Below are 113,672 nucleotides of genomic sequence, written 5' to 3'. Positions count from 1 at the left end.
ATCCCGCCCAGCATGCCCTTCATCATCTTCGGCGTGACCACCAACACCTCGATCAGCGCGCTGTTCATGGCCGGCATCGTGCCCGGCCTGCTGATGGGCATCGGTCTGGTCTGCGCCTGGATGTTCGTCGTCCGCGACATGACGGTGAAGCTGCAGCCGAAGGCGAGCGGACGGGAGCGGCTGAAGGCGCTGGGCGACGGCATCTGGGCGCTGGCCCTGCCGGTCATCATCATCGGCGGCCTGCGCGGCGGCATCTTCACGCCGACCGAGGCCGCGGTGGTCGCCGCCGTCTATTCGCTGTTCGTCGCGATGTTCGTCTACCGTCAGGTGACGCTGGCGCAGCTGGTCCCGCTGCTGGTCCAGGCGGCGCGCACCACCAGCACCGTGATGTTCCTGTGCGCCGCGGCGCTGGTGTCGTCCTACATGGTGACGCTGGCCGACCTGCCGCAGCAGATGACGGAGCTTCTGGCCCCGCTGATGGACAATCCGAAGCTGCTGATGCTGGCCATCGCCTGCCTGCTGCTGGCCGTCGGCACGGTGATGGACCTGACGCCGACCATCCTGGTGCTGGGCCCGGTGCTGACGCCTCTGGCGATCAAGGCCGGCATCGACCCCGCCTATTTCGGCGTGATGTTCGTCCTGGTCGGCACGCTGGGCCTGATCCATCCGCCGGTCTGCACGGTGCTGAACGTGGTGTGCGGCGTCGCCCGCATCTCGCTGGAAAGCGCCACCAAGGGCATCTGGCCCTTCCTGCTGACCTACCTCGTGCTGCTCGGGCTGCTGATCGCCGTGCCGGAGATCGTCACCGCGCCGCTGCATTTCTTCCGCTGACGCCTTCAAGACCAACCACAACGAAACGCCCAAAGGAAGGGAGACCGCCACCATGTTCCGCAAACTGCTTCTCGCCACCGGCATCGCCGCCGCCCTGCTGGCGCCCGTCGCCGCCGCCACCAGCGCTTCGGCCCAGGAGGTGAAGACCCGTATCATCCGCTTCGGCTACGGCCTGTCGGAAAGCAGCAACCAGGGCCGCGCGGTGAAGTATTTCGCCGAGGAACTGTCCAAGCGCAGCGGCGGCAAGTTCAAGATGAAGGGCTTCGGCGACGCCAGCCTGGGCAACGACATCCAGATGCAGAACGCCCTGATCGGCGGCGCGCAGGAGATGATGGTGGGCTCCACCGCCACGCTCGTCGGCATCGTCAAGGATTTCGGCGTCTACGACCTGCCCTTCCTGTTCAACAACGAGAAGGAAGCCGATGCCGTCCTGGACGGCCCGTTCGGCGAGAAGCTGCTGAAGTCGCTGAACCACAAGGGGCTGGTCGGGCTGGTCTATTGGGAGAACGGCTTCCGCAACCTGACCAACAGCAAGCGGCCGATCACCAAGCTGGAGGACATGGGCGGCATCAAGCTGCGCGTGATGCAGAACCCGGTCTACATCGACATGTTCAACCGCTTCGGCGCCAACGCGGTGCCGCTGGCCTTCTCCGAGCTGTTCACCGCGCTGGAGACCGGCACGGTCGACGGCCAGGAGAACCCGGTCACGACCATCCAGTCGTCCAAGTTCTACGAGGTGCAGAAGTACCTGACCATTTCCCGCCACGTCTACAGCCCGTGGATCGTGCTGGCCAGCAAGCGCTGGTATGACGGCCTGTCGGCCGACGAGAAGAAGATCCTGCATGAGGCCGCCATCGCCTCGCGCGAGTTCGAGCGCAAGGACAGCCGCGAGGCCTCGGCCCAGAGCGTGGCGTACCTGACGGAAAAGGGCATGCAGATCAACGAGCTGAGCCCGGCCGAGCTGGACCGCATGCGCGAGATGGTCAAGCCCGCCTTCGACAAGTACGCCTCCGACGGCGGTGCGGAGGTCCTGAAGGAGATCCAGGCCGCCATCGACGCCGTCCGGAAGTAACCGCGGCGACGCAGGTCGGATCAGGGCAGGGGGCGGATCGGGATGACCGGTCCGCCCCTTCGTCTGTCCGGGCGGGGATAAGTCAAGGGTTGGCCGTGGTGATTTCTATGTACGCGAAAGACTGCTGCTTCGATCGGGAATTATGATGCGGGGACTCGGCGTCCGATTTCTTCGCGTCATATTGGGAAAGGGCCGTGGAAACTTTATTTCCACCTCTGATTTGTAAAATAATTTACGCGAACTTAACGGAACTGCGGGACAGTCGGACGGTGTGTCGTACCGTCATTCGGATGTGCCGCGGGGAATGTCGATGTTCAAGAAGTTGCCTTTGGTGACCAAGCTGGTGCTGGCGATCGGACTGGCCCTGGTGATCGGGCTGGGTGCCGGGTCGGTCGTGATTACCGTCAAGAGCGGAGCGGACACCGACGAGTTGTCCTTCCAGGTCGGGGAGGAGTTGGGCAAGTACCATGCGGCGACCGTCGAGCGCCGGCTGAACGACGCCATGGACCTCAGCCGCCTGATGGGGACCACCCTGCTCAGCCTGAAGCGGAGCGGCGTCGTCGAGCGCAACGCGCTGAACGACTGGCTGAAAAGCCTGCTTGAGGCCAACGCCGGCCTGATCGGCGTCTGGGTGGGCATGGAGCCCAACGCGCTGGACGGCAAGGATTCCGCCTTCGCCAACACCCCCGGCAGCGACACCAGCGGCCGCTTCATCTCCTATTGGAACCGCGGCGGCGGCAAGGTCCAGCTCGAAGCGCTGGCAGGCTATGACGATCCCGGCCCGGCGGGCGCCTTCTACCAGCAGCCCAAGCGCACCGGCAGGGAGGTGATGGTCGAGCCCTACAGCTACACGGTCGCCGGCAAGAGCGTGCTGATGGTGTCGCTGGCGGTGCCGATCATGGACAACGGCAAGTTCATCGGCGTCGCCGGCGTGGACATCGCCACCGACGACATCTGGAACGAGCTGAAGACGGCCAAGCCGTTCGAGACGGGATCGGTCTTCCTGATCTCCAATGGCGGGGCCTGGGCGGCCTACAGCAACCCCGACCATCTGGGCAAGCCGATCCTGCAGACCAACGAGCGCCTGAAGGACGCCATGCCGGCCATCCGCGAAGGCAGGCCCTTCGCCCATATGTCGGTTTCGGCCAGCCTGAAGACGGAGGTGAAGCAGCTGTTCCGGCCGGTCGTGGTCGGGAACACCGGCACGCCCTGGGCGATCCTGGTCAACCTGCCGATCAACAAGATCGAGGTGCCGAAGCAGGAGTTGCGGACCTTCATCGCCGTCGGCGCGGTGCTGCTGACCGCCGGGCTCCTGCTGGCGCTGTGGCTGACCAGCCGCGTGGTGATCGGCCAGCCGCTGCGCCGGATCATCGCCACCATCCAGGCGCTGACCGCCGGCCGACGCGACGTGGAGGTCGCCGACCGCGACCGCGCCGACGAGATCGGCGCCATCAACCAGGCGCTCCAGCTGTTCAAGGAGAATGCCGGCCGCGTCGCCGAGATGGAGGAGCAGCGCCGCCTGGACGAGCAGCGCGCCGCCGAACAGCGCAAGCAGGAACTGGCCCGGCTGGCCGAGCGGTTCGAGGGCACGGTCGGCGACGTGGTCGCCAACGTCTCCCAGCAGGCGGAACTGCTCCGCACCGACGCCGAAGGGCTGTCGGCCATCGCCGAGCAGACCAACGCCCAGGCCGCCGCCGTCGCCAGCGCCGCCGACGTCGCCAGCGGCAACGTGCAGACGGTGGCCGCCGCCGCGGAGGAGCTGGCCCACTCCATCGAGGAGATCAACCAGCGCATCGCCGCCTCGTCCCGCATGGCGAACGATGCGGTGGGGGAGGTCGAGAAGACCAACGGCACCGTCGCCGGTCTGGCCGAAGCGGCGCAGAAGATCGGCGACGTGGTGAACCTGATCAGCTCCATCGCCGGGCAGACCAACCTGCTGGCGCTGAACGCCACCATCGAGGCGGCGCGGGCGGGCGAGGCCGGCAAGGGCTTCGCCGTCGTGGCGCAGGAGGTGAAGAACCTCGCCAGCCAGACCGCCAAGGCGACGGACGAGATCGCCGCCCAGATCGCCGAGATCCAGGCGGTCAGCGGCAGCGCCGTCGGCGCCATCCAGGCCATCGGCCACACCATCCTCGGCATCAGCGAGACGGTCACCGCCGTCGCCGCGGCGGCGGAGGAGCAGGGGGCGGCAACCCGCGAGATCAGCCGCAACGTCCAGCAGGCCGCCGCCGGCACCCGCGAGGTGTCGACCAACATCGACGGCGTAACCCGCGCCGCCAGCGAGACCGGCAGCATGGCCGCCCAGGCCCGCACGGCGGCCGACACGCTGTCGCACCAGTCGGCGCAGCTGCGCGGCGAGGTGCAGCGCTTCGTGGCGACGATCCGCGAGGGGTGAGGGGAGGGTTGGGTGGGGGCATCGCCAGCCGGCGGCACCCGCCCTCAACAATCGAAGAACACCGTCTCCCCCTCGCCCTGCAGGCGGATGTCGAAGCGGTAGACCACGCCGCCCGGCACCTCGGCGCGGCGGGCGATCAGGGTGTCGCGGCGGTCGGCGGGGACGCTCGCCAGGACCGGATCCCGTGCGTTCGCCTCGGCTTCGTCGGAGAAGTGCAGGCGGGTGAAGGCGTGGCTCAGCATGCCGCGCGCGAACACCGTCACCGCGATGTGCGGGGCGTGGTCCGGGTCGCAGACGCCCGGCTTCACCGTGTCGAAGAAGTAATAGCCGCCGTCGTCGGTGCCGCAGCGGCCGAAGCCGGCCGCACCGGGAGCATGGCGGCCGTCGGCGCCGGCCTGCCAGATCTCCACCACGCAATCGCGGATCGGCGCGCCTTCGCCGTCATAGACCGCGCCCTCGATGCGGATGTGCTCGCCGGCCATGTCGCGGGTCGCCAGCCGGTTGGTCGCCAGCGGGCGGCGGCCGTAGGGTTCCGGCGTCCAGGCATAGGCGAAATAGGGGCCGACGGTCTGCGACGGCGTCTGTTTCAGCGTCCGGCTCATGGCGGTCAGCCCTCCATCGGCGTGGCCTGGCGTCCGCGAAGGACGATGTCGAACTCATAGCCGAGCGCCCACACCGGCTCGGTCACCTCGATGGAAAAGCGGGAAACCAGAAGCTCGCGCGCCCCCTCCGGCACCCCGTTGTAGATGGGGTCGAGCGGCAGCAGCGGATCGCCCGGAAAATACATCTGGGTGACAAGCCGGGTCAGGAAGGACGGCCCGAACAGTGAGAAATGGATGTGGGCCGGGCGCCAGGCATTGTGGTGGTTGCCCCAGGGATAGGCGCCGGGCTTGATCGTGGTGAAGCGATAGCGGCCTTCCCGGTCGGTGATGCAGCGGCCGGCCCCGAAGAAGTTGGGATCCAGCGGCGCGTCGTGCCGGTCCCAGCGGTGGATGTAGCGGCCACAGGAATTGGCCTGCCAGATCTCCAGCAGCGTGTTCGGCACCGGCCGGCCGCTCTCGTCCAGCACGCGGCCGGTGACGATGATGCGCTCGCCGATCGGCTCGCCGTTGACGCGGCCGTTCTTCGTCAGGTCGTTGTCGAGCGGATCGACGCTGTCATGGCCGAAGACCGGGCCGCTGCGGACCGACAGGCACTGCTTCATCGGGATCAGCGGCTTGGACGGCGAGCGCAGCAGCGTCGATTTGTAGAGCGGCGACAGGTAGGGCGGATGCTGCGCCCAGTCGCGCGGGGAAAAATCGCCCTCGGTCTCCTGAACGGCTGTGTCCATCTCGGTGGTCCCTCCTTGGGAGCGGTCAGCTTTGCCGACCTTTTGCTTGCCTATGGGTATCCAGCACGCGGTCGATGAAATGGGATGCGGCGCCGGTGTAGCGCAGCGGGTCGAACAGGCGGTCGAGGCCGCCGATGCCGAGCGCCTCGACCACGCCGGCATCCTCGGCCAGGACGTCGCGCAGGGGGCGGCCGGTGGAGGATGCGAGGCGGCTGGCCTCCGCCACGCGGGAATGGGCGGCCATGCGGCCCATGCGGTCGCCCAGCGCCATGGTGACCGCCTCCGCCAGGATCAGGCCGCGGGTCAGGTCCAGATTGGCGCGCATGCGCTCCGCATCCACGGTCAGGCCGGCGATGGTGTCACGGGCATGGCGGGCGGCGCCGGCGACGAGGCGGCAGAGGTCGGGCAGGGCCTGCCACTCGGCATGCCAGCCGCCGAGGCCGCGTTCATGCTCCTGCACCTGGGCCGCCAGCAGCCCGCCGACCAGGGCGGGAGCGCGGATGGCGGTGGAGAGCAGCACGGCGCAGGACACCGGGTTGCGCTTGTGCGGCATGGTGGAGGAGCCGCCGCGGCCGGGGATGCTCGGTTCGAACGCCTCGGCGACCTCCATCTGCATCATCAGCGAGATGTCGCGGCCGAGCGTGCCGAGGGTGCCGGCGAGGATGCCGAGGGCGGAGGCGGGTTCGGCGATGCGGTCGCGGGCGGCATGCCAGGGCAGGGCGGGGAGGGGGAGGTCGAGTTCGCGGGCCAGAGCCTCCGCCACCGCCGGGCCGGCGTCGCCCAGGGCTGCCAGCGTGCCGGCGGCACCGCCGAACTGCAGGGCGAGGCCGCCACGGGCGGCGGCGATGCGCCGGCGGTCGCGGCCCAGCGCGTCGAGCCAGCCGGCGGCCTTCAGCCCGAAGCTGGTCGGCAGGGCGTGCTGCAGCCAGGTGCGGGCGACCATCGGCGTTGCCCGGTGCCGCTCGGCGAGATCGGCGAGGCCGTCGGCCAGCGCCGCCAGATCGGCGTCGAGCCCGTCGAGAAAGCGGCGCAGCTGCAGCATCAGGCCGCTGTCCATCGCGTCCTGGCTGGTGGCGCCCCAATGGACGTAGCGGGACGCCTCCTCGTCCGTAGCCTTCACGGCGCGGGTCAGATGCCCGACCATCGGGATGGCGGTGTTGCCGGCCAGCGCCGCCTCCGCCCCCAACGCGTCGAGGTCGTAGAGATCGGCCTTGCAGGCCGCTTCGATGGCCGGCACGGCGTGGGCCGGGATCACGCCCACCGCCGCCTCCGCCCGCGCCAGCGCCGCCTCGAACTCCAGCATGCCCTGCAGCCTTGCCGTGGGCGAGAAGGCGTCGGCCGCCGCATCCGTGGTGAAGAGCGGGTCGAGCAGCGGGTCGGCATGGCCGGCCGGGGGGCGGATGCCGGTCATGCCGCTCACCCCTTCCTTTCAGCCTCTCGGGCGTCCTCTTCGTCCATCTCCGCGTACACGGCGCGGGCCAGGGCGATGGCGTGGTTTCCGGCGGGGACGCCGGCATAGACGGCGGCCTGCATCAGGATCTCCTTCACCTCGTCGCGGGTCACGCCGGTGTTGCGGGTGGCGCGGATGTGCAGCTTCAGCTCGCCGTCCTTGCCCAGCGCCGCCAGCATGCCGATGGTCAGCATGCTGCGCGTCCGGATGTCCAGCCCCGGCCGGGTCCAGATCTGGCCCCAGGCGGTCTTGGTGATGAACTCCTGGAAATCGGCGTCGAAGTCGGTGGCGCGCTCCAGCGAGCGGTCGACATGGGCGTCGCCGAGGACGGAGCGGCGCACCGCCATGCCGCGGTCGTAGAGAACCCTGTCCTTCATGTCGGGGCCGTCCATCACAGAGTCCTCAGGAAGCCGTCGATCAGGGCGGCCAGTTCCGCCGGTTTCTCGACGCCGGGGATGTGGGCGGCGCCGGGCAGCAGCTCGAACCGCGCGCCGGGGATGCCGGCGGCCAGATCGCGGGCGGCATCGGGCGGGGTGGCGACGTCATGCTCGCCGCAGATCACCAGGGTGGGCGCGGCGATGGCCGCGTTGGCGGCGTGCAGGTCGGCGTCGCGGATCGCCATGGCGCAGCCGACATAGCCGTCCTCCGTGGTGCGGGCGACCATGGCGGTGTAGCCGCGGATCTGGTCGGGGCGGCCGTCGCGGAAGGCTTGGGTGAACCAGCGGGCCATCACCCCGTCGGAAATCGCCGTCATGCCGCGGGCGCGGATGGCGGCGATGCGGTCGGTCCAGACCGACGGCGGGCCGATGACGGCGGCGGTGTCGCACAGGATCAGGCCATGGATGCGGCCGGGAGCCTTGACGGCGAGGCGCTGGGCCATCATGCCGCCGATCGACAGGCCGCAGACATGGGCGCGCTGGATGCCGAGCGCGTCGAGCAGGCCGGCGGCATCGTCGGCCAGCAGGTCCATGCTGTAGCCGGCATCGTCGCTGACCGGCGTCACCTCGGTCAGGCCATGGCCGCGCATGTCGTAGCGCAGGATGCGGTAGCGCTGCGACAGGTGCGGCACCACGGCGTCCCAGATGTGGAAGCTGGTGCCGATGGAGTTGGCGAACAGCAGCACCGGCGCGTCGTCCGGGCCGGTCAGGTCGTAGTGCTGGGTGATGCCGGCGGCTTCGATGAAGGGCATGGGGTCTTCCGTCGACGGTTCTGGAACGGCTGGTTGCTCTTGCCCCTTCCCCGACTTTGGTGCGGGAGGGCGCTTGGAACCTGAGGCTACACCCGCTCGATCATCGCCGCGATGCCCTGGCCGACGCCTCGCGCGGGGACGTGATCTTGGCCATATGACCTCTCGATCGTGCGAAGACCGCCCGTATATTCGCCTTTACGCACAGATTGAGCGTTGGGTGTTTCGGCTGTCAAGGTCGAACATAGGAGTATTCGTGCGGTAAGCGCCCCAATCGCACCGCAGCATGAGGCAAGCATAGTAAATTAGTTAGAGAGGCTTCGCTTTTCCGTTACTAAACAATTATTTATTATTGACTTGAGTCTTGGGCGATGATCGCACTTCATATCATATATCGCACTTGACGGTTCGGCTGCCCCTCAGTACGCTGAACGGAACAGTCAACGATCGGGGCCGCGAATTCGGGCTCCGGCATATGGTCACATGTGGGAGGGACGATGACGAGGACTCTGCGCAACGCGCTGCTGGGTGCGGCGTTCGGTCTGGCGCTGACGGCCGGTTCGGCCGGGGCCGCCACCATCAAGGTCGGTGTCGTCGCGCCGTTCTCCGGGCCCTACGGCGTGGTCGGCAAGACCTTCCGCGAAGCGATCGAGATCTATCAGGCCGAACATGGCAAGACCATCGGCAACGACACGGTGGAGTTCATCTACAAGGATCTCGACCAGGCCAACCCGGCGCAGTCCAAGGCGCTGTCGCAGGAACTGATCGTCAAGGAGAAGGTGTCCTTCCTCGCCGGCTATTTCTTCACGCCCGACGCGCTGGCCGTCGCCCCGCTGATCGACGAGGCGAACATCCCCTGCGTGATCTTCAACGCCGCGACATCCGCCATCACGGAAAAGTCGCCGCGCTATGTCCGCACCTCCTTCACCCTGTGGCAGAACACGGTGCCGCTGGCCGAATACATGGCCAAGCAGGGAATCAGGAAGGCGGTGTCGGCGGTCAGCGACTACGGCCCCGGCATCGACGGCGAAACCGCCTTCAAGACCACCTTCGAGAAGCATGGCGGCACGGTGGTGGACACCATCCGCATGCCGATGAAGTCCACGGACTTCGCCCCCTTCATGCAGCGCATCAAGGATTCGGGCGCCGAGGCGGTTTACGCCTTCCTGCCCGCCGGCCCGCCGACGCTCGCCTTCGCCAAGGCCTTCAACGACACCGGGCTGAAGGCGGCCGGCATCAAGTTCTTCGGTCCGGGCGACCTGACCCAGGAGCCGGACCTGCCGGCGCTGGGCGACGCGGCGCTGGGCATCACCACCTTCTTCAACTACAGCCGCGCCCATGACTCGGCGAAGAACAAGGCCTTCCTCGCCAAGCACCAGGAGATGTTCGGGTCGACCGACACCGTCACCTTCAGCTCGGTCGGCGCCTATGACGGCGTGCATGTCATTTATCAGATGATCAGGAACGGCGGCGGCAAGATCGACGGCGCCAAGGCGGTGGACTCGGTGAAGGGCATGAGCTGGGAAAGCCCGCGCGGCCCGCTGACCATCGACCCCGACAGCCGCCACGTCACCCAGACGATCTATCTGCGCACCGTCGAGAAGGTCGACGGCAAATTGGAGAACGTCGAGAAGGAGGCGTTCCCGAACCAGCCGGACTATGGGTACAAGTTGGGGAAATGAGGGGGCGGGTATCCCTCTCCCACTTTGGGAGAAGGGGCCCGCGAAGCGGGAAGGGTGAGGGGGGAGGCAAGATTAAAGCGCCTGATTCCTGGATTGCTCCTCACCCTCCCCATGGCTTCGCCATGGGCCCCCTCCCTCTGCCGGGGCGGGCGAGGGCAGGTGGAGAGACATGATGGAAACCATGTTCGGGATCGCCGTCGACGGGGTCGCCTACGGCATGATCCTCTTCATCATCTCCGTCGGCCTGTCGGTGACGCTGGGGCTGATGCGGGTGGTCAATCTGGCGCATGGCGCCTTCGCCATGGTCGGCGGCTATGTCGCGTCCTATGCGGCGCAGACCGCCGGGCTGCCCTATGGGGTGGCGCTGGTGGTGGCGGTGGCGCTGACGGTGCTGGCGGCGCTGCCGCTGGAACGGCTGCTGTACCGCCGCATCTACGGCTCGGCGAACGAGCTGGCGCAGGTGCTGCTGACCATCGGCCTGACCTTCGTCATCGTCGCCGGCATCAACTATCTGTTCGGCCCGACGCTGAAGCGCATCCCGCTGCCGGAACTGCTGACCGGCACGGTGGAGCTGGGGCCGAAGGCGATCCCGACCCACCGCGCCTTCGTGATCGGCGCCGGGGCGGCGACCCTGCTGGGGCTGTGGTGGCTGCTGGAACGCACCGATTTCGGCATCCGGCTGCGCGCGGCGGTGGATGATCCGGCGATGGCGGCGGCGCTGGGCATCCGGACCGAGCGGCTCTATCTGGCGACCTTCGCGCTCGGCACCGGGCTGGCGGCGCTGGGCGGCGTTCTGGGGGCGGAGCTGCTGCCGCTGGAGCCCTATTACGCCATCCGCTACATCGTGCTGTTCCTGGCGGTGGTGGCGGTCGGCGGCGCGGGCAGCATCTTCGGCTCGGCCGCGGCGGCGCTGGCGCTGGGAATCGTCGACACCGCCGGCAAATACCTGATCCCGAATTTCGGCGAGTTCTTCTTCTACGCCGCCCTGATCCTGATCCTGTTCCGCTGGCCCCACGGCTTCTTCAAAGGGAGGGCGGCATGACGAGCGTCGCCGAGCGGGACGGCAAGGGCGGCGCCATGACCGGACATCCCCCGCTTGCCGCCCGCCGCGAGCTGGACTGGATCGGCATCCCGCTGATCGCGGCGGCGGGGCTGGCCGCCTACTGGCTGCTGCCGGACGATCTGGCGCTGCTGACCCGCATCGCCGCCTCGGCCCTGTTCGTGCTGTCGCTCGACCTCGTGCTCGGCTATGGCGGGATCGCCACGCTGGGACAGGCGGCGATGTTCGGCACCGGCGCCTATGCCGCCGGCATCGTCGCGGTCAACTGGAACAACGACCCCTTCGCGATGCTGGCGGTCGGCGGGCTGGCCGGCGGTCTGCTCGCGCTGGTCACCGGCGCGCTGATCCTGCATGCCCGCGGCCTGACCCTGCTGATGCTGACCATCGCGGTCGGGCAGATCGTGCAGGAGGTCGCCAACAAGGCACGTGACTGGACCGGCGGCAGCGACGGCCTGTCGGGCATCGATCCGGCGCCGGTGCTGGGGATGTTCCGCTTCGACATGTTCGGCCACACCTCCTACCTGTTCGCGCTGGCGGTTCTGGTGGTCGGGCTGGTGGTGGCGCGGCGGATCGTGCGCTCGCCCTTCGGGCTGGCCTGCCGCGGGGTTAAAGAGGATCCCCTGCGGATCTCCGCCATCGGCGGCTCGCCCAAGGCCTATCTGGTGGTGCTCTATGCTGTGGCCGGCGTGTTCGCCGGGGTGGCCGGCGCCCTGACCGCGGTGACCAGCGGCATCGTCGGGCTGGACAGCACCGGCTTTTCCTGGTCGGCGGAGGCGCTGGTCATGCTGGTGCTGGGCGGCACCGGGCGGCTCTATGGCGCGGTGATCGGCACGGCCGCCTTCATGGGCGTCCACCACGTCCTGGCCGCCAACGATCCCTATCACTGGATGGCCTTCATCGGCCTGTTCCTGATCGGCATCGTCCTGTTCCTGCCGGGCGGCATCGTGTCGGGGGTGGAGCGGCTGGGCAGGCTGCGGCGCGGAAAGGAGGGCGGGGCATGACGGCGCTGCTGGAGGTCGAGGGGCTATCCAAGAATTTCGGCGGCCTCCAGGTGGCGTCCGACCTTTCCATGACGCTGAAGGCGGGCGACCGCTGCGCCCTGATCGGGCCGAACGGGGCGGGGAAGACCACCTTCGTCAACCTCGTCACCGGGGTGATCCCGCCCAGCGCCGGCACCATCCGGCTGGACGGCCGCGACGTGACCCGGCTGCCGGCGGCGGAGCGGGTGCGGCTGGGGCTGATCCGCAGCTTCCAGGTGGCGCGGCTGTTCAAGTCGATGACGGTGCGCGAGCATCTTGAACTGGCGGTCCTGCAGCGCGACCGCCGCACCTTCCGCCTGTTCGCCACTGTCGCCAGGACAGCCGGTCTGGCCGATGAGGTGGCGGAGCTGCTGGGCAGCATGGGGCTGACCCCCGTGGCGCACACGGCGGTCGGCTCGCTCGCCTACGGGCAGCAGCGGCTGCTGGAGATCGCGCTGGCGCTGGCCATGAAGCCGAAGGTGCTGATCCTGGACGAACCGGCGGCCGGCGTGCCCCATTCCGAAAGCCAGCGCATCCTCGACGCCATCGACCGGCTGCCCGAGGATCTGGCGGTGCTGATGATCGAGCACGATATGGACCTCGTCTTCCGTTTCGCCAGAACCATCGTCGTGCTGGCGCAGGGGCGGCTGCTGTGCAGCGGCACCGCCAAGGAGATCGCCGCCGACCCGCGCGTGCGCGAGGTCTATCTGGGGAGCCGGACCAATGCCCACTGATCCCGGCGGCAAGAGTCCCGGCAGCCTGGAAGTCGCGGATCTGCGCGCCGGCTACGGCAAGACGCTGATCCTCGACGGCATCTCCTTCAGCGTGCCGGCGGGCGGGCGGCTGGCCCTGCTGGGCCGCAACGGGGTGGGCAAGACGACGACGCTGGCGACGCTGGTCGGCCAGACCACCCGCCATGGCGGCGGCATCCGGCTGGACGGCGTGGAGCTCGGCGGGATGAGCAGCTCGGCGCGGGCGGCGGCGGGGCTGGGCTATGTCCCGCAGACGCGCGACATCTTCAAGTCGCTGACGGTGGAGGAGAACCTCGTCACCGGGCTGAAGGGCCGGCCGCGCTGCGCATTGGAGGAGGCCTACACGCTGTTCCCGCGGCTGGGCGAGCGGCGGCGCAACGGCGGCGGCGACCTGTCGGGCGGCGAGCAGCAGATGCTGTCGGTCGCCCGCGCCCTGCTGGGCAAGCCGACGGTGCTGCTGCTCGACGAACCGCTGGAGGGGCTGGCCCCGGTCATCTGCGACACGCTGATGGCGGCGCTGTCCGGTCTCGACATGACCGTCGTGCTGGTGGAGCAGCAGGTCGACCGCGCGCTGGAGTTCGCCGACCGCGTGGTCTTCCTCGACCGCGGCCGGGTGGTGCATGCCGGACCGGCCGCGCAGGCGAGGACCGACACGGCGCTGCTGGAACGGCATCTGGGCGTGGTGCTGGCGGCGTAGTGACATACCCTCTCCCGCCTCGGGAGAGGGATAATACCGCCGAGCGGAAGTCCTGACTTATGCTCGGCGGTAAGGGCCGCGACTGCCGCCCCGCCCACCGTCTGAGGGCGAGCGTGAAGTCTGACGGGTCAGACCTTACGCTCGATGATATATTTCACCTGAACGGCGGCGAATAGAGCAGGCCGCCCTGGGTCCAGGGCTTGTTCTGCCCGCGGTCCATGCCGTAGGGGACGCCGAGGTTGCGGTCGAAGATCTCGCCGTAGTTCCCGACCTGCGCCAGCACCTGCAGGGCCCAGTCGTCGGGCAGGCCCAGCGTGCGGGCGGCGGTGCCGGTCCGGCCCAGCATGCGGTGCAGTTCGGGATCGTCGGGGATGCGGCCGGCCTGCACGTCGGCGGAGGTGAGGCCCTTGGCGTCGGCCAGCACGATGGCGTGGAGGACCCAGCGGGCGATGTCGTACCAGTTGCGGTCGCCCCGCGCGACGTAGGGGGTCAGCGGCTCGCGCGAGATCACGTCCGGATAAACGTGGATGGCCATCCCCGCCTTGCGGTAGCCGGCCAGCGAGGTGACCAGAACCGTGCGGTCGGTGGTCAGCAGGTCGCATTCATGGGCGAGGAAGGCCTGCAGCGCCTCGTCCAGCGTCTGGAAGGTGCGGATCGACCAGGGCAGGTCGGATTTGCGGATATGGTCTTCCAGATTGCGGAGGGTGGTGGTCGCGGTCTTGACGCAGACCGTGCGCGGCCCCAGCCGGTCGAGCGGCGGCGCGGTGCCGTCGCCGTGGATGGCGAAGCCCTGGCCGTCATGCAGCAAAGGCATCAGGAACTCGATGTCGTGCGACAGCTCGCGGCTGAAGGTCCAGGTCGTGGTGGTCAGCGCGATGTCGACGTCATGCTTCTCCACCGCCTGGAATTCCTGGGGCTTTTCCGGCAGGCGGACGACGCGGATCGCCTGGGCGTTGCCCAGCGTCGCCGCGGCGAAGACGCGGCAGACATCGACCAGGAAGCCGTCCAGATGCCCCTGCGGGTCGGAGAAGGAAATCCCGCTGACCCCGCTGCGCAGCCCGCAGATCAGGAAGCCGCGGCCCTGTATGCGCTCCAGCGTTTCGCCGCCGCCGGCAAGGGCCTGTGCCGGCGGCAGCACCGCAACCAATGCCAGCAGCATCCCGGCAGCGAAACGCCGGAAAGTCCCGACCAGCCCCATCGCGCAATCCATCTCCCGATAACCGTACCGGCGGCGCCGCCCGATCGCGCCGCCTCCCGCGCCGGGCGGACTATGCAGCGACTCGGGCTTCCTCCGCCAGCGTGACGTTGAAATGGGCCGGTTGCCTGGGGAAAGGCATGAAAGTGGGGCCACGGGATCCATGCGAATTTTTCGCATGTCCCGTGGCCCAGGCTACCGAGCGGGTGGCCGCCGCGAGACTGTCGCGACGGGGGAGTTGCTCGGGGTAAGGGGATGCAGGGGGTGGATTCGGTGGTGAACGGGGAGTGCGCGGTTCTTGAGGATCCTCGCCGCGCGACCCCCTCACCCTCTCCCCGGGGGGGAGAGGGGATCATCCTGCGTGACGTCGCCGGCGAACAGGTAGCCGGTGCCGTGGACGGTCACGATCAGCCGGGGGTCGGCGGGGTCGGCTTCGATCAGGCGGCGCAGGCGGCGGACCAGGCTGTCTATGGTGCGGTCGGTCGCGTCGGTCTTCCGCCGGGTCGTCGCCGTCAGCAGATAGTCGCGGTTCATCACCCGGCCGGGGTTGCAGACGAAGGTCGACAGCAGCTCGAACTCCGCCCCGGTCAACCGGACCGGCTGGCCCAGCGGATCGGTCAGGCGCATGCGGTCCAGCCACAGGGTCCAGCCGGCGAAGCGGCGCTGGCGGTCGTCGCGCTGGTCGCCCGGCGCCTTCAGACGGCGCAGCAGGTTCCGCACCCGCGCCAGGATCTCGCGCGGCTCGAAGGGCTTCGCGATGTAGTCGTCGGCCCCCATCTCCAGCCCGATGATGCGGTCCAGCTTCTCCGCCCGGCTGCTGACCAGGATGATGCCGATCTCCGACACCGCGCGAAGCTCGCGGGTCAGGGTCAGCCCGTCCTGGCGCGGCAGCCGGATGTCGAGCAGGACGACATCCACCTCGCTGGCCGCCAGCAGGTCCTTCAGCTCTTCCGCGCTCCGGGCCAGCAGGACGTCGAAGCCTTCGTCCGTCAGGTAGGACTTCAGCGTCTCGCGCGTCACCGCGTCGTCGTCGGTGATGGCAATGGTCGCCGGCATGGCCCTCTCGTCCGCTTGCCCGAGCCCCTAATCGCCTCAATGTTCCAGGATCTGGCCCAGGAACTGGCGGGTGCGCTCGCTTTTCGGGTTCCCGAAGAATTCGGCCGGCGACCCGCTCTCGATGATCGAGCCTTCGGCCATGAAGACAATAGAGTCGGCGACCTGCCGGGCGAAGCCCATTTCGTGGGTGACGCAAACCATGGTCATGCCCTCGCCCGCCAGCTCGGTCATCACGTCCAGCACCTCCTTGACCATTTCGGGGTCGAGGGCGGAGGTCGGCTCGTCGAACAGCATGATCTCCGGGCGCATGCACAGGGCGCGGGCGATGGCGACTCGCTGCTGCTGGCCGCCGGACAGCTGGCCGGGGAACTTGTGCGCCTGATCGGGGATGCGCACCCGATTCAGGTACATCATGGCGATCTCCTCGATCTCGGATTTCGCCATGCCGCGGACCCAGATGGGGGCCAGCGTCAGGTTCTGCAGGACGGTCAGGTGCGGGAACAGGTTGAAGTTCTGGAACACCATGCCGACCTTGCGGCGGATCTTCTCCACCGCCTTCACGTCGTCGGTCAGCTCGATGCCGTCGACGATGATGTGGCCGGTCTGATGCGCCTCCAGCCGGTTGATGCAGCGGATCATCGTCGACTTGCCCGACCCCGAGGGGCCGCAGACGACGACCTTCTCACCCTTGCCGATGCTGAGGCTGACGTCGCGCAGGGCATGGTAGCTGTTGTACCACTTGCCGACCTTGCGGAGTTCGATGATGGCGTTCTCGGTCATGACGTGTCTCCAGAAGGCCGGTCAGCGGCGGGTGTAGCGGTTGGCCATGCGCTCCAGCCACTGGCTGTAGCGGGACATGCTGAAGCAGAAGAGCCAGAAGATCATGCCGGCGAAGACGTAGACCTCGGCGAAGTAGGGGCGCCATTCGGGGTCGGTCGTCGCCACGGTGGCGGCGGTCAGCAGGTCGTACAGGCCGACGATGGTGACCAGCGAGGTGTCCTTGAAGCAGCTGATGAACTGGTTGACGATCGGCGGGATGACGATGCGCAGGGCCTGCGGCAGCACGATCAGCCGGGTCTTCTGCCAGTAGGACAGGCCGAGCGCGTCGGCGGCCTCGTACTGGCCCTTGGGGATCGCCTGCAGGCCGCCGCGCACGGCTTCCGCCAGATAGGCCGCGGTGAACAGGGTCAGGCCGGCCAGGGCGCGCAGCAGCTTGTCCACCGTCACGCCTTCCGGCAGGAACAGCGGGAACATGACCGACGCCATGAACAGCACGCTGACCAGCGGCACGCCGCGCATCAGCTCGATGAAGCCGATGCAGAAGGTGCGGATGGCCGGCAGCGACGACTGGCGGCCGAGAGCCAGCAGGATCGACAGCGGGAAGGCCAGGGCGATGGCGAAGATCGACAGCATCAGCGTGATCGGCAGCCCGCCCCAGCGGTCGTTGGCGACATAGGTCAGGCCGAGGACGCCGCCCCACATCAGCACGCCCATGGCGACCAGCACCAGCGCCCAGGCGAGGGCCAGCCAGGGCCGCCAGAAGGCGCGCACGCCGCTGACGCCCAGCATCGCCACGAACAGGCCGCAGGCCAGGAAGGGGCGCCACTGCTCCTCGTAGGGGTAGGTGCCGAAGAAGATCAGCCGGTGCTTGACCGCGATGATCGACCAGCAGGCGCCCGCCGCCTCGCGGCAGGCCTCGGACGATCCGCTCCACACCGCGTTCAGCAGCAGCCAGTTCACCATCGGCGGCACGGTGAACCACAGGATGGCGAGGCAGAGGACGGTCAGGCCGGTGTTCAGCGGCGTGTTGAACAGGTTGGCCTTGGCCCAGTTGACCGGCGCCCAGCCCAGCGGCTTCAGCGCGGTGGCGCCGTTGGGCTGCGGCGGGACGGAAGCCTGCGACGGCTCCTCCTCATAGGAGGCTGCCCAGTCGGTGGTGTTGGTCGGGACTTGCTTGCTCATCGCGTCACCAGGGCCACTCGGCGGTTGTACCAGTTCATGAAGCCGGCGATGCACAGGCTGATGACGAGATAGACCGCCATCATCATCGCCACCGCCTCCACCACCTGGCCGGTCTGGTTGGCCGAGGTGTTGGTGACGCTGACCAGATCGGGATAGCCGATGACGACGGCCAGCGAGCTGTTCTTGGTCAGGTTCAGGTATTGGCTGGTCAGCGGCGGCACGATCACCCGCAACGCCTGCGGCAGGATGACGAGGCGCAGGATCTGCACCGGCGACAGGCCCAGCGCCAGCCCGGCCTCGGTCTGGCCATGCGGCACGGCGAGGATGCCGGAGCGCACGATCTCGGCGATGAAGCCGGCGGTGTAGACCGACAGGCCGATCAGCAGCGCGGTGAATTCAGGGGTGATCGACCCGCCGCCCTCGAAGTTGAAGCCGGTCAGCGCCGGAACGTCGAAGGCCAGCGGCGCGCCGGTGGCGGCGAAGACCGCGACCGGCGGCAGCACCACCGCGGCGATGGCCGCCGGCAGGGTGGGGAAGGGCTTGCCGGTCGCCTCGCGGTGGCGGCGGCCGTAGCGGACGACGGCGACCGCGGCGGCGATGCCGGCCAGCAGCGCCAGGAAGGCCCAGCCATGGCCGGGATGCTCGACCAGCACCGGGAACTTCATGCCGCGGTTGCTGAGGAAGACGTTGGGAACCACCTCCAGCGCCTGGCGCGGGCCCGGCAGCCGGTTCATGATGGTGTACCAGACCACCAGCTGCAGCAGCAGCGGCACGTTGCGCACCGTCTCGACGAAGATGGCGGCGAAGCGGCCGACCATCCAGTTCGACGACAGCCGCGCCACGCCGACGGCGACGCCGAGAACGGTGGCCAGAACCACGGCGGCGGCCGACACCGACAGCGTGTTCAGCAGGCCGACGACCAGCGCCCGCAGATAGGTGTCGGACGCGGCGTAGCTCATCAGGCTCTCGCCGATCTCGAATCCGGCCTCTCGACCGAGGAAGTCGAAGCCGGTGGCGACGCCGCGGTTGGCGAGGTTGGTCAGGGTGTTCGAGACGAGATACCCGGCGACGGCGAGGGCGCCGGCCAGGAAGAGTCCCTGGTACAGCCACCCCCGCACGCGCGCGGAGTTCAGCGCCTGGATCAGGTTGGACATGGTGATGCTCCGTGCGGGGAGTGTAAGGCGAGGCAACATTGCGGGCGTCCCCTCCCCGGCCTTCCACCACCTGCGGTGGGAGAGGGGCGGGGAGAGGGCATCCGCAGCAGGCGCCTTACTTCATCGGCGGGGCGTACATCATGCCGCCGTCGGTATAGAGGGCGTTCTGGCCGCGCGGCATCTTCAGCTTGGAGCCGGCGCCGACGTTGCGCTCGAAGCTCTGGCCGTAGTTGCCGACCTGCTTGATGATGTTGAACGCCCAGCTCTCCTCGACGCCCAGGGCCTTGCCGTTGCCGGCGGTGACGCCCAGCAGGCGCTTCACGTCCGGATCGGGGGAGGTCATGGCCTCGTCGATGTTCTCCGACGTGATGCCCTTCTCCTCGGCCTGGACCATGGCGTAGAAGGCCCAGGTCACCAGGTTCGCCCATTCCTCGTCGCCCTGGCGGATGGCCGGGGACAGCGGCTCCTTGGAGATCAGCTCCGGCAGGATGACGTAGTCGGCGGGGTTCGGCGTCTCGGCGGCGCGGATGGCGGCCAGCTGCGAGGCGTCGGAGGTCAGGGCGTCGCAACGGCCGCTGAAGAAGGCCTTGTGCAGCTCCTCGTTCTTCTCGATGACGACCGGCTTGAAGGTCATCTTGTTGGCGCGGAAGAAGTCGGCGACGTTCTGCTCGGTCGTGGTGCCGGGCAGGACGCAGATGGTGGCGCCGTTCAGCTGCTTGGCGCTGTTCAGGCCCAGCTTGGCCGACACCATGAAGCCCTGGCCGTCATAGTAGTTGGTCGGCGCGAAGTTCAGGCCGTTGGCGGTGTCGCGGGTCAGGGTGCGGGTGGTGTTGCGGGCGAGGATGTCGATCTCGCCGGACTGCAGGGCCGGCAGGCGCTGCTGCGCCGACAGCGGGGTGTACTTCACCTTTTCGGCATCGCCGAACATGGCGGCGGCGACGGCGCGGCAGACGTCGACGTCCAGGCCCGACCACTTGCCCTTGTCGTCCGGCGACGAGAAGCCGTAGAGGCCCAGATTGACGCCGCACTGGACGTAGCCCTTCTGCTTCACGCCGTCGAAGGTGGCGCCGGCCTGGGCGGTGCCGGACAGGGCGAGAGCGGAGACGGACAGGGTGGCCGCGATGGCGAGCGCGCTCAGACGGGTCTTCACGGGGCGTGGCTCCTTCAGCCTTGTTCATTCGAGGGGCGCCGGGGCAGGGCATCTCCCCGGCCTCCGCGCATGCCTGACAATCGCTTGGCGGATTGAACAAAGTGCCCCGCGCCTTTGAACGGATGTGGCGGAGATGTGAACAGCTTTGGACAGGCCGCCCTTCCGCGGCGAAGCCGGCGGGCGGGGCTCGCCCGGTATTGAACGCCGGGCCTTTCAGGAATTTCATGCGTTGTCGGCAGACTGATCCTGCAAGCGCCGGATGCCGGTGATATGTTGGCGTTTGGAAATACGGGAACGGGATGCCGATTGTGGTGGTTCGGACGGTCTGGCAGCGGGTGGCGCGCTTTTCGCTGCTGCGGAGCGGTTCAGGATTGCGCTATGGCGTGGGACTGCTGACCTTCGTCGCCGCCCTGCTGCTGCGCTGGGCCGTCGATGACGTCCTTCCGTCCGGCTTCCCCTATCTCACCTTCTTTCCCGCGGTGATCCTGACCACCTTCGTCGTCGGCCTGGGTCCGGGGGTGGTGACGGCGGTGCTCTCTGGGCTGGCCGCCTGGTACTTCTTCATTCCCCCTTACGGAACGCTCCCGGTGAACCCGTCCAGCGGGGTGGCGCTGGCCTTCTATGCGGTGATCGTCGCGGTGGACATCGCGCTGATCCACGGCATGCAGGTCACGCTGGCGCGGCTGCGCGAGGAACGCCGCCGCACCGCCTCGCTGCTGGCGGCGCAGACCACCATGTTCCACGAACTGCAGCACCGCGTCGCCAACAACATGCAGTTCGTCTCATCGCTTCTCGACCTGCAGAGACGGTCGGTCGGCCGGTCGCCCGAAGGGGCGATGGCGGCGCTGGAGGAGGCGGGGCGCCGGCTGGGCACCATGGCGCGGGTACACCGCCGCCTGCACGATCCCCAGTCCGGCGACGATTTCGGACGCCACATCGAAGGGCTGTGCCAGGACATGCTGCAGGCGACCGGCACCCTCGACGTCACCTGCCGCGTTTCGGTCGGGACGGCGCCGCAGTCGCCCGAACGGCTGCTGGCCCTGGCCCTGCTGATCGTGGAGGCCCTGACCAACGCGCTGAAGCACGCCTTCGTCGGCCGCGACGGCGGTGTCGTCACCATCGAGCTGGATGCCGTGCCGGACCACCCCGGCCAGTTGCACCTGCGGGTGATCGACGACGGTGTCGGCCTGCCGGAGGGGGTCGACGTCCTGCGCCTGCCGAGCCTGGGCTGGAAGATCATCCAGAGCCTGGCCGCCCAGCTGTCCGGCCAGTTGAGCTATGGCCCCGCCGACGGCGCCGGCACGCGGATCGACCTGCGCTTTCCCGCCTGAGCCGCTTTCCCGCCTGAGCCAATGCTTGTCCCGATCTCCATTGCGGCTTTTCCGTCGCCTCGGGAAGAACTATCTGTGATCCTGCCGGTTGCCGTGGGGGGCGGCCGGCGACAGCTTGCCGGTGACAGGTGTTGGTGACAGGGGGGAGGAGAGCTTATGGCGACGCTGAAGGAATTCGAGGACGCGCTGAAGGCGGCGGGCAACACGGCGGCGCTGGAGATCCTGGAATCCCTGAGGGCGCGCGACCGCAGCCAGCGCACCATCCGCCCGGCGCGGCGCCTGACCGGACGCAAGATGACGCCGGAACTGGCCGCCGAGATCCTGCATCTGCACGAGACCACCAACATGACCCAGCAGGAGATCGCCTTCCAGCTGGGCGTGAACCAGGGCCGGGTGAACGAGGTCATCAAGCGCCGCAAATGGCTGACCGAGGATCCCGCGGCGCCGGAAGCCCAGGCGCGCGACCAGGGCAAGCAGCGCGCCAAGGAAGGCGTCGGCGTCGCGCCGCGCCGTCCGTCCAGGAAGAAGGCCGCGAAACCGGCGGCGGAGGCCGCGCCCGAGGTTCCGCCGGAGGCCGCGCCCGAGCTTGCCCCCGAACTTGCCCCTGCTCTGGCGCCGGAGGCTGCGGAGCCGGTGGAACCGATGGTCGAGCGGGCGGCGGAGCCAGTGGCGGAGACTGCCGCCGCGCCGGAACCCGCTCCGCCGCAGGAGGCGCCGAAGCCCGCCGCCGAGCCGCCCATGCCGATGGCCGCACCGGAATTGCCGGTGGAGCAGCCCGCCAAGGCCGAGGGCAAGCCGAAACGGAAGTCCGGCGCGCGCAAGCAGGGCAAGGCCGCCGAGGCGCCGGCGCAGCTTCTGTTCAAGGATCTGCTGTAAGCCCCAACACCCTCTCCCCGGACGGGAGAGGGAGCTTCTCCCCCGAGCCATGCCCGCCGCTCATCTCGCATCTGCGAAATTGGCGGCCTGCGGCGGATTGCCTCAGCATGGCCGGGGCAAATATCCTGACCTTGTCCCGGTCGCTTCCCGTCCCCTGACCGCCGGGTTCCGAAAATTCCATCTTCAAGCGGCGACAGCGGAGAAACGACCATGGCTTCTGCCGGTCATCACGGCGGCATGCGTGCCGAGTCACAGGCGGCCCCGGCCCATCCCGGGCTGGTGCTTCTGGCGCTCGCCATGGGCGGATTCGCCATCGGAACGACCGAATTCGCGACCATGAGCCTGCTGCCCTATTTCGCCCGCGGCCTCGGCATCGACGAGCCGACCGCCGGTCACGTCATCAGCGTCTATGCGCTGGGCGTGGTGGTGGGCGCGCCGGTGATCGCGGTGCTGGCGGCGCGGCTGTCGCGGCGGACCCTGCTGATCGGGCTGATGGCGGTCTTCGCCGCCGCCAATGTGGCCAGCGCCTTTTCGCCCTCCTACGGCTGGATGCTGGTCTTCCGCTTCCTGAGCGGCCTGCCGCACGGCGCCTATTTCGGCGTGGCCGCCCTGGTCGCGGCGTCGCTGGTGCCGCCGCAGCGCCGGGCGCAGGCGGTGTCGCGGACCATGCTGGGGCTGACGGTGGCGACCATCGTCGGCGTGCCGATGGCGAACTGGATCGGGCAGGCGCTGGGCTGGCGCTGGGGCTTCGGCGTCGTCGGGCTGCTGGCCCTGCTGACCGTGCTCCTTGTCTGGATCTTCGCCCCCAACGACCGCCCGCACCCGGACGCCAGCCCGCTGCGCGAACTGGGCGCGCTGAAGCGGCGGCAGGTCTGGCTGACTCTGGGCATCGGCGCCATCGGTTTCGGCGGCATGTTCGCCGTCTACACCTATGTCGCCTCGACCCTGATGGAGGTGACGCAGGTCTCGCCGTCGGCGGTGCCGGTGGTGCTGGCGGTGTTCGGCGCCGGCATGACCGTCGGCACGCTGGTCAGCGCCTGGGCCGCCGACCGCGCCCTGATGCCGACCGTCGCCTTCATCCTGCTGTGGAGCGCCGGCTCGCTGGCGCTCTTTCCCTTCGCCGCCGGCAATGTCTGGCTGGTGTCGGTCGTGGTGTTCATGATCGGCTGCGGCGGCGGGCTCGGCACCCCGCTGCAGGCGCGGCTGATGGATGTGGCGGAGGACGCGCAGACGCTGGCCGCGGCGCTGAACCACAGCGCCTTCAACGCCGCCAACGCGCTCGGCCCCTGGCTGGGCGGCATGGCGATCGCCGCCGGCTTGGGCTGGACCTCCACCGGCTGGGTCGGCGCGGCGCTGGCGCTGGGCGGTCTGGCCGTGTGGGCGGTGGCGATGCTGGACGACCGCATCACCAGCCGCGCCGCCGGGCGTGCCGCCGATGCCCGGCTGGCCGAGGCCTGCGCGGGCGACTGAGCCTTCAGCGTCCCGACACGTCCCAGGCGATCCGGGCGGGATGTTCGCCGAGGTCGAGGGAGCCGATGACGATCTCCCCCCGGCCGGACAGCGGCACCACGTCGCCCAGCGTCAGCAGCCGCTGTTCGCCGTTCTGCCGCACCAGACGGGTGCCGTTGCGGCTGAGATCCTCCAGCGTGAAGGCGCCGTCGCGCAGCCGCACCACCGCATGGCGGCGCGAGGCGGAGGCATGGTCCAGCACGATGCCGCATTCGGCGGCGCGGCCGATCACGATGTCGCCGCCGGCATCGGGCAGGGCGACCGTCCGCCCCTGGAAGCTCAGCGTCAGGCGCGGCGCGTGCGGCGCATGGACATCGACCGTCACCTCCGGTATCGGAGATGCGATGCGCGATCCGGCCGGGATGCCGCTGCCGGTGATCGATATCCGCTGCCCGTCGGGGATGGAGGCGATCTTGGCGATCAGTCCGTCGGCCAGCCCCCGCGGGATGCCGGCGGCACGCAGGCGGCGGCCCAGCCCCTCGCGCACCTCCTGGAGCGAGGCGCCGGGGGCGGCCAGTTCGGCGGCCGATTTCACCCGGTTGAACTCGTCGGCGACATGCTGGATGACGGTGCTGATCTTGCCGTGGCCATAGGCGCTGGTGCCGAGGTCCAGCAGGTAGCCCAGCCGCCCGGCCGCGGTGTCGAAGCGCCCGGCCAGCCGCATCATCGTTTCCTCGAAGGGCAGGTCGCTGCCGCCGGCCGCCCATACGGTCTTGCCGCGGCGGGTCAGCGATTCCGCCATGGCCGGACCGCCCATGAAGCCGTCGAAGGCGATCATCCCGTCGACGATGGCGCCGAAGGCGCGGGCGTCGCTGGCCGGCCCGGTGCGGGTCAGCGGCGTCAGCCCGTCCAGCCCGCCGCGGATGCGGTTGAGCAGAGCCTCCCGCGTCCGGGGAAAGGCGCCTCCGCTCGCGCCCATTTCGGGCGAGTCGGATCCCAGAACATCGGACAGGGCCAGAAGCGGTTCGGTGTGGGGCAGACGGTCGTCCAGGTCGCCGCGCAGGGCGGCCAGCAGCGCCAGGATGGCGGAACCCAGATCGGGCGCATAGCCGATCAGCGCGCGGATCGGCTCCCGCCCGTCGACGATCTCCGCCGAGAATTCGTCCACCAGCCTGGCGTTCTCCGCGTCGCCTTCCCGGTGCAGGCGCAGCACGGCGGCCAGCTTGGCTCCCCATTCGCGGTGGGGCTCCAGCAGCGTGCCGAAGGCGTGGGTGACGATGCGGTCGCGCTCCTCCGCCGGGCGGTCGAGGGCGGCCTGCAGCAGCCCCGATATCCCGCCGCGCATCAGCGCCTGATCGAAGGGCGCCAGCGTGTCGGACGCCTGGGCGAGTTCCTTCAGCCCGGCGAACAGGCGGGTGATCTGGTCGTAGCGCTCATGCGGCTTCAGCCCCAGCATCGGCGCCTGGATGGCGGCGAGCCGGCTGAGCGCCGGATTGAACAGCAGGGCCTCCCGTTCGAAGTAGCGCAACGGATAGTAGCGGTGAAGCTGCTCCGACGGAATGACGCTCTGGTCGTCCCAATAACCGCGCAGCAGCCGCAGCAGGGTCATCCGGCTGTCGAAGGAAAAGACCTGCAGCACGCCGGTGCAGAGGTTGGCCTCTTCGATCGGGGAGATGGTGGTCAGCTTGGCGCCGCCGGAGGAGGATTTCTGGAATATCGTCTCTTCCCGGCCTGTGCCGGTGACCTTCACCACCCGCACCACCGGGAACTTGGCAAGGCGCAGCAGAAAGTTCGCGCGTTCGGTCGCCGACTTCTCGTCATCGAAGATGCCGTCGATGTTGGGTTTGCCGCCCTGTTCGACCACCACCTCGAAGCGCGCCTCGCGCCGCTTGGACATCGCCATACCGTCCCCCTTCGGCCAGCCCCTGTCGGAACGCTGACCGGCTATGTCCCTATTCGCGATTTCCAGCGATTTTTGCCCAAAATACTTTATGAAATCCTGCATCAGAAGCGGAAAGGCCCGATCCTTGACCGTCGTTCCCGATTTCGACCCCGCCGATTCGAAGCGCAGCCTGCCGGCGATGCCGCTGGGCCGCCGTCCGTTCCTCGGCCTGCTCGGCTGCCTCGCCCTGCCGGCGGTGGCGCGGGATTCCAGTGCCGCAACCAGTGATTTCGAGGTGCGGGGCCCCCAAGGCACCGCGGTCGGCTATGTCCTGTTCGATCCCGACAGCGGCCGGGTGGTGGAGGCGCGGTCGGCCGACAGCCCCTTCGTCCCGGCCTCGGTGGCGAAGCTGCCGACCGCCTCGGCGGCGCTGGCCCTGCTGGGACCGGACCACCGCTTCACCACCCGGTTGCTCGGCAGCACGGTTTCCGGCGGCACTGTTTCCGGTGGCCTGTCCGCCGACGGGGTGCTGCGCGGCGACCTGATCCTGCAGGGCGGCGGCGACCCGGCGCTGGCGACGGAGGGCCTGCTGCAACTGCTCGACCAGGCGCGTGCCGCCGGGCTTCGCCGGGTGGAGGGGCGCTTCCTCTACGACACCACGCTGCTGCCCGAACTGGCGGAGATCGATTCCGGCCAGCCCTGGGCCGCTCCCTACAACACGGGGGCCGGGGCGCTGTCGCTGAACTACAACCGCGTCCTGCTGAACTGGGGGCGCGGCGGGCGGGGCGGACCGGAGGCGCTGAGCGTCGCCGATGCCGGACGGCAGCCGCTGGACAGCGTCACCGTCCTGCCGATGGCGGCGGGCGGCCCCTTTCCGCTGCTGCCGGATGGGGTCGACCGCTGGCGCATGGCTCCGCCGACGAGGGGCGATGCCTGGGGGGCCTGGGTGCCGGTGGCCCGGCCGGGACTGGCCGCCGCCACGCTGTTCCGCCGGCTGGCGGCGGATGCCGGCATCGCCCTGCCGCCGCCGCAGCCGGGACTGGCCCCGGCCGGTGCGGTTCCGATCGCGGCCCTGGACAGCCTGCCGCTGGCGGAGCTGGTCCGCGGGTTATTGCGCCATTCCAACAACCTGTCGGCGGAGGTGATCGGGCTGGCCACGGCGCGCCGGCTGGATCCGGAGGTCGCGACGCTCGGGCGTTCCGCGGCGCTGCTGCAGGATCTGCTGGCGCGGCAGCCGCTGGACGGGGCCGGGTGGGGCGGGTTGCGGCTGGCCAACCATTCGGGGCTGGGCACCGGGTCGCGCGCCACGCCACGGCAGATGGCGGCGCTGCTGCGGGCCGGCGGGCCGGGGCTGTGGGATTTGCTGCCGGGGGAGGAGGACGGCAAGGCGCTGCCGGGCGGCGTCCGGGCCAAATCCGGAACCCTGGCCTATGTCAATGGGCTGGCCGGGCTGCTGACGGCGGCGAGCGGCCAGCGGCTGGGCTTCGTCCTGTTCATCGCCGATGCCCGGCGCCGGGCGGCGATGGATGCGGCGCTGGACCGCCGGGTGACCGCCATCCCGTCCGACGCGCGCGTCTGGGCCGCGGACGCCCGTGCGCTGCGGGGCGGGCTGTTGGAACGGTGGGTTTTAACTTATTGACTGACCTAGGTCATACGTCGAAGTATGGGTGTCAGTTAAAATGCAAGGCAAAGTCGATCTGATACAACCCGGTCCGCAGGCGGATTGAATGCACGTCCATCCGAACCAAGTCCGTTCACATCCGGCAGCGGGAGTGCCAGACCCGATGATGACAGCCAGTTCCTGCACCTCTGCCGCGCGCAACGTCCTGCGCCGCAGGCTGGAACGGCAGGACGTCGCCGCCAACCGCTACCATGACCGGCGGCTCGGGGCGGAGGTCGTCAACATCGTCGTCGGCGGCTGCGTCGTCACCGACGACCCGAACGTCGTCATCACCACCACGCTGGGCTCCTGCGTCGCCGCCTGCCTGTACGATCCGGTGGCGGAGATCGGCGGCATGAACCATTTCCTGCTGCCCGATGCCGGATTGGACGTGCTGTCGCTGTCGTCCCGCTACGGCGCCACGGCGATGGAGCAGCTGATCAACCGGCTGCTGACCGTCACCGGCCGGCGCGACCGGCTGCGCGCCAAGGTGTTCGGCGGCGCCAACGTCAATCTGAACACGCTGCGCACCGCCAACATCGGCCTGCGCAACGTCGAATTCGTGATGGAGTATCTGGCGACGGAGGGCATCCCCACGGTCAGCTGGGACGTCGGCGGCGCAAGCCCGCGCGCCGTGCGCTTCTTCCCCACCAGCGGGCGCAGCCAGCGGCGGCTGATCGGCGGCCAGACCCTGCACGACATCGCCCGCAACGAGTCGTCCTATATGGAACATCTGCGCAAGACGCGGATCGAAGGCGACGTCGAGCTGTTCTGATAAGCTCGACCGGCGGCGTAGAGTCCACAGTTGCGCCGCCGATACCCGCCGTCCTTACGCGGAGCCCTTCATGGCCGACACGCTGTTCCGGATCGCCACCTTCAACCTGGAAAACCTGGACGACGACGCCGACGAGCCGCCCTTCGAGTCGCGGATCGCCACCCTGCGCCCGCAGCTGGAGCGGCTGGAGGCCGACATCCTCTGCCTGCAGGAGGTCGACGCCCAGCACCCGGTGAAGAACGAGCCGCGGACACTGCGTGCGCTCGCCCGCCTGCTGGAGGGCACGCGCTATGCGGAGTATCACGTCACCGCGGGCGACGCCGAGTCGCCGGCCGACCGCCACAACCCGGTGATCGTCAGCCGATGGCCGATCAGGGCGACACGGCTGCTGCGCCATCATCTGGTGCCGCCGGCCCGCGTGCGCCTCGTCACCGCCGACCCGGCGCCGGATCAGGAAACCGAGGTCGGCTGGGACCGGCCGGTCCTGCATGCCGAGGTGGAGATGCCGGATGGCCGCATCCTGCATGTCTTCGACCTGCATCTGCGCGCGCCCATCGCCGCCCCGGTGCCGGGGCAGAAGGCCGGCGCCCAGACCTGGAAGACGGCGGCCGGCTGGGCCGAGGGCTTCTATCTGGCCTCGATCAAGCGGACGGGGCAGGCGCTGGAGACGCGCATGGCCGTCGACCGGCTGTTCGATGCCGATCCCGACGCGCTGATCGTGGTTGCCGGCGACTGCAACGCCGACCTGGAGCAGACCGCCGTCCGCATGATTCGCGCCGCCCCCGACTTCACCGGCAATCCCGATCTGGCGAATCGCGTGCTGGAGCCGCTGGAACAGGCGATCCCCGACGAACGGCGCTATACCGTCCTGCATGCCGGCACGCCGGTGCTTCTGGACCATCTGTTGGCGTCGCCCCGGCTGGCCGAGCGGCTGCGGGAGGTCGCCATCCACAATGAGGAGTTGATCGACGAGGTCGATCACGCCGACGAGCCCTCGCCCGTCAGCTATCACGCGCCTGTGGTGGCGAGCTTCGCGCTGTAGGGCTGGATTCGCCGGGGCAATTGGTGGAAAACAGCGCCTTCGGAATTTATGCGGCGCTCCGGTCCCGTTGAGGGCCGGCGCCAATATGGGGAAACAGCATGTTCACTGCCGCCAGCTTCCGCGTCGGCGACCGCGTGACGATCCGCAGCGGCCAGTCCATTCCGCAATCCACCGCGACGGTGGAGCGCTATACCGAAGGGGGGCGCTGCATGGTGCTGTCCGACGGCAGCGAATGGCGCGCCGACGGGCGCCGCCAGTGGGGCTTCCGCGGCGGCTACTACAAGGGCCCGGTGGTCGAGCCGTTCGAGCCGGGCGACGACGACTTCATCGCCCGCCGCCGCGCCATCGGCGCCATCCGCAAGTTCGGGGACGGCCTGACGATGGACTCTCCGCTGAGCACCGAGGCGTTGCAGCGGATCCTGGAGGTGGTCGATCGCGAGAAGGCGGCGGTGAAGGGGCAGGGGTGAGTCCCTTTCCCTGATCGCGGAAAGGGAACGTGCCGCCAACCGGCGCAGTTGCCTTTCCCGATCCTCCGGACCTCGGTTTCGAATGTTGGCGGTTGCCGGCGCAGTGCCGCGTTGCAACTTGCGGGAGTTTGCAGGGATGGCGCCCAAGGCCCTCCGCACTTCCAAACATACAGCCAGAAAAACAGATTGAAGGGATGTTGCTGTCCGAGGAGGCAGAGATTTACATTCGGTCCTTCCGGTACATCCATGGAGACTACGGCATTGCCGCGTTGGCTCATCTCAAGGATTCACAAGACGGCGAGCACCGCATTTGCCTCGCAGATCACAGAGGCATACGGGCTTGATCGTCTGTGTCCCATCACGTTCGAGTGGGAGTTGTCCCGGTGGGATTCGGACCGGCTTGCAGCCTATTCGATTTTCCAGGGCCATATCTCCGTTTCCGCAATGAGAATGCGCTTCCCGGACATTCGGGCGGTTACGATGCTGAGGGAACCGCGTCGCAGGATTCTCTCAGCCTATTATTTCTGGAAAAGAATTGCAGACAACCATCAGGAAAGCGCTTTCTTTCGTGCGATAAAACCTATGTCGTTGTTGGATTTCCTGCAGTCTCGAGATCCACTGATTTACTCATCCATATATAACGTACAGTCGCGTTTGCTTGCCGGCGGGAATTTCGGCTCCTGCAACCACACGAGGACCAATGTCATTGGGCCGGACCTTCCCGACGATGAGCTGTTTGACATGGCGGTGAATTGTGAAGGCCGTTTCGCTTTTGTGGGGTCCGCCGATCATTATCAAATATCCTTGAATTCGGCATTTTGTCTCATGGAGCTTCCTCCAGCCAAGAATGTCCTGATGACCAATGTAAATCCTGACGGTAATGCCAGATATCAGCAGAATCTTGAAAACCAGAGTATCAGAGAGGCTCTGGAGGCTCTGGTTGTGGTTGACGATTTGGTATACAGGCGCATTGTCAGCAATCTCTCATGCTGATAGGTTTGCCTTCTGCATTCTGGGTCAGCGAAAGCTATCTTCAAATATGGGTGGTATTACTGGCTGGGATGCTCAAGCAGAAATTCGCTGGCTGGCCTCAACGACAGCGTATGTGACCATACGGATTCAGCGGATCAACCGGAGCTGTCGATGCTAGTTTGGCTTTCGTCCTATCCAAGGTCAGGGAATACTTTGACCCGCACGATCCTCAATCGGGTCTTCGGGCTGGAAACCTACTCCGAGTACAACGACAGGTTTGACCTGGGTATCAGCGAAGTCGTGAGTTCCAGCGTCGGGCACCGTACCTATGCGGAGACATGGGATGATTTCTATTCCCGCATCTCGGTGGACGATACCATCAACCTGGTGAAAACGCATGGACCGGCTCAGGATGACAATCCGGCTATCTACATCGTCCGCGATCCACGGTCGGCAATCATATCACAGTTTCATTATTTCAGGTCGCATCCGCTGACCCGCGCGGATTTCAGCATCCCCCAACTGATCGATGGTCAATCCTTCGGGAGCGATTGGAGCAGCAATCTGGATGCTTGGCATCCGCTCGACCGGCCGCATACGTTGTTTCTGCGTTATGAGGAAATCCTGAGCGAGCCTGATCGCATCATTGCCCTGATTTCGGATTTCCTGAAAATGCCTGTCGTCGCAGCTTGGCAGAATCCGTTCGAAAGTCAGAAAGAGCTGCTGCCGACCTTTTTCCGCACTGCTTCGGACCAAGCCAATCTGGCTGAATGGACAGCTGACGATCTGCATGTCCTGTGGGAACGGCATGGTGATTGGATGAGCAGGCTCGGCTACGGCGATGACAGCGCTGTCGCTGGGAACAGTCGATCGCTCGACAAGCCTCCCTCACAGATCGTCTCACATTGGCGGTAGAGCTTGGCAGTTTCCCTTTGGCGGGCAGAGGGGAGGAAGCTCCTCATGTGTTCGACAGAATCGGGCGCGTGCTTAGAATCTCTCTGGCGCTCATTGAGACACCAGACAGATTCTAAGCTTATGGCTGTCCATATGATTCACGCTCCAAGCGATTCCGCGTGACGCGAGCACACTCTAAGAGCGCCTAACAGAACCATCTCTGGACGAAGCGCCAGCAGATGAGGCTGGCCGCGATATGGTGAAAGGCAGTGAAGATGTCGGCGCGCCGTTCGTAGCGTACGCATCCGGTGAGTGCCGCAGTCAGATTGCCTTCCAGTTCCAGGGCAGCAGTTCGGGCAGGCGGTTCTGCGGCAGGTCGGCGATGCGGGCCAGCACGTCGGCCAGCCACGCCTGCGGGTCAACTTCGTTGAGCTTGGCGGTGGTGATCAGGCCGTACATGATCGCCGCCCGCTGCCCGCCGCGATCGGAGCCGCAGAACAGCCACGCCTTTCTGCCCAGGGCGATCCCGCGCAGGCCGCGTTCGGCGGCGTTGTTCGTGAGACACAGCCGGCCGTCGCCGAGGAAGCGCGTGAAGCCGTCCCAGCGCGTCAGCATGTAGTCCATCGCCTTGGCCACGGGGGCATGGCGGGAGAGCCGGGCGCGCTCCGTCCGCATCCAGTTCTCCAGCGTGGCCACCAGGGCGACGCCGTGCTCCTGGCGGGCCGCCAGCCGCTCGGCCGCGGGCTTGCCGTTCAGGGCGCGCTCGAGATCGAAGAGGGCGTCGATGTGGGTCACGGCCTCCAGCGCCAGCGGTGAGATCGGCGGGGCATCCTTGCCGCGTCTGGTGTTCGCGGCGATGTCGGCCAGCTTGAAGAAGCCGCGCCGGGCATGCGCCCAGCACAGTGCGGCGCTGATCGGCCCCGGTCGGCGCTCAGGTTCGTACAGCCGGTTATAGCCGGCGAACGCATCGGCCTGCAGCCAGCCCGTGAAGCCGGCCAGGTGCCGTTCGGGATGCTCGCCCTTGCGGTCTCGCGAATAGTGGAACAGCGCTGCCGGTGGGGCTTGGCCGGCAAACGGCCGGTCATCACGCACATACACCCACAGCCGCCCGGTGTCGGTCTTGCCTTTGGCCAGCACGGGCACGGGCGTGTCGTCTCCATGCAGCCGATCCGCCGCCAGTACATGCGAAGCGATCAGGTCGTGCAGCGGCTTCAGCACCGCGGCGGCGGCGCCCACCTGGTCGGCCAGGGTGGACAGGCTGAGCGGCACGCCCTCGCGCGCAAAGCGTTCGGCCTGCCGGTTCAGCGGCTGATGCTGGCCGAACTTCTCGAACAGGAGGGTGGCCAGCAGGTTGGGGCCGGCCCAGCCCCGTGGGGTGGCGTGGAACGGCGCCGGCGGCTGGCTGATCGTCTCGCAGGCCCGGCAGGAGAACCGTTCCCGCACCGTCTGGATCACCTTCCACTGGCGCGGGATCACCTCCAGCGTCTCGGTGATCGTCTCGCCCAGCTTGCACAGCTTGTCCGAGCCGCAGCACGGGCAGCTCGCCGGTGCCGGCACAACGACGCGCTCGCGCGGCAGGTGGTCGGGGAAGGGTTGGCGTGATGGCCGTTTGCGGGTAAAGGCCGCCACCGCGGTGGTTTTGGCAGCGGCCTGCTCGGCCGCCAGTTCGTCCTCGCTGGCCGTCGCTTCCAACTCTTCGAGCTGGAACTCCAACTGGTCCAGCAGACGCGCCTTGCGCTCGGAGCGCGTCCCGTAGAGTTCGCGCCGGAGTTTCTCGATTTCCAGCTTCAGGCCGGCGATCAGCGCCTCGGTGTTCGACGCCATCGCCTTGGCCCGCGCCGCTTCGGCTTCCGCCGCATCCGCCCGCGCCTCGGCCTGCGCCAAGGCAGCGCGCAAGTTGGCGACGTCGTCGGCCGAGGTGGAGGGGAGCGGGGCGGCGGTCATGGCGCCAGTTTACCTGGGAACGCGCCGTCGAGCCGCCGCAATCGCCCCTGAACCGGTGCGTCGATTCACCGTGTCGCAGTCACCCCGCGGCCTCGGGACGCCAGGTCTTCTGCGGGTTGCGCCAGTCGATGCCTTCGAGCAGATAACCCATCTGCCCAACCGAGATCGACACCGCGCCGTCCGCCGGCGTGGGCCAGATGAAGCGGCCCCGCTCCAGCCTCTTCATGAACAGGCAACTGCCCTGGCCGTCATACCAGATGATCTTCACCAGATCGCCGCGGCGCCCGCGGAAGATGAAGAGATGGCCGCTGTGCGGGTCTTGGGCGAAGCGTTCCTGCACCAGAAGCGCCAAGCTTGCCCAGCCCTTGCGCATGTCGGTGTGTCCGCTGGCCAGCCACACCCGCACGCCACTCGGCACCGGGATCATGCCAGAGCACCGATGACGGCCGCCGCCAGAGCCGGATCGACCGGCCCTTCCAGACGCAGGCGTGCCCCGCCGGGCAGGATGACCTCGAGGATCGCTGGGCTCGTGGCCAGCGTCGCTGGAGGCGGCAATGGTTCAGGGGGCTCCAAGACCGGCGGTTCTGTTACGGTCGGCTCCGGCGTGATGGTCACTGCGACGAAGCTGGACGGTTCGGCCACCGCGCTCCCGCTCGCCTGCATCAGCCCTCGCCAGCGGTATAGCAGACTTTCGTGCACGCCCAGCCGGCGGGCCGCTTCCGTCACCACCACGCCGGGGCGGAACGCCTCCTCGACCATTCGGACCTTCTCCGCCGGCGTGTAATTCCGCCGCCGCTCCGTCCCCGTCAGAACCTCGACCCGCTGGTAAGCCATGACGTTTGCAACTCGTTTGCGTCCGCGCAATGACGCGCCACGCAAATCTCAGACGTCGGACCCTATTTTGCCAAGGCGGCACTCACCGGAGGCGTACTTCGTAGCGGACGGCGATGCGGCGGAAGCGGGCAAACCAAGCGAGCGTACGCTCGACCACCCATCGGTATCGGCCGAGACGCTCGCTGCTCTCGACGCCACGCCGGGCGATCCGCGGAATGATCGCTCGTTGGCGCAGCGCCTGCCGGCAGTGTGCAAAGTCGTAGCCCTTGTCGGCGTGCAGCTTGGCCGGGCGGCGCCGGGGCCGGCCCGCACACTGGCGGATCGCCGGCACGGCATCGACCAGCGCCTCCAGCAGCTTGCTGTCGTGCCGGTTGGCTGGCGAGATCCTCAGGGCGAGCGGGATGCCGTTAGCATCGACGAGGATGTGGCGCTTGGAGCCCGGCTTGCCGCGATCCGTCGGGTTCGGGCCGGTCTCCTCACCCCCCTTTTTGCCGGGACGCTGGCGCTGTCCACCGCTGCACGATCCCAGTTGATGGCGTTGGCATAGCCGAGCCGGTCGAGCAGCACACGATGCAGCCGTTCCCACACGCCAGCCCGATGCCACTCGTGCAGACGCCGCCAGCAGGTCATCCCCGAGCCGCAGCCCATCTCCACCGGCAGAAGCTCCCAAGGAATACCCGTGCGCAGCACGAATAGGATGCCGGTCAGCGCCGCACGATCGTCCAACCGGGGCCGTCCGCCTTTTGGCTTGGGCGGCTCCGGCGGGATCAGCGGTTCGATGATCGCCCACAAGGCGTCGGAAACAAGAGGGGCTGCCATGCCCCTACCAACCGTTCCTGGCCGGTTTTGTTACGCACTCTTAGGCCGCCGGCTTTTTGCGTCACCTTACAATCAAAAGTATTAGAAAAGAGTTATGCTTCATCTGTTTGACTGAATTTTTTGGCAGGGAACAGCGTTTCCGACAAAATTCCCCCTTCATTGGTTTATTTTTTCACCAGAATTCTCTAATTGCACAACCCGCATTACTTTCAATGATCATATCATGTCCTGAAACGCTCTTAAGTTGCTGAATATCTTGTCCTTCTTCTTCATTTCTATACTTGAAATCATATGCAAGGCGGCTAAAGTGTTACCCGCTTGGGGCAAACACTTTTACAAACTGTTGCGCGGGAAATAGGCTTCATGAATTCCGTCACGGAAATGGCTCGAAAAGCCCTCAATGAAGCAAACCATGAACGTGCGGCTGAACTATACAAAGTAAAGATTTCGATGGAGCCTGCCTCCCTTGAGGCATGGAACAATCTTGGAATCTGTTATGCTTTGTCAGGAAAACCAAGAAGAGCTTTGACGCACTTTAAGGTTTCAAGAAATTTGCGTAGAATTGATGCTTCAGCATCTCTTAATTATGCAAAGGCTCTCTTTGAGTCGGAGTTTTACGAACTTTCTGCCGCTGCATTTAAAGAATGCATGAGGATTTCTAGCGACAACCCAATTTTCTACATTGGTGCAGCTCTCTCCTATTCGAAAATGGGAGAAATCGACGCTGCAATAGCCTGCTATCGTTTGGCCATCGACCTCGATCCCGCCAACTCCTCAGCGATCTCTGGAATTGGCACGGTTTTCGAAAGTGCCGGACTCGTCGATCAAGCGTTCATATTTTTCAAGAGGGCGCTTGCCGTTGATAAGTCAAACCATGAAGCAATGGTCGCCTACATGAAGCATCGGGTCCGGGAGAGCGATGCGGATGACCTCGATACTCATATCTTAGAAATTTCAGAGAACAAATTTTTGAATTTAGAGATTATCTCAGATCTGATCAAGCACAATCAAGTAAAGAAGGCCGGGAAATTGATTCGTGGCTATTTCACGAGCCAAGCGAAAAACACTCCGATTGTACCGCGGGGACTATACAAGAACGGATTCATTCTTGCAACGTCGGTGGCGCCAAAAAATCTCGATCATCAATATTCGTGCCTGAAGGGATGGATGAAGCAGGGATTCGAGGTCGTATCCATAAATACAAGAGAAGAATTGGCCAAAATCGTATCTGCCGATCGTCGCTTTAATCGTATCAATTTCGTAGAAGCCCATCGAAGCGCCGACCACATTGGCAAACCTCTTATCTATATTGACGACCTAATCAGTCACATAACAACCAGCCATAAGGACTGGGTTGGAATTATAAATTCAGACATAATGCCATCTGATGATGCCAGCAAGGTCATACTGGAAAAACATGGGGAGAGCCTCGGCAGTGGATCCATGGTCTATTCTCGAAGGACAGATATAAACATCCTGTCAAACGGACAAATTTCCGACAAGAGCAAGTTTTCTTACGGGTTTGATATGTTCTTCTCAATGGCTGGCTCCATGATGACTATTGGGCGGAGTCACCTTGTTTTTGGCGCACCGTGGTGGGACTACTGGCTGCCAATCAATTGTTGCGTGAATGGAATCCATACATTCGAAATCATGGAAGAGATTGGATTTCATGTTCGCCATGACATGAATTGGTCGGAAGAGGCTTACAAAGCCTGCGGAATAGAATTCCTGAATGCTCTAAGAAAGTTAATGGAAAGATCCCGCAACACATCTATCAACGACAGTAATTCACCAAGAAACGTAGAATCGATGAAGCTCTTGAACAACTTGTTCAGCGCCCTCAATGAAAGGACAACAGACCCTGAGGATATTACTCTGGATGATCTACAGATATTCAATATCGTGACGTTGGGAGCGATCGATCTATATGCCAGAAAATCATCCTTTGATGCCGAGTGATTGGACAACCGGCAGCGGTTCCGGGTATCGCGGTGCTCCATGATCCCCTGTTCTTGTTAGAACGGTCAGGCGGACGGGGGCTGTTGGCTTTAGAGTGCGTAACAAAACCGGCCAGGAACGGTTGGTAGGGGCATGGCAGCCCCTCTTGTTTCCGACGCCTTGTGGGCGATCATCGAACCGCTGATCCCGCCGGAGCCGCCCAAGCCAAAAGGCGGACGGCCCCGGTTGGACGATCGTGCGGCGCTGACCGGCATCCTATTCGTGCTGCGCACGGGTATTCCTTGGGAGCTTCTGCCGGTGGAGATGGGCTGCGGCTCGGGGATGACCTGCTGGCGGCGTCTGCACGAGTGGCATCGGGCTGGCGTGTGGGAACGGCTGCATCGTGTGCTGCTCGACCGGCTCGGCTATGCCAACGCCATCAACTGGGATCGTGCAGCGGTGGACAGCGCCAGCGTCCCGGCAAAAAGGGGGGTGAGGAGACCGGCCCGAACCCGACGGATCGCGGCAAGCCGGGCTCCAAGCGCCACATCCTCGTCGATGCTAACGGCATCCCGCTCGCCCTGAGGATCTCGCCAGCCAACCGGCACGACAGCAAGCTGCTGGAGGCGCTGGTCGATGCCGTGCCGGCGATCCGCCAGTGTGCGGGCCGGCCCCGGCGGCGACCGGCCAAACTGCATGCCGGCAAGGGCTACGACTTCGCTCACTGCCGGCGTGCGCTGCGCCAACGAGCGATCATTCCGCGGATTGCCCGGCGTGGCGTCGAAAGCAGCGAGCGTCTCGGCCGATACCGATGGGTGGTCGAGCGTACGCTCGCTTGGTTTGCCCGCTTCCGCCGCATCGCCGTACGCTACGAACGGCGCGCCGACATCTTCACTGCCTTTCACCATATCGCGGCCAGCCTCATCTGCTGGCGCTTCGTCCAGAGATGGTTCTGTTAGGCGCTCTTAATCGAGGCCGCCGGCTTTTCATTGCAACCTTATCCTCACTCCGCCGCGACGGTTTCCCGTACGGCTTCCTCGGCCGGCACCGTGCGGATCAGGTGGTCGAAGGCGGCCAGTGCGGCCTTCGCACCCTCGCCCATGGCGATGACGATCTGCTTGAACGGCACCGTCGTCGCGTCGCCGGCGGCGAACACGCCGGGCAGGGAGGTCTGGCCGCGGTTGTCCACCTCGATCTCGCCGCGCGGGGTGAGCGCCAGCGTGCCCTTCAGCCATTCGGTGTTGGGCACCAAGCCGATCTGCACGAAGATGCCCTCCAGATCCACCCGCTTCAGCTCGCCGCTGTTGCGGTCCTTGTAGGACAGGCCGACGACCTTGTTGCCGTCGCCATGCACCTCGGTGGTCTGGGCCGAGACGATGACGGTCACGTTGGGCAGGCTGTGCAGCTTGCGCTGCAGCACCGCGTCGGCGCGCAGCTGGCTGTCGAACTCGATCAGCGTGACATGGGCCACGATGCCGGCGAGGTCGATGGCCGCCTCGACGCCGGAGTTGCCGCCGCCGATCACCGCCACGCGCTTGCCCTTGAACAGCGGGCCGTCGCAGTGCGGGCAATAGGCCACGCCCTTGTTGCGGTATTCCGCCTCGCCCGGGACGTTCATCGAGCGCCAGCGGGCGCCGGTCGACAGCACCACGGTGCGGGACTTCAGCGAGGCGCCGTTGGCCAGCTTCACCTCGATCAGCCCGCCTTCCTGGGCCGCCGGCACCAGGGCGGTGGCGGTCTGCAGGTTCATCACGTCGACCTCATAGTCCTTGACGTGCTGTTCCAGCGCCGCGGCCAGCTTCGGCCCCTCGGTGTGGGAGACGGAGATGAAGTTCTCGATCGCCATGGTGTCGAGCACCTGACCGCCGAACCGCTCGGCCGCGACGCCGGTGCGGATGCCCTTGCGGGCGGCATAGATGGCGGCCGCGGCGCCGGCGGGGCCGCCGCCGATCACCAGAACCTCGAAGGGGGCCTTGGCCTTGATCTTCTCGGCGGCGCGGGCGACGGCGCCGGTGTCGAGCTTGGCGACGATCTGCGCCACGTCCATGCGGCCCTGGGCGAAGGGCTCGCCGTTCAGGAAGACGGTGGGCACGGCCATCACCTGGCGTTGCTCGACCTCCTGCTGGAACAGCGCGCCGTCGATGGCGACATGCTTGATCCGCGGGTTCAGCGCGCTCATCAGGTTCAGGGCCTGGACCACGTCCGGGCAGTTCTGGCAGGACAGCGAGAAATAGGTCTCGAAGCGGTAATCGCCGTCCAGGTTGCGGATCTGCTCCAGCAACTCCTCGGATTCCTTGGACGGGTGGCCGCCGACCTGAAGCAGGGCCAGCACCAGCGAATTGAACTCGTGCCCCATCGGCAGGCCGGCGAAGGTGACGCCGATGTCGCTGCCGTCGCGGTTGATCGCGAAGGACGGCTTGCGGGCGTCGGCGCCGCTGCGGTCCAGGGTGATCTTGTCCGACAGCGAGGCGATGTCTTCCAGCAGGCCCAGCATTTCCTGCGACTTCGCACCGCCGTCCAGCGACGCGACCAGCGTGATCGGATGGGTGATGCGCTCCAGATAAGCCTTCAACTGCGTCTTCAGATTGGCGTCCAGCATGGCTCTCTTTCCCAACGTCTCGTGTCCGTGGCGGATCGCCTGCCCATGATGGCGGCGGTCCGGGCGGAGAATTGGATGACCCGGATCGGGAGATCGAGTCGGGTGGGGGTGTCGGTTCCGGCGCGTGGTCCGGTTTTGAAACAGTGAAGAGTGCGAAACGTCATCGTCGTCTCCGCGCAGGCGGGGATCCAGACTTTGGAAAAGGCTGCGACAAAAAGCGCTTCTGGGTGCCCGCCTTCGCGGGGATCGGGAAGCCGACGACGAAACCCGTCACGGGAGCTCACCGGGTGGCGCCCGAGGCGGCTGGGTGGCCGGCCCGTTGAAACCGCCTTGCGGCAGTGGCGGCCCGTCCGAGGGTACTGCAATCAAAACCCGCCGGGGCGGCGGGGTGGGGGCCGGCCTGAACCGGCCCCCGATCCGAGGGTTTCCTTGCGGGAAAACCTTAGATCTTGCCGACGAGGTCGAGCGACGGGGCGAGGGTCTTCTCGCCTTCCTGCCACTTGGCCGGGCAGACCTCGCCCGGGTGGGCGGCGACGTACTGGGCGGCCTTGACCTTGCGCAGCAGCTCCTTGGCGTCGCGGCCGATGCCGCCGGCGGTGATCTCGACGATCTGGATCTTGCCGTCCGGATCGACGACGAAGGTGCCGCGGTCGGCCAGGCCGACTTCCTCGATCAGGACCTCGAAGTTGCGGCTGATGGTCAGCGTCGGGTCACCGATCATGGTGTAGCCGATCTTGCCGATGGCCGGCGAGGTGTCGTGCCAGGCCTTGTGGCAGAAATGGGTGTCGGTGGAGACGCTGTAGATCTCGACGCCCAGCTTCTGGAACTCGGCATAGTTGTCGGCCAGGTCTTCCAGCTCCGTCGGGCAGACGAAGGTGAAGTCGGCCGGATAGAAGAACACGACCGACCACTTGCCCTTCAGGTCGGCATCGGTCACTTCGATGAACTTGCCGTTCTTGTACGCGGTCGCCTTAAAGGGCTTAATCTCGCTGTTGATCAAGGACATTTAGTGTTCTCCGATGGGGTGCGATGAATGGTTGTCGCCTCGATCCCCGGCCAGTGGCCGAGACATGCCCGACTTAGTGCGGCGCACCCTGTCGAACAAGGGGGCTGTTTCAGTGGCGGAGGTGAGGCGTCGTTCCGTTGTCCCGTTGACCCAAGGAGGAATACGGGAAATCTGTGATCAAGAGAAGTAGAAAATACCAATTGAATTGATCGAAAAATCCGATTACGTATTCGGGCATGAAGCCGCTCCCGACCCTGCGCCAGCTCCGCTATCTCGTCGCCGTCGTCGACCGCTGCCATTTCGGGCAGGCCGCGGAAGCTTGTCTCGTCAGCCAATCCACGCTTAGCGCCGGCATCCAGGAATTGGAAGACCTGCTGGGCGCCACGCTGGTGGAGCGCACGCGCCGCTCGGTGCTGCCGACCCCGCTCGGCCGCGAGATCGCGGAACGGGCGCGCCAGCTGCTGAAGGGGGCGGAGGAACTGGTGGACATCACCCGCTCCGCCGCCGACCCGATGTCGGGCGCCCTGCATCTGGGGGTGATCCCGACCATCGGCCCCTTCCTGATCCCCCGCGTGATGCCGGCCCTGCGCGAGGCCTTCCCGCGCCTGCGCCTGTATCTGCGCGAGGACCAGACGGCCCGCCTGCTCGGCCAGCTGAACGCCGGCAAGCTCGACGCGGCCCTGCTGGCCTTGCCCTATCCGATGGGCGACCTGGAGACGGAGGACATCGCGGAGGACCGTTTCTGCTTCGTCTGCCCCACCGGCCATCGGCTGAGCGGCGGCGACCCGGCGCAGCCCGTGGCGGTTCCGTCGGAGGATCTGCTGCTGCTGGAGGACGGGCATTGCCTGCGCGACCACGCCATGGCCGCCTGCGCGCTGGACGCCACGCCGCACAACACCGCCTTCCAGGGCACCAGCCTGCACACGCTGGTGCAGATGGTGGCGAACGGGCTGGGGGTGACGCTGCTGCCGCAGATGGCGGTCGATTCGGGCATCCTGCGCGGGCTGGATCTGGCGGTGCGCCCGCTGGCCGGAGACCGGCCCGGCCGCCGCATCGCGCTGGCCTGGCGCCGCACCTCAGGCCGGAAGGAAACCTTCCAGCGGCTGGCCGAGGCGCTCAGGGCGGAGATGACGCGCAACGACGCCTGAGGGGGCCATGATCAAAGTACCGGATCAAAGTATCGCTTGGTCCGACGGGCCCGAGGTGGTTTAAACGGGACGGTTTTTCCCCTTGTCCACCCCGGCGTCCACGCCTTTTTCGGGACACCCCGCGTCATGGTCAGCACCGATACCGCTTCCGCCCCCGGCCCCCTGTTCGACCGAGTCGCCATCCTCGGCATCGGTCTGATCGGCTCCTCCCTGGCGCGGGCGCTGGCGGAATATGGGATCGCGCGGCAGGTCGTCTGCGCCGACCGCAGCGCGGAGGCCTGCGCCAAGGCGCTGGAACTCGGCATCGTGGCGGAGGCCACCACCGATCTGGCGGCGGCGCTGGACGGTGCGGAGCTGGTGGTGCTGGCGACCCCGGTCGGCAGCTTCGCCGCGGTGGGCGAGGCCATCGGGCCGCTTCTGAAGCGCGGAACCATCGTCACCGATGTCGGGTCGGTCAAACAGGCGACGCTGCGCGACATCGGGCCGCATCTGCCCGACGGCGTCCACCTGATCCCCGGCCATCCGGTGGCGGGCACCGAGCATTCCGGCCCCGAGGCCGGCTTCGCCACCCTGTTCCAGGGCCGCTGGTGCATCCTGACCCCGGCGACCGGCGCCGACCGCCATGCGCTGGCGCGGGTGACGGAGATGTGGCGCCGCGTCGGCTCCACCGTGGAGATCATGGAGGCCAGCCACCACGACCGCGTGCTGGCCATCACCTCGCACCTGCCGCACCTGATCGCCTACACCATCGTCGGCACCGCGTCGGATTTGGAGGAGGACACCAAGTCCGAGGTCATCAAGTTCTCGGCCGGCGGCTTCCGCGACTTCACCCGCATCGCCGCCAGCGATCCGGTGATGTGGCGCGACATCTTCCTGAACAACCGCGAGGCGGTTCTGGAGATCCTGCAGCGTTTCACCGAGGATCTGACGGCTCTGCAGCGCTCCATCCGCTGGGGCGAGGGCGAGCAGCTGCAGGACCACTTCACCAAGACGCGGGCGGTGCGCCGGGGAATCATCGACGCCAAGCAGGCGTGAGGGGAGGGGCGCCATCGCCCCCTCTCCATCCCTTCCCCGCGATCGGACCGGCCTTTGGCCGGCCGAGGGCGGGAGAGGGGGCAGCCGGTTCCTACGACGCCCGCAGCGCCCCCAGGAATCCGTCCACCTCCTGCCGCATCCGCCCCGCGTCGCCGGTGACCGTGTCCACCGAGCGCACCATCACGCCGCTGGCCTGTTCGGCGGACGCGGCGGCGGCGGTGACGGCGGCGATGCTGGTGGAAACGGTGCGGGTGCCGTCGGCGGCATCCTGGATGTTGGCGGCGATCTCGCCCACCGCGGCGGATTGCTGCTCCACCGCGGCGGCGACCTCGGCGGCGATCTCGTTGATGCGGACGATGGTGCGGGTGACGGCGCCGATGGTGTCGACGGCGGTGCCCGAGGCGGTCTGGATCTCGGCGATGCGCGCCTGGATCTCGGCGGTGGCCTTGGCCGTTTGGCCGGCGAGCTGCTTCACCTCGCTCGCCACGACGGCGAAGCCCTTGCCGGCCTCGCCGGCGCGGGCGGCCTCGATGGTGGCGTTCAGCGCCAGCAGGTTGGTCTGGCCGGCGATGCCGGAAATCATGTCCACCACCTTGCCGATCTCCTCCGCCGCTTCGGCCAGGCTGCCCATCACGGCGGTGCTGCGTTCTGCGTCGCGGGTGGCGTCGGCGGCGATGCCGGCGGAATCGGCGACCAGCCGGGCGATGCCGGCGAAGCTGGCCGACAGTTCGGCGGTGGCGGCGGCGACGCTGTCGACATTGGCCGAGGCGCGGCCGGCGGCGGACGACACGGCGTCGGAATGGCGCGCCGTCTCGGCCGCGCCCTCCGCCATCGCGCTGGAGGCGGAGGCCATCTCGGCGGTGGAGGCCGACAGCGCTTCGACCAGCCGCTTCACCGTCGCCTCGAAGCCGTCGGCCAGCGTGCGCAGTTCGCGGCGGCGCTCCTCGGCGGCGGCGGTCTTCAGCCGCTCCTGGTCCTGCTGCAGGCGTTCGGTTTCGAGCATGGTGTCGCGGAAGACGCGGGCGGCGGTCGCCATGCGGCCGATCTCGTCGCGGCGGCCCTCCTCGAAACTGGCGGAGAAGTCGCGGGCGGCCAGCCGCTCCAGGGCGCTCGCCACGTCGAGGATCGGGCGGGAGATGCCGCGCACCAGCACGACGCCGAAGCCCAGCGCCAGCAGGGTGCAGAGCGTCACCCCGCCCAGGACCATGCCGCGGGCGCTGTGATAGACCGCGGCCCCCTGGTCGGCGACGATGCCGGCGTCGGCCATGGTGCCGGCGACCAGCGCGTCCAACGCCTCCTGCACACGGGTGAAGGCGACGGCGCTGGGGCGCTTGAAGACATTGACGGCGGATTGGAAGTTGCCGTCGCGCGCCTGGGTGCGCACCCGGTCGGCCGCGGCGGCATAGGCGGTCCAGGCCTCGTCGAAGGCCGCCAGCCGCGCCGCCCCTTCCCCGGCGGTGAAGCGGGCGCCGGCCTCCTGCCGGCGGGCCGCGACCTCGGCCGCCGCGTCGGTCCAGCCCTTTTCCGCCTGGTTCACCTGCATCTCGTTGGTGGCGAGCGCATAGGCGGCCTCGGCGATGCGGTGACTCTGCGCGGCGGAGGTCAGTTGACCGGCCAGCTGGGTCGCCGGCAGCGAGCGGCTGCGCATCGTTTCGGCGGCATTGTTTAGGATTTCAAGTCGGCTCAGCGTGAAAAGTCCAAAGGCGCCGGCCATCACAACAGTGCCCAGAACGGCGATGATGATCTTGGCGCGGATGGTGAGACGCCCGAATGCTCGAATTTTATCCATTATGCCTGCATTCCCGCCAAAGTACCGGCTAGAGGATCCTCTGCCCGATGGAATTGTTCGACACTCAACCTTACTAATCCGAACGTTTAAAATTATCAACGTGGAAGGTGAGTGTATTGGTCGGAGATTGCAGGCGAACGGAAATGGTCACGACCCGGGTACGGTGTCCCGGATGACTGGGACGCAAAAACGAAACGGCCGCCGCACCCGGTTGGTGCGGCGGCCGTTTCGGGACCGGCTGAGGATGGAGGTCAGGCGGCCTTGCGAACGGAACCCAGCTCGGTGAACAGCTTCACCACGGCTTCGACGAAGTCGTTCAGCTGCTCCTGGCCCAGCGCCGAGACCGTGACGTCGTCGACGACCAGGGCCTCGTCGCTGATCCGGCCGCCGGCGGCGGTCAGGTCGGCGCGGTAGGCTTCCGGGGCGGCCAGCAGACGGCCGCGCAGCTTGCCGGGGATGGCGAGCAGCTGGATGCCCTGGTCGATGGCGGCGATCGGCTTGCCGGCATCCAGGAAATGGCCGACGATGCGGCGGGTGTGGGCCGACTGCTGCAGCTTCGCCACGCTGCGCTCACCGCCCGGCAGCAGCAGCATGTCGAAGTCGGCGCCCAGCGCCTCGCTCAGATGCTTGTCCACCGGGAAGTAATGGCCCCAGGACTTGCCGTGCCAGCCGTTGACCAGACCCGTCTCGGTCGAGATGGTACGCAGCGTGGCGCCGGTCTTGATCAGGGCGCGTTGCGGCTCGGTCATCTCCGCTTCTTCAAAGCCGTTGGAGACGAGGATGGCGATGGACTTTCCTGCGAGCGATTGATCCATACTGTCTTGTCCTTTCATAGTTTCACCAAAATACGCCGGACCATCTCCGATGGGATGTTCGACCAGGGGAGAACCCGCCGGAGCAGGGGGCGGTCGGGAAACGGTCATCGCCGCGCAAGCGATTGCGCGGCGGCCAGTTCCGCCCGCCGGTGGCCCGAGGTCGGGTGCCGGCGTGTGGGACCTTCTACGTCCCGGATCGGTTTGTTTTCAGCATGCGAAGTTAATTGGTCCCGAAGCGGAGCCAAGTCAACAACGGATTCCGCGCCGCACCCAAGGCTGCGCCTCCGCGGATCCGCGCCGCGGCAGGTGATTTAGCGGTAATTTCCAGCCCCGTTCAAGACTTTCGGCCTAACCGGCCTGTACCACCGGTTGATGCGGCGCAGGTCTGCCATACCATGGGGGCGTGGCTTCGCCGGCGGCTTATGACGAATGAACCGATTCAAAACCGTTCGGACATAAAAAAGCGGCCGGGGGGAAGGCCCCCGGCCGTCGGCAAGTCAAAGCATCAGCCGTTCGAAAAGATCCGGCTCGCACACCGGATCACGGACCAATTCCGATGATCGGAACCTGCGATCAATGGAACTGGTCAGCCTCGGTGGAGTCCTTGTACGCGGTGGTCGAGGAGGTGCCGCCGGAGATCGCCGTGGCGACCGCGTCGAAGTAGCCGGTGCCGACTTCGCGCTGGTGCTTGGTGGCGGTGTAACCGTCCTTCTCGGCCGCGAATTCGGCCTCCTGCAGTTCGGAGTAGGCGGCCATGCCGCGCTCGGCGTAACCCTTGGCGAGGGTGAAGGCCGAGTAGTTCAGGCTGTGGAAGCCGGCCAGCGTGACGAACTGGAACTTGTAGCCCATCGCGCCCAGCTCGCGCTGGTACTTGGCGATGGTGGCGTCGTCCAGGTTGGCCTTCCAGTTGAAGGACGGCGAGCAGTTGTAGGCCAGCATCTTGCCCGGGAACTGCTTGTGGACGGCCTCGGCGAAGCGGCGCGCCTCGTCCAGGTTCGGCTTGGAGGTCTCCCACCACATCAGGTCCGAATACGGCGCGTAGGACAGGCCGCGGGCGATGCAGTGATCGACGCCCATGCCCTTCTTCAGGCGGAAGAAGCCCTCGGTGGTGCGGCCGGCGTCGAAATCGATGAAGGGATGGTCACGCTCGTCGATGTCCGAGGTGATGAGCTGCGCCGACTCGGCGTCGGTGCGGGCGATCACCAGGGTCGAGGTGCCGCAGACGTCGGCGGCGAGACGGGCGGCGTTCAGCGTGCGGATGTGCTGCTGCGTCGGGATCAGAACCTTGCCGCCGAGATGGCCGCACTTCTTTTCGGACGCCAGCTGGTCTTCCCAGTGCACGCCGGCGGCGCCGGCCTTGATCATCGCCTTCATCAGCTCGAAGGCGTTCAGCGGGCCGCCGAAACCGGCCTCGGCGTCCGCGATGATCGGCGCGAACCAGTAGGTGTCGCCCTTGCCCTCGGAGGTCTGGATCTCGTCGGCGCGCTTGAAGGCGTTGTTGATGCGCTCGACCACCGCCGGGACCGAGTTGACCGGATACAGGCTCTGGTCCGGGTACATCTGGCCGGCCGTGTTGGCGTCGCCGGCGACCTGCCAGCCCGACAGGTAGATGGCCTTCAGGCCGGCCTTGACCGCCTGCATCGCCTGGTTGCCGGTCAGCGCGCCGAGCGTGTTGATGTACGGCTCGGTGTGCAGCAGTTCCCACATGCGCCGCGCGCCCAGCTCGGCCAGCGTGTACTCGATCTTGACCGAGCCGCTCAGACGCTTGACGTCGTCCATGGTGTAGTCGCGGCGGATGCCCTCGTAACGGGCGGCGTGGATGGCGGCCTTGGTCTTTTCATCGAGCGACATGGGTCAGGTTCCTTATGTCCGGTACGCCCGGTTGATCGGGGCGGAACTTGGGTCTCGGGGCGGGCCTTTTGTCGGTCCCTGCGGCTGGTTTGCAGCGGCGTTTCCTCCCGCCGGTTTCGTCTGCAGTTTGCCGTCTTCGGGGCCGCTTGCGCTTTACAGCGCGGCCGTGAACCAAGACTTAAACCCGGTCTGGGTGCGTTGCAATAAGCCCTTGTTTGTAAAAAGGTCCGTTTGTAAACTGCCGTTTTCACAATCCTGTAAATCCGTAAATCTTGTAAATTCCGAGAACTGCCGGAGGCCTGTGGTGGCGAGCATGGAAAAGAAGGCGATGCTGGGTCCGAAGGTCCGCCGCCTGCGCCGCGACCACGGGCTGACCCAGGCCCAGATGGCGGAGCAGCTGGGCATCTCCCCCAGCTATCTGAACCTGATCGAGCACAACCAGCGCCCGGTCACGGTGCCGCTGCTGCTGAAGCTGGGCCACCAGTTCGGCGTCGATCTCCAGGCCTTCGCCGAGGACGAGGAAAGCCGGCTGGTGGCGGGGCTGCGCGAGGTGTTCTCCGATCCGCTGTTCGACGGCTCCGACATCAAGAACCAGGATTTCCGCGAACTGGCGGCGGTGGCGCCGACGCTGGGGCAGGCGGTGGTGGCGCTCTACCGCGGCTTCCGCGGCGCGCGCGACGATCTGCAGGCGCTGGCGGAGCGGGTGGCCGACCGCGAGAAGCTGCATCTGGTGCAGAGCGCCGGCTTTCCGCAGGACGAGGTGCGCGACCTGTTCCAGACCCATTCCAACCATTTCCCGGAGCTGGAGGCGGCGGCCGAAAGCCTGTGGCAGGACGGCAGGCTGGAGCGCGGCGATCTCTATCGCGGGCTGGTCGACTGGCTGAACACCCAGCACAGCGTGCGCGTCCGCCTGCTGCCGTCGGAAGTGATGGGCTATGCCGTGCGCCGCTTCGACCGCCACAGCCGGCGCATCCTGCTGTCGGAGATGCTGGCTCCGTCGGGCCGCAACTTCCAGCTGGCCTGCCAGATCGCGCTGCTGCGCCACCGCGACCTGCTGAACGGCATCGTCGACGCCGCCAACCTGTCCGGGGACGAGGCGCGGCGGCTGGCCCGCATCGGGCTGGCCAATTATTTCGCCGCGGCGGTGCTGATGCCCTATGCCCGCTTCCACGAGGCGGCGACCCAGCTGCGCTACGACATCGAGATCCTGCGGCGGCGCTTCGACGCGTCCTTCGAGCAGGTCTGCCACCGCCTGACCACCCTGCACCGGTCGGGGGCCAAGGGCGTGCCCTTCTTCTTCATGCGGGTGGACAGCGCCGGCAACGTGTCGAAACGCTTTTCCGGCGCCGGCTTCCACTTCGCCCGCTTCGGCGGCGGCTGTCCGCGCTGGGTCGTCTACGAGGCCTTCCGCACGCCGGGCAAGATCCACAGCCAGATGGCGGAGATGCCGGACGGCACCGCCTATTTCTCCGTTGCCCGCACGGTGGTGAAGGCCGGCGGCGGCCACCGCAGCCCGCCGCAGCAATTCGCCGTCGCCCTCGGCTGCGATGTTCAGCATGCGGCTCAGGTCACCTATGCGGACGGGTTCGACCTGTCCAACACCAGCGCGGCGACGCCGATCGGGGTGAATTGCCGGCTCTGCCCGCGGCTGGACTGTTCACAACGGGCGTTTCCGCCGCTGAATCACCGGCTTATCGTCGACGAGAACCTGCGCGGGCTGTCGCCCTACCTGTTCGCTCCGCCCAGCGCGGAATAGGGCGCCGATTGACCGGGATCAATGTTGTACGGCGCAGTTTGTGTTGTTTTCCGGAAAGCCCGTCATTTGACTGGTATAAATCCGTGGCCTTCGACCGGGATTGTTGATAGGTTTCGGCCGTTGCGTCGCGGCAGCTCCGCTTGCGTGTTCACGCACCGGCCACCTGAACGCAGCGTCCCGGACGATTGTTTGAACATTGCGGCTTGAACACCGCCAACCGAGCTTTGCCTCGACAGGTTTTGGAACGCCCCCATGAGCAATCTGATCAAAGAACGCGTGCTGACCGTTCACCACTGGACCGACACGCTGTTCAGCTTCACCACCACGCGCGATCCGTCCTTCCGCTTCCTGCCGGGGCAGTTCACCATGATCGGGCTGGAGGTCGACGGCCGGCCCCTGCTGCGCGCCTACAGCCTGGTCAGCGCGCATTACGAGGAAACGCTGGAGTTCTTCAGCATCAAGGTGCAGGACGGCCCGCTGACCTCGCGCCTGCAGCACCTGAAGGAAGGCGACACGCTGCTGGTGAACCGCAAGGCGACCGGCACGCTGATCACCGACAACCTGCTTCCCGGGCGGAACCTGTATCTGCTGAGCACCGGCACCGGCCTGGCGCCGTTCCTCAGCATCATCAAGGACCCGGAGATGTACGAGAAGTTCGACCGGGTGATCCTGACCCACGGCACCCGCACCGTGGCGGAGCTGGCCTATGACGACCTGATCCACCACAGCCTGCCGGAGAACGAGTTCTTCGGCGAGCAGGTGAAGGAAAAGCTGCTGTATTACCCGACGGTGACGCGCGAGCCCTTCCGCAACCAGGGCCGCCTGACCACGCTGATGGAGACCGGCAAGCTGTACAGCGACCTGGGCCTGCCGGAGCTGGACGCCGAGAAGGACCGCGTGATGATCTGCGGCAGCCCGGCGATGCTGGCCGAGACCACCGCGATGATGGAGAAGCGCGGCTTCGTCATGGGCACCAACGGCGAGCCGGGCGGCTTCGTCATCGAGAAGGCCTTCGTCGAGCGGTGACGTCTCGTAGGTGAGGGGAGAGCGCTTCTCCACAAAGTTACATCGCCCAACGGAATAATCTCCCCTCCCGCACGTTTACCACTCGGTGACGATGGCACGTCACTCAATCCTTGACCGACCTGACGGGCGCGCCTCCTCCGGGGGCGCGCCCATTTTCCGTCCGGCTCCCCATTTTCCGTCCAGTTCCGGTGAATAAAAACGCCCTCCCGCCTGTTGGTGCGACGGTCACCGTTCAAACTGTCAAGCCTTTGGTGTAGACATCCAGCCCATGCGCCTGATCCTCATCCTCGCCGCGATCCTCGTCGCCGGCCTCGCGAATCTCGCCGTCTGGTCCCTGCCGAACCTCCCGGTGCCGCTCGATCCGCCGCCGGGCGGCAAGCTGCGCAGCGTGTCCTTCGCCCCGTTCCGCGACGGCCAGAGCCCGCTGACCCAGGTCTTCCCCACCAATGCCCAGATCGAGGAGGATCTCGCGGCCTTGGCGCCGCAGGTGGCGGGCATCCGCACCTACACCTCGCTGGAGGGGCTGGAGGTGGTGCCGGAGATGGCGCGCAAGCACGGCATCCAGGTCACCATGGGGGCGTGGCTGTCCTCCAAGACCGAGAAGAACGAGGCGGAGATCGCCTCGCTGATCGACCTCGCCAACCGCTATCCCGACGTCATCACCCGCGTCATCGTCGGCAACGAGGTGCTGCTGCGGTGCGAACTGACGCCGGAGCAGGTGACCGGCTACATCGACCGGGTCAAGGCGGCGGTGAAGCAGCCGGTGTCCTACGCCGACGTGTGGGAATGGTGGCTGAAGTATCCGCAGATCGCGGACCACGTCGATTACCTGACCATCCATCTGCTGCCCTATTGGGAGGACGTGCCGGCAGGCGTGGACGGCGCCACCGAGCGCATCCGCAACAGCTACCGTACAATCGCCCAGCGCTTCCCCGGCAAGCCGATCCTGGTCGGCGAGACCGGCTGGCCGACGCAGGGGCGCTCGCGCGGGGCCGCCGTGCCGGGGCTGGTCAACAAGGCGACCTTCGTCAACGCCTTCGTCCGCATGGCCGAGCAGGAGGGCTTCGACTACAACGTGATCGAGGCCTTCGACCAGCAGTGGAAGGCCAAGCTGGAGGGCACCGTCGGCGGCCATTGGGGCCTCTACAACGCCGACCGCACGCCGAAATTCTCGCTGGCCGGGCCGGTGGTCGGCAATGTCGCCTGGCCCTGGCTGTTCGCGGCGTCCAGCGGGCTGGCGCTGGTGCTGCTGGGCGGGCTGGCGCTGCTGCGCCGCCATCTGCCGGGCACCGGCTGGGTGGTGCTGATCCTGCTGGCCCAGGCGCTGTCCACCCTCTATGTCCGCGCCGCCTTCCTTGCGGTGCACGGCAGCAAGCATTATTGGCAGGACACCACGCTGGCCGTGGTCATGCTGGCGCTGACCGCCGCCCTGGCGCTGGCGGTGCTGCTGACCGCCCATCGCACGCTGGCGAGCGGCGGGCTGGCGCGCGAGCCGCTGGTCGGCCTGCGCCACGCCCGCCCGGCCCTGACCCGCACCGAGCGGGTGGGGCGGTGGAGCGCGGTCGCGCTGGGCGTCATGGCGCTGGTCTGGTCGCTGCTCATCATCTACGACGGCCGGTACCGCGACTTCCCCAACCCCTACCTGCTGATCCCGGCGCTGGCGCTGCCGGCGCTGGGGCTGATCCGTGCCGCCCGCCGCCCGTCGGGGACGGAGACGCGCGACGCGCTCGGCATCGCCAGCCTGTTCCGGCCGGCGGTCCCGGCGGACGACGGCGAGCCGCGCGGGCTGCGGGGTGCCGTCCGCGCCATGCCGGTGGAGTCGGTGCTGGGCTTCGGGCTGCTGCTGGCCGCGCTGCTGACCGTGCTCGCCGAGGGCTTCGTGCCGCTCGAATCGCTGATCTACGGCCAGCTTCCCTTCATGGAGGCCCTGCACGAGGTCGATTGGACCCTGCCGAACTGGGAGGCGCTGGGCTGGGCGGCCTTGCAGGTGCTGCTGGCGCTGCCCTTCCTGGCCGGGGTTTGGAGCGCCCGTCGTCCGCTGCGGCGGATTTGACGGTGCGGTTTTCCGAGGCCCATTGCGCCGGCCGCGGTGCTGTGGATTGATGGACGGGTTCTTCGCAACCGGAGACCCGCTCCATGTCCCCCGACCTTTGGCTCGCCTTCGCCGCCGCCTCCGCCGTGATGCTGATGATTCCGGGGCCGACGGTGCTGATCGTCGTGTCCTATGCGCTGGGCCATGGGCGGAAGTCGGCGATGGCGACGGTCGCGGGGGTGGCGCTGGGCGATTTCACCGCCATGACCGCCTCGATGCTGGGGCTGGGGGTGCTGCTGACGGCCTCGGCGGGGCTGTTCACCCTGCTGAAATGGGCCGGCGCCGCCTATCTGGTCTATCTCGGCATCAAGCTGTGGCGGGCGCCGGTCCGGGATGCCGGGACGGTGGCCGACGACTCGGGCGTGCGGCCTTGGCGGATGATGCTGCACACCTATGCCGTCACCGCGCTGAATCCCAAGAGCATCGTCTTCTTCGTCGCCTTCCTGCCGCAGTTCCTCGATCCCGGCCGGCCGCTGCTCGAACAGATGGTGGTGATGGAGGCGACCTTCCTGGTGCTGGCGACGCTGAACGCCGCCGGCTACGCCCTGCTGGCCTCGGCGGCGCGGCGCGCGGTGCGGACGCCCTCGGTGCAGCGCAGGGTCAACCGGGTCGGCGGGTCGCTGCTGATGGGGGCCGGGCTGCTGACCGTCGCCTGGAAACGGACCGCCTGACGCGCCCCGCTTATGCCCGGCCCGGGCATGAGCGGGGCGCGACACATCCACGCAGCCGGCAGTTCATTGACAAAGCAAGATAACTTCACGAAAAATTGCTGGCAACCAGGGAGATGCACGCGCCGGTAACCTGCATGGAGCCGGCGGAAGCGAATCGAACCGCGGGGGCGGTGATGGCCGACGGCTGCAGCAGGGGCGAAAAGGCGGATGAGGCCCGGCGGGACTCGTCCGCAGGCGCCGTGGGCGATGTCCTGGAATTCGCGGCAGAGACCGTCGATGCGGCCGGCGGCCGGCAGAATCCGCCCTGGCAGATCCTGATCGTCGACGACGACCACGAGGTCCACGCCATCACCCGCGTCGTCCTGGGCGAAATGACCTTCGAGGAGCGTCCGGTCCGCTTCCTGTCGGCCTACACCGCGCGGCAGGCGCGGTCGCTGCTGGCCGAGAACCCAGGTATCGCCGCCATCCTGCTGGACGTGGTGATGGAGACCGACGACGCCGGGCTGAAGCTGGTCCGCCACATCCGCGAGGAGATGGGCAACCGGCAGATCCGCATCATCCTGCGCACCGGCCAGCCGGGGCAGGCGCCGGAACGGCAGGTGATCGCCGCCTATGACATCAACGACTACAAGGCCAAGAGCGAGCTGACGGCGCAGAAGCTCTACACCGCCACCGTCGCGGCCCTGCGCTCCTACCAGCATATCACGGCCATCGAACGCGGCCGGCAGGGGCTGGAGCGGGTGATGGAGGCAGCCGTCCATCTGGCCGGGCTGCGGTCGCGCTCCCAGTTCCTGGCCGGCCTGGTGGGGCGGGCGTCGGCCCTGCTGACCAACGCCGCCACCGCCCTGCTGTGCGGAGCCGGGGAGGGCGGCGGAGTGACGATCCTCGCCGAGGCCGGGATCCCGGCCGATCTGCCGGCCGACCTGCCGGCGGAGGCCGCCGCCGACATCGCCGCCGCATTGGACGATGGGCAGGCGCGATGGGGCGCGCGGCATGGGGTGGCCGTGCTGCGCGGCCGCGATACGGCGCCGCTGGCGCTCTGCCTGCTCGGCGGTCCCTTCGCCGAGGACGACCGGCCGCTGCTGGAACTGCTCTGCACCAAGGCGGCGGTCGGGCTGGACAATCTGCGGCTCTACGAGCGGCTGAACGAGGCGCAGGTCGCCACCGTCCACGCGCTCGGCAAGCTGGCCGAATACAAGGACGAGGTCACCGGCGACCATGTGAAGCGGCTGGGCCGCTGGGCCACGGCGATCGCGCGCGAACTGCATGCCCGCGGCGATTTCGCCGACGAGCTGGACGACTGGTTCTGCGACACCATCGGGCTGGCCAGCGTGCTGCACGACGTCGGCAAGGTCGGCATCCCGGACGCCATCCTGCGCAAGCCCGGACGGCTGGACGAGGCGGAGATGACGGTGATGCGCGACCATGCCTCCATCGGCGGCAGCATCCTGCGCGACGCCTGCGGCGGCGACCGGCGCGGCTACCTGTCGATGGGGGCGGAGATCGCCGAGAGCCATCACGAGAGGTTCGACGGCAGCGGCTATCCGCGCGGACTGGCCGGCGACGCCATTCCGCTGGCCGGCCGCGTCGTCGCCGTCGCCGACGTCTTCGATGCGCTGCTGCACTGCCGCCCCTACAAGAAGGCGTGGGACATGGTGGAAGTGCTGGATCTGCTGCGCACCGAATCGGGCCGGCATTTCGACCCGCGCGTCGTCGACGCCTTCCTGGCGGTGCTGACGCGGGAAGGGGCGGGGGTGTAGAACCGCCGCCCCTGCGGCCCCGCAGCCCCATGCCTGCGAAGGCAAGCGGCCGTCCGGCCCCGCCCGCCGTTTGAGGGCGGGCATAAAGCCTGATGGGTCAGGCTTTATGCCCGATGATATCAGAGGCCCAGAACGTCCCGCATGGTATAGAGGCCGGGCGTCTTGTCCTGGGCCCACAGGGCGGCGCGGACGGCGCCCTTGGCGTAGATCTGGCGGCCGGAGGCCTTGTGGGTCAGCTCGATCCGCTCGCCCTCGCTGGCGAAGATCACCGTGTGGTCGCCGATGACGTCGCCGCCGCGCAGCGTGGCGAAGCCGATCTCGCCGCGCGGACGGGCGCCGGTGTGGCCGTCGCGGACCTTCTGCCAGACATCCTCGAGCTTCACCCCGCGCCCGGCCGCAGCGGCATGGCCGAGGCCCAGCGCCGTGCCGGACGGCGCGTCCACCTTGCGGCGGTGGTGCATTTCCAGGATGTCGATGTCGAAGTCGTCGCCCAGCGTGTGGGCGACCTGCTCCACCAGCGCCAGCAGCAGGTTGACGCCCAGCGACATGTTCGGCGACTGGATGATGGCCGTGTGGGTGGCCGCGGCGGCGATGGCCGCCTGCTGCGACGGGTTCAGGCCGGTGGTGCCGACGACCAGCACGGTTTCCGATTGGGCGGCCAGGGCGGCATGGCGCTCGGTCGCGTCGGGGCTGGTGAAGTCGATCACCGCGTCGGCCTCCGCGAACAGGGCGACCGGATCGTCGATGGCGGTCACGCCCAGCGGGTCCAGCCCGGCCAGCACGCCCAGATCCTTGCCCAGCGCCGGGCCGCCCACCCGCTCGGTCCCGCCCGCCAGCGTGCAGCCCGCGGTCGCCGCGATCTCGCGCACCAGCATCTGCCCCATGCGCCCCGCGCACCCGACGACACCGATCTTCATGACGCCAATCCCCTGTTCAGCTCTTCCGCCGGGCTTCCCCGTCCTCAGCGGTTTAGCACAGGCCCGGCCGGGGCTTAAGCTACTGATTCAGAGCGGTTGCTTTGGGAACGTTCCTCTCTGCCGCTGTGGTGTTCTTCTGTGCACCAGGAACTCGATTTCCATCATCCGCAAACTCGACCATTGCGTGTTTGCTAAAGATTAAGTACAATCATAACAGGTATAATATTAATGCTATGGGCTTACAAAGAGAAATATAACTTTAAAAATGCCTTTAATGTATATACGATTTGTCTCATGAGCGTAGATGTCTGTGCGCCCGACCAGTGATGATTTGGAAAGATCAACCACCACTGAAGACGCACAATCAATAATTGAATATCTATTAAGATGGAGTAGAAACCGCCATGAAGCGTGAAAATCTCTTTGTTGCTGCCTTAGGCTTTCTCGCCACAGTTGCCTTAGAGCGCCTAACAGAACCATCTCTGGACGAAGCGCCAGCAGATGAGGCTGGCCGCGATATGGTGAAAGGCAGTGAAGATGTCGGCGCGCCGTTCGTAGCGGACGGCGATGCGGCGGAAGCGGGCAAACCAAGCGAGCGTACGCTCGACCACCCATCGGTGTCGGCCAAGACGCTCGCTGCTCTCGACGCCACGCCGGGCGATCCGCGGAATGATCGCTCGTTGGCGCAGCGCCTGCCGGCAGTGTGCAAAGTCGTAGCCCTTGTCGGCGTGCAGCTTGGCCGGGCGGCGCCGGGGCCGGCCCGCACACTGGCGGATCGCCGGCACGGCATCGACCAGCGCCTCCAGCAGCTTGCTGTCGTGCCGGTTGGCTGGCGAGATCCTCAGGGCGAGCGGGATGCCGTTAGCATCGACGAGGATGTGGCGCTTGGAGCCCGGCTTGCCGCGATCCGTCGGGTTCGGGCCGGTCTCCTCACCCCCCTTTTTGCCGGGACGCTGGCGCTGTCCACCGCTGCACGATCCCAGTTGATGGCGTTGGCATAGCCGAGCCGGTCGAGCAGCACACGATGCAGCCGTTCCCACACGCCAGCCCGATGCCACTCGTGCAGACGCCGCCAGCAGGTCATCCCCGAGCCGCAGCCCATCTCCACCGGCAGAAGCTCCCAAGGAATACCCGTGCGCAGCACGAATAGGATGCCGGTCAGCGCCGCACGATCGTCCAACCGGGGCCGTCCGCCTTTTGGCTTGGGCGGCTCCGGCGGGATCAGCGGTTCGATGATCGCCCACAAGGCGTCGGAAACAAGAGGGGCTGCCATGCCCCTACCAACCGTTCCTGGCCGGTTTTGTTACGCACTCTTAATGATCGCGAACACGCAAGCTGCATCAGCCTATGACCTATTGCCGTACGCCGTAGATAAAATTGATAAGAACGGAAATTACATTTTGAAAGGAGGAGAACTTCATATCGGAGATGAAATAAGTACTTATAATGAGTACCCAGTATTATTTTCTAGAAGAAAATTGCCTAGAGGTACAAATGGGGGTCTGGTTGTTAGTTTTGAAAATATCGAGCCATACATGATGAAAATTCGCGGAGCAACAGTTTTTCTCAATCTTTCAGAGACATCAAAAGCTAGCTTCTTCGTTTATTCGTGCAGTAAGAACGGTATGTTTTCTTTCGAGATCCAAGAGGGAGAAAAATATCTTTTGAGCGATAGGAAGACAATGACGAAAGAGGGGTTCAATAAAGTATTCAAGAATTATAGCAATGGATTTGCCGAGATATCCTATCCGTCCGGCAGCCTGGGGTCGCATACCCATCTTATTGAGATCCACAATGACAGGGATGTTGATGAGTTGGTGGTTGGTGCATTTTATTTTGACTTTATGCAATCTGCCATCCAGTCCGCCGGAAAGCAAATAATTGACTCTATGTTCGGGGACAATATAAAGCCCATAAAGAAAATGTATGAAGAAATAGAAAAGAAGATAGACAAAAATGAATTCAAAAAATTGTGAAGAAATCGAATGACAGCTTTGATAAAATTTGCCTATCCGCAGGAGATTCTTATGCAACAAAAATGTTGTGCGATGGCGCGAGGGATTACCTTGTTTCCTACAATATAGCGAAGCTGTCCGCACCCTATATGTGTGGTAGGTAATGGAATCTGCCACTTAGGTTGTGTCTGATTTGAATTGAGTATCGTCCTTGGGCATAAAGCCTGACGCATCAGGCTTTATGCTCCATGTTGTCAGTCGCGTTCTATGCGCCAAGGCAGCCGCGCAGCGACGCGGCGAGGTTGCGCATCAGGGTGGGGTAGAGCGCCTCACCCTCCGGCAGTTCGGAGCCCTCGGGGTCGAGCACGCCGGTCCTGGCCTTGGTGCCCTCCACCACCGTCCGGACCAGCGTCGGTTCGAACTGCGGTTCGGCGAAGACGCAGGCGGCTCCCAGCCCGCCGATCTTGGCGCGGATCGCCGACAGCCGCTTGGCGGAGGGGCGACGGTCCGGGCTGACGGTGATGGAACCCACCGCCGACAGGCCGTAGCGCGCCTCGAAATACTGGTAGGCGTCGTGGAAGACGACGAAGGGCTTGTCCTTCACCGGAGCCAGAGCAGCCTTCAATTCGGCATCCAGCGCGTCGAGTTCCTGCAGCTTGCGGTCGGCGTTCTTGCGGTAGGCCTCCGCATTGGCCGGATCCCCGGCGGCCAGCGCCTCCGCCGCCGCCTCGACGATGGCGCGGGCGTTGGCGGGGTCGAGCCAGATGTGGGTGTTCAGTTCCCCATGTTCATCGGCGTGGTCGTGGTCTTTATGGTCGTGATCTTGATGGCCATGGCCCCGCTTTTTGCCATGGTCATGCGCATCCCAGGCGCCGCCCTCGCGGGTTTCCAGCAGGGTCAGGCCCTTCAGATCCATCAGCGTCAGCAGCGTCGCCCTGGGCGCGTTGGCCCTCAGCGGCTTTTCCAGGAAGCTCTCCAGTTCCGGCCCCACCCAGACCACCAGATCGGCGGCCGCCAGCGCCTTCGCGTCCGACGGCTTCATCGTGTAGCTGTGCGGCGATGCGCCGCCGCGCACCAGCAGCGTCGGCTCGCCCACCCCATGCATGACCGACGCGACCAGGGAGTGGATCGGTTTGATCGACACCACCACCTTCGGTGCCTGTGCATGGGCCGGCGCCTCTGCATGGGCCGGCAAGGCAGCGGCCGCTGCAAGCACTGCAGCAAGGACTGCGGCGAAGGCTGCGGTCAGGATGGCGGACAGCGCGGATCGGCGCATGGGAGGGATCCTCTCGACTTGCTGGACAGGCTGCTGGTTTCAGCGCATAGGGATGCCACATCCAGTTTGGTGTCACGTTATAACGTAACATGTCAACACCCCATCCAAGCCGCGATACCTCCGCGCTCTTCGCCGGCCCGCTCGCCTGGACCGAGGATCTGACCGTCCGATTCGGCCGCCGCACCGTGCTGGACCGCGTCAACGTCGCCGTCCAGCCGGGGGAGGTGGTGACGCTGATCGGCCCGAACGGTGCCGGAAAGACGACGCTGGTGCGCGCCGTGCTGGGGCTGGTGGCGCCCGACGGCGGGCGGGTGCTGCGGCGCCCGAACCTGCGCGTCGGCTACATGCCGCAGAAGCTGTCGGTGGACCAGACGCTTCCGCTGACCGTGCGCCGGTTCCTGGCGCTGTGGCGGCCGGTGACCGCCGAACGGGTGGAGGCGGCGCTGGAGGAGGCCGGGGTGACACGGCTGGCCGACTCGGCGGTGCAGACCATCTCCGGCGGCGAGATGCAGCGGGTGCTGCTGGCCCGCGCCCTGCTGGGCGACCCCGACCTGCTGGTCCTCGACGAACCGGACCAGGCGGTGGACGTCCATGGGCAGGCGGAGCTGTTCAACCGCATCGCCCAGGTGCGGCAGCGGCGCGGCTGCGGCGTGCTGCTGGTCAGCCACGACCTGCACACGGTGATGGCGCGCACCGACCGGGTGGTGTGCCTGAACGGCCATGTCTGCTGTTCCGGCCGGCCGGAGGACGTCAGCCGCCACCCGGAATATCATGCGCTGTTCGGCGGCCATGCCGCCGACCTCGCCGTCTACGTCCATCACCACGACCACGCCCATGCCGAGGACGGCAAGGTCGTGCCCGACCATGACGGGGGCTGCTGCCATGGATGACTTCGTGATCCGCGCGCTGATCGCCGGCGGCGGCATCGCCCTGCTGGCCGGGCCGCTGGGGTCTTTCGTGGTGTGGCGGCGCATGGCCTATTTCGGCGACACGCTGGCCCATTCGGCCTTGCTGGGCGTGACGCTGGGCTTCCTGCTGGGCGTCAACCCGATGGTGGGCGTGATGGCGGTCTGTGTGGCGCTGGCGCTGGCGCTGGTGGCCTTGCAGCGGCGGCGCACCCTGGCGGCGGACACGCTGCTGGGCATCCTGTCGCATGGATCGCTGTCGCTGGGGCTGGTGGCCCTGGCCTTCCTGGAGACGCTGCGCGTCGACCTGATGGCCTATCTGTTCGGCGACATCCTGTCGGTGACCGACGGCGACCTGATGGCGATATACGGTGGCGGCGCGGTGGCGCTGACCGGGCTGGCGCTGCTGTGGCACCGGCTGCTGGCGGTGACTGTGGACGAGGATCTGGCGCGGGTGGAGGGCATGCCGGTCGACGCCCTGCGGCTGGCCTTCATGCTGCTGATCGCGCTGGTGATCGCCATCGCCATGAAGATCGTCGGTATCCTGCTGATCACCTCGCTGCTGATCATCCCGGCCGCCGCCGCCCGCCGTTTCGCCCGCACGCCGGAGGGCATGGCGGCGCTGGCCTCGGTCCTGGGCGTCGTGGCGGTGGCCGCCGGACTGCTTGCGTCGCTGAACTGGGATCTGCCGGGGGGGCCGAGCGTGGTGGTGGCCGCCGCCGCGCTGTTCCTGCTGGGATCGCTGGTGCCGCTGCGGCGTTGATCGCAATCAGGAAAAGAAAACGGCCTTATGGATTTCCCGTTTGCGGATGCAACCGCCTGCGCCATAGTCCGCGGGCGGACGCGATGGCGGATGGGCCGCCATCGCCGCCGCACGAACGGAGGGTTTGAGGATGGAACGCTTCCTCACTCTCCTGATCCTGGTGCTGGAGATCGTCAAGCGGCTGCTTGACCTTCTGATGCACTAAGATCGGGCGGGCGGGCCGGGGAAATGCAGTCCCCGGCTCGCCTACCCCCGATATTGGTGCCGCACCCGCCCGCTGTCAACGGGCAGCCGGAAAACACTCATTCGTCGATGTTGCGCGCCAGGACTTCGCGCTTGCCGGAGTGGTTGGGCTTGCTGACCACCCCTTCGGTTTCCATCCGCTCGATCAGGCGGGCGGCGGAGTTGTAGCCGATGCGCAGCTGGCGCTGGATGAAGCTGGTCGAGGCCTTGCGCTCGCGGCAGACCACCGCCACCGCCTTGTCGTAGAGGTCGTCGCCGGACCCGCCGCCGGTGCCGGGCAGGCCGCCGTCGTCGAAGGACGCTTCGCCCTCCTCGTCCTCCAGGATGGCGTCGACATAGTTGGGCTCGCCCTGCGCCTTGAGGAACCTGACGATCTGCTCGACCTCGTGGTCGGAGACGAAGGGGCCGTGGACGCGGGTGATGCGGCCGCCGCCGGCCATGTAGAGCATGTCGCCCTGGCCCAGCAGCTGTTCGGCGCCCTGTTCGCCCAGGATGGTGCGGCTGTCGATCTTGCTGGTGACCTGGAAGCTGATGCGGGTCGGGAAGTTGGCCTTGATGGTGCCGGTGATGACGTCCACCGACGGGCGTTGCGTCGCCATGATCAGGTGGATGCCGGCGGCGCGCGCCATCTGGGCCAGACGCTGGATCGCCGCCTCGATGTCCTTGCCGGCGACCAGCATCAGGTCGGCCATCTCGTCGACGATGACCACGATGTACGGCAGTTCGGTGAGGTCGAGCGGCTGTTCCTCGAACAGCGGCTTGCCGGTGTCGGGATCGAAGCCGGTCTGGACGCGCCGGGTCAGCGACTCGCCGCCCTCGCGCGCCTCGCGCAGGCGGGCGTTGTAGCCCTCGATGTTGCGGACGCCGAGCTTGGACATGTTGCGGTAGCGGTCCTCCATCTCCCGCACCGTCCATTTCAGCGCGACCACCGCCTTCTTGGGGTCGGTGACGACGGGGGTCAGCAGGTGGGGGATGCCCTCATAGACCGACAGCTCCAGCATCTTGGGGTCGATCATGATGAAGCGGCAGCGCTCCGGCGGCAGCCGGTAGAGCAGCGACAGGATCATGGTGTTGATCGCCACCGACTTGCCCGAGCCGGTGGTGCCGGCGACCAGAAGGTGGGGGAAGCGGGCGAGGTCGGCGACCACCGGCTGTCCGCCGATGTCCTTGCCCAGCGCCAGCGCCAGCTTGCCGCCATGCTTGTCGAAGCCCTCCGCCGCCATCAGCTCGCGCAGCAGCACGGTCTCGCGCTTGGCGTTCGGCAGTTCGACGCCGATGACGTTGCGGCCGGGCACCACGGCGACGCGGACCGACACGGCGCTCATCGAGCGGGCGATGTCGTCGGCAAGGCCGATGACGCGGGAAGACTTGGTGCCGGGGGCCGGCTCCAGCTCGTACAGGGTGACGACCGGGCCGGGATGGACCTTCTGGATCTCGCCGCGCACGCCGAAATCGCCCAGCACGCCCTCCAGTTGGCCGGCATTGCGCTGCAGGGCGGCCTCGTCGAGCTGCTCGCCGCGGATGCCGGCGGGCGGCGCCTGCAGCAGGTCGAGCGGCGGCAGCTCGTAGCCCGGCGGACCATCCTCCTCGCCCAGCGGCAGGCGGGTCTGGCGCGGGTCGGCCTTGGCGGCGTCACGCTCCGACGCGGCGGATTTGGGCGGAGCGACGATGGGGACCGGGCGCAGCGGCTTCTCTGCGGCGGACGGCGGCACCGGGCCGGCGTCCAGGCCGGCGGGGGGAAGCGGATCGACGCGCACGGCATCGTCGAAGCTGGGGCCGCCGCGCTTGGGAGACCTGTCGCCGCGCCCCTCGCCGCGCCCGTCGCTGCGAAGCGCGTCGTCCACGGCGATGGAGGCGGTCTGTACCGCCGCCTGCGCCGCGTTGCGGCCATGGCGGCGCAGGGCATCGACGCCGCTCCGGGCGCCATGGCGGATCAGATGGACGCCGTTCACGGTGCCGCGGCCCAGCGCGCGGAAGCTGGCGATCCATTCACCGATGGTCAGGCCGGCCGCCAGGAACAGCACCAGCCCGCCGCCGACCGCGGCGACGGTCGCCACCATCGGCTCCGCACCGAACAGGTTGCCGACGCCGCGCAGCAGGATCTGGCCGATGCTGCCGCCCGGCAGCGGGGCGAGCGGATCGGTGGAGGCGTGGGTCAGGCCGGCCAGCGCCATCGACACCAGGATCACCCCCCACAGCGCCAGTACGGTGCGGAACAGCGGGTTCCCCAGCTTGCGCTGGGCGCCCAGCCGCCAGCCCCAGAACATCGGCACCAGCGCGATGACGAAGGCGGCCCAGCCCAGCGACTGGATCAGAAGGTCGGCGACATAGGCGCCGGGGGGGCCGAACAGGTTGTGGGTGTCCCCCGCCGTGGCGGGAACCGAGTTGAGCGAGGCGTCGCGCGGGTCGTAGCTGCCCAGCACCACCATCAGCAGCAGGCCGAACAGGCCCAGCACGAAGCCCATCGCCTCGCGCGCGCGGGCGACGACGAAGGCGCGCATCGCCGGGGAGAAGAAGGGCGGCTTCTCCTGCCGGCTGCGGCCGGCGCGCAGGCGGTCCTTCCCCGGATCCTTGGCTCCCAGCTCCTTGGCGCTATCGCGTGGCGACCCCTTGCGCGGGCTGGGGGCGGTCCGTCCCAGGCTGGGCCGGGGGCGCGCGGAGGTGGGGCCGGCGGGTCGGGCCATGGGGCGGAAACCTCGTGCTGTAGAAACCGAAGATTAGGTGCTGGTCGGAGCGGGGGCTGGCCGGAATCGGTCAGCCGAGAATGCGGACGATGGACGCACAGGCCTGGGCGACGGTGTCGGTGTCCTGCACCAGGGCGACGCGGATATAGGCATCGCCGGGGTTCGGCTCGCCGGGGTTGCTGCGCGACAGGTAGGCGCCGGGCAGCACGCGGACCGCGCCCTCCGCCCACAGGCGCTTCGCGGCCTCTTCGCCGTTGCCGACCTCCAGCCACAGGAAGAAGCCGCCGGCCGGCCGGCAATAGCCGTAGCGCCCGCCCAGCTCCGCCTCCGCCGCCGCGAATTTGGCGCGGTAGGCGGCGCGGTTCTCCTCGACATGCGCCTCGTCGCGCCACAGCGCGGTGCTGGCGGCCAGGACCGGCAGCGGCATGCCGGCACAGCCGTAGCTGCGCAGGCGGGAGAAGCGCCCGATCAGCGCCGGATCGCCGGCGACGAAGCCGGAGCGCAGGCCCGCCGCGCTGGAGCGCTTGGACAGGGAATGGAAAACCAGCAGGTTGGCCCAGGGCTTGCCATCCTCGTGCGGCAGGGCGGTCGCGACCTGCAGCGCGCCGGCCGGCGGGGCGTCCAGCCAGATCTCGGCATAGCATTCGTCGACCGCCAGCACGAAGCCGTATTGCCGCGCCAGCCCGATGGCCTTGGCCAGATAGGCCGGCGTGGCGGCGGCGCCCTGCGGGTTCGCGGGGGTGCAGAGATAGAAGAGGGCCGTGCGCTCCAGGAGTTCCGGGGTCAGCGCGTCCAGGTCGGGCAGGAAGCCGGTCTCGCGCGTGGCCGACAGGAACACCGGCTCCGCCCCCGCCATCACCGCCGCTCCCTCGTAGGGGGCATAGAAGGGGTTGGGCATCAGGACCGCGGGCTGGCGCCCGGCCTTGCGCGTCGGCACCGCCAGCAGGGCCAGCATGAACAGCGCCTCGCGCGTGCCGGACAGCGGCAGGATCGAGCTGTCGGCATGCAGCAGCCCGGCCGGCAGATCGTAGCGGCGGGTCAGCCAGTCGCCGGCCGCGGCGCGGAATTCCGGCGTGCCGCCGACCGGCGGATACTTGTTCCAGCCGGCGCTGTTGGCGCGCAGCGTCTCCTCGATGATGGCGGGCGGGGTGTGCTGCGGCTCGCCCACGGTCAGCAGGATGGGGGCGACGTTGGCACGCGGGGTGATCGGCGCCAGCAGGTTGGCCAGCCGGGTGAAGGGATAGTCGGTCAGCAGGTCGAGCCGGTCGTTGCCGATCGCCTCGGTGAAGACTGCACCGCTGTTGACGCTGAAATCGGCAGAGACCATGACGACCGGAACCCTCTTCCCAACCCTGGGCGCCGTACCCCGGCCTTGGGGAGGCGGCCACGTCCATGTCCGGCCGATCCTATCGGCGCCGGAGTAGGGGCACAAGCGCGCAAAACCCTTGAGCGGAGCAGGTGGCCGAACGGTCACACCCGGGCAAGGGCCAGCGTAAGTACCAGGGCAGGTCTCCGTCCTTCCCCATGTTATACCCGGATGATATCGTCCCCGGATTCCATCCGGGTAAAATGGCGCTCTCACAGCCGGAGTTCCGTCCATGGCCGTCACCGTCGAGACCCTCTGCACCGCCTTCCGTGGCGAGCGGCGCCTTGCCGCTGGGGATGCGCTGAGCGTCGCACGGGCCTTGCGGGCGGCACTGGATGCGGAGCCGGATGGACCGCCGGTGCTGGTGTTCGACGATGCCACCGGAAAGGCGGTCGACCTCGATCTGCGGGGAAGCGATGAGGAGGTCGCGTGGCGTCTCGCTCCCCCGCCGCGGGGGCCGGGCCGGCCGAGGCTGGGGGTGGTGGCGCGCGAGGTGACGCTGCTTCCGCGTCATTGGGAATGGCTGAACGCCCAGCCGGGCGGGGCGTCGGTGGCGCTGCGCAAGCTGGTGGACGGGGCGCGCAAGGGGAACGAGGCGAAGGACCGGGTGCGCCGTGCGCAGGATGCCGCCTATCGCGTCATGTTGGAACTGGCCGGCGACCGGCCGGGCTATGAGGAGGCGGTTCGGGCGCTCTATGCCGCTGACCGCACGCGATTCGACGCAGTCACGGCGGATTGGCCGGCCGACCAGCTGGACTATGTGCGCAGGCTGGCGGCGGATGCGTTTTCCGGCTGAGGAAGCGGACAGGCGCGCAGACGCGCGCCCGCCATGGCCGGCAGCGCTTACAGCGCCTCGGAGTTGGTCTCGCCGGTGCGGATGCGCACGGCCTGGGCGATCTCCAGCACGAAGATCTTGCCGTCGCCGATGCGGCCGGTGTTGGCGGCCTTCTGGATCGCCTCGACCACCTGCTCGTACTGGTCGTCGGCAACCGCGACCTCGACCTTCACCTTGGGCAGGAAGCTCACGGAATATTCGGCGCCGCGGTAGATTTCCGTCTGGCCCTTCTGGCGGCCGAAGCCCTTGACCTCGCTGACGGTCAGGCCTTGAATCCCGAGCGACGTCAGCGCCTCGCGCACTTCGTCGAGCTTGAACGGCTTGATGATGGCCATAACCAGTTTCATGTGGCTTCCCCTTAAAGCGTTGTTCCGGCCGCGGATAAAGGCCTTGCCGCCAGTTGCGGTTCCAGTCCGGCCAGACAGCCGTTCCGTCCGCTGATATGACCCAAGCCTGTTCGCGTCGACCGCAAAAAGCAACGATTACAAGAATCGTGCCGGTTGAAAGGCGCTGCAACAATGGGAATATGCCTGTTGATTGGGCGCTCAAAAGGGCGGCATCTGCTCAAAAACTGCCCAGCGGCAATCTGTCCGATGCACGGCGGCCGCCGGCTGGGGACAGGAGACTGGACAGGACGCCCCCGTGCGACAATTGTTTCACCGCGCGCGGCGCCGGCAAGGCTCATGTCCGGCCGGTCGACCGCGGCGCAGACGCAAGAAGGCGAGAGGGCAGCGAGCATCATGGCCGTACCGGGCACCGAATCGGGCAACGCGACCGTCCCCCCCCAGGGAGGCGTCGGCGGCGTCGGCGGCGACATCACCACCGAAGTCGTGGTGCTGGGCGGCGGTCTGGCCGGGCTGACCATGGCGGCGGCGCTGGCCAGCGCCGGCGTGCCGGTGGTCTGCATCGACCAGGACAGCCCGGAACGGATGGGCGGCCAGGGCTTCGACATCCGCACCACCGCCATCTCCTACGCCTCCAAGATGGTGCTGGAGGCGGCGGGCGTCTGGCGCCACATGGCCGATCAGGCCGGCCCGATGCTGGACATCCGCATCGCCGACCAGTTCTCGCCCCTGTTCATCCATTACGACCACACCGAACTGGCGATGGAGGGCAAGCACCAGCCCTTCGGCTGGATCCTGGACAACAAGGACATCCGCCGCGCCCTGTTCACCCGCGCCGCCGAACTGCCGGGGCTGGTCCATCTGGCGCCGGCCAAGGCGACGGCGGTGGAGCGCACGCGGTCCGGCGTGTCGGTCACGCTCGCCGACGGGCGCAGGGTGCGCGGCCGGCTGCTGGTCGGCGCCGACGGGCGGCGGTCGCTGGCGCGCGAGAGCGCCGGGATCAAGGTGCGGCGCTGGTCCTACGACCAGAGCGCCATCATCTGCACCATCCGCCATACCGACCCGAACAAGGGCATCGCGGTCGAGCATTTCCTGCCCAACGGCCCCTTCGCCGTCCTGCCGATGACCGACAACCGCTGTTCCATCGTGTGGAGCGAGAAGACGTCGCTGGTCGACACCTATCTCAACCTGCCCGACGACCAGTTCATCGACGAGCTGCAGCGGCGCTCCGGCGGCTATCTGGGCGAGATCACGCTGCTGACCAAGCGCGAGGCCTGGCCGCTGTCGGTGCTGCTGGCCGACCGTTTCGTCGCCGACCGGCTGGCCCTGGTGGGGGAGGCGGCGCATGCCATCCATCCCATCGCCGGGCAGGGGCTGAACCTGGGCATGCGCGACGTCGCGGCATTGGCCGAGGTGGTGGTCGACGCCTATCGCCTCGGCCTCGACGTCGGCGGGCCGGAGGTGCTTGCCCGCTTCCAGCGCTGGCGCCGTTTCGACACCGTGCTGCTGGCGGCGGTGTGCGACGGGCTGGTCCACCTGTTCTCCAACAGCATCCCGCCGCTGAAGCTGGCGCGCAACCTGGGCATGGCGGCGATCAACCGCCTGCCGCCGGTCAAGCGCTTCTTCATGAAGCACGCCATGGGCGTGGTCGGCGACCTGCCGCGGATGATCCGGGGCCAGCCGCTTTGAGGCATCCACTTTGAAGCAGCCATTTTGCCGGCACCGGTAATCCTTGGCAGCGGAGGGCGGACGCCTTATGTCCGCCACACGTTGTCAGCCACACTGCCCAGCCAAGCAAGACGGGCCCCTACGACCAAGGATGAAGACCGTGCTTCGCCGCCTCTTCCGCTCTCTGTTTCCTGGCGCCCTGCTGTCCGCCGCCCTCCTGGCGCCGCTGCCGGCCATGCTCGCTCCGCCCGCCGCCGCCGCGCCGGCCACGCCGGTGTCGCTGTCGGCGCAGGACCAGGCCGTCGTCGCCAGGGTCGAGGAGTACCTGAACGGCATCGGCACCCTGCAGTCGAAGTTCCTGCAGGTGGCGCCCAACGGGCGGCAGGCGACAGGCACCTTCAATCTGTGGCGGCCCGGCCGGATGCGGCTGGAGTATGACCCGCCGCTGAAGGACTTCATCGTCGCCGACGGCAGCTTCGTCTTCTATTGGGACGGCGAGATGCGCCAGCAGTCGAGCGCCCCGATCGGATCGACGCTGGCCGACTTCATCCTGCGCAAGAACATCCGCCTGTCCGGCGACGTGACCGTCACCGACGTGTTCCAGGCCCCCGGCGTGATCGAGGTCAGCCTGCTGGAGACCAAGGATCCCGGCAAGGGCACCCTGACCCTGGTGTTCGAGGACCGGCCCTTCCAACTGCGCAAGTGGCGCGTGCTGGACGCCCAGGGCATGACCACCGAGGTCGCCCTGCTGAACCCGCGCACCGACGTCACCTTCGACCGCGAGATGTTCTATTTCAAGGAGCCGACGCGCGGATCGGACTACGGCCGCGGCAACTAAAGCGAATTGGCAATCCGCTTCAGCGTCCGGCGGCTGCCCATTGACGCATCGGACTGACGCCGGACCATCGGTTTGCCGTGCGATGCACGCTTCAGGCGCTTCCGCTTGAAACGCCCGCGCTCTGTCGGTTCGGTATCGTCCGTATGGATGGGGGCGATCAAACAATCCGCCTCCTGTTGTCATGTCGCGAGACGGGCAACGGGAGGCGTTTCATGTCCTACGATCAGGAACGGCGGGCGACGGTCGAGCCCGCAAACGTCAAACCGGCCAACTTCGAACCTGGCAACCGCCTGTACGGCATGAACATGCTGCTGGCGCGCAACTGGTGGGCGCTGGCCCTGCGCGGGGTGGTGGCGATCATTCTGGGAGTCCTGGCGCTGTTGCTGCCGGGCGTGACGGTGGCGACCCTGGCGCTGGTCTTCGCCGCCTATCTGCTGGTGGACGGCATTTTCGCCATCGTGTCCGGCATCCGTGCCTCCCGCAAGAATGAACGCGCGCTGCCCTTCATCCTGGAAGGCGTCGTCAGCCTGATCGTCGGCATCCTCGCCGTGCTGTGGCCGGTCGCCACCATGTTCGCCCTGGTCTTCCTCGTCGCCGCCTGGTCGGTCATCACCGGATTCGCCGAGGTGATGGCTGCCTGGAGCATGGAGCGCACCCACGGCAAATGGGCCTGGGGCGTGGCCGGCGTGCTGTCGATCCTGTTCGGCTTGAGCATGTGGGTGCTGCCGGATCTGGGCCTGCTGGCGCTCGCCTGGGGGACGGCGGCCTATCTGATCGCCTTCGGGGTGCTGGCGCTGGTGACCGCCCTCCGGCTGCGCCGCCGCCATCAGGAAAGCGGCGGCTCCGGCGCCGGGATGACGACGGCCGTCTGAGGCGATCGTCTGAGTCGGCGGCCTTGAATCCGCGCGGCGCCGGCGGCCGATCGACTGCTCCTATCACTCCGTTTCGAAAAATCTATTGGACGGAACAGAAGGTTATGAGCATTCTTTGAATCGTTCCAGACAGGAATCCCATTCCTGGGTCTTGTCCTGGCGGGCCTCCCCTCCGGTGCCGAAGGATGGCTGGTCGACCCACCCGGAAGGGCGGGGTGCTTGGGGATGTGCGGGCACGTTCAATCCAACGCCCCGGCGCCTCCGCCCTTCCGGGTTCGGCCGCCGGTGCCCCGAAGACCCGGTTCACCTCTGCCGGCCCTCCTTTGCCGGCCCTCCTCTGCCGAATGGGGCGGGAACCGCCCGCCGCCGATGGCCGTTTTCCAAATGCGGGTCATATCGGCCGTTGGGAAGGACGGAACGGAATGGAAGGCGGATTGACGGACTGGCTGGTGCAGACCATGCACCACCTCCACTATGTCGGGATCTTCCTGCTGGTGGCGCTCGCGCGGATTTTCCCGCCGCTGCCGGCCGAGTCGGTGATCCCGCTGGCCGGGATCGGCGCGGCGACCGGCGAGTTCACGCTGGTCGGGATCGCCATCGCCGGCGGGCTCGGTTCGCTGGCCGGGCAGCTGGTGTGGTTCCTGCCCAGCCGGCTGATGGGGCGCGACCGGCTGGAAGCCTTCCTGAAGAAATACGGTCCCTGGCTGACCATCAATCCGAAGAAGGTGCGGCGGAGCACCGACTGGTTCGCCAAGCGCGGCGGCATCGCCGTGCTGTTCTCGCAGCCGGTGCCGGGGGTGCGCACCCTGATCTCGATCCCGGCGGGCGCGTGCAAGATGCCGATCCTGAACTATGCGCTGGCCTCGGGGGTCGGGTCGATCCTGTGGACGGCGCTGCTGGCCTGGACCGGCTACATGCTGTCCACCTGGCCTTTCGCGCACCGGCTGGTCGGCTATTTCACCGTCGGGCTGCTGGTGGTGCTGGTCGGGCTCTATCTGTGGCGGCTGGCCGGGCACCTGCATCTGCTGCGCAAGGGGGCGGGCGGCGACAAGACCCCCACCGTCACGCCGCAACCGGGCTGTTGAAGGCGGGCTGTTGAAGGCGGGCTGCTGAGGGTGGGCTGCCGCGGAGGCCTCAGGCCCCGGCGATGCCGGTGGCGGCCATGCCCAGCGCCCACAGGCCGAAGGCGCCGAGCGCCAGGCCGGTGCAGTGGTTCAGCATCGCCAGCGCGCGGTCGGAGATGCGGTGGCGCACGGCGGCGACGCCCATCGACAGGGTCAGCCACCACAGCGACGATCCGAGGAAGACGCCCAGCACCAGCGTCGAGGCCTCCAGCCGGTCCAGCGTGCCGCCCAGCCCGAATCCGGCGAAGATGGCGATGAAGGCCATGATGGTCGCCGGGTTGGTCAAGGTCAGCGACAGGCCGGTCATGAAGCCGGTGAACCAGGATTTGGTGTCGGGGGCGGCCTCCTGTTCCTGCGTGCTGGGGTGCTGGCGGTAGGTGCGGACCGCCACGACCAGCAGGAAGATGCCGCCGACCAGCTGAAAGGCCGTCTCATGCCCGCGCAGGAAGCTGAGCGCCGTCGACACGCCAAAGGCGGCGATGGCTCCATAGAAGGTGTCGGCGATCGCAGCGCCAAATCCGGTGAAGAAGCCCATCAGGGGGCCGTGATGCAGGGTCCGGCGGATGCACAGCAGACCGATCGGCCCGACGGGTGCGGCGATGGCGAATCCGAGAACGATTCCCTGCAAAAGCACCCAGATTTCTTCCACCGAGCGTCGCCCCCAAATTTTCGTCGACAGTTCCAGCAGTCGTCCCCATGGCCGGCTTGCCGCCGTGAAAATGGGACCGGTTCGTCGCCACGACTATCGGCGGGGGTGATAAACGCCCCCGTTGCTGTCGTCAACCGGAGGCGCTCCGAATCGCTGCAGCGTATCGTCCGCTTTCGCTGTTGTGCGGAATGATGGCGCGGCTATCCTTTGCGTCAAGTTTCGGCTTTCCGGAGTGGGTGGGACATGAAGACGCGTATTCTTGCCGCCATGCTGGCGATGTCGGCGATCACCGCGGCGGGCCCCCAGGCGCTGGCGCAGGACTTTTCGCCGGCCGTGGTGTTCGACCAGGGCGGCAAGTTCGACAAGTCCTTCAACGAGGCCGCCTACAACGGTGCCGAACGCTTCAAGAAGGAGACCGGCACCCCCTATCGCGAATTCGAGGTCACGAACGAGGGTCAGCGCGAGCAGGCCCTGCGCACGCTGGTCCGCCGCGGCGCCAGCGTGATCGTCGCCGTCGGCTTCTCGCAGAGCGCGGCGGTGGGGAAGGTGGCGAAGGAGTCGCCCAACACCAAGTTCTGCCTGATCGACGACGTTCTGGATGCTCCCAACGTCCAATCCGTCACCTTCAAGGAGGAGGAGGGTTCCTTCCTGGCCGGCATGGCGGCGGCGCTGGCGTCGAAGACCGGCAAGGTCGGCTTCATCGGCGGCATGGACATCCCGCTGATCCGCAACTTCCTGACCGGCTACGAACAGGGCGTGAAGCATGTGAGGCCCGACGCCGAGGTGTTCGTCAACATGACCGGCACCACGCCGGCCGCCTGGAACGATCCCGGCCGCGGGGCCGAGCTGGCCAGGAGCCAGTTCGCGCGCGGCGCCGACGTGGTCTTCGCCGCGGCGGGCGCCACCGGGCTGGGGGTCATGCAGGCGGCGGCCGATGCCGGCAAGCTCGTCATCGGCGTCGACAGCAACCAGAACCACGTCCATCCCGGCAAGGTGCTGACCTCCATGGTCAAGCGGGTCGACGTCGTCGTCTACGACTGTCTGAAGGCGGCGAAGGAGGGCAACTGGAAGCCCGGACACCGCGTCGTCGGCCTGAAGGAGGACGGCGTCGCCTATGCCCTGGACGAGCATAACCGCAATCTGGTCACGCCGGAGATGGAAGCCAGGCTGGACGAGGCCGAGAAGCAGATCATCGACGGTTCGCTGACGGTCAAGCCCTACAAGCCCTGATACGATCCTGGAACCGGTACCGCCGATGATGCAGGAAAGCCCGCAGCCCGTCCGTTCCGCGACCGCCCTGGAAACGGTGGCGATCAACAAGTGGTTCGGCACCAACCATGCCAACCGCGACGTGTCGCTGTCGGTGCCGGCCGGAACGATCCACGGGGTGATCGGCGAGAACGGCGCCGGAAAGTCGACGATCATGAGCATCGTCTACGGCTATCTGCGCGCCGACGGCGGGGAAATCCGGGTGAACGGCCGGCCAGTCGCCATCCGCACGCCGCGCGACGCGCTGGCCGCCGGCATCGGCATGGTCCACCAGCACTTCATGCTGGTCGATCCCTTCAGCGTGCTGGAGAATGTCCTGCTGGGGGCGGAAGGCGGGATGACCCTGGCTGGCGGCCTCGCCCGCGCCCGGGCCGAGCTGACCCGTCTGGCCCGCGACTATGGGCTGGAGGTCGATCTCGACAGCCCGGTCGGCGACCTGCCGGTCGGCGCCCAGCAGCGGGTGGAGATCCTGAAGGCGCTCTATCGCGGCGCCGACATCCTGATCCTGGACGAGCCCACCGGCGTGCTGACCCCGCAGGAGGCCGACCATCTGTTCCGCATCCTGCGGGCGCTGCGCCAGCAGGGCAAGACGGTCATCATCATCACCCACAAGCTCCGCGAGATCATGGAGCTGACCGACAATGTCACGGTGATGCGGCGCGGGCAGGTGGTCGCCAACGTCGCCACCCGCGACACCAGCCGGGAGCAGCTGGCCGAGCTGATGGTCGGCCGCAAGGTTCTGCTGCGCGTCGACAAGGCACCGGCCCGGCCGGGCGCGGAGATTCTGCGGGTCGAGGGATTGCGGGTGCGCGATCCGTCCGGCGTGGAGCGGGTGAAGGGCGTCGGCCTGTCGGTGCGGGCGGGCGAGATCGTCGGCATCGCCGGGGTGTCCGGCAACGGCCAGTCCGAACTGCTGGAGACGCTGGCCGGGATGCGGCCCATCGCCGGCGGCTCCGTCCGGCTGCGGGGAGAGGAGCTGGCCGGGCATCCCGACCGCTTCAACGCCCATGCGCTGCGCGGGCTCGGCGTCGGCCATGTGCCGGAGGACCGGCAGAGGGTCGGCCTCGTCACCAGCTTTTCGGCGGAGGAATGCTCGATCCTGGGACACCAGGACGATCCGGCCTGGAACGGGCGGGTGCTGCTTGACCGCGAGGCGATCGCCGCCAACTGCGCCCGCCACATGGAGGATTACGACACGCGGCCGCGCGACGGCACGCTGGCGGCGGCCAATTTCTCCGGCGGCAACCAGCAGAAGATCGTGCTGGCGCGCGAGATCGAACGGAACCCCGACCTGCTGCTGGTCGGGCAACCCACCCGCGGCGTCGATATCGGCGCCATCGAGTTCATCCACCGCCGGCTGGTGACCCTGCGCGACCAGGGCAAGGCCATCCTGCTGGTGTCGGTGGAACTGGACGAGATCCGCGCCCTGTCCGACCGCATCGTCGTGATGTTCGACGGGCACATCGTGGGCGAGGTCCTGCCGGACGAGGCCGACGAGAAGACGCTGGGGCTGATGATGGCCGGCTGCAACTGAGGGCCGTCACCCTCCAGGCGGTCATGCCGGCGGTCATCGTCCATGGCCGCCGGACCGCCGGTGTTACTCCACCATGCCCAGCGCTTCCTTGTAGAGCTCCAGGATGGCTTCCTGCTCCTGGCGGTCGGCCTTGTCCATCTTCCGCAGGCGGATGATCTGCCGGATGATCTTGGTGTCGAAACCGGTGCCCTTCGCCTCGGCGTAGACTTCCTTGATGTCTTCCTGCAGGCCGCGCTTTTCCTCTTCGAGACGCTCGATGCGCTCGACGAAGGATTTCAGGCGATCCGCCGCGATGCCGCCGACGTCGGACATGGCAAAACCTCAAACGATGGGGGTGTTCTGGAACAGGGGCGGGACAATATCGGCGGGCGGGGGGATTGGCAAGCCGACGATGCGCCCCGCCCGGACGGGGCGGGCCTGCGCCTGCGTCATCGCGTCGCGCTGGTTCCTTCGTACACCTCGGGCCGCCGCTCGGATTTGAACAGCCCGTGGCTGGTTTGTCTTAATATCTGAAACAATCGTACGATGGGCTCACGCAGCCATTCCCTTTGTTGCGATGCACTGTATAGGCTGGTATTACCATCGAATGGGTCCGGCTTCACAAAGTCACACGGATGCGGCATGTATGCCCGTCGTCTGGGCCGATGACCCATGGGGGATGCCGGGATCGGCGTATCTGAGGCAGGGGAGTCTTATCTAATGAAAGTCGCCATTCCAAAGGAGCGACGTGCGGGCGAACTTCGCGTAGCCGCCTCACCGGAAACGGTGAAGAAACTGAAGGGTCTGGGACTGGACGTTGTGGTGGAGAGCGGGGCCGGGCTCGGTTCCAGCCTTCCCGACGCGGCCTATGAGGCGGCCGGGGCCGTCATCGCCGCCGACGCGGCCTCGGCGCTGGCCGATGCCGACATCGTGCTGAAGGTGCAGCGGCCGCTGATCGCCCAGGAAGTTGAAAAGGGCGAGGGCGGCGAGGACGAGCTGGCGCTGATCCGCAAGGGCGCGCTGCTGTTCGCCATCCTCAACCCCTACAACAGCCGCGACCATGTGAAGGCCTATGCCGATGCCGGCGTGAACGCCTTCGCCATGGAGTTCATGCCGCGCATCACCCGCGCCCAGGTCATGGACGTGCTGTCCTCCCAGGCCAACCTCGCCGGCTACAAGGCCGTCGTCGATGCGGCCAGCGAGTACGGCCGCGCCTTCCCGATGATGATGACCGCCGCCGGCACCGTGCCGCCGGCGCGTGCCTTCATCATGGGCGTCGGCGTCGCCGGCCTGCAGGCCATCGCCACCGCCAAGCGCCTCGGTGCCATCGTCTCGGCCACCGACGTGCGCCCGGCGGTGAAGGAGCAGGTGCAGTCGCTGGGCGGCAGCTTCGTCGCCGTCGAGAACGACGAGTTCAAGCAGGCGGAGACCGCCGGCGGCTATGCCAAGGAGATGTCGGACGACTACAAGCGCCAGCAGGCCGCCCTGGTCGCCGAGCACATCAGGAAGCAGGACATCGTCATCACCACGGCGCTGATCCCCGGCCGCAAGGCGCCGATCCTGGTGACGGCGGAGCATGTGGCGTCGATGAAGCCGGGTTCGGTCATCGTCGATCTGGCGGTGGAGCAGGGCGGCAACGTCGAGGGCGCCAAGCTGGGCGAGGTGGTGACCACGGCCAACGGCGTGAAGATCGTCGGCCATGCCAACTACGCCAGCCGCATCGCCGAGAGCGCCTCGCTCTTGTACGCCAAGAACCTGCTGGCGCTGCTGACGTCGCTGCACGGCAAGGAAACCGGCGTCGCCGTCAACTGGGACGACGAGATCGTCAAGGCCATCGCGCTGACCCGCGACGGCGTCGTCGTCCACCCCGCCTTCGCCGGCTGACCGGGCGCCTGAGGAGACTTACCGCAATGGACCAGACCCAACTGTCCGCCCATATTGCCGAGCTCAAGGCAAACCTCGCGGCGCTGAGCCAGCAGGCCGACCAGCTGGCCGCCCAGGTCGCCCACGCGGCGCAGCCCGCCGCCGCGGCCGCCGGCGGCCATGGCGACTTCTTCATCACCGGCCTGACGGTGCTCGTGCTGGCCTGCTTCGTCGGCTACTACGTCGTCTGGCGCGTCACCCCGGCCCTGCATTCGCCGCTGATGGCCGTCACCAACGCCGTGTCCTCGGTCATCATCGTCGGCGCCCTCATCGCCGCCGGCCCTGAAGGCTTCGGCTTCTCCAAGATCCTGGGCTTCCTCGCCGTCATCCTGGCAAGCGTCAACATCTTCGGCGGCTTCCTCGTGACCCAGCGCATGCTCTCCATGTTCAAGAAGAAGGGCAAGTAAGACCATGGAAACCTTGTCGGCCCTTCTCTATCTGGTCGCCTCCGTCTGCTTCGTCATGGCGCTGCGCGGGCTGTCCAGCCCGGAGACCTCGCGCCAGGGCAACATCTACGGCATGGTCGGCATGACCATCGCCATCCTGACCACGCTGGCCTCGCCCATCGTCCAGTCCTATTGGATGATCGTGCTCGGCATCGCCATCGGCGGCGCCATCGGCTATGTGGTGGCCAAGAAGATCGAGATGACGGCGCTGCCGCAGCTGGTCGCCGCCTTCCACTCGCTGGTCGGCCTCGCCGCGGTGTTCGTGGCGCTCGCCGCCTTCTACTCGCCGGAGGCCTACGGCATCGGCGTGGCCGGCGCCATCGCCACCGGCTCGCTGATCGAGATGGCGCTCGGCACCGCCATCGGCGCCATCACCTTCACCGGCTCGCTGGTCGCCTTCGCCAAGCTGCAGGGCCTCGTCACCGGCAAGCCGCTGGTCTTCCCGATGCAGCACCCGCTGAACGCGGCGCTGGGCGTGCTGACCGTCATCCTCATCATCTGGCTGGTGCAGTCGAACTCGTCGGCGGCGATGTGGATGATCGTGCTGGTGGCTCTGGCGCTCGGCTTCCTGCTGATCCTGCCGATCGGCGGCGCCGACATGCCGGTGGTGATCTCGATGCTGAACAGCTATTCCGGCTGGGCGGCCTGCGGCATCGGCTTCACCCTGCAGAACAACCTGCTGATCATCACCGGCGCGCTGGTGGGCTCCTCGGGCGCGATCCTGTCCTACATCATGTGCAAGGGCATGAACCGCTCGATCTTCAACGTCATCCTCGGCGGCTTCGGCGGCGAGAGCGCGGCCGCGGCCGGCGACGCCAAGGGTCCGCAGGGCTCGGTCAAGGCCGGCTCGGCCGAGGATGCCGCCTACATCATGAAGAACGCCCAGTCGGTCATCATCGTCCCCGGCTACGGCATGGCGGTGGCCCAGGCGCAGCACGCTCTGCGTGAAATGGCCGACGCGCTGAAGCATGAGGGCGTTGACGTGAAATACGCCATCCACCCGGTGGCGGGCCGTATGCCGGGCCACATGAACGTGCTGCTGGCCGAGGCCAACGTCCCCTACGACGAGGTGTTCGAACTGGAGGACATCAACCGCGACTTCGGCACGGCGGATGTGGCCTTCGTCATCGGCGCCAACGACGTGACCAACCCGGCGGCCAAGACCGATCCGACGTCGCCGATCTACGGCATGCCGATCCTGGACGTGGAGAAGGCCAAGACGGTGTTCTTCATCAAGCGCGGCATGGCCGCCGGTTATGCCGGCGTCGAGAACGAGCTGTTCTTCCGTCCCAACACCATGATGCTGTTCGGCGACGCCAAGAAGGTCACCGAAGAGGTGGTGAAGGCGATGGAGGCCTGATCGGCATCCCTCCGTGGTTGACCATGAAGGGCGCGGGAGGCGAAGCTTTCCGCGCCCTTTTCCTTGGGACGAAAAAAGACAAGAGAGGATGCGGAAACCATGGCCGCCTACATCATCGCCGACGTGCGCGTGACCGATCCGGTCGCCTATGAGGTCTACAAGTCGCTGACCCCCGATGCGATCGCCAAGAACGGCGGGCGTTTCCTCAGCCGCGGCGGCGAGACGGCGGTGCTGGAGGGCGATTGGCAGCCCAACCGCGTCGTCATCCTGGAATTCCCTGACATGGCGACGGCCAAGACCTTCTACGACAGCCCGGAATACCTCAAGGCGCGCGAGGCCCGGCGCGATGCCGCCGACTTCAAGATGATCGTGGTGGAGGGGCTGTAACCGGGCAGAAGCGCCGTCACGAACCGTCCGGACCCGCAGCGCGGCAGCGATCCCGATGACGGCGCTCCGCGCTTCGGGGCGCTTCCACCGCAAGAAAGCACACAAATAATTCGTTCAAATACCAATTCCCGTGCGCGGATATGTGAAAATCTCTCTTCCCCGAACGCGCAATCGTGCTAAATAGCGTCGGAACCCCAGTCGAGGATGATCCGATGCTCCGCTTGACCCGCCGCTCCACCCTTGCCGCCCTGGTCGCCCTCGCGTCGGCTGCCGCATCGGCCGTCGCCGTCATGCCCGGCACCGCGCGCGCCGCCGACCCGGTGAAGCTGGAGATCGGCTATATTCCGATCCTGGCCGCGTCGCCGCTGTTCATCGTCGACGGGCAGGGTTGGGCCAAGGAGGCGGGGATCGAGCTGAAGCTGACCCGCTTCGAATCCGGCCCGCACGCCATCCAGGCGATGGCCGCCGGCCAGATCGACCTGCTCTATGCCGGCGTGGCCCCGGTTCTGGTCGCCCGCACCAAGGGCGCCGACATCTCCGTCATCGCCAACTCGGCGGTGGAGGAGATGGTGGTGGCCGCCCGCGGTCCCTTCGCCAAGGCGATCGGCGCCAACCCGACCGCCGAAGCCTTCAAGAAGTTCGCCGCCGACACCGGCCGCAAGCCGAAGATCGGCACCCAGCCGCCGGGCTCGGTTCCCGACACGGTGCTGAAGCACTGGCTGTTCAAGGTGGTGAAGGTCGATCCGGCCGATGTCGAACTGGTGCCGATGGGCATCGAGAAGACGCAGCAGGCCCTGCTGGCCGGCGCGCTCGACGCCGCCACCATCCGCGAGCCGACGGTGACCGTCACCCAGCAGATGGACCCGAACGTCGTGCTGGTCGCCACCGGCGCCCAGATGTTCCCGGATCAGCCCGGCACCGTCGTCTCCGCCCGCGCCGATGTGCTGAAGAAGAACCCCGACGCCATCAAGGCGCTGATCAAGGCGCATATCCGCGCCGTCGACCTGATCGCCAAGGATCCGGCCGCCTCGGCCAAGCTGGTGAACAACTATCTGGGCAAGGGCCTGATGGAACCGGCGACGCTGGAGGCGGCCTTCAAGGGTCCGGGTTCCAAGTTCGTCGCCGACCCGCACAAGGTCGTGCCGGCGGTGGAGAAGATGATGGCCTTCACCAAGGAGATCGGGTCCGCCAGCGAGACCATCCCGGTGGCCGAGGCCTTCGATTTCACCTTCTACGACGCCGTCGCCAACTAAGAACGCTCGTTCGATGAAGACCACCAACAAGATCGCCCTGTCGGCGCTGGGCGTCATCGTCTTCCTGCTGGTTTGGGAAGCGGTGGCGCGCAGCGGCATTGTGCCGGCCCGGCTGCTGCCGTCGCCGAGCGCCGTGCCCGCCGCCTTCCTGGCCGAATTCAAGAGCGGCATCTGGCAGGCGATGGTGATGGCCAGCCTCTCGCACTATCTGGTCGGGCTGTCGCTGGGCGCCTTCCTCGGCGTCTCCTTCGGCACGGCGGCGGCGCTGTGGGGCAAGTGGGACGCCCTCCAGGCCTGGGTCGTGCGCATGCTGCGCCCGATCCCGGCCATCGCCTGGATCCCCTTCGCCATCATCTGGTTCGGCGTCAGCGAGGCGGCGGCATCCTTCCTGATCGCGCTGACGGTGTTCTGGATCAACTACTACGCCAGCTACGCCGCGGTGCGCGGGGTGGACAAGGACCTGATCGAGCTGGGCCATGCCTTCGGCCAGGGCGGTCTGTTCCCGCGCCTGTTCAAGATCATCCTGCCCGGCGCGCTGCCGGGCATCCTGTCGGGCCTGCGCGCCGGTCTGGGGCAGGGCTGGATGACGGTGGTGGCGGCCGAGCTGTTCGGCATCTCCGGCCTCGGCATGCGGATGATGGAGGCGTCGGGCCTGCTGGCGACCCACATCGTCGTGCTCTACATGGTCACCATCGCGCTGCTCTACGGCGTGTCGGATTTCCTGTTCATGCAAGTTCAGTCGCGGGTGCTCTCATGGCAGCGGTGACCTTCTCGAAGACCGCCGCCTCGTCGGTCATCGACCTGGAGGACGTGTCGATCGGCTATGGCAAGGACGCGCCGCCGGTGTTGGTCGACGTCAACATGTCGGTCGAGCGCGGCAGCTTCGTCGCCATCGTCGGCCCGTCGGGCGTCGGCAAGTCCACGCTGCTGCGCGTCGTCGCCGGGCTGCACACCGCCCGCAGCGGCGGCGTCACCATCCACCAGGACCAGCGACCCGGCCACCGCCCGGTCGGGCTGGTGTTCCAGGATTCCCGCCTGCTGCCCTGGCGCCGGGTGATCCGCAACGTGGAGTTCGGGCTGGAAGGCCTGCCGGTCGGCCGCGACGAGCGCCGCCAACGGGCGGAGGCCGCGCTGAAGCTGGTCCGGCTCGACGGCTACGCCCGCCGCTGGCCCTACGAGCTGTCGGGCGGCCAGCGCCAGCGCGTCGGCATCGCCCGCGCCATGGCGGTGGATCCGGACATCCTGCTGATGGACGAGCCTTTCGGCGCGCTGGACGCCATCACCCGCCACAACCTGCAGGACGAGCTGCGCCGCATCCACCAGGAAACCGGCAAGACCGTTCTGTTCGTCACCCACGACCTGGAAGAGGCGGTGCATCTGGCCGACCGCATCATCGTGCTGGGCGGTACCCCGGCGCGGGTGGTGCGCGACGTGCGCAACAGCGCCGGCCGCGACGGCTCGGTGTTCCGCGATCAGGTGGAGCAGCTGCGCTCGGAGATCGCGGACAATTACAGCATCTGATCGGAAAAGGCGGCGAACGCCCCGCCCGCGCCTCGCGGGGGCTGAGCCGGCATTCGGGCTTGGCTAGATCCCGACCTCCACCGCCGCGTTGACGACGTAGATCTGCTCGTTGCGGTCGTTCTTGTCGGCCAGGAAGATGCCGCTCGGCGCCAGCATTCCGCCGTTGGTGACGTGGATGCTGACCGCGCCATAGGGGAAGACGGCCTTCACCGCCTCGTGGTCCAGCCGGTCGGCATCGGCCGGAACGGCGAGATGGACGCGCACCTGCATCTTGCCGGTATCGCCGTCCACCAGGGCGCGCATGCCGGGCATGGAGTTGCGCTCTATGGCGTTGCGCACGGCGCGGATGGCGGCCTTGGTCACGTCCTGGCCGTGCAGATCCACCCCCATGCCGAGTTCCACGAACATCACCTGCTTCATCGCGTCGGGCCTTGCTGTCGGTGTCGGTCGATGGGGATGATGGCGCGCGGACGTGGGAAGGGCCAGGGGGCAGGGCGGGATTTTCGGGGGGTGGAAGCGGCGTTAGCCCCCCTCACTCCATCGGCAGCCCGACGTAATTCTCCGCCAGCGCCGTCATCGCGGCGCGGGAGTGGACGAGATAGTCCAACTCCGCCAGATGCACGCGCTGCTCGAAGGGCGTCTCCTGCTCGTTCCGGTGCAGCATGGTGGTCATGTACCAGGAGAAGCGCTCCGCCTTCCAGATGCGGCGCAGGCAGGTGGCGCTGTAGCGGTCCAGCCCCTCGGTGCTGCCGGACTTGTAGTAGTCGGTCATGGCGCGGGACAGGACGAGCACGTCGGCGACCGCCAGGTTCAGGCCCTTGGCGCCGGTGGGCGGCACGATGTGGGCGGCGTCGCCGGCGATGAACAGGCGGCCATGCTGCATGGGATCGCAGACGAAGCTGCGCATGGCGATGATGCCCTTCTGGAAGATCGGGCCTTCCTTCAGGGTCCAGCCGCCGTCGTCCTCCAACCGGCGGTGCAGTTCGGACCAGATGCGGTCGTCGGACCAGTTGGCGATGTCGTCCTTGGGATCGACCTGGATGTAGAGCCGCTGCACCTCCGGCGAGCGGGTGCTGAGCAGGGCGAAGCCGCGCTCGTGGTTGGCGTAGATCAGCTCGGGATGCGACGGCGGCGCCTCGGTCAGGATGCCGAGCCAGCCGAAGGGATAGATCATCTGGTATTCGGTGCGCGCGGCGGCGGGAAACGCCTGCCGGCTCGGCCCGTGGAAGCCGTCGCAGCCGGCGATGAAGTCGCAGCGCAGTTCCTCCGCCGGGGTGTCGGGGCCGCGGCGGAACCGGACGCGCGGCGCCTTGCCGTCGATGTCGTGGAACTGCACGTCGGACACGCCGAACAGGATGCTGCCGCCATCCTCCAGCCGGGCGGAGACGAGGTCGCGGATCACCTCGTGCTGGGCATAGACGGTGACGCGCTTTCCGCCGGTCAGCTCGGCCATGTCGATGTGATGGCTGCGGCGGTCGAACCGCAGGGTGATGCCGGAGTGGAAATGGCCCTCCCGCATCATGCGGTCGCCCAGGCCCATCCCGTTCATCAGGTCGACCACCCACTGCTCCAGCACGCCGGCGCGGATGGTGCCCTCGATCTCCTCGCGGCTGCGATGCTCCAGGATCACCGACTCGATGCCCTGGCGGTGCAGCAGATGGGACAGGAACAGGCCAGCCGGGCCGGCGCCGACGATGACGACCTGCGTGCGGGTCGATCCGGTGGTCTGCATGTCTCTCGCCCTCTTCGGGAAACCGGGGCCGGCGCGTTCCGGCTGATTGTTGCTGATACCAACTGTCAGCGTTCATGCTATTCCCGGAAGCGGATGGCGGGACATGGACGAAGCGCCGAAAGCCTTGTACTTTTCATCGTCAGGCCGCCGGAGCCCGTGCGATGTCCGCCCAACAAGCCCATAGCGCCGAACCCATTCCCCGCTATTGGCTGTATGGCGAGCCGCCGGCCGTCCCGGAGCTGCGCTTCGTCCATATCGAGACGATCCCGGAACGGATGCGCTTGTACAATTGGGAGGTCCGCCCCCACCGCCACGACGGGCTTAGCCACGCGCTGCTGGTCACCGGCGGCGGCGGGCGGCTGACTGCCGACGGGGTGGACACCGCCTTCCGCGCCCCCGCCCTCATCGTCGTGCCGGCTCAGGTGGTGCATGGCTTCCGCTTCGACCCCGGCACCGATGGCCATGTGCTGACCATGTCGGAAGGCTTCCTGGCCGGCGTGCTCGCCGCCGCGCCGGAGGCGGAACTGCGCGATGCGCCGCCCCTGCCGCTGGCCTGGGATCTGGGAGAGGGATCGGACGAGGCGGCGGCGCTGTCCCATGCCTTCGCCGCGATCCGGCGGGAGTTCCGCGCCCACCATGTCGGCCGGGCCAGCGCGATTGCCGCCCATGTGATGCTGCTGCTGGTCGCCGTGGCGCGGTTGAGAGCCGGGCGGCGCGACGATGGGGCCCGCGACGGGCTGGGGCAATCCGCCGACGTCCGGCTGCTCGCCCGGCTGCGGCCGATGATCGACGAGCGGTTCAACCGGCATTGGCCGGTGGAGCGCTATGCCGCAGAGTTGGGGATCACGCCGGGCCGGCTGAACGCCGCCTGCCGCCGCGTCACCGGCCTGTCGACCCTGCAGCTGATCCATGCCCGGCTGATGCTGGAGGCCCGGCGGTCGCTGATCTACACCAGCCACGGCATGGCGGAGATCGGCTATGCCCTGGGTTTCGAGGATCCGGCCTATTTCTCCCGCTTCTTCACCAAGCGCGAGGGGCGGTCGCCGCAGGCCTTCCGGCGGGCGCATGCCAAGGACGGGAAGGAGGCCAACGACGCAGCGGGAGGCAGCCTTGACGGCAACGGCCTTGACCGGACCGGGGGCGCCTCACCACAGTAACATCCTTCGAAAATGGCGGGCGACTATGGCCGGGCAGGCGGGCGCGCTCTGCGGGAAAGGGTGATGGCGATGGACAACCTGGACGTGACGATGCGGGAGGCGGCGGAGTCGGTCGAACAGTCGCTTTGGCGCCGCCTGCGTGCCGATGCCGCCCGCGTCGCGGAGGAGGAAAGCGGCCTCGCCCCCTTCCTGTATGACGCGGTGCTGGCGCGCGACGGCTTCGGTCCGGCGCTGGCGGCGCTGCTGGTGCGCAAGCTGGCCGACCGCGCCATGCCGGAGGACCGGCTGGCCGCCGTGGTGCGCGACGCCATGGAGTCAGACCCGGCCATCGTCGATGCCGCCGCCGCCGACCTCGCCGCCATCCTGGCGCGCGATCCGGCCGCCGACGGCTGCCTGACCCCCTTCCTCTATTTCAAGGGTTTTCACGCCCTGCAATGGCACCGCATCGCCAACTGGCTGTGGAAGCGCCAGCGCCACGACCTTGCCCATTTCCTGCAGAGCCGCGTGTCGGAGGCCTTCGCCGTGGACATCCATCCCGCGGTTCCGGTCGGGCGCGGCGTCTTCATCGACCATGGCACCGGCGTGGTGATCGGCGAAACCGCGGTGATCGGCAACGATGTGTCGATCCTGCAGAACGTCACGCTGGGCGGCACCGGCAAGGAGCATGGCGACCGCCACCCCAAGGTCCGCGACGGCGTGCTGCTGTCGGCCGGGGCCAAGGTGCTGGGCAACATCACCATCGGCGCCCATGCCAAGGTCGGCGCCGGCAGCGTCGTGCTGAAGGACGTGCCCGGCTGCGCCACCGTGGCCGGCGTGCCCGCCAAGGTCGTCGGCTGGTGCCGCGACGAGCCGGCGCCCGCGCTCACCATGGACCAGAGCCTGCAGCAGGGCGATTACAGCATCTGACCGCCTTGCGCCGTCTCTCCGCTGTCACCGGAAATCCGTGATCCGGGTGACTACATAGGAGGCGGGCGTGGAGTCCGCGCGGGGGCAGGGCGTGAGGGTTTTGAAGGTGCTGCTGGCATTTCTGCTGACGCTGGTCCTGCTGCTCGCCGGGCCGGCCTTTCTCATTGCGTCCGGAACCGTGCCGACGGCCGTCGACTGGAGCCGCATCGACCGCAGCCCGGTGGGCCTCGCCCCCGATGCGGCGACGACGCCGGAGGCGGTGGTGCAGGTCTATGCCGCGCGCGTGCTGTCCTGGCGCGGCGCCTTCGGCGTGCATCCCTGGTTCGCGGTGAAGCCGGCCGGCGCGCGCAGTTACACCGTCTATGAGGTGATCGGCTGGCGCGCCTATCGCGGCCTGCCGGTGGTGGCCGTCAGCAACCGCGACCCCGACGGCCGCTGGTTCGGCGCCCAGCCCACCCTGCTGGCGGAGCTGCGCGGCCCTGCCGCCGAAGCCGCGATTCCCAAGATCGCGGAGGCCGCCGCCAGCTACCCCTTTGCCGGCGAGTACCGGGTCTGGCCTGGCCCCAACAGCAACACCTTCGCCGCCTGGGTCGGCCGCGCCGTGCCGGAACTGCGGCTCGACCTGCCCTCCACCGCGCTGGGCAAGGATTATCTGGGCCACGGCCTGTTCGCACGGGCGCCGAGCGGCACCGGCTGGCAGATCAGCCTGTTCGGCGTCGCCGGCCTGCTGCTGGCTCTGGAGGAGGGGCTGGAGATCAACCTGCTGGGCCTGACCATCGGTATCGACCCGCTGGACCTCGCAGTGAAACTGCCGGGACTTGGGCGTATCGGATGGTTCGATTCTGGATCGGCTTAAAGAAGCCGAAGAAACAGATGTCGGGGAGGAAGATATCGGTCAATTGGATTGACCGGAGCACACCATCCTGACCTTGAACTTCGAAGGGAGGGTGGTGCCCAGGGACGGAGTCGAACCGCCGACACGGGGATTTTCAGTCCCCTGCTCTACCAACTGAGCTACCTGGGCATCCGGCGCCGCTTGGTGGGTGACCGTTTCGGTCGGTGCGGCGCGTCGTGTGGGGCGCTTTTTAGAGAGGTTCGGACGGGCTGTCCAGAGAAAAATTCAGAAAAATTCCGACCCCCTTACGGCTCGTCGTCGAGGCCGGATTCGCGGGGCGGAACCGGGGCTTCCGAGCCCGGAATGCGGTAGCCTTCGCCCAGCCAGCGCGACAGGTCGATGTCGGCACAGCGCTTGGAACAGAAGGGGCGGGTGGCCGGTTCGGACGGGCGGCCGCAGATCGGGCATTGGGTGCCGGCTCCCGCCTTGGCGCCGGCGCGGGAGGGCGCATGGGAATGGGGGCGCTGCTCGGCGCCGGGGAACTGGTGATCGGACAAGGGAAGGTCTCCGTAACGAACTGTAAGCGGCTAGGGACGCAGCAGGGCGGCCAGCGGCGTGCCGCGGCGGGCGCGGGTCAGCTCGACCAGGCCCAGCTTCGACATGCCATAGACTTGGGTCTGCACCGGGTCGCTTTCCACCGCATGCGACAAGGCGGCCAGCACGCGTTCGGCATCGCCGCGGCCGCGCATGTTGACGAAATCCACCACCACGATGCCGCCGACATTGCGCAGGCGAAGCTGGCGGGCGATCTCCGCCGCGGCGTCGATGTTGACGTCCACCGGGTTACCGCGCTCTCCGGCATTGACGTCCACCACCGTCAGCGCCTCCGTCCGCTCGATCACCAGCGAACCTCCCTGCGGCAGCGGCACCCTGACGTCGAGAAGCTCTGCGATCGCAGAGTCGAGGTCGCGCAGGTCGAACAGGCGCTGGGAAGCCCTGTGGGCGGTCAGGCGGGGCAGCAGGTCGGGAGCGTGGCGGTCGCACCAGCCGCGCAGGCCCGACAGCAGCGGCCCCTCGCCGACGGCGATGCCGCCGGCCGGAACCGGGTCGTCGACGATGATGGAAGCGGGTGCGGCGGCTCCCTGCTCGATCAGGGCGCGGGTGGGGGCGTCGGGGCCGGAATGCAGCAGGCGGGGGGCGGAACCGGCGCGGGCGTCGTCGCGGATGGCGCGCCATTGCAGGTGCAGCGCCTCCGATTCGGCGGCCAGAAGCTCGTCCGGTACCTGGGCGGCCCCGGCGCGGACGATCCAGCCGGCGCCGGTGGCAAGCCCCTCGATGCGCCGGGCGAGCGCCGCGCGCTCCGGGCCGCTGCCCAGGCGCTTCGACACCGAGATGTCGCGGCCGAGCGGCGCATGCACCAGGAAACGGCCGGGCAGGGTGATGTCCATCGTCAGCGATGGCCCCTTGGCCCCTGCGGCGTCGGCCTTCACCTGCACCACCACCGGCTGGCCGGTGCGCAGCAGCGCGCCGATGGCGGCCGGCTTCGACCCCGGACGGGGATGGGAGCGCGATAGGGGGGAGTCGTCGTCGAGGACGGGGCGGCGCACGTCGGCGGCGGGAAGCAGACCGGACAGGCCGCTTCCCAGGTCGATGAAGGCGCCGTTCAGGCCGGTGGCGATGCGCTCCACCCGGCCCAGGATGACGGCGCCCAGCAGCGACGGGCGGTCGGCATGGTCGATGTGCAGGTCGGTCAGGCGGCCGTCGGCCAGCACCGCCGCCCGCGTCAGCGGACCGTCGCGGTCGACCAGCAGCTCAAGCCTGCTCATCGCTCAGGAGAGGCGGGGGAAGGGAAGCCGGCGCCGTGCAGCATGCCGGCGACTTCGTGGAGCGATAGCCCGACGACATTGCTGTAGGAGCCGCCGATCCAGCGCACCAGCGCCGCCGCCCGGCCCTGGATGGCATAGCCGCCGGCTTTGCCCTTCCATTCGCCGGACGCGATGTAGGCGTCGGTCTCCGTCCGGTCGAGCACCTTGAAGGTGACGTCGGTGCGGACCAGCCGGTCGATCCGGCGGTGGCCCTCTCCGTCGGCCTCGGGGACCAGCAGGACGATGCCGCCCAGCACCCGGTGCCGCCGGCCGGACAGCAGGGAGAGGCAGCGTCGCGCCTCCTCCTCCCGCTCGGCCTTGGGCAGGATGCGGCGGCCGCAGGCGACCACGGTGTCGGCGGCGAGAATCCACGAATCGGGATGACGCGCGGCGACGCACGACGCCTTCTCCGCCGCCAGACGCAAGGCGTGCTGGGGCGGGAGTTCGTCGCGCAACGGCGCTTCGTCGAGATCGGCGGGATCGACCGCGTCGGGCACGATGCCGATCTGGCGCAACAGGTCGAGCCGGCGGGGCGAGGCCGAGGCCAGCACCAGCCGGGGCGCCTTGGACGGGATCGTCACGGGGAACCGCGATGCAGCAAGGATGCTACTTGAACCGGAAGGTGATGCGGCCCTTGGTCAGGTCGTACGGCGTCATTTCCACATTGACGCGGTCGCCGGCCAGGACGCGAATCCGGTTCTTACGCATCTTGCCAGAGGTGTGCGCGAGAACCTCGTGATCGTTGTCGAGCTTCACCCGGAACATCGCGTTCGGAAGCAATTCGACGACGGTCCCGGAAAACTCGATCAGATCTTCCTTTGCCATAGGCCCTTATGTCCGTCCTAATAGTTTCGCGGCAATAACTGACCTTCCAAAGCCGCCGGGTCAAGTGGGATTCCCATCCGCGATGCGTTAGGCCGCAGCCCCGCGACGCGGGGCAGCCCCGCGTCGCGGGCCGGACGGCCCTCCGGGACCGCTTCCCGTGCCCCGTCGTCAGACCGACCGATGCGGGTTGAGCGGCGATGCGCTGCCTTCGTCCAGGCGGCGCGGCCGTTCCAGCGCCTGGCCGATGGCCGCGAACATCTCGCGCTGGTCGATCTCCATGCGCCGCGTCAGGCGGCTCACGGTTTCCGCCGCGGTCAGGGCGCGGCCGCTGGAGCGGTCGTGGAAGAGGTTGTGATTCGACTTCGCGGCGCTCGGCAGCAGGTCGGCGGCAATGGCGCCGGGCGTCGATTCGGCGGCGCGGATCAGCTTCGCCGCCCCGCCGGAGCCCAGAACATAGGCCATGCGGCTCTCCGATTCGCTGGCCCGGCGGCCCAGCCGCTTCTCCAGCGCGTCGCGCCCCTCGGCAAGATAGCGGGCGGCCATGCCGGCCGACAGGTCGACATCGTGGCGCAGTTCCAGGATCTGGCGGCGGATCGCCGGATCCTTGACGCTGGACACGCCGTTGCGAACCTGGATGTGCGAGGCGAGTTCACCTTGCCCATAGGCGGCGCCATGGCGGCGGAACAGATCGAGCCAGGTGGATTCCAGGAACTGGAACGGCCCGGCGGCCGAGCTGCGGCTGTTCTTCGCCGCGCTGTCCAGCCCGCTTTCCTGCGTCGCCTGGGCCAGGATGGCGGTGAAGCTGTGGCCGGACAGGCCGGCGACCTGCTGGGAGGCGACGAGCACCCGCGCGGCGGTCGGATTGTCGGAGGTCATCGCCTCCACGGCCTCCGCCACCCTGGCGGAGCTTGGCACCGGGGCCGGAACCGCCGGTTTCAGTCCGGGCAGGGGCGCGCGGGGCGGCTCCGCCGTCGCCGGGCCGGTTTCGGCGGCCAGCAGGACGGGGGCGCCGGGCTTGGTGGCGGGCTTGGCGGCTGGCATCGGCACGGTGGTGCCGTCGGCCAGCCGGATGGGCGTCGCCGGCTTCGCCGCCGGAAGGGGAACTTGGGTGCCGTCCTCCAGCAGGACCGGGGCCGCCGGCTTGCCCAAGGGCAGGGGCGGCGCCTTCTGGCCGTTGGCGAGCCGGCCGACCGGGACGCTTTCCGAACGGGCTTGCGGGGTCTGGGCCAGCGAGTCGCGGAAGGACCGCCCGGCAGCGGCCCCATCGGCCTGCGGCGGAGGGGCGTCGGGCTTGCGCTCCGGAACGGGCGCGAGAGGGGGCTGCGCAACCTTCATGGCATACACTTCGCTGCAGGCCGGCAGAGCCTGCCGGGGTCAAACTCCGCCCGGACGCGCATCGGGAGTGTGTGCGCCGCCTGGACGGTGCAGGCACTATAGCACCGACTCGTCAGCTGTGCGCGATCAACCGCGGATGCGGAGCGCCGGGGTTGCCCCCACCCTGCTCCTGACCAAATCCGTCCTGGCCAAATCCATCGTGGTCGGAGTCGTGTGTGGAGCCGTCATCGGGACTGGCCCAGCGGCCGATGGCGGCCAGGAGCTTCGACTTCTCCAGCGGCTTGGGCAGATGCGCGTTCATGCCCGCCTGCAGGCAGCGCTCGACCTCCACCTGCATCACGCCGGCGGTCAGGGCCAGGATCGGAATCCCGCCGACCGGAGCGGGCAGGGCGCGGATGCGGCGGGTGGCCTCCAACCCGTCCATCACCGGCATCTGCACGTCCATCAGCACGATGTCGTAGGTCTGTTCCTGCACGGCGGCGACGGCGGCGGCGCCGTCGACCACGGCGTCGACATGATGCCCGGCCTTGGTCAGCATGGTCATCGCCAGATCGCGGTTCATCGCCAGATCCTCGGCCAGCAGGATGCGTACGCCGGGGCTTCCCGGCTCTATGCCGGAGACGGCGATGCTGTCCGGCTGGACGGCGGCGCTGCCGGCGGGCTGCAGCGGCAGCGAGAACCAGAAGGTGCTGCCGGCGCCCAGCTTGCTGTCCATGCCGATCTCGCCGCCCATCAGCTCCACCAGCCGGTGGCAGATGGCAAGGCCCAGCCCGGTGCCGCCGCGCCCGCGCTCCAACTGGGTGAAGCGCTGGAACAGGTCGCGCTGCCGGTCGGCGGCGATGCCGATCCCGGTGTCGGTGACGGTGAAGGTGCAGATGCGGCTGGCACCCGGCCGGCCCCCGGACCTGCTGCCCCCCAAACTGCTGCCGTCATCTTCCACCGCCCTCACCGTCAGCCGGACCGAACCGCGGTCGGTGAACTTCACCGCGTTGCCCAGCAGGTTCAGCAGGATCTGGCGCAGCCGGTCGGGATCGCCCATGACGAAGCCGCGGGCGGTGGCGGAGATGGTGGTCTGGATCTCCAGCCCCTTCTGTTCGGCGGCGAGCCGGACGATGGCGACGCAGCGGTCGGCCAGGTCGTCAAGCCGGAACGGCACGCTGACCAGATCGAGCCGCCCGGCCTCCAGCTTCGACAGGTCGAGCACGTCGTTGATGACGGTCAGCAGCGAGCGGCCGGCGTCGCGCACCTGCGAGGCGTAGCGGCGCTGTTCGGTGGTCAGCGGGGTTTCCAGCAGCATTTCCGCGAAGCCGATCACGCCGTTCATCGGCGTGCGGATCTCGTGGCTCATGGTGGCGAGGAATTCCTCCTTGGCGCGGCTGCCGGCCCGCGCCTCCTCCATGGCGGAGCGCAATTCCTGTTCGCGCTGCTTCAGGCGGCGCGACATGTCGTTGAAGGCGTGGGAGACGACGCGGAGTTCGTGCGGGGCGCGGTCGGCCTCGATCACGGTGCCGCCGCCGCCGTCGCCGATCCGGGTGGCGGCGCTTCCCAGCTCCCACACCCAGCGCAGGACCGACGCGCGCAGCAGCCCCCACAGCGCGATGACGCTGACCAGCCCGGCGACGGCGAGCAGGCCCAGGCTCTGCCACAGATCGCGCCGCGCCTCCGCGAGGATCGGGGCGGTCGGCATGCCGACGGCGAAGACGGTGTCTGTGTCGGTCGAATGGCGGAAGGCCCACAGCCGGCCGCGGCCGTCGGCGCTTTCGGCATCCAAGGCGCCGTTGCGTTCGCGCAGCATGCGCTGGACATGCGGCAACTGGGAGACGTTGCGGTTCAGCCAGCCCTCCGGGTCCGGCTGGCGGGCCACGATCACGCCGTGGCGGTCCAGCACCATGACGCGGGCGTCCGTCTGCTTCAGCACCTTCACCAGATCGGTCAGCCAGGTGAGGTCGACCGCCACGCCGATCACGCGGACGATCCGCCCGTTCTCGATGATCGGGCTGGCGACGATGATCAGCGGTTTCAGCGAGCGCTTGCCGATGATGAAGTCGCTGACCACCCAGTTCTTCGTGTCGAGGACGCGCTGGAAATACTCGCGTTCCCGGAGCGAGATGCCGGCGCCGGGGCCGGTGGTGTCGCAGATGATGTTGCCGTCGGCGTCGGTCAGCCAGACGCCGGTGGTCCAGCGGTGCTGGCGCGGCATCGGCGCCAGGGTGGCGACGCAGGCATCGGTCTGGGTGGGCGTCGCGTCACGGATCGCCGGAACCAGCGACAGCACGCCCAGCAGGTTGCGCGCCTCCCCGATCAGGTCGCGCTGGCGCTCCACCCCGTCGTCGGCGAGGTGCAGGGCCAGTTCGCGCGCCGCCTCGATGCGGTCGTCGAGCTGCTGGTCCGCCAGATAGAGCGCGCCCGCCAGCGGAAGCGCCAGCGACGCCAGCACGACGCCCATCAGGCGTGCGCGCAGGCTGCGCGGACTGAGGGCGCGGAGGAGGCGGGGCAGCAGGCCGGCGGGCATGGATCAGGGGCTCTCCGCGGGAGGGCGTCGACACACCCGAGCCTAAGGCCGGCACGCAGTGCGTTGCGATGACACAGCTCAATAGCATTGCGCAGGAGGCATTGGGAACAGGCTGTAGTGCAAAAGTTGCAAAATGCCAAAAATGTAACCGACCATGCCGTGTGTCGGGGGCGGAGCGGGGCCACCCGGCCGCCGTTATACCGTCGGTCCGCGCGTCAGCGGGAAGCGCTGCTTGACCTTGGCCAACATGCCGTCGCGAACCTGCCGGTAGGCTTCCAGCATGGCGTCGCGGGTGCCGTCGACCAGGGTGGGGTCGAAGGTGTTCCAGAACTCCACGTCGCAGGCCATGGTGCGCGTCATCTCGATGGCGCGGTGCTGCGCCTCGGGCGACAGCGAGACGATCAGGTCGAAATTGGTGTCTTCCAGATCCTCGAAGGTGCGACAGCGGTGCTTGGACAGGTCGATGCCGATCTCCTCCATCACCGCGACGGCGAAGGGATCGACCTCGTCGCCCTCGCGGACGCCGACCGAATCCACATAGATGCGCGTGCCGTGGTAATGGCGCATCATCGCCGCCGCCATCGGCGAACGGATCATGTTGTAGGTGCAGGCGAACAAGACGCTCGTCACCGGCAGGGGGGTGAGGACCGGGGTCGCCGCCATGGCCTTGCCCGACCCGTCAGCCGCGGATGTGCAGGACGCAGATCAGCGTGAACAGCCGGCGCGCGGTCTGCAGGTCCATCTCCACCTTGCCGACCAGCCGTTCACGCAGCATCTCGGACCCCTCGTTGTGCAGGCCGCGGCGGCCCATGTCGATGGCTTCGATCTGCGATGGCGTGGAGCGCTTGATGGCGGCGTAATAGCTCTCGCAGATCAGGAAGTAATCGCGGACGATCGACCGGAAGCCGGTGATCGGCAGCATCAGCCTGTCGAGTTCGCTGTTGTCCTCGCGCCGGATGTCGAAGACCAGCCGGTTGTCCTCGATCGACAGGTGCAGGTGGTAGGGCCCTTCCTCCGCGAACTCGCAGGGGCAGAACTCGTTGTCTTCCAGAAGGTCGAAGATGGCGACGGCGCGCTCATGCTCCACCTCGGGCTTGTGGCGGACGACACTCCGCTCGTCGAGCGTCACATGGGTGATGCGCCGCTTGCTTTTCGCCGTCGTCACGCCCCGCCTCCCCTGCTTGCCACGCTTTATAACCCGTTGTAACCCGGCAGCCGCTGAGCGACCGAGCGCGCATGCGCCTCCAGCCCCTCGGCCATCGCCAGCGTCACCGCCGCCGGGCCGATGGCCTGCAGGCTTTGGGCGTCGCAGGCGACGAAGGTCGTCCGCTTCATGAAGTCCAGCACGTTGAGGCCGGAGGAGAAGCGGGCGCTGCGCGCCGTCGGCAGCACATGGTTCGGCCCGGCCACATAGTCGCCGATGGCCTCCGGCGTGTAGCGGCCGAGGAAGATGGCGCCGGCATTGCGGATCCGGGCCGCCAGCGCGTCCGGATCCTCGACGGCCAGTTCCAGATGCTCCGGCGCCAGACGGTCGACCAGGGCCGGCGCGTCGGCCAGCAGGTCGCCGACCAGGACGATGGCGCCATGCTCGCGCCAGCTTTCCCCGGCGATCGCCGTGCGCGGCAGCGTTTCCAGATGCTTGTCGACGGCCGCCGCGACCGCGTCGGCGAAGGCGGCGTCGTCGGTGATCAGGATCGACTGGGCCGACGTGTCGTGTTCGGCCTGCGACAGCAGGTCCATGGCGATCCAGGCCGGATCGTTCTGGCCGTCGGCCACCACCAGGATTTCCGACGGGCCGGCGATGCTGTCGATGCCGACGAGGCCGTAGACCTGCCGCTTGGCGGCGGCGACGAAGGCGTTGCCGGGGCCGACGATCTTGTCCACCGGCCGGATCGTCGCCGTGCCGTGGGCCAGCGCCGCGACCGCCTGGGCGCCGCCGATGCGGTAGATCTCGTCGATGCCGCAGCGCTTGGCGGCGGCCAGCACCAGCGGGTTGATCGCCCCGTCCGGCGTCGGCACCACCATGACGACGCGCTCCACGCCGGCCACCTTGGCCGGCAGGGCGTTCATCAGCACCGAGGACGGGTAGGAGGCGGTGCCGCCCGGCACATAGAGGCCCACGGCGCCGACCGGCGTCCAGCGCGCGCCCAGCCGCACGCCGGCGGCGTCGCGATAGTCGGTGACCTCCGGGATCTGGCGGCGGTGGAACTCCTCGATCCGCGCGGCGGCGAGGTCCAGCGCCTCCAGCGTTTCGGCCGAGCATTTGGCCGTGGCGGCGTCGATCTCGTCCCGGCCGATGCGCAGGGTGTCCGCCGTCAGGGTCAGGCGGTCCCAGCGGGCGGTATAGTCGATCAGGGCGTCGTCGCCGCGGGTGCGGACCTGATCGATGACGCCGGCGACCAGAGTCTGGACATCCTCGCTGGCCTCGCGCTTGGCGTGCAGCAGCGCCTCGAAGCCGGCGGCGAACCCCGCGTCGCGAACATCAAGCCTGACGGGCATTCACCGCCTCCCGGAACTTGTCGATCCACTGAGAAATCTCGGCCGTCCGCGTCTTGAAGGCGGCGCGGTTGACGATCAGGCGCGAGGTGACGTCGGCGATATGCTCCACCTCCACCAGCCCGTTGGCCTTCAGCGTCGAGCCGGTGGAGACCAGATCGACGATGCGGCGGCACAGGCCCAGCGTCGGGGCCAGTTCCATCGCGCCGTTCAGCTTGACGCATTCGGCCTGGACGCCGCGGGAGGCGAAGTGACGCTTGGTCACCTCCGGGTATTTGGTGGCGACGCGCACATGGCTCCAGCGCGACGGATCGTCGCCCTCCATCATCTCCACCGGCTCGGCGACCGACAGGCGGCAGGCGCCGATGCCGAGGTCGAGCGGGGCGTAGATCTCCGGGTAGTCGAATTCCATCAGCACGTCGTTGCCCGCCACGCCCAGATGGGCGGCGCCGAAGGCGACGAAGGTCGCCACGTCGAAGGAGCGGACGCGGATGATGCTGAGGTTCGGCACATTGGTGGCGAAGCGCAGGAGCCGGCTCTTGTCGTCGTCGAAGGCCGGCTCGGGATGGATGCCGGCATGGGACAGCAGCGGGCGCAGCTCCTTCAGGATGCGGCCCTTGGGCAGGGCCAGCACCAGCTGGTCGTCGACCGTTGTGGCGGCCGGTGCGGCCACCGCGGCGGCCGTCACCCCTTGGAGACTGGGATCGGCGGACAAGACACTCTCCTCGCTTCGCTCGCCGGGACCGTGTGCAGGGCCCGGATGAACCATCGACGCGATAGATAGCACATTCCACGCGCCCGTCACCTGCCGCTGTGGCGCAGGAGACATTCTACGATATCAAAACGTTGAATATCATATTTCACACAAAATTGAAAAAATGGGTTTGACGGAACTCCAGCGAAAGGATAGATAAAAACCCATGGACGCCCCGCCGGGGATCCCGCGGCAATTTGACCTCTGCAGCTTGCGCCGCGTCACCAAACGCTAAAGCGCCACGATACCGGTCGTGGACCTCTTCAAGAAGGAGAGACCGGAATGACATCGCGAGTTTCCGCTCCCCCATCCGTGCTTCGGACCTTCTTCCCGGCCTGCATGATGCGCCCGGGCCTGTGTTGCCGCTGACCTCGCGGCCCCAAGACACAGCGCCCTTCCGCATATCCGCCAGATCCGAACGCATTCGCGCCGCTGCCGCCCCGCATCCGCCAGGGGCCTGCCGCGCCGGGGGAGAGCCTCGCCATGTCCCATGCCAACGCCTACGCCATCGAAGTGCAGGGCCGGTCCGCCGGCATCGTCGTCGCCGAGCGCGGCGGCTTCACCTTCTTCGTGTCCGATTGGGCTTTCCGCGATCTCGACCGCCGCGTCTTCCGCAATGTCGGACAGGCCCAGCGCGCCGCCCACCAGCATTACAGCCGGTTGCCCGACACCCGGCGCCGCTGAGCCCGCAACACAGAACCCGCCCCCAAAATCCTGCCGCCAAAATCCTGCCGCCAAAACCCTGAGGAAAGTCCAAATGAAGCGCATCCTGATGTCGGTGGCCGTCGCCGCCGGCCTGCTGACCGCCGCGACCTCCGCTTTCGCCGCCCCGCTGAAGCTCGGCGTGTCGGCCGGCCCCTATGGCGAGATCCTGGAATTCACCGCCAAGCTGGCCGCCAAGGAGGGCATCGAGGCCCAGGTGATCGAGTTCACGGACTGGAACATGCCGAACGCGGCGCTGCAGGCCGGCGACATCGACGCCAACAACTTCCAGCACCAGCCCTTCCTGGACAATCAGGTGAAGCAGCGCGGCTACGACATCGTCTCCGTCGCCAAGAGCGTCGTGGTGCCGATGGGCGTCTACAGCAGCAAGGTGAAGGCGCTGGCCGACCTGAAGCCGGGCGCCTCGGTGTCGATCCCCAACGATCCGACCAACGGAGCCCGCGCCCTGTTCCTGCTGGCCAAGGCCGGCGTGATCGGGCTGAAGGACGGCGCCGGCCTGAACACCTCCATCGCCGACATCGTGAATCCCAAGGGCATCAAGCTGGTGGAACTGGACGCCGCCCAGCTTCCGCGGTCGCTCGACGACGTGGATGCGTCGGTCATCACCCTCAACTATGCCGTGCTGGCCGGGCTGGAGCCGAAGCAGGCCCTGCTGCTTGAGGATGACCAGTCGAAGTGGCATCTGGTCTGGGCGGTCCGCAAGGATCGCATGGAAGACCCGACGATCAAGCGCTTCATTGCGCTGTATCGTTCGCCCGAAGTGCGGCAGTTTATCGAAACGCGCTTCAACGGTTCCATCGTTCCGACTTGGTGAGGGGGCTGGGGGGACGCTGGACGTCCCCTTTTGCCGAATAAAAGATGATAACGCTAACAAACATTCACAAGACTTATGCCGCCCGTGGCGGCGGGGCTCCGGTCCACGCGCTGGCCGACATCGACCTCTCCATCGGACGCGGCGAGGTCTTCGGGATCATCGGCCGGTCGGGCGCCGGCAAGTCCACCCTGCTGCGGACGGTCAACCTGCTGGAAAGCCCGACCTCGGGCAGCGTCACGGTGGATGGGGTGGAGATGACCACCCTGTCGGCGGCGGAACTGCGGCAGGCCCGCCATTCCATCGGCATGATCTTCCAGCACTTCAACCTGCTGTCCTCGCGCACCGTCTTCGACAATGTGGCGCTGCCGCTGGAACTGGCCGGCATGGCCAAGGCGGAGATCGGCCGGACGGTGGAGCCGCTGCTCGACCTCGTCGGGCTGGCCGACAAGCGCAACCGCTACCCGGCGGAGCTGTCGGGCGGGCAGAAGCAGCGCGTCGGCATCGCCCGCGCGCTGGCCAGCAAGCCGAAGGTGCTGCTGTCGGACGAGGCGACCTCCGCGCTCGACCCGGAGACGACGACGCAGATCCTGCATCTGCTGGGCGACATCAACCGCCGGCTCGGCCTGACCATCGTGCTGATCACCCACGAGATCGCCGTCATCAAGGAGATCTGCCACAAGGTGGCGGTGATGGAGGGCGGCCGGGTGATCGAGCAGGGGCCGGTCTTCGACATCTTCGCCCATCCCAGGCATCCGACCACCCGCAGCTTCGTCGATCCCGTCATCAACCGCGGGATTCCCGACAGCCTGCGCGACCGGCTGTCGCCCCGGCCCGGCGCCGGCAGCAATCCGGTGCTGCGCATCACCTTCACCGGCGAGAAGGCGACCACCCCGGTCATCAGCGCCATCAGCCGCCAGCTGAACCTGGACCTGAACATCTGGCACGGCCAGATCGACGAGATCCAGGGCGCGCCCTTCGGCACGCTGGTGGTGGAGGCGCTGGGCGATCAGGCCAAGGTCGATGCCGCCATGGCACTGGTGAAAGAGAACAATCTGGGCGTCGAGGTGTTGGGCCATGCTCTCCCCGCAAATCATTGACCTGCTGATCAAGGGGCTGATCGACACGCTGCACATGGTGGCGGTGTCGGGCGCCATCGGGACGCTGATCGGGCTTCCCATCGGCGTGATGCTGGCCGTCACCGGGCGGGGCGAGCTGCTGCAGAACTTCGCCTTCAACAAGGTGATGGGGGCGGTGGTGAACATGACCCGCTCCACCCCCTTCATCATCCTGGTGGTGGCGATCATCCCCTTCACCCGGCTGATCGCCGGCACCTCCATCGGCACCAGCGCCGCCATCGTGCCGCTGACCGTCGCCGCCGCGCCCTTCATCGCCCGCGTGGTGGAGAATGCGGTGCGCGAGGTCGACCGCGGGCTGGTCGAGGCGGCGCAGGCGATGGGCGCCACGCCGTTCCAGATCATCCGCAAGGTTCTGCTGCCGGAAGCCCTGCCGGGCATCGTCGCCGGCCTGACCCTGTCGGCGGTCAGCCTGATCGGCTATTCCGCCATGGTCGGCGCGGTCGGCGGCGGGGGACTGGGCGATCTCGGCATCCGCTACGGCTATCAGCGCTTCCTGCCGGAGGTGATGCTGGCGGTGGTCATCGTGCTGATCGTGCTGGTGCAGATCGTCCAGTCGACGGGCGACCTGATCGCCCGCCGCGTCAACAAGCGTAATCTGAAGTCCTGACCAAAAAATACCGAGGAGTGTTCGAGATGCTGCGCTTCCGTTCGCTGGCTTCCCTGCTGGCCGGCGCCGCCGCCATGGCCTTCGCCTCCGGCGTGTCCGCCGAGACCATCAAGGTCGGCGTCACCGCCGGCCCGCACGCCCAGATCCTGGAAGCGGTGAAGCCCATCGCGGCCAAGGACGGGCTGGACATCCAGATCCTGGAATTCACCGACTACGTCATCCCGAACCAGGCGCTGGCCGGCGGTGATCTGGACGCGAACAGCTTCCAGCACCTGCCCTATCTGGACAACCAGGTGAAGGACCGCGGCTTCGATCTGGTCAGCGTCGGCAAGACGGTGGTCTTCCCGATCGGCATCTATTCCAAGAAGGTGAAGAGCCTGGAGGAAGTCCCGGACGGCGCCAAGTTGGCCATCCCCAACGACCCGACCAACGGCGGCCGCGTCCTGCTGCTGCTGCAGTCCAAGGGCCTGATCAAGCTGAAGGACGGCGGCACGCTGAAGGCGTCGCCGATCGACATCGTCGAGAACCCGAAGAAGCTGGAGATCATCGAACTGGACGCCGCCCAGCTGCCGCGTTCGCTGGACGACGTGACGGTCGCCGCCATCAACACCAACTTCGCGCTGGAGGCCGGCCTCGACCCGGTCAAGGACGCCATCGCCCGCGAGGATGCCGACAGCCCCTATGCCAACATCATCGTCGTGCGCAAGGACGACAAGGACAAGCCCTGGGTCGCCAAGCTGGTGAAGTCCTACAACAGCCCCGAGGTGAAGGAGTTCATCCTCACCAAGTTCAAGAACGCCGTGGTTCCCGCGTTCTGAGAGCGTTGAGAGCACGTCCGGCGGCGCCCAGCGCGCCGCCGAGCGTCTCGCCCGGTTTCGGGCAGAACAGCCGCATCGACGGATACCAGGGCCGGCAGCCGGTGCCGAGCGCCGTCCAGTCCCCCGCCGGCCCGATCCGCCAGACCGGCGACCCCAGCGCGCCGGCCATCTCCGCCACCGACGTTCCGGCGGACACCACGAGATCCAGCGCCGCCGTCAGCGCCGCCGCGCCGTCGAGGTCGTTCCTAAGGTCGAGCGGCGGGCGGTGGACGACGATGCCGAAGCGCTTTTCCGCCTCGGCGAGTTCGGCGTCGCAGTCGTCATATTGAAGATTGATCAGGCGCAGGCCGGGCAGGGTGAGGATCGGCGCCCAGTCGGCCAGCGGCGCATAGTTGGCGTCGCGCAAGGCGTTGCGCAGGCCGCTGCGCCAGCAGAGGCCGACGGTGAGGGCGGGGTTGCAGTGCTGCAATGGCCGCCCCCTCCCCCTCCCTTCCCCGCCTTCGGCGGCGGAGGGGGGAGGGTCGGGGAGGGGGCAATCGCTGCCGGACTCATCCAATCCCCCGAGCCATCCCCGCCACCGCGCCACCGCCGCCTCGTCCGCGCGCAGCCAGCCGCCCCGCGCCGGAAAATCCTTCAAGCCCCAGTCCAGGCGCAACGGCAGCGATCCCGCCGGGACATGGCAATCCGCGTCCACCGGATCCGCCGTCGCCGCGCGCACCCGCGCCTGCGGGAAGGAGCGGGCGAACAGCGCGGCCAGCCGCGGCTCGCACTCCAGGATCACCCGGCCGCCGACCTGTTCCGCGCGTGCGATCAGGTCGGCGTAGCAGGCGCTGTACATCAGCTCGTCGCCCACCCCCTGTTCGCGCCAGACCAGCACGGTCTTCCCCGCCAGGTCGCCGCCGTCCCAGGCCGGGATGCGGAAGCGGCGGTCGGGCAAGGCCTGTCCGGCGGCGAAGCGGGCCTCCAGCCCGGTCCATCCGGTGCCGAGATCGCCGCGCGCCAGCGCCGCATAGCCGCGGTTGAAGGCGGCGAGCGTCAGGCTCGGGTCGTCCTCCGCCGCCTGCCGATAGGCCGCATCGGCCTGTTCCGGCCGGCCGGCGGCGTGCAGGGCATTGCCGAGATTGTAGCGCCACTCCGCCCGCCCGGGCTCCAGCGCCAGCGCGCGGCCCCAGCCCTTCAGCGCGGCATCCAACCGGCCCTGGCGCTGCCGCAGGTCGGCCAGTCCGGCCCAGCCGGCGCCGATACCGGGAGCCAGCAGGATCACCCGCCACCATGCCAGCCCCGCCGCGGTGCCGTCGCCCGCCCGCTCCAGCGCGAGCGCGAGGTTGCCGATCGTGCCGAGGTCGCCCGGACGGCCCTGGAGCGCCAGACGCAGATGCGCCGCCGCCTCTGCCGGGCGGTCGAGCGCCAGCGCCGCCAGCCCGAGATTGCCGGCCGCCGACGGGTCGCCGGGCCGCAGGCGCAAGGCCCGCTCCGCCGCGCGCTCCGCCCCGGCCGCGCGCGCGGCGTCGCGGAGCGCCTCGGCCGACAGCGCGGTCCAGGCCTCCGCCACAGCGGGATCGAGGGCGAGGGCCCGCCGGAAGGCCGGCACGCCGTCGCCGCCCAACGCCTGCCGGGCGAGCCCGGCATTGGCCCACAGCCCGGCATGGAAGGGGGCGAGGCGCAGGGCCGCGTCGGTCGCCTCCGCCGCCTCAACCGCCGCCCCACGGGTCAGGCGCAGGGCGCCGAGATTGCCGAGCGCCTCCACATCCTCGGGGTCGAGGGACGCGGCGGCCTGCCAGTCGGCCTCGGCCTCCGCCATCGCCCCCATCTCCTGATGGGCAAGCGCGCGGCACTTGTGGCGGCCGGCGCTCGGCTCCACGGCGATGGCGCGGGTCAGCAGGGTGACGGCGATGTCGGGACGGCCGGCCTGATGGCCGAGCAGGCCATAGCCTTCCAGCGCCGCCGGCACGTCGCCGCCCTGGTCGAGGATGCGCTGATAGGCCTTTTCCGCCTCCGGCCAGCGGCCGGATCCGTGCAGGTCTTGCGCCTCCGCCAGCCAGCCGGCGATGGGCAAGGCGGGCGCCAGACGGCGGAGTTCCGCGGCCATGCGCACCAGCACCTCCGTCAGCCCTTCGCCGGGCCGCGCGCTCCACAGCCGCATGGACGGGAACCAGGGCCGCACTCCGCTGCCCAGCGCCGTCCAGTCGCCGGCCGGGCCGAAGCGCCAGACCGGCACGCCGAGCGCGCCGGCAATCTCGCCCACCGAACTCGCCACCGTCACCACGAGGTCGAGGCCGGCGATCAGCGCCGCCACCCCGTCCAGGTCGTTCTTCAGGTCGGTGTCCGGCCAGCGGTGGATGCGCACACCGAGTTGCGCTTCGACGGCGGCGATCTCAGCCTCGCGCCCGTCATATTGCAGGGTGACCGGGATCAGGCCGGGCAGGGTCAGCAGCGGCGCCCAGCCGGCGAGCGTCGTGTAGGAAGCCTTGCGTTCTCCCAGCATGTTCTGGCTGCCCCAGCAGATGCCGACGCGCAGCCCCGGCCCCAGCGCCGCCAGCCGGTCCCGCCACTCCGCCAGCCGGGCCGGGTCGGGCGCCAGCCAGGAGCGCCGGTCGGGAAAGGCGGACAGCGCCGGCCGCAGCAGCCGGGGCAGCGATCCCATCGGCAGATGGGCGTCGGCGTCGGTCGGATCTGCGGTCTGTGCCCGCACCGTGACACCGGGCAGGGCGCGGCCGATCAGCCCGGTCAGCCGGGCATCGACCTCCACCACCAGATTGCCCGGCCCGATCGCGGCGGCGAGGTCGGGCAGGACGGTGCCGAACATCAGCTCGTCGCCCAACCCCTGTTCGCGCCAGACCAGCAGGCGCCCGCCCGCGGCGCCGCCTGCCGCACCGTCCCAGGGCGGCAGCGTGAAGCTGCGCCCGGCCGAGACGCGGCGGGAGGCGAAACGCGCCCCGTACTCCTGCCACCCCTCCGCAAGCCGGCCCTGGCCGAGCATCCGCAGGGCGAGGTTCCAGCGCGCCAGCGCGAAGCCGGGGGACAGGGCGAGCGCCTGCCGGTACAGCGTTTCCGCCTCTTCGCCACGGCCCTGGGCCTCGCGCAGCAGGGCGAGGTTCACCATGGTCTCGGCATCGCCGGGGGCGAGGCGCAGCGCCTCCCGATGCGCGGCCTCGGCCTCGCCGATGCGGCCGGTTTCCTTCAGCACGACGCCGAGATTGGTCAGGGCGGTGGCGTGGCCGGGGTCGAGCCGCAGGGCGTGGCGCAGCGCCGTTTCCGCCTGGGCATGGTCATCCCGCGCCCGCAGCAGCGTGCCGAGATTGGCCCAGGCCTCGGCATAGCCGGCGTCGAGGTCGATCGCGCGGCGGTAATGGGCGGCGGCATCATCCAGCCGGTCCTGTTCCTGCAACGCGCTGCCCAGGCTGTTGTGCGCCTGCGGATAGGCCTCGCGCAGGGCGAGCGCCCGGCGGTATTCCGCCTCGGCCTCGCCCAGCCGGCCGAGCGCGTGCAGGGCGAGGCCGAGATTGGCGTGCTGCTCCGCCATGCCGGAGCGCCGCGCGATGGCCTGGCCGATCAGCCGGACCGCCTCGCCATCCTGTCCGCGCTGGTGGTGCAGCACGCCCAGCAGATGCAGCGCATCCGGGTTGGCGCGGTCGGCCGCCAGCATCGCGCGGTAGGCGCGTTCCGCCCCGTCCAGGTCGCCGGCGCGGTGATGGCCCAGTGCCTGGCCCAGCAGGGCGGCCAGTTTGGCGGCGGAGGATGACGGCATGGAACGGCGGCTGGATCGAAGGGGGCGGTCCGCCTCGATAGCATGAGTCGGCCAACCGCCGCGCCCGCAAAATCCCGGTCCCCATTTCCGGCCGCGATCAAGGGGACTGGCGTGGCGACAACCATTCTGTATACTTGCGAACAATTCGGCTCTGTCGATCGAGCTCTATCCAAAAGGCCTATATCTTGGGTAAGACTATAATCATTGTCGACGATAGCAAGCTCTCGCGCATGCATGTGCGGGCGATGGTCTTGCGCAACAAGCCGGACTGGTCCGTCGTCGAGGCGGCGAACGGCGACGAACTCTTCAGGACGATTCAGGACACGCCTGTGGATGTTGCGATCATCGATTACAACATGCCCGGCGACAATGGCGTGGAGACCGCGGCCAAGCTGCGCACGAGCCACCCGAACGTCCATGTCGCCATCATCACCGCCAACGCGCAGGACGCGGTGGTTACCGGCATCCGGGCGGTCGGCGCCGCCTTCATGCCCAAGCCGCTGGAGGAGGAGCAGGTCACCCGCTTCCTGAACTCCACCGCCCTGCCGCCGCGACGGGCCGCCCAGGCCGCACCGGAGTGACCGCCGCCCCCATGCTCAGCGAACTGGAGCGCGACGCGCTGGCCGAACTGGGCAACATCGGCATCGGCAAGGCGTCGACCGCGCTCGGCCGCATGCTGGACGGTCTGGTGACGCTGTCGGTGCCGTCGGTGGAGATGGTGCCGCCGGACGAGGTGGCCGGGCTGCTGGACCGGGCGCTGGCGCCGCCGCTGGTGGGCGTGTCGGAAAGGCTGGGCGGCCTGTTCGCCGGCTGCGCCCTGCTGGTCTTCCCGCAGGGCGGCAGCCTGCCGCTGGTCCGCGCGGCCCTGCCCCCCGACGTTCCGGCGGACGACGTTCCCGAGCTGGAGGACGAAGTCCTGGCGGAACTGGGCAACGTCGTGCTGAACAGCGCGCTGGCGCTGGTCGCCAACCTGCTGGGTGAACCGGTGGACACCGGCCTGCCGGTGGTCGTCCGCGGCAGCGGGGCGGAGATACTGCGCCGTTGCGCCGTGGTGGCGCCGGCCATCATGGCGGAGGCCGGTGCCGGAGGCGCCGCGGTCCTCTTCCACATCGACCTGCGCACCGCCTTGCCTGGCGGTGACGGGGTGGTGGTCGGGGGGCGGGTGGTCCTGCTGCTCGATGCGGGGTCGGCGGGCACGCTGCAGGCCACGCTCGGCCGCTACATCGGGCGGCTGGTCGCGTAAGAGGGTCAGGCAGAACCGGCCCGGAAAGATCGCCGGCAAGAAGCGGCCGGCAAGAACCGGCCAAGAAGAACCGACTGGAAAGGCGGGTAAGGACATGGCGCTCATCAAGAAGACCAGGATGGACACGGCACGCACGGCCCGGAACAAGGACGTCGGCGTCGGCGCCGGTCAGGATGGGGGTGCGGTCGAAACCACCGCCGAAGCGGCGGCAGCCGCCGTCCCGGTCATGAAAGCCGCTTCGCCGGAAGGTGCCGGACCGAACGCCCCGCAGCGCCGCCGGGCGCGCGCCGATTCGCGCCGCCGCCAGGCCGCCAGCGGCATCGCCGCCGCTTCCACCGAGCTGGCGAGCGGCGTCACCCAGGCGGCCTCCGCCGCCGAGGAGCTGCGCCGGGCGATGGAGCAGATCGCCGCCGGGGCCGAGGAATCGGCCGGCGCCACGCAGCAGTCGCAGCGCATGATCGGCCGCGCGTCGGAACTGCTGGCCCGCTCGCGCGGCACGGCCGAGCAGGCGGTGCTGCGGGTCGAGGCGCTGCAGGGAACGCTGAAGGACGTCAGCGGACAGATCCTGTCCTCCATCGACGGCATCGTCCGTGCCGCCGAACGGCAGGAGGCTTCGGTCCGGCTGGTGCGCGACCTGGAGACCCAGGCGCGCGAGATCGGCGACATCGTGCAGAGCGTGGCCGCGATCGCCGACCAGACCAACCTGCTGGCGCTGAACGCCGCCATCGAGGCCGCGCGGGCGGGGGAGGCCGGGAAGGGCTTCGCCGTCGTCGCCGACGAGGTGCAGGCGCTGGCCGAACGGTCCGAACGCAGCGCCAACGACATCCAGGCGATGGTCGCCGAAATCCAGGAGGCGGTGGCCGCCATCGCCGCCGGGATCGTCGCCTCGTCCGACGCCGCCAAGGCGGAGGTGGAGCGCGGGCGCACCATCGTGCAGCAGTTGGAAGGCGTGCGGTCGGACATGACCGCGCTGGTGCAGGGCGCGCAGGAGACGATCCGCGCCGCCGTGGAGGCCGACCAGGCCGCGCGCGAGGCCCTGCGCGGGGCGGAAACCATCGCCGCCAGCGCCGAGGAGCAGTCCGCCGCCGCCGAGGAGGCGCTGAAGACCGCGGGCGAGCAGGCCGTCGCCCTGAACCAGAGCCAGCGCGCCGCAGGCCAGCTGTCGGAACTGGCCGAGGATCTGGAGGGCACCGCCGACCTCGCCGCCACCGCCGATGAACTGGCCTCGGCCGCGGAGGAGCTGTCGGCCGCCATCGAGGAGATCAACCGAGCCGCCGCCCAGATCATGACGGCGATCGGCCAGATTTCCGGCGGCGCCCAGTCGCAGAGTGCCGCCACCCACCAGTTGGCTTCCGCCATCGCGGAGATCGACGCGGCGGCGACGCTGGCCGCCAGCCGGGCGCAGGATTCGGTCGAGCGCTGCACCTCGATGGAAGCCCTGCTGGGCGAGACCCGCGACACCATCGGCCGGCTGGCCGACGGCATGCTGGAGGCGGTGGACTCGTCCCGCCGCGCCGGCCAGCGGCTGGACGCGCTGGAGCGGATCGGCCGGCGCATCGACAAGGTGGTGGACGCCATCGCCACCGTCGCCATCCAGACCGGCATGCTGGCGGTCAGCGGCTCCATCGAGGCGGCGCGGGCGGGCGAGTTCGGCCGCGGCTTCACCGTGGTCAGCGGCGACATCCGCAAGCTGGCCGGCGACAGCGCCGAGAGCGCCGAGCGGGTCAAGGACATCGTCCGCGACATCCAGGACCAGATGCTGCGGGTGCGCCGCGACATCGAGGACGTTTCGGCGACCGCGGTGACGGAAACCGCGCGCCACCGCGCCTTCGGTGTCACCCTGACCGCCGGCGCGCAGGAACTGCGGGTGGTCACCGCCGGCAGCCGCGAGATCCTGGACGCCGCCGCGGAGACCACCGTCGCCCTGCGCGAGACCCGCACCGGCGTGGAGCAGGTGGCGACCGCCGCCGCCGCCGCCAACCTCGCCGCGACCGAAGCGGCCAAGGCGGCCCGCGAGCAGGCCAAGGGGGCTGAGGAGCTGGCGTCGGCGATCGAGGAGATCGCGGCGATGGCCGACAGCCTGCTCGGCGCGGTTTGACCGCCGTGACGACGGAAGAGGCGTCCGGAGGGGCAGCCGGCGACGGCGGGGCGGGCAGCCTCGCCTTCGTCACCATGACGGTCGGCGACCTGCGCCTCGCCCTGCCGATGTCGTCGGTGCAGGCGGTGATCCGTCCGCCGGAGCTGGTGCGCATCCCGCTCGGCCCGCCGGGTCTGGAGGGGCTGGCGCATTGGCATGGCGACGCGGTGCCGGTGCTGGACCTCGCCATGGCGCTCGGACGGGACGGCGGAACGCCCGGCACGCGCGAGACCCGCGTGGTGCTGGTCGGACATCGCGGCCAGCCGGTCGGCCTGCGGGTGGACGCCATGGCCGGCATTCTGCGCAGCGGCCCCGACCGCATCGACCCGGTGACCGCCGAGGATGGCGGACTCGACCCCGCCATGCTGGACGGCCTGCTGCGTGACGGCCCGGCCACCATCCTGAAGCCGGATGTGCTGATCGACCGGCAGTTCGGCGAGCTGGGCGAGAGCGACCGGACGGCGGCCGCGGGCGGGCTGGTCGGCAGCCTCGGGCAAGCCGCCGGCCCGGGCGATGACCGGAGCGCCGGCGCCGGGGCCGGAACCGACCGGCTGGCGCTGCTGGTCTTCGAGGTCGCCGGACAGGAATTCGCCCTGCCGGTGGAGCGCGTGCGCGAAGTCCTGCCGGCCCCGCGCGAGATCACCCGCATGGCGCGGTCCAGGGCGCATCTGCTGGGGGTGATGTCGGTGCGCGACCGGCTGCTGCCGCTGGTGGGCCTGCGCGCGCTGTTCGGGCTGGATGGCGTTCGGGAACAGGGGGCCGGGGAACAGGGAGCCGGACGGCGCGTGGTCGTGGTGCGGCCCGGCCAGGGTCAGGCCCCGGTCGGCGTTCTGGTGGACGAGGTGCGGGAGATCCTGCGGCTCGACCCCGCGCAGATCGACCCGGTGCCGCCGTTTCTCGCCCGCGAGCCGGAATTCGAGGATTTGGACGGCATCGCCCGGGCGGATGGCGGGCGGCGGCTGGTCTCCGTCCTGTCGGCCGCGCGGCTGTTCCGGCATGGCGCGGCGATCGGTGCCGAATCAGGCGCCGGGACCGGCATTGGAGCCGGCATTGGAGCCGGCGCGGATGGGGAGAGGGACGGGATGGAACCGGCGCGGCCCGCGGATGCCGGCGGCCTTGGCGGCATGGGGGAGCGTTTCGTCGTCTTCAGCCTCGCCGGAGCGGAATACGGCCTGCCGGTGGCCGCCGTGCGCGAGGTGCTGCGCCGGCCCGACGTCATCACGCCCCTGCCCAACGCCCCCGACTTCGTCAGCGGCGTGCTGACGCTGCGCGGCGAGGTGCTGCCGCTGATCGACCAGCGCCGGCTGCTGCATCTGCCGGCGGCGGGCGGCGAAGCCGCCGCCGGGCTTGCACGCGGCCGCGTGGTCGTGGTCGGCCGGGATGGGGCCGATGCCGCGCGGGTCGGGCTGCTGGTCGACGGTCTGTCCGGGCTGGTGACGATCCCGGCGGAACGGATCGGTCCGGCTCCGGCGGTGTCGGCGGCGCAGCGCCGGCTGATCCGCCGGGTCGCGACCCTGCCGCCTGCCAACCATGGTGCCGGCTCCGCCACGCGCCTGATCCTGCTGATGGATGCGGAAAGTCTGCTCGACATGGACCGGCTGGCCGGCCTGCTCGTTACCCAGCGGTGACGGCTCATGGGGGACGGCGTGCTGACAGTGCTGGTGGTGGACGATTCCGCGTTGATGCGCCGGCGCATCGCGGAGCTGCTGACCGAGGCCGGTTTCCGGGTGGAGACCGCCGCGACGGGGGAGGAGGCCCTGGCGCGCCTGCCGGTCGTCGACCCGGACGTGGTGACGCTCGACGTGACCATGCCCGGCATGGACGGGCTGGCCTGCCTCGCCCGCATCATGGTGGAGCATCCCAAGCCGGTGGTCATGGTCTCCGCCCTCACCGGTGCCGGCGCGGAGGAGACGCTGGAGGCGCTGCGGCTGGGGGCGGTGGAGGCGGTGCAGAAGCCGGCCGCCGGCTCCATCGGCCGCATCGGCGAGGAGCTGGTGGAGACGGTGCGCGCCGCCGCTTCGTCGCGCCCGCGCCGGGTCCGGGGCCTGCGCGAGCGGCTGCGGCTGGCCCGCGCCCGCATCGCCGGGGAGGATTTCGTCGCTCCCGAAGAAGCTCCGCTGCCGGCTCCGCCCGCGGGAATGACCGCCGCGGGCGCGGAGGACGGGGTGGTGCTGGTCGGCGTGTCCACCGGCGGACCCAGCACGCTGGAGGACATCCTGCCGCTGCTGCCGGCCGATTTCCCCTGGCCGGTGGTGGTGGCCCAGCACATGCCGGTCGCCTTCACCGCGACGCTGGCGCGCCGGCTGGACGAGATGTGCGCCCTGCGCGTGGTCGAGGTGGAGCGGGCGGCGGTGCTGGAGCCGGGCATGGTCTGCATCGCCCGCGGCGGTGCCGATGTGGAGCTGGCGCGGCGCGGCGGACGGCTGCAGGCGGTCTGCGTGCCCATGGCGCCCGAGCGGCCCTGGCACCCCAATGCCGACCGGCTGGTGGCCAGCGCCATGCGGCTGCTGCCGGCGGAGCGGCTGGTCGGGGTGCTGCTGACCGGCATGGGCAACGACGGCGCCGCGTCGATGGCGGAACTGCACGCCCAAGGCGGACGGACCATCGCGGAGTCGGAGGACAGCGCCGTCGTCTTCGGCATGCCGCAGGATTTGATCCGGCGCGGCGGTGCCGGCATCGTGCTGCCGTCGGACCGCATCGCCGGCCAGCTGATCCGCTGGCTGATGCCCGCCCAGCGGCGGGCCGGCGGGCAATAGGGAGGGCGAGATGGGACTGGTGAAGAAGAAGGCCGGCGCCACGCCATCCGGTCCTGCGGCGCCCGGCGCGCCAGCCGACCCGCTGGCCGCCCTGGGCGATCCCGATGCTTCGGCCCGTCGCGAGGCGGCGTACGGCTTGGGTCATCCGGCCGGACAGGCCGGCGTCGCGCCGGGGGCCGTCGCGGCGCTCGCCGGCCGGCTGGAGGCGGAGGACGATGCCGGCGTGCGCGAGGCGATCCTGACGGCGCTCGCCCGCATCGCGACGGACGAGGCTGCGGCGGCGCTGGTCCCCCTCCTCGACCGCGAGGACGCGGCGCTGCGCAATGCGGCGCTGGAAAGCCTGCAGCAGATGCCGGCGGAGGTCGCCGCGCCGGCCCTGCTGCCGCTTCTCGGCCATGCCGACCCGGATCTGCGCATCTTCGCGGTGCAGGGGCTGGGCGGGCTTGCCCATCCCGGCCGGGCGGACTGGCTGGCGGCGGTGATGGAGCGGGACGCCGACGTCAATGTCGGCCTCGCCGCGGTGGAGGCGCTGGCCGAGGCCGGCAGCCCGGAGGCGCTGTCCAGCCTGGAAATCCTGGCCCGCCGCTTCCCGGACGATCCCTTCGTCGCCTTCGCCGTCGACGCCGCCCGCTCCAGCTTCCGGGGCGGGTGAGCGCGTGAGCGAGGGCGAACCGGACGGCCTGTCGCCGGAGGATTATGCGACCCTGTGCGATTTCCTGCGGGAACGCACCGGCCTGTCCTTCACCGAGGCCAAGCGCTATTTCGTCGACCGCCGCGTCGCCGCCCGCATGCAGGCGGTCGGCGCGACGGGCCTGCGCGCCTACATGAACCTGCTTCGTTTCCAGGCGTCGGGGGAGGAGCTTCAGCGGCTCGTCAACCTGATGACGGTGAACGAAACCTATTTCTTCCGCGAGAAGTACCAGTTCGACTGCCTGGTGAACTCAGCCCTGGACGAACTGGTGCGGGACAGGCCGAAGGGCTCGCGGCTGCGCATCTGGTCGGCCGGCTGCGCCACCGGGGAGGAGCCCTACTCCATCGCCATCATGCTGCTGGAGAACTGGCGGCGGGTGGATGATTACGAGATCGAGCTTCTGGCGTCGGACATCGACAGCGCCGTGCTGGAACGGGCGCGCGAAGGCATCTATGACGAGCGCGCCCTGCAGGGGCTGCCGGCCCATCTGCGCGCAAAGTATTTCGAATCCCTGCGCGGAACGGCCAAGGCCGGGGGGCCACGGTGGCAAATCATCGAGGACTTGCGGGAGTCCGTTGATTTCTCGCTGGTCAACATCGCCGATCCGCAGCAGGTGCGCGGGTTCCGCGGGATCGACGTGATCTTCTGCCGCAACCTGCTGATCTATTTCGACGATCTTGGCCGGCGGGAGGCGGCGAGCATGTTCCACGACGCCCTGGCGCCGGGCGGCTTCGTCTGCCTCGGCCATTCGGAAAGCATGAGCCGCATGTCCTCGCTGTTCGTCCCGCGCCGTTTCCCCGACGCGATCCTCTACCAGAAGCCGGTGAACGGAGCTGTGCCATGACCGATGGGCCGCGCATCCTTGTGGTGGACGACGCCGTCACCGTCCGCGCCTTCAGCCGCCGCGTGCTGGAGGCCGACGGCTTCGTGGTGGACGAGGCGGTGAACGGCATCGAAGGGCTGGAACGGGCGATGGCCGAGCCGCCCGATCTGGTCATCGTCGACGTCAACATGCGCAAGATGGACGGCTACACCATGCTGCGCGTCCTGCGCCGCGACCCGGTGCTGCGCGACGTGCCGGCGATCATGATCAGCACCGAATCCAAGGACAGCGACCGCGAACAGGCGCTGCTGGCCGGCGCCAACTGGTACATCGTGAAGCCGCCGCGGCCGGAATTGCTGGTGGAGGCGGCGCGGCTGCTGACCGGCCGTCCCGTTGGAGCGGAGGGCGCACCGTGAGCGAGCTGTTCGACCAGTTCATCGTCGAGGCGCAGGATCTGCTGGAAGCCGCCGGCGGCGCGCTGCTGGCGCTGGAACGCGATCCGGCCGACCGGGCGTCGGTGGACGAGCTGTTCCGCGCCTTCCACACGCTGAAGGGGGCGAGCGCCCTGTTCGAGATGGCGCCCTTCACCCGGCTGGTCCATGCCGGGGAGGACACGCTGACGCTCCTGCGCGACGGCCGGCGCGCCATGACGCCCGAACTCGCCGACCCGCTGTTCCGCGTGCTCGACCAATGCGCCCGCTGGGTGGCGGCGCTGGAGGAAGCCGGCACGCTGCCCGACGACGCGCCGTCCGCCGCCGACGCGCTGGTCCGCGGCCTCGCCGGGGAGGGGGCGGAGGATACTGGCGCTGCCGGTGGGGCCGCCGCCGGTGGGGAGGCGGAGGCGTTCCCCTGGCTGGCGGCGCTGACGGCGGAGGAGAGGGCCGCGGCCGGCGAGGGCCGGCTGACCGCCGTCGACTACCGGCCCGATCCCGAATGCTTCTTCACCGGCGACGACCCGCTGGCGCTGTTCCGCCGGGTGCCCGACCTGCGGCTGCTGCGCATCGAGCCTGCCGAACCGCTGCCGGCGTTGGCGGAGATGGACCCCTACCGCTGCCTCCTGCGCTTCCATGCGCTGAGCGGCGCCGATGTGGAGGCGGTGCGTCCTGCCTTCCGCAGCGTGCCCGATCAGGTCCGCATCGCCCCCGTCAGGCTGAAGCCGGCCGGAAAGACTCCCGTGGCTCCCATCGCCGTGGCGCCGCCGGAGTCGCTGGCCGCCCGCATGCTGGAGGAGCAGGGGCGGATTCTGGAGTTGCCCGGCAACGCCGTGGAGCGCGACTCCCGCCGTGCCGCGGTGGCGCGGGCGGTCGCCGCGATCCTGACCTCGCTGGGGTGTCCGGCCGACCGGCGCATGATCGAGGCCGCCTGCGCCGATGCCGGCACGTTGCGCCGCTTCCTCGCCGAAGGGCCGGCCCGTCCCGCGCTGCCCGAAGCGCCGCCCGCCGCCATCCCCGCCGCCATCCCCGCCGCCCGCCGTGCCTTGCGGGTCGAACCGGAACGGATGGACGCGCTGATGGCCCTGGTCGGCGAGCTGTCGGTGGTCAAGGGGCAGTTGGGACCGCTGCTGCGCCGTGCCGAAGACGGTGAACTGGCGGCGGAGCTGCGGCGCGACCTGAAGGGCTTTTCCGCCCGGCTCGACTCGCTGGTCGGCGACCTGCGCCATGCGGCGCTGCGCTTGCGGCTGCTGCCGCTGGCCCGCGTCTTCGATCCGCTGCCCCGGCTGGTGCGCGACACCGCCCGCCGGCTGGACAAGACGGTGGATCTGGTGCTGGAGGGCGCCGAGACGGAGGCCGACAAGGATATCCTCGACGTGCTGGGCGAACCGCTGCTGCATCTGGTGCGCAACGCGCTGGACCACGGCATCGAGCCGCCGGCACGGCGCACCGCCGCCGGCAAGCCGCCCGCCGGCACCCTGCGGGTCCGCGCCTTCCAGGACAAGGGCGGGGTGGTGGTGGAGGTGTCGGACGACGGCGCCGGCATCGACCCGGCGGCGATGCGCCGTGCCGCCGTCGCCAAGGGGCTGCTGACACCCGACGCCGCCGCGGCGCTGTCCGACGCCGACGCGGTGCGGCTGGTCTTCGCCCCCGGCTTCAGCACGGCGGACTCCGTTTCCGACCTGTCGGGCCGCGGCGTCGGCATGGATGCGGTGCGCGCGGCGGTCGAACGGGCCGGCGGCCGGGTGGAGATCGCGTCCACCCCCGGAACCGGAACGCGGGTGCGGCTGTCGCTGCCGCTGACGCTCAGCATCACCCGCGTCGTGGTGGTGGAGGCGGCGGGCGCGCTCTACGGCATTCCCGTGGCGCTGGTCGGCGGCATCCAGCGGGTGCCGCGCGCCGCCATCCGCGCGGTGAAGCGGGCGGAAAGCGTGGTGCTGCGCGACCGGGTGGTGCCGCTGGTCCGCCTGCGCCGCCTGCTGGGCCAGCCGGAGGACGGGCGCGAGCGCGCCGCCGACTGCGTGGTGCTGGCCGAACTGGGCGACGGCCCGGTGGCGGTGGCGGTCGACGATGTCGGCGAGCGTGCCGACGTGGTGCTGCGCCCGATGACCGGCGTGCTGCGCAGCCTGCGCGGCTATGCCGGCACCGCCGTGCTGGGCGACGGCCGCCTGATCCTGGTGCTCGACCTGCGGGAGCTGCTGTGATGCCCATCCGCTTCGACCCCGACCTCGCCCGGTTCGAGGCCGCCTGCACGGCGGAGGAGGCGCTGCCGCTCGCCGAATGGCTGGAGGCGGCGGCAGCGCCGCGGGTGGATTTGTCCGCCTGCACCGAACTTCACACCGCCCTGCTGCAATTGCTGCTGGCGGCAAGGCCGGCGCTGGCGGCAGCGCCGGAGGATGCCTTCCTGGCCCGCTGGGTCGGGCCGCTTCTGGCGAAGACCGGGTGACGCCGGCTTACCGCTCCACCGCCACCGGGACGTTCAGGGCGTTGCGCTTCGTCACCGCCTCGTAGACCGGCGGGAAGGCCGGGCGGTTGACGTAGCGGCCGGCGCCGCGCACGGCACGGCTCTCGCCCAGCGCATGGACGATGCGGCCCTGGCTCAGCGTGTAGGCCGGGGTGCCGGTGACGGTCATGCCCTCGAAGATGTTCAGCCCGACCTTCTGCATCTGGGTCTTGGCCGAGATGGTCCTGGTCGCCTTCGGATCCCACACCACCAGATCGGCGTCGGCCCCGACGCTGACCGAGCCCTTGCGCGGGTAGAGGTTGAAGATCCTGGCGGCGTTGGCAGAGGT

At 68.3% G+C, this 113,672-nt stretch carries 102 protein-coding genes, 1 tRNA gene and 3 pseudogenes (2 of these 106 running past the window's edge); 61 read left to right on the top strand and 45 right to left on the bottom strand.

Going from position 1 to position 113,672, the window contains the following annotated elements:
* From DM194_RS23550 to DM194_RS23540, 3 genes are all read left to right on the top strand, one after another.
* Positions 1-831, top strand: the 3' portion of a protein-coding gene (locus DM194_RS23550; protein WP_111069990.1) for a TRAP transporter large permease. Its footprint begins 447 nt before the window's first position; 831 of the gene's 1,278 nt are visible here — the last part of the coding sequence; its start codon lies beyond the left edge, outside the window; its stop codon occupies positions 829-831.
* Between the two features lie 52 nt (positions 832-883).
* On the top strand, positions 884-1,903 hold the full coding sequence (locus DM194_RS23545) for a TRAP transporter substrate-binding protein (RefSeq protein ID WP_111069989.1): 1,020 nt from the start codon (positions 884-886) through the stop codon (positions 1,901-1,903).
* A gap of 310 nt (positions 1,904-2,213) precedes the next feature.
* Positions 2,214-4,298, top strand: coding sequence for a methyl-accepting chemotaxis protein (locus tag DM194_RS23540; RefSeq protein ID WP_111070286.1), 2,085 nt, complete (start codon positions 2,214-2,216; stop codon positions 4,296-4,298).
* 44 nt (positions 4,299-4,342) lie between these two features.
* On the opposite strand, the gene pcaG is transcribed toward DM194_RS23540, so the two are convergent.
* From pcaG to pcaD, 5 genes are read right to left on the bottom strand one after another with little or no spacing between them, the layout of a single operon-like run.
* Positions 4,343-4,900: a protocatechuate 3,4-dioxygenase subunit alpha gene (pcaG, locus tag DM194_RS23535; RefSeq protein WP_111069988.1), complete on the bottom strand. Its 558-nt coding sequence runs from the start codon at positions 4,898-4,900 to the stop codon at positions 4,343-4,345.
* Positions 4,901-4,905: 5 nt separating this feature from the next.
* Positions 4,906-5,628, bottom strand: coding sequence for a protocatechuate 3,4-dioxygenase subunit beta (gene pcaH / locus DM194_RS23530; RefSeq protein ID WP_111069987.1), 723 nt, complete (start codon positions 5,626-5,628; stop codon positions 4,906-4,908).
* Between the two features lie 25 nt (positions 5,629-5,653).
* Positions 5,654-7,039 carry a 3-carboxy-cis,cis-muconate cycloisomerase gene (locus DM194_RS23525; RefSeq protein WP_111069986.1) on the bottom strand — a complete coding sequence of 462 codons (1,386 nt, stop codon included), beginning with the start codon at positions 7,037-7,039 and terminating at the stop codon, positions 5,654-5,656.
* 5 nt (positions 7,040-7,044) lie between these two features.
* Positions 7,045-7,455 carry a 4-carboxymuconolactone decarboxylase gene (pcaC, locus tag DM194_RS23520; RefSeq protein WP_111070285.1) on the bottom strand — a complete coding sequence of 137 codons (411 nt, stop codon included), beginning with the start codon at positions 7,453-7,455 and terminating at the stop codon, positions 7,045-7,047.
* 14 nt (positions 7,456-7,469) lie between these two features.
* Positions 7,470-8,267 carry a 3-oxoadipate enol-lactonase gene (gene pcaD, locus DM194_RS23515; RefSeq protein WP_111069985.1) on the bottom strand — a complete coding sequence of 266 codons (798 nt, stop codon included), beginning with the start codon at positions 8,265-8,267 and terminating at the stop codon, positions 7,470-7,472.
* A 494-nt stretch (positions 8,268-8,761) separates the two neighbouring features.
* On the opposite strand from pcaD, the gene DM194_RS23510 reads away from it, so the two are divergent.
* The 5 genes from DM194_RS23510 to DM194_RS23490 all read left to right on the top strand — a co-directional run bounded on the left by DM194_RS23510 (position 8,762) and on the right by DM194_RS23490 (position 13,474).
* The gene (locus DM194_RS23510) at positions 8,762-9,946 is read left to right on the top strand and encodes an ABC transporter substrate-binding protein (protein WP_111069984.1); all 1,185 of its coding nucleotides are present in this window, start codon (positions 8,762-8,764) and stop codon (positions 9,944-9,946) included.
* Between the two features lie 172 nt (positions 9,947-10,118).
* The gene (locus DM194_RS23505; RefSeq protein ID WP_111069983.1) at positions 10,119-10,988 is read left to right on the top strand and encodes a branched-chain amino acid ABC transporter permease; all 870 of its coding nucleotides are present in this window, start codon (positions 10,119-10,121) and stop codon (positions 10,986-10,988) included.
* Positions 10,985-12,007: a branched-chain amino acid ABC transporter permease gene (locus DM194_RS23500; protein ID WP_111069982.1), complete on the top strand. Its 1,023-nt coding sequence runs from the start codon at positions 10,985-10,987 to the stop codon at positions 12,005-12,007. Before DM194_RS23505 ends, DM194_RS23500 begins: the two co-directional genes overlap by 4 nt.
* Positions 12,004-12,759, top strand: coding sequence for an ABC transporter ATP-binding protein (locus DM194_RS23495; RefSeq protein WP_111069981.1), 756 nt, complete (start codon positions 12,004-12,006; stop codon positions 12,757-12,759). Before DM194_RS23500 ends, DM194_RS23495 begins: the two co-directional genes overlap by 4 nt.
* Entirely contained in the window at positions 12,749-13,474 is a 726-nt protein-coding gene (locus DM194_RS23490) for an ABC transporter ATP-binding protein (RefSeq protein ID WP_111069980.1), read from the top strand. Before DM194_RS23495 ends, DM194_RS23490 begins: the two co-directional genes overlap by 11 nt.
* Positions 13,475-13,628: 154 nt before the next feature.
* On the opposite strand, the gene DM194_RS23485 is transcribed toward DM194_RS23490, so the two are convergent.
* From DM194_RS23485 to DM194_RS23460, 6 genes are all read right to left on the bottom strand, one after another.
* Entirely contained in the window at positions 13,629-14,672 is a 1,044-nt protein-coding gene (locus tag DM194_RS23485; RefSeq protein ID WP_111069979.1) for an amino acid ABC transporter substrate-binding protein, read from the bottom strand.
* A 321-nt stretch (positions 14,673-14,993) separates the two neighbouring features.
* Positions 14,994-15,725 (bottom strand): response regulator, encoded by a 732-nt coding sequence (locus DM194_RS23480; protein WP_111069978.1) that lies wholly within the window; start codon positions 15,723-15,725, stop codon positions 14,994-14,996.
* Positions 15,726-15,761: 36 nt separating this feature from the next.
* Positions 15,762-16,505 carry an amino acid ABC transporter ATP-binding protein gene (locus DM194_RS23475; protein ID WP_111069977.1) on the bottom strand — a complete coding sequence of 248 codons (744 nt, stop codon included), beginning with the start codon at positions 16,503-16,505 and terminating at the stop codon, positions 15,762-15,764.
* Positions 16,506-16,526: 21 nt separating this feature from the next.
* Positions 16,527-17,687, bottom strand: coding sequence for an amino acid ABC transporter permease (locus DM194_RS23470; RefSeq protein ID WP_111069976.1), 1,161 nt, complete (start codon positions 17,685-17,687; stop codon positions 16,527-16,529).
* Positions 17,684-18,841: an amino acid ABC transporter permease gene (locus DM194_RS23465; RefSeq protein ID WP_111069975.1), complete on the bottom strand. Its 1,158-nt coding sequence runs from the start codon at positions 18,839-18,841 to the stop codon at positions 17,684-17,686. Before DM194_RS23465 ends, DM194_RS23470 begins: the two co-directional genes overlap by 4 nt.
* A gap of 115 nt (positions 18,842-18,956) precedes the next feature.
* A complete protein-coding gene (locus DM194_RS23460) occupies positions 18,957-19,991 on the bottom strand; it encodes an amino acid ABC transporter substrate-binding protein (RefSeq protein WP_111069974.1) in 1,035 nt (344 codons plus the stop codon).
* A gap of 311 nt (positions 19,992-20,302) precedes the next feature.
* On the opposite strand from DM194_RS23460, the gene DM194_RS23455 reads away from it, so the two are divergent.
* The 3 genes from DM194_RS23455 (at position 20,303) to DM194_RS23445 (ending at position 23,668) form a co-directional block, all read left to right on the top strand.
* On the top strand, positions 20,303-21,322 hold the full coding sequence (locus DM194_RS23455) for a sensor histidine kinase (protein ID WP_246024614.1): 1,020 nt from the start codon (positions 20,303-20,305) through the stop codon (positions 21,320-21,322).
* Positions 21,323-21,478: 156 nt separating this feature from the next.
* Positions 21,479-22,198 carry a hypothetical protein gene (locus DM194_RS29210; protein WP_111069972.1) on the top strand — a complete coding sequence of 240 codons (720 nt, stop codon included), beginning with the start codon at positions 21,479-21,481 and terminating at the stop codon, positions 22,196-22,198.
* A gap of 210 nt (positions 22,199-22,408) precedes the next feature.
* On the top strand, positions 22,409-23,668 hold the full coding sequence (locus DM194_RS23445) for an MFS transporter (protein ID WP_176581492.1): 1,260 nt from the start codon (positions 22,409-22,411) through the stop codon (positions 23,666-23,668).
* A gap of 4 nt (positions 23,669-23,672) precedes the next feature.
* On the opposite strand, the gene DM194_RS23440 is transcribed toward DM194_RS23445, so the two are convergent.
* Entirely contained in the window at positions 23,673-25,550 is a 1,878-nt protein-coding gene (locus tag DM194_RS23440) for an FHA domain-containing protein (RefSeq protein WP_111069970.1), read from the bottom strand.
* 124 nt (positions 25,551-25,674) lie between these two features.
* Here DM194_RS23440 and DM194_RS23435 point away from each other — a divergent pair, with 124 nt between their 5' ends.
* The 6 genes from DM194_RS23435 to DM194_RS23415 all read left to right on the top strand — a co-directional run bounded on the left by DM194_RS23435 (position 25,675) and on the right by DM194_RS23415 (position 31,360).
* The gene (locus DM194_RS23435; protein ID WP_111069969.1) at positions 25,675-27,168 is read left to right on the top strand and encodes a D-alanyl-D-alanine carboxypeptidase/D-alanyl-D-alanine-endopeptidase; all 1,494 of its coding nucleotides are present in this window, start codon (positions 25,675-25,677) and stop codon (positions 27,166-27,168) included.
* Between the two features lie 145 nt (positions 27,169-27,313).
* Positions 27,314-27,964 carry a chemotaxis protein gene (locus tag DM194_RS23430; RefSeq protein WP_111069968.1) on the top strand — a complete coding sequence of 217 codons (651 nt, stop codon included), beginning with the start codon at positions 27,314-27,316 and terminating at the stop codon, positions 27,962-27,964.
* Between the two features lie 70 nt (positions 27,965-28,034).
* A complete protein-coding gene (locus DM194_RS23425; RefSeq protein WP_111069967.1) occupies positions 28,035-29,006 on the top strand; it encodes an endonuclease/exonuclease/phosphatase family protein in 972 nt (323 codons plus the stop codon).
* A 98-nt stretch (positions 29,007-29,104) separates the two neighbouring features.
* Positions 29,105-29,473 (top strand): hypothetical protein, encoded by a 369-nt coding sequence (locus DM194_RS23420; RefSeq protein WP_111069966.1) that lies wholly within the window; start codon positions 29,105-29,107, stop codon positions 29,471-29,473.
* 261 nt (positions 29,474-29,734) lie between these two features.
* Complete coding sequence (locus DM194_RS28330) at positions 29,735-30,466, top strand: hypothetical protein (protein WP_162630177.1); 732 nt, start codon at positions 29,735-29,737, stop codon at positions 30,464-30,466.
* Positions 30,467-30,658: 192 nt separating this feature from the next.
* Complete coding sequence (locus tag DM194_RS23415; protein ID WP_162630176.1) at positions 30,659-31,360, top strand: sulfotransferase domain-containing protein; 702 nt, start codon at positions 30,659-30,661, stop codon at positions 31,358-31,360.
* 184 nt (positions 31,361-31,544) lie between these two features.
* On the opposite strand, the pseudogene DM194_RS23410 reads toward DM194_RS23415, so the two are convergent.
* The 5 genes and pseudogenes from DM194_RS23410 to DM194_RS23390 all read right to left on the bottom strand — a co-directional run.
* Positions 31,545-31,640 (bottom strand): annotated as a pseudogene (locus DM194_RS23410) (IS5/IS1182 family transposase); the annotation flags it as partial.
* Between the two features lie 20 nt (positions 31,641-31,660).
* Positions 31,661-33,283: an IS66 family transposase gene (gene tnpC, locus DM194_RS23405; protein ID WP_111069964.1), complete on the bottom strand. Its 1,623-nt coding sequence runs from the start codon at positions 33,281-33,283 to the stop codon at positions 31,661-31,663.
* A gap of 79 nt (positions 33,284-33,362) precedes the next feature.
* Positions 33,363-33,710, bottom strand: coding sequence for an IS66 family insertion sequence element accessory protein TnpB (gene tnpB, locus DM194_RS23400; protein ID WP_111065522.1), 348 nt, complete (start codon positions 33,708-33,710; stop codon positions 33,363-33,365).
* Entirely contained in the window at positions 33,707-34,117 is a 411-nt protein-coding gene (gene tnpA / locus DM194_RS23395; protein ID WP_111067545.1) for an IS66-like element accessory protein TnpA, read from the bottom strand. The genes tnpB and tnpA overlap by 4 nt, the downstream gene beginning before the upstream one ends.
* A gap of 91 nt (positions 34,118-34,208) precedes the next feature.
* Positions 34,209-34,936 (bottom strand): annotated as a pseudogene (locus DM194_RS23390) (IS5 family transposase); the annotation flags it as partial.
* 363 nt (positions 34,937-35,299) lie between these two features.
* Here DM194_RS23390 and DM194_RS23385 point away from each other — a divergent pair.
* Positions 35,300-36,898, top strand: a complete 1,599-nt coding sequence (locus tag DM194_RS23385; protein ID WP_111069963.1) for a tetratricopeptide repeat protein — start codon at positions 35,300-35,302, stop codon at positions 36,896-36,898.
* 132 nt (positions 36,899-37,030) lie between these two features.
* Positions 37,031-37,749, top strand: a pseudogene (locus DM194_RS23380) (IS5 family transposase); the annotation flags it as partial.
* A 131-nt stretch (positions 37,750-37,880) separates the two neighbouring features.
* Here the strand turns inward: DM194_RS23380 and ahpF are convergent.
* Entirely contained in the window at positions 37,881-39,476 is a 1,596-nt protein-coding gene (ahpF, locus tag DM194_RS23375; protein ID WP_111069961.1) for an alkyl hydroperoxide reductase subunit F, read from the bottom strand.
* Between the two features lie 442 nt (positions 39,477-39,918).
* Positions 39,919-40,482, bottom strand: a complete 564-nt coding sequence (gene ahpC, locus DM194_RS23370) for an alkyl hydroperoxide reductase subunit C (protein WP_111069960.1) — start codon at positions 40,480-40,482, stop codon at positions 39,919-39,921.
* A 236-nt stretch (positions 40,483-40,718) separates the two neighbouring features.
* On the opposite strand from ahpC, the gene DM194_RS23365 reads away from it, so the two are divergent.
* Positions 40,719-41,630, top strand: coding sequence for a hydrogen peroxide-inducible genes activator (locus tag DM194_RS23365; protein WP_111069959.1), 912 nt, complete (start codon positions 40,719-40,721; stop codon positions 41,628-41,630).
* Between the two features lie 126 nt (positions 41,631-41,756).
* Complete coding sequence (locus DM194_RS23360) at positions 41,757-42,665, top strand: prephenate/arogenate dehydrogenase family protein (protein ID WP_111069958.1); 909 nt, start codon at positions 41,757-41,759, stop codon at positions 42,663-42,665.
* Positions 42,666-42,756: 91 nt separating this feature from the next.
* Here DM194_RS23360 and DM194_RS29010 read toward each other — a convergent pair whose 3' ends face one another.
* From DM194_RS29010 to aceA, 3 genes are all read right to left on the bottom strand, one after another.
* Positions 42,757-44,454, bottom strand: coding sequence for a methyl-accepting chemotaxis protein (locus DM194_RS29010; protein ID WP_111069957.1), 1,698 nt, complete (start codon positions 44,452-44,454; stop codon positions 42,757-42,759).
* A 251-nt stretch (positions 44,455-44,705) separates the two neighbouring features.
* Positions 44,706-45,269, bottom strand: a complete 564-nt coding sequence (locus tag DM194_RS23350) for a DJ-1/PfpI family protein (protein WP_111069956.1) — start codon at positions 45,267-45,269, stop codon at positions 44,706-44,708.
* 573 nt (positions 45,270-45,842) lie between these two features.
* Positions 45,843-47,120, bottom strand: a complete 1,278-nt coding sequence (gene aceA / locus DM194_RS23345) for an isocitrate lyase (protein WP_111069955.1) — start codon at positions 47,118-47,120, stop codon at positions 45,843-45,845.
* Positions 47,121-47,433: 313 nt separating this feature from the next.
* Between aceA and DM194_RS23340 the strand changes: the two genes are divergently transcribed.
* From DM194_RS23340 to DM194_RS23320, 5 genes are all read left to right on the top strand, one after another.
* Entirely contained in the window at positions 47,434-48,876 is a 1,443-nt protein-coding gene (locus tag DM194_RS23340; RefSeq protein ID WP_111069954.1) for a helix-turn-helix domain-containing protein, read from the top strand.
* A gap of 252 nt (positions 48,877-49,128) precedes the next feature.
* Positions 49,129-49,902: a ferredoxin--NADP reductase gene (locus tag DM194_RS23335; RefSeq protein WP_014189844.1), complete on the top strand. Its 774-nt coding sequence runs from the start codon at positions 49,129-49,131 to the stop codon at positions 49,900-49,902.
* 268 nt (positions 49,903-50,170) lie between these two features.
* Positions 50,171-51,955, top strand: a complete 1,785-nt coding sequence (locus tag DM194_RS23330) for a glycoside hydrolase family 17 protein (protein WP_111069953.1) — start codon at positions 50,171-50,173, stop codon at positions 51,953-51,955.
* An 83-nt stretch (positions 51,956-52,038) separates the two neighbouring features.
* A complete protein-coding gene (locus tag DM194_RS23325) occupies positions 52,039-52,665 on the top strand; it encodes a LysE family translocator (protein WP_111069952.1) in 627 nt (208 codons plus the stop codon).
* Positions 52,666-52,778: 113 nt separating this feature from the next.
* Positions 52,779-54,425 (top strand): response regulator, encoded by a 1,647-nt coding sequence (locus DM194_RS23320; RefSeq protein WP_246024613.1) that lies wholly within the window; start codon positions 52,779-52,781, stop codon positions 54,423-54,425.
* 119 nt (positions 54,426-54,544) lie between these two features.
* Here the strand turns inward: DM194_RS23320 and dapB are convergent, their stop codons facing one another.
* Positions 54,545-55,342 (bottom strand): 4-hydroxy-tetrahydrodipicolinate reductase, encoded by a 798-nt coding sequence (gene dapB, locus DM194_RS23315; protein ID WP_111069950.1) that lies wholly within the window; start codon positions 55,340-55,342, stop codon positions 54,545-54,547.
* A gap of 467 nt (positions 55,343-55,809) precedes the next feature.
* A protein-coding gene (locus DM194_RS23310) for an IS5-like element ISAzba7 family transposase (RefSeq protein WP_425457329.1) occupies positions 55,810-56,588 on the bottom strand; the annotation gives its coding sequence in 2 pieces (ribosomal slippage) (positions 55,810-56,279 and positions 56,279-56,588; 780 coding nt in all).
* Here DM194_RS23310 and DM194_RS28325 point away from each other — a divergent pair.
* On the top strand, positions 56,476-57,318 hold the full coding sequence (locus tag DM194_RS28325) for a hypothetical protein (RefSeq protein WP_246024624.1): 843 nt from the start codon (positions 56,476-56,478) through the stop codon (positions 57,316-57,318). The two genes, DM194_RS23310 and DM194_RS28325, sit on opposite strands and share 113 nt — an antisense overlap.
* 244 nt (positions 57,319-57,562) lie before the next feature.
* Here the strand turns inward: DM194_RS28325 and znuA are convergent, their stop codons facing one another.
* Positions 57,563-58,573: a zinc ABC transporter substrate-binding protein ZnuA gene (znuA, locus tag DM194_RS23300; protein ID WP_111069948.1), complete on the bottom strand. Its 1,011-nt coding sequence runs from the start codon at positions 58,571-58,573 to the stop codon at positions 57,563-57,565.
* A gap of 89 nt (positions 58,574-58,662) precedes the next feature.
* Here znuA and znuC point away from each other — a divergent pair, with 89 nt between their 5' ends.
* Together znuC and znuB are read left to right on the top strand one after the other, a co-directional pair.
* On the top strand, positions 58,663-59,463 hold the full coding sequence (znuC, locus tag DM194_RS23295; RefSeq protein ID WP_246024612.1) for a zinc ABC transporter ATP-binding protein ZnuC: 801 nt from the start codon (positions 58,663-58,665) through the stop codon (positions 59,461-59,463).
* Positions 59,456-60,241, top strand: a complete 786-nt coding sequence (znuB, locus tag DM194_RS23290; protein ID WP_111069947.1) for a zinc ABC transporter permease subunit ZnuB — start codon at positions 59,456-59,458, stop codon at positions 60,239-60,241. The genes znuC and znuB overlap by 8 nt, the downstream gene beginning before the upstream one ends.
* Positions 60,242-60,543: 302 nt before the next feature.
* Here znuB and DM194_RS23285 read toward each other — a convergent pair whose 3' ends face one another.
* Together DM194_RS23285 and DM194_RS23280 are read right to left on the bottom strand one after the other, a co-directional pair.
* A complete protein-coding gene (locus DM194_RS23285; protein ID WP_111069946.1) occupies positions 60,544-63,168 on the bottom strand; it encodes a DNA translocase FtsK in 2,625 nt (874 codons plus the stop codon).
* Between the two features lie 70 nt (positions 63,169-63,238).
* Positions 63,239-64,495 (bottom strand): aminotransferase class I/II-fold pyridoxal phosphate-dependent enzyme, encoded by a 1,257-nt coding sequence (locus DM194_RS23280; RefSeq protein WP_111069945.1) that lies wholly within the window; start codon positions 64,493-64,495, stop codon positions 63,239-63,241.
* A 271-nt stretch (positions 64,496-64,766) separates the two neighbouring features.
* Between DM194_RS23280 and DM194_RS23275 the strand changes: the two genes are divergently transcribed.
* A complete protein-coding gene (locus DM194_RS23275; protein ID WP_111069944.1) occupies positions 64,767-65,330 on the top strand; it encodes a DUF2239 family protein in 564 nt (187 codons plus the stop codon).
* Between the two features lie 47 nt (positions 65,331-65,377).
* Here DM194_RS23275 and glnK read toward each other — a convergent pair whose 3' ends face one another.
* Positions 65,378-65,716 (bottom strand): P-II family nitrogen regulator, encoded by a 339-nt coding sequence (glnK, locus tag DM194_RS23270; RefSeq protein WP_111069943.1) that lies wholly within the window; start codon positions 65,714-65,716, stop codon positions 65,378-65,380.
* Positions 65,717-66,109: 393 nt separating this feature from the next.
* Here glnK and DM194_RS23265 point away from each other — a divergent pair, with 393 nt between their 5' ends.
* From DM194_RS23265 to DM194_RS23250, 4 genes are all read left to right on the top strand, one after another.
* Positions 66,110-67,402, top strand: coding sequence for a UbiH/UbiF/VisC/COQ6 family ubiquinone biosynthesis hydroxylase (locus tag DM194_RS23265; RefSeq protein WP_111069942.1), 1,293 nt, complete (start codon positions 66,110-66,112; stop codon positions 67,400-67,402).
* A 130-nt stretch (positions 67,403-67,532) separates the two neighbouring features.
* Positions 67,533-68,219, top strand: a complete 687-nt coding sequence (locus DM194_RS23260; RefSeq protein ID WP_111069941.1) for a LolA family protein — start codon at positions 67,533-67,535, stop codon at positions 68,217-68,219.
* A 212-nt stretch (positions 68,220-68,431) separates the two neighbouring features.
* The gene (locus DM194_RS23255; RefSeq protein WP_111069940.1) at positions 68,432-69,091 is read left to right on the top strand and encodes an HdeD family acid-resistance protein; all 660 of its coding nucleotides are present in this window, start codon (positions 68,432-68,434) and stop codon (positions 69,089-69,091) included.
* 434 nt (positions 69,092-69,525) lie between these two features.
* Positions 69,526-70,176: a DedA family protein gene (locus DM194_RS23250; RefSeq protein ID WP_246024611.1), complete on the top strand. Its 651-nt coding sequence runs from the start codon at positions 69,526-69,528 to the stop codon at positions 70,174-70,176.
* Positions 70,177-70,225: 49 nt separating this feature from the next.
* On the opposite strand, the gene DM194_RS23245 is transcribed toward DM194_RS23250, so the two are convergent.
* On the bottom strand, positions 70,226-70,849 hold the full coding sequence (locus DM194_RS23245; protein ID WP_342792461.1) for a LysE family translocator: 624 nt from the start codon (positions 70,847-70,849) through the stop codon (positions 70,226-70,228).
* A gap of 258 nt (positions 70,850-71,107) precedes the next feature.
* Here DM194_RS23245 and DM194_RS23240 point away from each other — a divergent pair, with 258 nt between their 5' ends.
* Both DM194_RS23240 and DM194_RS23235 read left to right on the top strand, forming a co-directional pair.
* Positions 71,108-72,094: a BMP family lipoprotein gene (locus DM194_RS23240; protein ID WP_111069937.1), complete on the top strand. Its 987-nt coding sequence runs from the start codon at positions 71,108-71,110 to the stop codon at positions 72,092-72,094.
* A gap of 25 nt (positions 72,095-72,119) precedes the next feature.
* Entirely contained in the window at positions 72,120-73,667 is a 1,548-nt protein-coding gene (locus DM194_RS23235) for an ABC transporter ATP-binding protein (RefSeq protein ID WP_111069936.1), read from the top strand.
* A 63-nt stretch (positions 73,668-73,730) separates the two neighbouring features.
* Here DM194_RS23235 and DM194_RS23230 read toward each other — a convergent pair whose 3' ends face one another.
* The gene (locus DM194_RS23230; protein ID WP_012973951.1) at positions 73,731-73,979 is read right to left on the bottom strand and encodes a DUF2312 domain-containing protein; all 249 of its coding nucleotides are present in this window, start codon (positions 73,977-73,979) and stop codon (positions 73,731-73,733) included.
* 387 nt (positions 73,980-74,366) lie between these two features.
* Between DM194_RS23230 and DM194_RS23225 the strand changes: the two genes are divergently transcribed.
* The 7 genes from DM194_RS23225 to DM194_RS23195 all read left to right on the top strand — a co-directional run bounded on the left by DM194_RS23225 (position 74,367) and on the right by DM194_RS23195 (position 80,536).
* The gene (locus tag DM194_RS23225; protein WP_111069935.1) at positions 74,367-75,530 is read left to right on the top strand and encodes a Re/Si-specific NAD(P)(+) transhydrogenase subunit alpha; all 1,164 of its coding nucleotides are present in this window, start codon (positions 74,367-74,369) and stop codon (positions 75,528-75,530) included.
* 26 nt (positions 75,531-75,556) lie between these two features.
* Positions 75,557-75,976, top strand: a complete 420-nt coding sequence (locus DM194_RS23220) for an NAD(P) transhydrogenase subunit alpha part 2 (protein WP_111069934.1) — start codon at positions 75,557-75,559, stop codon at positions 75,974-75,976.
* Between the two features lie 4 nt (positions 75,977-75,980).
* Positions 75,981-77,375, top strand: a complete 1,395-nt coding sequence (locus DM194_RS23215) for an NAD(P)(+) transhydrogenase (Re/Si-specific) subunit beta (RefSeq protein ID WP_111069933.1) — start codon at positions 75,981-75,983, stop codon at positions 77,373-77,375.
* Positions 77,376-77,474: 99 nt separating this feature from the next.
* A complete protein-coding gene (locus tag DM194_RS23210) occupies positions 77,475-77,762 on the top strand; it encodes a DUF1330 domain-containing protein (protein WP_111069932.1) in 288 nt (95 codons plus the stop codon).
* A gap of 212 nt (positions 77,763-77,974) precedes the next feature.
* Entirely contained in the window at positions 77,975-79,015 is a 1,041-nt protein-coding gene (locus tag DM194_RS23205) for an ABC transporter substrate-binding protein (RefSeq protein ID WP_111069931.1), read from the top strand.
* Positions 79,016-79,028: 13 nt separating this feature from the next.
* The gene (locus tag DM194_RS23200; RefSeq protein WP_111069930.1) at positions 79,029-79,781 is read left to right on the top strand and encodes an ABC transporter permease; all 753 of its coding nucleotides are present in this window, start codon (positions 79,029-79,031) and stop codon (positions 79,779-79,781) included.
* Positions 79,769-80,536, top strand: coding sequence for an ABC transporter ATP-binding protein (locus DM194_RS23195; RefSeq protein ID WP_111069929.1), 768 nt, complete (start codon positions 79,769-79,771; stop codon positions 80,534-80,536). Before DM194_RS23200 ends, DM194_RS23195 begins: the two co-directional genes overlap by 13 nt.
* A 63-nt stretch (positions 80,537-80,599) precedes the next feature.
* Here the strand turns inward: DM194_RS23195 and DM194_RS23190 are convergent, their stop codons facing one another.
* Both DM194_RS23190 and pobA read right to left on the bottom strand, forming a co-directional pair.
* Positions 80,600-80,956, bottom strand: a complete 357-nt coding sequence (locus DM194_RS23190; protein WP_111069928.1) for a Lin0512 family protein — start codon at positions 80,954-80,956, stop codon at positions 80,600-80,602.
* A 112-nt stretch (positions 80,957-81,068) separates the two neighbouring features.
* Complete coding sequence (gene pobA, locus DM194_RS23185; protein WP_111069927.1) at positions 81,069-82,268, bottom strand: 4-hydroxybenzoate 3-monooxygenase; 1,200 nt, start codon at positions 82,266-82,268, stop codon at positions 81,069-81,071.
* A 161-nt stretch (positions 82,269-82,429) separates the two neighbouring features.
* Here pobA and DM194_RS23180 point away from each other — a divergent pair, with 161 nt between their 5' ends.
* From DM194_RS23180 to DM194_RS23170, 3 genes are all read left to right on the top strand, one after another.
* On the top strand, positions 82,430-83,425 hold the full coding sequence (locus tag DM194_RS23180) for a helix-turn-helix domain-containing protein (RefSeq protein WP_111069926.1): 996 nt from the start codon (positions 82,430-82,432) through the stop codon (positions 83,423-83,425).
* Between the two features lie 63 nt (positions 83,426-83,488).
* Positions 83,489-84,331, top strand: a complete 843-nt coding sequence (gene cysE / locus DM194_RS23175; protein WP_111069925.1) for a serine O-acetyltransferase — start codon at positions 83,489-83,491, stop codon at positions 84,329-84,331.
* A 100-nt stretch (positions 84,332-84,431) separates the two neighbouring features.
* A complete protein-coding gene (locus tag DM194_RS23170; RefSeq protein WP_111069924.1) occupies positions 84,432-85,187 on the top strand; it encodes a DUF3750 domain-containing protein in 756 nt (251 codons plus the stop codon).
* A 92-nt stretch (positions 85,188-85,279) separates the two neighbouring features.
* Here DM194_RS23170 and DM194_RS23165 read toward each other — a convergent pair.
* The 11 genes from DM194_RS23165 to hisG form a co-directional block, all read right to left on the bottom strand.
* Positions 85,280-85,355: transfer RNA gene (locus DM194_RS23165), tRNA-Phe, on the bottom strand.
* Between the two features lie 116 nt (positions 85,356-85,471).
* Complete coding sequence (locus tag DM194_RS29205) at positions 85,472-85,723, bottom strand: DNA gyrase inhibitor YacG (RefSeq protein ID WP_111069923.1); 252 nt, start codon at positions 85,721-85,723, stop codon at positions 85,472-85,474.
* A 30-nt stretch (positions 85,724-85,753) separates the two neighbouring features.
* Positions 85,754-86,992, bottom strand: a complete 1,239-nt coding sequence (locus DM194_RS23155) for a ribonuclease E/G (RefSeq protein ID WP_111069922.1) — start codon at positions 86,990-86,992, stop codon at positions 85,754-85,756.
* On the bottom strand, positions 86,989-87,612 hold the full coding sequence (locus DM194_RS23150) for a Maf family protein (RefSeq protein WP_111069921.1): 624 nt from the start codon (positions 87,610-87,612) through the stop codon (positions 86,989-86,991). The genes DM194_RS23155 and DM194_RS23150 overlap by 4 nt, the downstream gene beginning before the upstream one ends.
* Before the next feature lie 25 nt (positions 87,613-87,637).
* A complete protein-coding gene (infA, locus tag DM194_RS23145; protein WP_012977999.1) occupies positions 87,638-87,856 on the bottom strand; it encodes a translation initiation factor IF-1 in 219 nt (72 codons plus the stop codon).
* Positions 87,857-88,024: 168 nt separating this feature from the next.
* Positions 88,025-89,191 carry a lysozyme family protein gene (locus tag DM194_RS23140; RefSeq protein ID WP_111069920.1) on the bottom strand — a complete coding sequence of 389 codons (1,167 nt, stop codon included), beginning with the start codon at positions 89,189-89,191 and terminating at the stop codon, positions 88,025-88,027.
* A gap of 112 nt (positions 89,192-89,303) precedes the next feature.
* A complete protein-coding gene (locus DM194_RS23135) occupies positions 89,304-91,703 on the bottom strand; it encodes a hybrid sensor histidine kinase/response regulator (protein WP_246024610.1) in 2,400 nt (799 codons plus the stop codon).
* A 195-nt stretch (positions 91,704-91,898) separates the two neighbouring features.
* Positions 91,899-92,366, bottom strand: a complete 468-nt coding sequence (locus DM194_RS23130; protein ID WP_111069919.1) for an arsenate-mycothiol transferase ArsC — start codon at positions 92,364-92,366, stop codon at positions 91,899-91,901.
* Between the two features lie 16 nt (positions 92,367-92,382).
* Complete coding sequence (locus DM194_RS23125) at positions 92,383-92,868, bottom strand: UPF0262 family protein (protein ID WP_111069918.1); 486 nt, start codon at positions 92,866-92,868, stop codon at positions 92,383-92,385.
* A gap of 26 nt (positions 92,869-92,894) precedes the next feature.
* A complete protein-coding gene (gene hisD / locus DM194_RS23120; protein ID WP_111069917.1) occupies positions 92,895-94,202 on the bottom strand; it encodes a histidinol dehydrogenase in 1,308 nt (435 codons plus the stop codon).
* On the bottom strand, positions 94,186-94,968 hold the full coding sequence (gene hisG, locus DM194_RS23115; protein ID WP_246024609.1) for an ATP phosphoribosyltransferase: 783 nt from the start codon (positions 94,966-94,968) through the stop codon (positions 94,186-94,188). Before hisG ends, hisD begins: the two co-directional genes overlap by 17 nt.
* 468 nt (positions 94,969-95,436) lie before the next feature.
* On the opposite strand from hisG, the gene DM194_RS23110 reads away from it, so the two are divergent.
* From DM194_RS23110 to DM194_RS23090, 5 genes are all read left to right on the top strand, one after another.
* Positions 95,437-95,637, top strand: a complete 201-nt coding sequence (locus DM194_RS23110; RefSeq protein ID WP_045583820.1) for a hypothetical protein — start codon at positions 95,437-95,439, stop codon at positions 95,635-95,637.
* Between the two features lie 73 nt (positions 95,638-95,710).
* On the top strand, positions 95,711-96,490 hold the full coding sequence (locus DM194_RS23105; protein ID WP_111069916.1) for a MetQ/NlpA family ABC transporter substrate-binding protein: 780 nt from the start codon (positions 95,711-95,713) through the stop codon (positions 96,488-96,490).
* Between the two features lie 44 nt (positions 96,491-96,534).
* A complete protein-coding gene (locus tag DM194_RS23100) occupies positions 96,535-97,587 on the top strand; it encodes a methionine ABC transporter ATP-binding protein (RefSeq protein WP_111069915.1) in 1,053 nt (350 codons plus the stop codon).
* The gene (locus tag DM194_RS23095; protein WP_111069914.1) at positions 97,565-98,233 is read left to right on the top strand and encodes a methionine ABC transporter permease; all 669 of its coding nucleotides are present in this window, start codon (positions 97,565-97,567) and stop codon (positions 98,231-98,233) included. Before DM194_RS23100 ends, DM194_RS23095 begins: the two co-directional genes overlap by 23 nt.
* 26 nt (positions 98,234-98,259) lie before the next feature.
* Positions 98,260-99,051 carry a MetQ/NlpA family ABC transporter substrate-binding protein gene (locus DM194_RS23090; protein ID WP_111070282.1) on the top strand — a complete coding sequence of 264 codons (792 nt, stop codon included), beginning with the start codon at positions 98,260-98,262 and terminating at the stop codon, positions 99,049-99,051.
* Here DM194_RS23090 and DM194_RS23085 read toward each other — a convergent pair.
* The gene (locus DM194_RS23085; protein ID WP_111069913.1) at positions 99,023-102,799 is read right to left on the bottom strand and encodes a tetratricopeptide repeat protein; all 3,777 of its coding nucleotides are present in this window, start codon (positions 102,797-102,799) and stop codon (positions 99,023-99,025) included. The two genes, DM194_RS23090 and DM194_RS23085, sit on opposite strands and share 29 nt — an antisense overlap.
* Positions 102,800-103,044: 245 nt before the next feature.
* Here DM194_RS23085 and DM194_RS23080 point away from each other — a divergent pair, with 245 nt between their 5' ends.
* From DM194_RS23080 to DM194_RS23035, 10 genes are all read left to right on the top strand, one after another.
* Positions 103,045-103,380, top strand: coding sequence for a response regulator (locus DM194_RS23080; protein WP_246024608.1), 336 nt, complete (start codon positions 103,045-103,047; stop codon positions 103,378-103,380).
* Positions 103,377-104,042: a chemotaxis protein CheC gene (locus DM194_RS23075; RefSeq protein WP_111069912.1), complete on the top strand. Its 666-nt coding sequence runs from the start codon at positions 103,377-103,379 to the stop codon at positions 104,040-104,042. Before DM194_RS23080 ends, DM194_RS23075 begins: the two co-directional genes overlap by 4 nt.
* A 94-nt stretch (positions 104,043-104,136) precedes the next feature.
* A complete protein-coding gene (locus tag DM194_RS23070; protein WP_111069911.1) occupies positions 104,137-106,140 on the top strand; it encodes a methyl-accepting chemotaxis protein in 2,004 nt (667 codons plus the stop codon).
* Between the two features lie 5 nt (positions 106,141-106,145).
* A complete protein-coding gene (locus tag DM194_RS23065; RefSeq protein ID WP_246024607.1) occupies positions 106,146-107,807 on the top strand; it encodes a chemotaxis protein CheW in 1,662 nt (553 codons plus the stop codon).
* A gap of 18 nt (positions 107,808-107,825) precedes the next feature.
* Complete coding sequence (gene cheB, locus DM194_RS23060) at positions 107,826-108,935, top strand: chemotaxis-specific protein-glutamate methyltransferase CheB (protein ID WP_176581491.1); 1,110 nt, start codon at positions 107,826-107,828, stop codon at positions 108,933-108,935.
* 10 nt (positions 108,936-108,945) lie between these two features.
* On the top strand, positions 108,946-109,587 hold the full coding sequence (locus DM194_RS23055) for a HEAT repeat domain-containing protein (protein ID WP_111069908.1): 642 nt from the start codon (positions 108,946-108,948) through the stop codon (positions 109,585-109,587).
* A 4-nt stretch (positions 109,588-109,591) separates the two neighbouring features.
* Positions 109,592-110,470, top strand: a complete 879-nt coding sequence (locus DM194_RS23050; protein ID WP_111069907.1) for a CheR family methyltransferase — start codon at positions 109,592-109,594, stop codon at positions 110,468-110,470.
* Positions 110,467-110,865 (top strand): response regulator, encoded by a 399-nt coding sequence (locus DM194_RS23045; protein ID WP_111069906.1) that lies wholly within the window; start codon positions 110,467-110,469, stop codon positions 110,863-110,865. Before DM194_RS23050 ends, DM194_RS23045 begins: the two co-directional genes overlap by 4 nt.
* Complete coding sequence (locus DM194_RS23040; RefSeq protein ID WP_111069905.1) at positions 110,862-113,084, top strand: chemotaxis protein CheA; 2,223 nt, start codon at positions 110,862-110,864, stop codon at positions 113,082-113,084. The genes DM194_RS23045 and DM194_RS23040 overlap by 4 nt, the downstream gene beginning before the upstream one ends.
* Positions 113,084-113,326 (top strand): hypothetical protein, encoded by a 243-nt coding sequence (locus DM194_RS23035; RefSeq protein ID WP_111069904.1) that lies wholly within the window; start codon positions 113,084-113,086, stop codon positions 113,324-113,326. The genes DM194_RS23040 and DM194_RS23035 overlap by 1 nt, the downstream gene beginning before the upstream one ends.
* 7 nt (positions 113,327-113,333) lie before the next feature.
* Here the strand turns inward: DM194_RS23035 and hydA are convergent, their stop codons facing one another.
* Positions 113,334-113,672 carry the 3' end of a dihydropyrimidinase gene (hydA, locus tag DM194_RS23030; RefSeq protein ID WP_111069903.1) on the bottom strand. The gene runs 1,104 nt beyond the window's last position, so the window shows 339 of its 1,443 coding nt (coding positions 1,105-1,443); its start codon lies beyond the right edge, outside the window — the gene reads right to left on this strand; it ends in the stop codon at positions 113,334-113,336.

Origin of the sequence: Azospirillum ramasamyi, from assembly GCF_003233655.1 — a bacterium.
Lineage (GTDB): Bacteria > Pseudomonadota > Alphaproteobacteria > Azospirillales > Azospirillaceae > Azospirillum > Azospirillum ramasamyi.
Note: the sequence above shows the minus strand (reverse complement) of the source record. Positions and strands in the feature narration are given on the sequence as shown.

Bases quoted from the DNA above. Each gene is read 5' to 3' on its own strand.
- DM194_RS23275 (WP_111069944.1), top strand. From the start codon at position 64,767: ATGGCCGTCACCGTCGAGACCCTCTGCACCGCCTTCCGTGGCGAGCGG.
- DM194_RS23320 (WP_246024613.1), top strand. From the start codon at position 52,779: ATGCACGCGCCGGTAACCTGCATGGAGCCGGCGGAAGCGAATCGAACC.
- DM194_RS23340 (WP_111069954.1), top strand. From the start codon at position 47,434: ATGGAAAAGAAGGCGATGCTGGGTCCGAAGGTCCGCCGCCTGCGCCGC.
- DM194_RS23240 (WP_111069937.1), top strand. From the start codon at position 71,108: ATGAAGACGCGTATTCTTGCCGCCATGCTGGCGATGTCGGCGATCACC.
- DM194_RS23445 (WP_176581492.1), top strand. From the start codon at position 22,409: ATGGCTTCTGCCGGTCATCACGGCGGCATGCGTGCCGAGTCACAGGCG.
- DM194_RS23045 (WP_111069906.1), top strand. From the start codon at position 110,467: ATGACCGATGGGCCGCGCATCCTTGTGGTGGACGACGCCGTCACCGTC.
- DM194_RS23215 (WP_111069933.1), top strand. From the start codon at position 75,981: ATGGAAACCTTGTCGGCCCTTCTCTATCTGGTCGCCTCCGTCTGCTTC.
- hisG (WP_246024609.1), bottom strand. From the start codon at position 94,968: ATGGTTCATCCGGGCCCTGCACACGGTCCCGGCGAGCGAAGCGAGGAG.
- ahpC (WP_111069960.1), bottom strand. From the start codon at position 40,482: ATGTCCTTGATCAACAGCGAGATTAAGCCCTTTAAGGCGACCGCGTAC.
- DM194_RS23260 (WP_111069941.1), top strand. From the start codon at position 67,533: ATGAAGACCGTGCTTCGCCGCCTCTTCCGCTCTCTGTTTCCTGGCGCC.
- DM194_RS23285 (WP_111069946.1), bottom strand. From the start codon at position 63,168: ATGGCCCGACCCGCCGGCCCCACCTCCGCGCGCCCCCGGCCCAGCCTG.
- glnK (WP_111069943.1), bottom strand. From the start codon at position 65,716: ATGAAACTGGTTATGGCCATCATCAAGCCGTTCAAGCTCGACGAAGTG.
- pobA (WP_111069927.1), bottom strand. From the start codon at position 82,268: ATGCAGACCACCGGATCGACCCGCACGCAGGTCGTCATCGTCGGCGCC.
- DM194_RS23220 (WP_111069934.1), top strand. From the start codon at position 75,557: ATGGACCAGACCCAACTGTCCGCCCATATTGCCGAGCTCAAGGCAAAC.
- DM194_RS23105 (WP_111069916.1), top strand. From the start codon at position 95,711: ATGAAGCGCATCCTGATGTCGGTGGCCGTCGCCGCCGGCCTGCTGACC.
- DM194_RS23195 (WP_111069929.1), top strand. From the start codon at position 79,769: ATGGCAGCGGTGACCTTCTCGAAGACCGCCGCCTCGTCGGTCATCGAC.
- DM194_RS23225 (WP_111069935.1), top strand. From the start codon at position 74,367: ATGAAAGTCGCCATTCCAAAGGAGCGACGTGCGGGCGAACTTCGCGTA.
- DM194_RS23350 (WP_111069956.1), bottom strand. From the start codon at position 45,269: ATGGATCAATCGCTCGCAGGAAAGTCCATCGCCATCCTCGTCTCCAAC.
- pcaD (WP_111069985.1), bottom strand. From the start codon at position 8,267: ATGCCCTTCATCGAAGCCGCCGGCATCACCCAGCACTACGACCTGACC.
- DM194_RS23155 (WP_111069922.1), bottom strand. From the start codon at position 86,992: ATGAGCAGGCTTGAGCTGCTGGTCGACCGCGACGGTCCGCTGACGCGG.
- dapB (WP_111069950.1), bottom strand. From the start codon at position 55,342: ATGAAGATCGGTGTCGTCGGGTGCGCGGGGCGCATGGGGCAGATGCTG.
- DM194_RS23205 (WP_111069931.1), top strand. From the start codon at position 77,975: ATGCTCCGCTTGACCCGCCGCTCCACCCTTGCCGCCCTGGTCGCCCTC.
- DM194_RS23540 (WP_111070286.1), top strand. From the start codon at position 2,214: ATGTTCAAGAAGTTGCCTTTGGTGACCAAGCTGGTGCTGGCGATCGGA.
- DM194_RS29210 (WP_111069972.1), top strand. From the start codon at position 21,479: ATGGCGACGCTGAAGGAATTCGAGGACGCGCTGAAGGCGGCGGGCAAC.
- DM194_RS23200 (WP_111069930.1), top strand. From the start codon at position 79,029: ATGAAGACCACCAACAAGATCGCCCTGTCGGCGCTGGGCGTCATCGTC.
- DM194_RS23210 (WP_111069932.1), top strand. From the start codon at position 77,475: ATGGCCGCCTACATCATCGCCGACGTGCGCGTGACCGATCCGGTCGCC.
- hisD (WP_111069917.1), bottom strand. From the start codon at position 94,202: ATGCCCGTCAGGCTTGATGTTCGCGACGCGGGGTTCGCCGCCGGCTTC.
- DM194_RS23425 (WP_111069967.1), top strand. From the start codon at position 28,035: ATGGCCGACACGCTGTTCCGGATCGCCACCTTCAACCTGGAAAACCTG.
- DM194_RS23280 (WP_111069945.1), bottom strand. From the start codon at position 64,495: ATGGTCTCTGCCGATTTCAGCGTCAACAGCGGTGCAGTCTTCACCGAG.
- ahpF (WP_111069961.1), bottom strand. From the start codon at position 39,476: ATGCTGGACGCCAATCTGAAGACGCAGTTGAAGGCTTATCTGGAGCGC.
- DM194_RS23470 (WP_111069976.1), bottom strand. From the start codon at position 17,687: ATGAGCAAGCAAGTCCCGACCAACACCACCGACTGGGCAGCCTCCTAT.
- DM194_RS23510 (WP_111069984.1), top strand. From the start codon at position 8,762: ATGACGAGGACTCTGCGCAACGCGCTGCTGGGTGCGGCGTTCGGTCTG.
- tnpB (WP_111065522.1), bottom strand. From the start codon at position 33,710: ATGATCCCGGTGCCGAGTGGCGTGCGGGTGTGGCTGGCCAGCGGACAC.
- infA (WP_012977999.1), bottom strand. From the start codon at position 87,856: ATGGCAAAGGAAGATCTGATCGAGTTTTCCGGGACCGTCGTCGAATTG.
- DM194_RS23055 (WP_111069908.1), top strand. From the start codon at position 108,946: ATGGGACTGGTGAAGAAGAAGGCCGGCGCCACGCCATCCGGTCCTGCG.
- DM194_RS23525 (WP_111069986.1), bottom strand. From the start codon at position 7,039: ATGACCGGCATCCGCCCCCCGGCCGGCCATGCCGACCCGCTGCTCGAC.
- DM194_RS23100 (WP_111069915.1), top strand. From the start codon at position 96,535: ATGATAACGCTAACAAACATTCACAAGACTTATGCCGCCCGTGGCGGC.
- DM194_RS23500 (WP_111069982.1), top strand. From the start codon at position 10,985: ATGACGAGCGTCGCCGAGCGGGACGGCAAGGGCGGCGCCATGACCGGA.
- DM194_RS23480 (WP_111069978.1), bottom strand. From the start codon at position 15,725: ATGCCGGCGACCATTGCCATCACCGACGACGACGCGGTGACGCGCGAG.
- DM194_RS23180 (WP_111069926.1), top strand. From the start codon at position 82,430: ATGTCCGCCCAACAAGCCCATAGCGCCGAACCCATTCCCCGCTATTGG.
- DM194_RS23325 (WP_111069952.1), top strand. From the start codon at position 52,039: ATGTCCCCCGACCTTTGGCTCGCCTTCGCCGCCGCCTCCGCCGTGATG.
- DM194_RS23365 (WP_111069959.1), top strand. From the start codon at position 40,719: ATGAAGCCGCTCCCGACCCTGCGCCAGCTCCGCTATCTCGTCGCCGTC.
- DM194_RS23485 (WP_111069979.1), bottom strand. From the start codon at position 14,672: ATGGGGCTGGTCGGGACTTTCCGGCGTTTCGCTGCCGGGATGCTGCTG.
- DM194_RS23360 (WP_111069958.1), top strand. From the start codon at position 41,757: ATGGTCAGCACCGATACCGCTTCCGCCCCCGGCCCCCTGTTCGACCGA.
- tnpC (WP_111069964.1), bottom strand. From the start codon at position 33,283: ATGACCGCCGCCCCGCTCCCCTCCACCTCGGCCGACGACGTCGCCAAC.
- pcaH (WP_111069987.1), bottom strand. From the start codon at position 5,628: ATGGACACAGCCGTTCAGGAGACCGAGGGCGATTTTTCCCCGCGCGAC.
- DM194_RS23235 (WP_111069936.1), top strand. From the start codon at position 72,120: ATGATGCAGGAAAGCCCGCAGCCCGTCCGTTCCGCGACCGCCCTGGAA.
- DM194_RS23495 (WP_111069981.1), top strand. From the start codon at position 12,004: ATGACGGCGCTGCTGGAGGTCGAGGGGCTATCCAAGAATTTCGGCGGC.
- DM194_RS23255 (WP_111069940.1), top strand. From the start codon at position 68,432: ATGTCCTACGATCAGGAACGGCGGGCGACGGTCGAGCCCGCAAACGTC.
- cysE (WP_111069925.1), top strand. From the start codon at position 83,489: ATGGCGATGGACAACCTGGACGTGACGATGCGGGAGGCGGCGGAGTCG.
- DM194_RS23335 (WP_014189844.1), top strand. From the start codon at position 49,129: ATGAGCAATCTGATCAAAGAACGCGTGCTGACCGTTCACCACTGGACC.
- DM194_RS23135 (WP_246024610.1), bottom strand. From the start codon at position 91,703: ATGCCCGCCGGCCTGCTGCCCCGCCTCCTCCGCGCCCTCAGTCCGCGC.
- DM194_RS23475 (WP_111069977.1), bottom strand. From the start codon at position 16,505: ATGACCGAGAACGCCATCATCGAACTCCGCAAGGTCGGCAAGTGGTAC.
- DM194_RS23080 (WP_246024608.1), top strand. From the start codon at position 103,045: ATGGTCTTGCGCAACAAGCCGGACTGGTCCGTCGTCGAGGCGGCGAAC.
- DM194_RS23230 (WP_012973951.1), bottom strand. From the start codon at position 73,979: ATGTCCGACGTCGGCGGCATCGCGGCGGATCGCCTGAAATCCTTCGTC.
- DM194_RS23140 (WP_111069920.1), bottom strand. From the start codon at position 89,191: ATGAAGGTTGCGCAGCCCCCTCTCGCGCCCGTTCCGGAGCGCAAGCCC.
- aceA (WP_111069955.1), bottom strand. From the start codon at position 47,120: ATGTCGCTCGATGAAAAGACCAAGGCCGCCATCCACGCCGCCCGTTAC.
- DM194_RS23130 (WP_111069919.1), bottom strand. From the start codon at position 92,366: ATGGCGGCGACCCCGGTCCTCACCCCCCTGCCGGTGACGAGCGTCTTG.
- DM194_RS23090 (WP_111070282.1), top strand. From the start codon at position 98,260: ATGCTGCGCTTCCGTTCGCTGGCTTCCCTGCTGGCCGGCGCCGCCGCC.
- DM194_RS23095 (WP_111069914.1), top strand. From the start codon at position 97,565: ATGCTCTCCCCGCAAATCATTGACCTGCTGATCAAGGGGCTGATCGAC.
- pcaC (WP_111070285.1), bottom strand. From the start codon at position 7,455: ATGAAGGACAGGGTTCTCTACGACCGCGGCATGGCGGTGCGCCGCTCC.
- znuA (WP_111069948.1), bottom strand. From the start codon at position 58,573: ATGCGCCGATCCGCGCTGTCCGCCATCCTGACCGCAGCCTTCGCCGCA.
- DM194_RS23070 (WP_111069911.1), top strand. From the start codon at position 104,137: ATGGCGCTCATCAAGAAGACCAGGATGGACACGGCACGCACGGCCCGG.
- DM194_RS23465 (WP_111069975.1), bottom strand. From the start codon at position 18,841: ATGTCCAACCTGATCCAGGCGCTGAACTCCGCGCGCGTGCGGGGGTGG.
- DM194_RS23430 (WP_111069968.1), top strand. From the start codon at position 27,314: ATGATGACAGCCAGTTCCTGCACCTCTGCCGCGCGCAACGTCCTGCGC.
- DM194_RS23035 (WP_111069904.1), top strand. From the start codon at position 113,084: ATGCCCATCCGCTTCGACCCCGACCTCGCCCGGTTCGAGGCCGCCTGC.
- znuC (WP_246024612.1), top strand. From the start codon at position 58,663: ATGTCAACACCCCATCCAAGCCGCGATACCTCCGCGCTCTTCGCCGGC.
- pcaG (WP_111069988.1), bottom strand. From the start codon at position 4,900: ATGAGCCGGACGCTGAAACAGACGCCGTCGCAGACCGTCGGCCCCTAT.
- DM194_RS23440 (WP_111069970.1), bottom strand. From the start codon at position 25,550: ATGGCGATGTCCAAGCGGCGCGAGGCGCGCTTCGAGGTGGTGGTCGAA.
- DM194_RS23505 (WP_111069983.1), top strand. From the start codon at position 10,119: ATGGAAACCATGTTCGGGATCGCCGTCGACGGGGTCGCCTACGGCATG.
- DM194_RS23385 (WP_111069963.1), top strand. From the start codon at position 35,300: ATGAATTCCGTCACGGAAATGGCTCGAAAAGCCCTCAATGAAGCAAAC.
- DM194_RS23190 (WP_111069928.1), bottom strand. From the start codon at position 80,956: ATGAAGCAGGTGATGTTCGTGGAACTCGGCATGGGGGTGGATCTGCAC.
- DM194_RS23420 (WP_111069966.1), top strand. From the start codon at position 29,105: ATGTTCACTGCCGCCAGCTTCCGCGTCGGCGACCGCGTGACGATCCGC.
- DM194_RS23545 (WP_111069989.1), top strand. From the start codon at position 884: ATGTTCCGCAAACTGCTTCTCGCCACCGGCATCGCCGCCGCCCTGCTG.
- tnpA (WP_111067545.1), bottom strand. From the start codon at position 34,117: ATGGCTTACCAGCGGGTCGAGGTTCTGACGGGGACGGAGCGGCGGCGG.
- DM194_RS23330 (WP_111069953.1), top strand. From the start codon at position 50,171: ATGCGCCTGATCCTCATCCTCGCCGCGATCCTCGTCGCCGGCCTCGCG.
- znuB (WP_111069947.1), top strand. From the start codon at position 59,456: ATGGATGACTTCGTGATCCGCGCGCTGATCGCCGGCGGCGGCATCGCC.
- DM194_RS23490 (WP_111069980.1), top strand. From the start codon at position 12,749: ATGCCCACTGATCCCGGCGGCAAGAGTCCCGGCAGCCTGGAAGTCGCG.
- DM194_RS23110 (WP_045583820.1), top strand. From the start codon at position 95,437: ATGTCCCATGCCAACGCCTACGCCATCGAAGTGCAGGGCCGGTCCGCC.
- DM194_RS23085 (WP_111069913.1), bottom strand. From the start codon at position 102,799: ATGCCGTCATCCTCCGCCGCCAAACTGGCCGCCCTGCTGGGCCAGGCA.
- DM194_RS29010 (WP_111069957.1), bottom strand. From the start codon at position 44,454: ATGGATAAAATTCGAGCATTCGGGCGTCTCACCATCCGCGCCAAGATC.
- DM194_RS23265 (WP_111069942.1), top strand. From the start codon at position 66,110: ATGGCCGTACCGGGCACCGAATCGGGCAACGCGACCGTCCCCCCCCAG.